Source organism: Gordonia prachuapensis, assembly GCF_036350515.1.
GTDB classification, from domain to species: Bacteria; Actinomycetota; Actinomycetes; order Mycobacteriales; family Mycobacteriaceae; genus Gordonia; species Gordonia prachuapensis.
In genome coordinates, this window is sequence record NZ_JAZDUE010000003.1 from 57,256 (window position 1) to 172,016 (window position 114,761).

109 protein-coding genes, 1 tRNA gene and 1 riboswitch (2 of these 111 only partly in view) are annotated in these 114,761 nt (G+C 68.3%); of the genes, 67 read left to right on the forward strand and 43 right to left on the reverse strand.

The genetic code is table 11. The features are described 5' to 3' along the window. Positions 1-164 carry the start of a helix-turn-helix domain-containing protein gene (locus V1Y59_RS04370; protein ID WP_330503628.1) on the reverse strand. It extends 343 nt beyond the left edge of the window, so 164 of the gene's 507 nt are visible here — the first part of the coding sequence; it begins with the start codon at positions 162-164; the stop codon falls past the left edge of the window. A gap of 67 nt (positions 165-231) precedes the next feature. On the opposite strand from V1Y59_RS04370, the gene V1Y59_RS04375 reads away from it, so the two are divergent. Then, complete coding sequence (locus V1Y59_RS04375; RefSeq protein WP_330503629.1) at positions 232-573, forward strand: VOC family protein; 342 nt, start codon at positions 232-234, stop codon at positions 571-573. Positions 574-587: 14 nt separating this feature from the next. Here the strand turns inward: V1Y59_RS04375 and V1Y59_RS04380 are convergent, their stop codons facing one another. Both V1Y59_RS04380 and V1Y59_RS04385 read right to left on the reverse strand, forming a co-directional pair. After that, complete coding sequence (locus tag V1Y59_RS04380) at positions 588-1,097, reverse strand: FBP domain-containing protein (RefSeq protein ID WP_330503630.1); 510 nt, start codon at positions 1,095-1,097, stop codon at positions 588-590. Positions 1,098-1,346: 249 nt separating this feature from the next. Next, positions 1,347-1,423: transfer RNA gene (locus V1Y59_RS04385), tRNA-Leu, on the reverse strand. A 211-nt stretch (positions 1,424-1,634) separates the two neighbouring features. Here V1Y59_RS04385 and V1Y59_RS04390 point away from each other — a divergent pair. The 3 genes from V1Y59_RS04390 (at position 1,635) to V1Y59_RS04400 (ending at position 5,564) form a co-directional block, all read left to right on the forward strand. Next, positions 1,635-3,944: an MMPL family transporter gene (locus V1Y59_RS04390; protein WP_330503631.1), complete on the forward strand. Its 2,310-nt coding sequence runs from the start codon at positions 1,635-1,637 to the stop codon at positions 3,942-3,944. Then, on the forward strand, positions 3,898-4,584 hold the full coding sequence (locus V1Y59_RS04395; RefSeq protein WP_330503633.1) for a TetR/AcrR family transcriptional regulator: 687 nt from the start codon (positions 3,898-3,900) through the stop codon (positions 4,582-4,584). Before V1Y59_RS04390 ends, V1Y59_RS04395 begins: the two co-directional genes overlap by 47 nt. A 122-nt stretch (positions 4,585-4,706) precedes the next feature. Then, positions 4,707-5,564, forward strand: coding sequence for a Bax inhibitor-1/YccA family protein (locus V1Y59_RS04400; protein ID WP_330503634.1), 858 nt, complete (start codon positions 4,707-4,709; stop codon positions 5,562-5,564). Between the two features lie 300 nt (positions 5,565-5,864). On the opposite strand, the gene V1Y59_RS04405 is transcribed toward V1Y59_RS04400, so the two are convergent. Together V1Y59_RS04405 and V1Y59_RS04410 are read right to left on the reverse strand one after the other, a co-directional pair. Next, a complete protein-coding gene (locus V1Y59_RS04405) occupies positions 5,865-7,088 on the reverse strand; it encodes an acetyl-CoA C-acetyltransferase (protein WP_330430627.1) in 1,224 nt (407 codons plus the stop codon). Between the two features lie 16 nt (positions 7,089-7,104). After that, a complete protein-coding gene (locus tag V1Y59_RS04410) occupies positions 7,105-8,160 on the reverse strand; it encodes an SGNH/GDSL hydrolase family protein (protein WP_431309099.1) in 1,056 nt (351 codons plus the stop codon). A gap of 117 nt (positions 8,161-8,277) precedes the next feature. On the opposite strand from V1Y59_RS04410, the gene V1Y59_RS04415 reads away from it, so the two are divergent. Genes V1Y59_RS04415 through ilvA form a run of 3 tightly spaced genes read left to right on the forward strand, consistent with a single transcriptional unit; the run spans position 8,278 to position 12,109 of the window. Continuing rightward, positions 8,278-9,672 carry a cystathionine beta-synthase gene (locus tag V1Y59_RS04415; RefSeq protein WP_330430626.1) on the forward strand — a complete coding sequence of 465 codons (1,395 nt, stop codon included), beginning with the start codon at positions 8,278-8,280 and terminating at the stop codon, positions 9,670-9,672. Positions 9,673-9,723: 51 nt separating this feature from the next. Further along, entirely contained in the window at positions 9,724-10,896 is a 1,173-nt protein-coding gene (locus V1Y59_RS04420; RefSeq protein WP_330503635.1) for a cystathionine gamma-synthase, read from the forward strand. A 13-nt stretch (positions 10,897-10,909) separates the two neighbouring features. After that, positions 10,910-12,109, forward strand: a complete 1,200-nt coding sequence (gene ilvA, locus V1Y59_RS04425) for a threonine ammonia-lyase (protein ID WP_330503636.1) — start codon at positions 10,910-10,912, stop codon at positions 12,107-12,109. A gap of 90 nt (positions 12,110-12,199) precedes the next feature. Here the strand turns inward: ilvA and V1Y59_RS04430 are convergent, their stop codons facing one another. Beyond that, on the reverse strand, positions 12,200-12,715 hold the full coding sequence (locus tag V1Y59_RS04430) for an SRPBCC family protein (RefSeq protein WP_330503637.1): 516 nt from the start codon (positions 12,713-12,715) through the stop codon (positions 12,200-12,202). A gap of 269 nt (positions 12,716-12,984) precedes the next feature. Here V1Y59_RS04430 and V1Y59_RS04435 point away from each other — a divergent pair, with 269 nt between their 5' ends. Continuing rightward, complete coding sequence (locus V1Y59_RS04435) at positions 12,985-13,746, forward strand: phosphatase PAP2 family protein (protein WP_330430622.1); 762 nt, start codon at positions 12,985-12,987, stop codon at positions 13,744-13,746. Here V1Y59_RS04435 and V1Y59_RS04440 read toward each other — a convergent pair. After that, entirely contained in the window at positions 13,692-14,009 is a 318-nt protein-coding gene (locus V1Y59_RS04440; RefSeq protein WP_330430621.1) for a hypothetical protein, read from the reverse strand. The two genes, V1Y59_RS04435 and V1Y59_RS04440, sit on opposite strands and share 55 nt — an antisense overlap. Positions 14,010-14,134: 125 nt before the next feature. On the opposite strand from V1Y59_RS04440, the gene V1Y59_RS04445 reads away from it, so the two are divergent. From V1Y59_RS04445 to V1Y59_RS04455, 3 genes are all read left to right on the forward strand, one after another. Next, positions 14,135-15,004 (forward strand): hypothetical protein, encoded by an 870-nt coding sequence (locus tag V1Y59_RS04445; protein ID WP_330503638.1) that lies wholly within the window; start codon positions 14,135-14,137, stop codon positions 15,002-15,004. An 88-nt stretch (positions 15,005-15,092) separates the two neighbouring features. After that, positions 15,093-15,359: a type II toxin-antitoxin system Phd/YefM family antitoxin gene (locus V1Y59_RS04450; protein WP_330430619.1), complete on the forward strand. Its 267-nt coding sequence runs from the start codon at positions 15,093-15,095 to the stop codon at positions 15,357-15,359. Beyond that, a complete protein-coding gene (locus V1Y59_RS04455) occupies positions 15,359-15,622 on the forward strand; it encodes a type II toxin-antitoxin system RelE family toxin (protein ID WP_330430618.1) in 264 nt (87 codons plus the stop codon). The genes V1Y59_RS04450 and V1Y59_RS04455 overlap by 1 nt, the downstream gene beginning before the upstream one ends. Before the next feature lie 115 nt (positions 15,623-15,737). Here V1Y59_RS04455 and greA read toward each other — a convergent pair whose 3' ends face one another. From greA to V1Y59_RS04470, 3 genes are all read right to left on the reverse strand, one after another. Next, positions 15,738-16,232 carry a transcription elongation factor GreA gene (gene greA, locus V1Y59_RS04460; protein WP_330503639.1) on the reverse strand — a complete coding sequence of 165 codons (495 nt, stop codon included), beginning with the start codon at positions 16,230-16,232 and terminating at the stop codon, positions 15,738-15,740. A gap of 126 nt (positions 16,233-16,358) precedes the next feature. Beyond that, positions 16,359-17,114: a queuosine precursor transporter gene (locus V1Y59_RS04465; RefSeq protein ID WP_330503640.1), complete on the reverse strand. Its 756-nt coding sequence runs from the start codon at positions 17,112-17,114 to the stop codon at positions 16,359-16,361. Further along, positions 17,111-17,611, reverse strand: a complete 501-nt coding sequence (locus tag V1Y59_RS04470) for a DUF4307 domain-containing protein (RefSeq protein ID WP_330503641.1) — start codon at positions 17,609-17,611, stop codon at positions 17,111-17,113. Before V1Y59_RS04470 ends, V1Y59_RS04465 begins: the two co-directional genes overlap by 4 nt. Positions 17,612-17,659: 48 nt before the next feature. Between V1Y59_RS04470 and mca the strand changes: the two genes are divergently transcribed. The 5 genes from mca to V1Y59_RS04495 all read left to right on the forward strand — a co-directional run bounded on the left by mca (position 17,660) and on the right by V1Y59_RS04495 (position 22,741). Then, complete coding sequence (gene mca / locus V1Y59_RS04475) at positions 17,660-18,556, forward strand: mycothiol conjugate amidase Mca (RefSeq protein WP_330503642.1); 897 nt, start codon at positions 17,660-17,662, stop codon at positions 18,554-18,556. Beyond that, positions 18,553-18,882 carry a hypothetical protein gene (locus V1Y59_RS04480; protein WP_330503643.1) on the forward strand — a complete coding sequence of 110 codons (330 nt, stop codon included), beginning with the start codon at positions 18,553-18,555 and terminating at the stop codon, positions 18,880-18,882. The genes mca and V1Y59_RS04480 overlap by 4 nt, the downstream gene beginning before the upstream one ends. Next, positions 18,857-20,872 (forward strand): thioredoxin domain-containing protein, encoded by a 2,016-nt coding sequence (locus V1Y59_RS04485; protein ID WP_330503644.1) that lies wholly within the window; start codon positions 18,857-18,859, stop codon positions 20,870-20,872. The genes V1Y59_RS04480 and V1Y59_RS04485 overlap by 26 nt, the downstream gene beginning before the upstream one ends. A gap of 4 nt (positions 20,873-20,876) precedes the next feature. Next, on the forward strand, positions 20,877-21,380 hold the full coding sequence (locus V1Y59_RS04490; RefSeq protein WP_330503645.1) for a GNAT family N-acetyltransferase: 504 nt from the start codon (positions 20,877-20,879) through the stop codon (positions 21,378-21,380). A gap of 410 nt (positions 21,381-21,790) precedes the next feature. After that, a complete protein-coding gene (locus V1Y59_RS04495; protein ID WP_330503646.1) occupies positions 21,791-22,741 on the forward strand; it encodes an SGNH/GDSL hydrolase family protein in 951 nt (316 codons plus the stop codon). 41 nt (positions 22,742-22,782) lie between these two features. Here the strand turns inward: V1Y59_RS04495 and V1Y59_RS04500 are convergent, their stop codons facing one another. Together V1Y59_RS04500 and rocD are read right to left on the reverse strand one after the other, a co-directional pair. Further along, positions 22,783-23,424 carry a histidine phosphatase family protein gene (locus V1Y59_RS04500; RefSeq protein WP_330503647.1) on the reverse strand — a complete coding sequence of 214 codons (642 nt, stop codon included), beginning with the start codon at positions 23,422-23,424 and terminating at the stop codon, positions 22,783-22,785. Further along, entirely contained in the window at positions 23,421-25,496 is a 2,076-nt protein-coding gene (rocD, locus tag V1Y59_RS04505; RefSeq protein WP_330503648.1) for an ornithine--oxo-acid transaminase, read from the reverse strand. Before rocD ends, V1Y59_RS04500 begins: the two co-directional genes overlap by 4 nt. 97 nt (positions 25,497-25,593) lie before the next feature. On the opposite strand from rocD, the gene V1Y59_RS04510 reads away from it, so the two are divergent. Then, complete coding sequence (locus tag V1Y59_RS04510; protein WP_330503649.1) at positions 25,594-26,040, forward strand: Lrp/AsnC family transcriptional regulator; 447 nt, start codon at positions 25,594-25,596, stop codon at positions 26,038-26,040. A gap of 284 nt (positions 26,041-26,324) precedes the next feature. Continuing rightward, positions 26,325-27,398: a 3-deoxy-7-phosphoheptulonate synthase gene (locus V1Y59_RS04515; protein WP_330503650.1), complete on the forward strand. Its 1,074-nt coding sequence runs from the start codon at positions 26,325-26,327 to the stop codon at positions 27,396-27,398. 18 nt (positions 27,399-27,416) lie between these two features. Here V1Y59_RS04515 and V1Y59_RS04520 read toward each other — a convergent pair whose 3' ends face one another. Further along, positions 27,417-28,865, reverse strand: a complete 1,449-nt coding sequence (locus tag V1Y59_RS04520; protein WP_330503651.1) for a PepSY-associated TM helix domain-containing protein — start codon at positions 28,863-28,865, stop codon at positions 27,417-27,419. A 92-nt stretch (positions 28,866-28,957) separates the two neighbouring features. Next, positions 28,958-29,506: a hypothetical protein gene (locus V1Y59_RS04525; protein ID WP_330503652.1), complete on the reverse strand. Its 549-nt coding sequence runs from the start codon at positions 29,504-29,506 to the stop codon at positions 28,958-28,960. A 105-nt stretch (positions 29,507-29,611) separates the two neighbouring features. Here V1Y59_RS04525 and V1Y59_RS04530 point away from each other — a divergent pair, with 105 nt between their 5' ends. Beyond that, a complete protein-coding gene (locus tag V1Y59_RS04530) occupies positions 29,612-29,965 on the forward strand; it encodes a helix-turn-helix domain-containing protein (RefSeq protein WP_330503653.1) in 354 nt (117 codons plus the stop codon). Between the two features lie 7 nt (positions 29,966-29,972). On the opposite strand, the gene V1Y59_RS04535 is transcribed toward V1Y59_RS04530, so the two are convergent. The 4 genes from V1Y59_RS04535 to trhA form a co-directional block, all read right to left on the reverse strand. Continuing rightward, positions 29,973-30,575 (reverse strand): ClpP family protease, encoded by a 603-nt coding sequence (locus V1Y59_RS04535; protein ID WP_330503654.1) that lies wholly within the window; start codon positions 30,573-30,575, stop codon positions 29,973-29,975. After that, positions 30,572-31,186 (reverse strand): ClpP family protease, encoded by a 615-nt coding sequence (locus V1Y59_RS04540; protein WP_330503656.1) that lies wholly within the window; start codon positions 31,184-31,186, stop codon positions 30,572-30,574. The genes V1Y59_RS04535 and V1Y59_RS04540 overlap by 4 nt, the downstream gene beginning before the upstream one ends. A gap of 88 nt (positions 31,187-31,274) precedes the next feature. Then, positions 31,275-32,888 (reverse strand): alkaline phosphatase D family protein, encoded by a 1,614-nt coding sequence (locus V1Y59_RS04545; RefSeq protein ID WP_330503657.1) that lies wholly within the window; start codon positions 32,886-32,888, stop codon positions 31,275-31,277. A 105-nt stretch (positions 32,889-32,993) separates the two neighbouring features. Beyond that, complete coding sequence (trhA, locus tag V1Y59_RS04550; RefSeq protein ID WP_330503858.1) at positions 32,994-33,659, reverse strand: PAQR family membrane homeostasis protein TrhA; 666 nt, start codon at positions 33,657-33,659, stop codon at positions 32,994-32,996. 53 nt (positions 33,660-33,712) lie between these two features. Here trhA and V1Y59_RS04555 point away from each other — a divergent pair, with 53 nt between their 5' ends. Next, positions 33,713-34,495, forward strand: a complete 783-nt coding sequence (locus V1Y59_RS04555; protein ID WP_330503658.1) for an isoprenyl transferase — start codon at positions 33,713-33,715, stop codon at positions 34,493-34,495. Between the two features lie 57 nt (positions 34,496-34,552). Here V1Y59_RS04555 and pdxR read toward each other — a convergent pair whose 3' ends face one another. Then, positions 34,553-36,007, reverse strand: a complete 1,455-nt coding sequence (gene pdxR, locus V1Y59_RS04560; protein ID WP_330503659.1) for a MocR-like pyridoxine biosynthesis transcription factor PdxR — start codon at positions 36,005-36,007, stop codon at positions 34,553-34,555. A 77-nt stretch (positions 36,008-36,084) separates the two neighbouring features. Here pdxR and V1Y59_RS04565 point away from each other — a divergent pair, with 77 nt between their 5' ends. Together V1Y59_RS04565 and V1Y59_RS04570 are read left to right on the forward strand one after the other, a co-directional pair. Further along, a complete protein-coding gene (locus tag V1Y59_RS04565) occupies positions 36,085-36,840 on the forward strand; it encodes an SDR family oxidoreductase (RefSeq protein ID WP_330503660.1) in 756 nt (251 codons plus the stop codon). Further along, positions 36,837-37,319, forward strand: a complete 483-nt coding sequence (locus V1Y59_RS04570; protein ID WP_330503661.1) for a carboxymuconolactone decarboxylase family protein — start codon at positions 36,837-36,839, stop codon at positions 37,317-37,319. The genes V1Y59_RS04565 and V1Y59_RS04570 overlap by 4 nt, the downstream gene beginning before the upstream one ends. Positions 37,320-37,328: 9 nt before the next feature. On the opposite strand, the gene coaA is transcribed toward V1Y59_RS04570, so the two are convergent. Further along, positions 37,329-38,270 carry a type I pantothenate kinase gene (gene coaA, locus V1Y59_RS04575; RefSeq protein WP_330430594.1) on the reverse strand — a complete coding sequence of 314 codons (942 nt, stop codon included), beginning with the start codon at positions 38,268-38,270 and terminating at the stop codon, positions 37,329-37,331. 52 nt (positions 38,271-38,322) lie between these two features. Here coaA and V1Y59_RS04580 point away from each other — a divergent pair, with 52 nt between their 5' ends. From V1Y59_RS04580 to V1Y59_RS04600, 5 genes are all read left to right on the forward strand, one after another. Then, positions 38,323-39,570, forward strand: coding sequence for a DUF885 domain-containing protein (locus V1Y59_RS04580; protein WP_330503662.1), 1,248 nt, complete (start codon positions 38,323-38,325; stop codon positions 39,568-39,570). 26 nt (positions 39,571-39,596) lie between these two features. Next, a complete protein-coding gene (gene glyA / locus V1Y59_RS04585; RefSeq protein WP_330503859.1) occupies positions 39,597-40,874 on the forward strand; it encodes a serine hydroxymethyltransferase in 1,278 nt (425 codons plus the stop codon). Positions 40,875-40,972: 98 nt separating this feature from the next. Then, the gene (locus V1Y59_RS04590; RefSeq protein ID WP_330503663.1) at positions 40,973-41,857 is read left to right on the forward strand and encodes an acyl-ACP desaturase; all 885 of its coding nucleotides are present in this window, start codon (positions 40,973-40,975) and stop codon (positions 41,855-41,857) included. Between the two features lie 265 nt (positions 41,858-42,122). Further along, positions 42,123-43,421 carry an RNA 5'-3' helicase PhoH2 gene (gene phoH2, locus V1Y59_RS04595; RefSeq protein ID WP_330503665.1) on the forward strand — a complete coding sequence of 433 codons (1,299 nt, stop codon included), beginning with the start codon at positions 42,123-42,125 and terminating at the stop codon, positions 43,419-43,421. A gap of 250 nt (positions 43,422-43,671) precedes the next feature. Beyond that, complete coding sequence (locus tag V1Y59_RS04600; protein ID WP_330503666.1) at positions 43,672-44,673, forward strand: L,D-transpeptidase family protein; 1,002 nt, start codon at positions 43,672-43,674, stop codon at positions 44,671-44,673. A 187-nt stretch (positions 44,674-44,860) separates the two neighbouring features. Here the strand turns inward: V1Y59_RS04600 and V1Y59_RS04605 are convergent, their stop codons facing one another. The 3 genes from V1Y59_RS04605 to glpX all read right to left on the reverse strand — a co-directional run bounded on the left by V1Y59_RS04605 (position 44,861) and on the right by glpX (position 48,070). Next, positions 44,861-45,541 carry a PIG-L deacetylase family protein gene (locus V1Y59_RS04605; RefSeq protein ID WP_330503667.1) on the reverse strand — a complete coding sequence of 227 codons (681 nt, stop codon included), beginning with the start codon at positions 45,539-45,541 and terminating at the stop codon, positions 44,861-44,863. Between the two features lie 67 nt (positions 45,542-45,608). Further along, entirely contained in the window at positions 45,609-47,009 is a 1,401-nt protein-coding gene (locus V1Y59_RS04610; RefSeq protein ID WP_330503669.1) for a class II fumarate hydratase, read from the reverse strand. A gap of 68 nt (positions 47,010-47,077) precedes the next feature. After that, positions 47,078-48,070, reverse strand: a complete 993-nt coding sequence (gene glpX / locus V1Y59_RS04615) for a class II fructose-bisphosphatase (RefSeq protein ID WP_330503670.1) — start codon at positions 48,068-48,070, stop codon at positions 47,078-47,080. A gap of 119 nt (positions 48,071-48,189) precedes the next feature. On the opposite strand from glpX, the gene V1Y59_RS04620 reads away from it, so the two are divergent. Next, the gene (locus V1Y59_RS04620) at positions 48,190-48,750 is read left to right on the forward strand and encodes a DUF4245 domain-containing protein (protein ID WP_330503671.1); all 561 of its coding nucleotides are present in this window, start codon (positions 48,190-48,192) and stop codon (positions 48,748-48,750) included. A 31-nt stretch (positions 48,751-48,781) separates the two neighbouring features. Here the strand turns inward: V1Y59_RS04620 and V1Y59_RS04625 are convergent, their stop codons facing one another. From V1Y59_RS04625 to V1Y59_RS04635, 3 genes are read right to left on the reverse strand one after another with little or no spacing between them, the layout of a single operon-like run. Next, positions 48,782-49,027: an exodeoxyribonuclease VII small subunit gene (locus tag V1Y59_RS04625; protein WP_330503672.1), complete on the reverse strand. Its 246-nt coding sequence runs from the start codon at positions 49,025-49,027 to the stop codon at positions 48,782-48,784. 11 nt (positions 49,028-49,038) lie between these two features. Further along, positions 49,039-50,283: an exodeoxyribonuclease VII large subunit gene (gene xseA / locus V1Y59_RS04630; protein ID WP_330503673.1), complete on the reverse strand. Its 1,245-nt coding sequence runs from the start codon at positions 50,281-50,283 to the stop codon at positions 49,039-49,041. A gap of 13 nt (positions 50,284-50,296) precedes the next feature. Continuing rightward, a complete protein-coding gene (locus tag V1Y59_RS04635) occupies positions 50,297-51,115 on the reverse strand; it encodes a lipid droplet-associated protein (protein WP_330503674.1) in 819 nt (272 codons plus the stop codon). Between the two features lie 121 nt (positions 51,116-51,236). Between V1Y59_RS04635 and V1Y59_RS04640 the strand changes: the two genes are divergently transcribed. Then, entirely contained in the window at positions 51,237-52,190 is a 954-nt protein-coding gene (locus V1Y59_RS04640; protein ID WP_330503675.1) for a 4-hydroxy-3-methylbut-2-enyl diphosphate reductase, read from the forward strand. 48 nt (positions 52,191-52,238) lie between these two features. Here the strand turns inward: V1Y59_RS04640 and mycP are convergent, their stop codons facing one another. Together mycP and eccD are read right to left on the reverse strand one after the other, a co-directional pair. Then, positions 52,239-53,621 carry a type VII secretion-associated serine protease mycosin gene (gene mycP, locus V1Y59_RS04645; RefSeq protein ID WP_330503860.1) on the reverse strand — a complete coding sequence of 461 codons (1,383 nt, stop codon included), beginning with the start codon at positions 53,619-53,621 and terminating at the stop codon, positions 52,239-52,241. A gap of 55 nt (positions 53,622-53,676) precedes the next feature. Then, positions 53,677-55,215, reverse strand: a complete 1,539-nt coding sequence (gene eccD / locus V1Y59_RS04650; protein WP_431309100.1) for a type VII secretion integral membrane protein EccD — start codon at positions 55,213-55,215, stop codon at positions 53,677-53,679. Between the two features lie 114 nt (positions 55,216-55,329). Here eccD and eccCa point away from each other — a divergent pair, with 114 nt between their 5' ends. From eccCa to groL, 20 genes are all read left to right on the forward strand, one after another. Then, the gene (gene eccCa, locus V1Y59_RS04655; RefSeq protein ID WP_330503676.1) at positions 55,330-59,415 is read left to right on the forward strand and encodes a type VII secretion protein EccCa; all 4,086 of its coding nucleotides are present in this window, start codon (positions 55,330-55,332) and stop codon (positions 59,413-59,415) included. 6 nt (positions 59,416-59,421) lie between these two features. After that, positions 59,422-60,729 (forward strand): type VII secretion-associated protein, encoded by a 1,308-nt coding sequence (locus V1Y59_RS04660; protein ID WP_330503677.1) that lies wholly within the window; start codon positions 59,422-59,424, stop codon positions 60,727-60,729. 168 nt (positions 60,730-60,897) lie between these two features. Further along, positions 60,898-61,341 (forward strand): 50S ribosomal protein L13, encoded by a 444-nt coding sequence (rplM, locus tag V1Y59_RS04665; protein ID WP_330430569.1) that lies wholly within the window; start codon positions 60,898-60,900, stop codon positions 61,339-61,341. Then, positions 61,338-61,883 (forward strand): 30S ribosomal protein S9, encoded by a 546-nt coding sequence (rpsI, locus tag V1Y59_RS04670; protein ID WP_330503678.1) that lies wholly within the window; start codon positions 61,338-61,340, stop codon positions 61,881-61,883. Before rplM ends, rpsI begins: the two co-directional genes overlap by 4 nt. Positions 61,884-61,885: 2 nt before the next feature. Continuing rightward, positions 61,886-63,232 carry a phosphoglucosamine mutase gene (gene glmM / locus V1Y59_RS04675; protein WP_330503679.1) on the forward strand — a complete coding sequence of 449 codons (1,347 nt, stop codon included), beginning with the start codon at positions 61,886-61,888 and terminating at the stop codon, positions 63,230-63,232. Further along, complete coding sequence (locus V1Y59_RS04680; protein ID WP_330503680.1) at positions 63,229-63,927, forward strand: HAD family hydrolase; 699 nt, start codon at positions 63,229-63,231, stop codon at positions 63,925-63,927. Before glmM ends, V1Y59_RS04680 begins: the two co-directional genes overlap by 4 nt. A 72-nt stretch (positions 63,928-63,999) precedes the next feature. Then, complete coding sequence (locus V1Y59_RS04685; RefSeq protein ID WP_330503681.1) at positions 64,000-64,329, forward strand: hypothetical protein; 330 nt, start codon at positions 64,000-64,002, stop codon at positions 64,327-64,329. Continuing rightward, on the forward strand, positions 64,326-65,387 hold the full coding sequence (locus V1Y59_RS04690; RefSeq protein WP_330503682.1) for a hypothetical protein: 1,062 nt from the start codon (positions 64,326-64,328) through the stop codon (positions 65,385-65,387). The genes V1Y59_RS04685 and V1Y59_RS04690 overlap by 4 nt, the downstream gene beginning before the upstream one ends. Before the next feature lie 40 nt (positions 65,388-65,427). After that, a complete protein-coding gene (locus V1Y59_RS04695) occupies positions 65,428-65,703 on the forward strand; it encodes a hypothetical protein (protein WP_330503683.1) in 276 nt (91 codons plus the stop codon). A gap of 72 nt (positions 65,704-65,775) precedes the next feature. Continuing rightward, complete coding sequence (locus V1Y59_RS04700; RefSeq protein ID WP_330503684.1) at positions 65,776-66,675, forward strand: dienelactone hydrolase family protein; 900 nt, start codon at positions 65,776-65,778, stop codon at positions 66,673-66,675. A 23-nt stretch (positions 66,676-66,698) separates the two neighbouring features. After that, the gene (gene glmS / locus V1Y59_RS04705) at positions 66,699-68,561 is read left to right on the forward strand and encodes a glutamine--fructose-6-phosphate transaminase (isomerizing) (RefSeq protein ID WP_330503685.1); all 1,863 of its coding nucleotides are present in this window, start codon (positions 66,699-66,701) and stop codon (positions 68,559-68,561) included. A 25-nt stretch (positions 68,562-68,586) separates the two neighbouring features. After that, entirely contained in the window at positions 68,587-70,050 is a 1,464-nt protein-coding gene (locus tag V1Y59_RS04710) for an NAD(P)H-hydrate dehydratase (RefSeq protein WP_330503686.1), read from the forward strand. Positions 70,051-70,126: 76 nt separating this feature from the next. After that, positions 70,127-71,257: an alanine racemase gene (gene alr, locus V1Y59_RS04715; protein WP_330503687.1), complete on the forward strand. Its 1,131-nt coding sequence runs from the start codon at positions 70,127-70,129 to the stop codon at positions 71,255-71,257. Continuing rightward, positions 71,254-72,384: an alpha/beta fold hydrolase gene (locus V1Y59_RS04720; RefSeq protein WP_330503688.1), complete on the forward strand. Its 1,131-nt coding sequence runs from the start codon at positions 71,254-71,256 to the stop codon at positions 72,382-72,384. Before alr ends, V1Y59_RS04720 begins: the two co-directional genes overlap by 4 nt. Before the next feature lie 80 nt (positions 72,385-72,464). Continuing rightward, the gene (tsaE, locus tag V1Y59_RS04725) at positions 72,465-72,884 is read left to right on the forward strand and encodes a tRNA (adenosine(37)-N6)-threonylcarbamoyltransferase complex ATPase subunit type 1 TsaE (protein WP_330503862.1); all 420 of its coding nucleotides are present in this window, start codon (positions 72,465-72,467) and stop codon (positions 72,882-72,884) included. Beyond that, positions 72,869-73,576: a tRNA (adenosine(37)-N6)-threonylcarbamoyltransferase complex dimerization subunit type 1 TsaB gene (tsaB, locus tag V1Y59_RS04730; protein WP_330503689.1), complete on the forward strand. Its 708-nt coding sequence runs from the start codon at positions 72,869-72,871 to the stop codon at positions 73,574-73,576. The genes tsaE and tsaB overlap by 16 nt, the downstream gene beginning before the upstream one ends. Beyond that, positions 73,573-74,076 carry a ribosomal protein S18-alanine N-acetyltransferase gene (gene rimI / locus V1Y59_RS04735; protein WP_330503690.1) on the forward strand — a complete coding sequence of 168 codons (504 nt, stop codon included), beginning with the start codon at positions 73,573-73,575 and terminating at the stop codon, positions 74,074-74,076. The genes tsaB and rimI overlap by 4 nt, the downstream gene beginning before the upstream one ends. Further along, positions 74,073-75,125: a tRNA (adenosine(37)-N6)-threonylcarbamoyltransferase complex transferase subunit TsaD gene (gene tsaD, locus V1Y59_RS04740; protein WP_330503691.1), complete on the forward strand. Its 1,053-nt coding sequence runs from the start codon at positions 74,073-74,075 to the stop codon at positions 75,123-75,125. Before rimI ends, tsaD begins: the two co-directional genes overlap by 4 nt. Positions 75,126-75,318: 193 nt before the next feature. Next, positions 75,319-75,618, forward strand: a complete 300-nt coding sequence (gene groES, locus V1Y59_RS04745) for a co-chaperone GroES (RefSeq protein WP_006334733.1) — start codon at positions 75,319-75,321, stop codon at positions 75,616-75,618. 96 nt (positions 75,619-75,714) lie between these two features. Next, positions 75,715-77,328, forward strand: a complete 1,614-nt coding sequence (groL, locus tag V1Y59_RS04750) for a chaperonin GroEL (RefSeq protein WP_330503692.1) — start codon at positions 75,715-75,717, stop codon at positions 77,326-77,328. 179 nt (positions 77,329-77,507) lie between these two features. Here groL and V1Y59_RS04755 read toward each other — a convergent pair whose 3' ends face one another. Then, positions 77,508-77,804: a WhiB family transcriptional regulator gene (locus V1Y59_RS04755; protein ID WP_129911804.1), complete on the reverse strand. Its 297-nt coding sequence runs from the start codon at positions 77,802-77,804 to the stop codon at positions 77,508-77,510. Between the two features lie 498 nt (positions 77,805-78,302). Between V1Y59_RS04755 and V1Y59_RS04760 the strand changes: the two genes are divergently transcribed. The 3 genes from V1Y59_RS04760 to V1Y59_RS04770 all read left to right on the forward strand — a co-directional run bounded on the left by V1Y59_RS04760 (position 78,303) and on the right by V1Y59_RS04770 (position 80,638). Continuing rightward, positions 78,303-79,031 (forward strand): hypothetical protein, encoded by a 729-nt coding sequence (locus V1Y59_RS04760; protein ID WP_330503693.1) that lies wholly within the window; start codon positions 78,303-78,305, stop codon positions 79,029-79,031. Between the two features lie 91 nt (positions 79,032-79,122). Next, positions 79,123-79,710: an RNA polymerase sigma factor ShbA gene (shbA, locus tag V1Y59_RS04765; protein WP_330503694.1), complete on the forward strand. Its 588-nt coding sequence runs from the start codon at positions 79,123-79,125 to the stop codon at positions 79,708-79,710. After that, on the forward strand, positions 79,694-80,638 hold the full coding sequence (locus tag V1Y59_RS04770; protein WP_330503695.1) for an anti-sigma-D factor RsdA: 945 nt from the start codon (positions 79,694-79,696) through the stop codon (positions 80,636-80,638). The genes shbA and V1Y59_RS04770 overlap by 17 nt, the downstream gene beginning before the upstream one ends. Positions 80,639-80,700: 62 nt before the next feature. On the opposite strand, the gene V1Y59_RS04775 is transcribed toward V1Y59_RS04770, so the two are convergent. Next, entirely contained in the window at positions 80,701-81,090 is a 390-nt protein-coding gene (locus V1Y59_RS04775; protein ID WP_330430546.1) for a DUF5319 domain-containing protein, read from the reverse strand. A 132-nt stretch (positions 81,091-81,222) separates the two neighbouring features. Between V1Y59_RS04775 and guaB the strand changes: the two genes are divergently transcribed. Both guaB and V1Y59_RS04785 read left to right on the forward strand, forming a co-directional pair. Further along, complete coding sequence (guaB, locus tag V1Y59_RS04780) at positions 81,223-82,734, forward strand: IMP dehydrogenase (RefSeq protein WP_330503696.1); 1,512 nt, start codon at positions 81,223-81,225, stop codon at positions 82,732-82,734. Between the two features lie 67 nt (positions 82,735-82,801). Beyond that, positions 82,802-83,962, forward strand: coding sequence for a GuaB3 family IMP dehydrogenase-related protein (locus V1Y59_RS04785; RefSeq protein ID WP_330503697.1), 1,161 nt, complete (start codon positions 82,802-82,804; stop codon positions 83,960-83,962). A gap of 105 nt (positions 83,963-84,067) precedes the next feature. Here V1Y59_RS04785 and V1Y59_RS04790 read toward each other — a convergent pair whose 3' ends face one another. Genes V1Y59_RS04790 through V1Y59_RS04800 form a run of 3 tightly spaced genes read right to left on the reverse strand, consistent with a single transcriptional unit; the run spans position 84,068 to position 85,980 of the window. Further along, positions 84,068-84,670, reverse strand: coding sequence for a CbiQ family ECF transporter T component (locus V1Y59_RS04790; RefSeq protein ID WP_330503698.1), 603 nt, complete (start codon positions 84,668-84,670; stop codon positions 84,068-84,070). After that, entirely contained in the window at positions 84,667-85,341 is a 675-nt protein-coding gene (locus tag V1Y59_RS04795; RefSeq protein ID WP_330430542.1) for an energy-coupling factor ABC transporter ATP-binding protein, read from the reverse strand. Before V1Y59_RS04795 ends, V1Y59_RS04790 begins: the two co-directional genes overlap by 4 nt. 27 nt (positions 85,342-85,368) lie before the next feature. Further along, the gene (locus tag V1Y59_RS04800; protein ID WP_330503699.1) at positions 85,369-85,980 is read right to left on the reverse strand and encodes a biotin transporter BioY; all 612 of its coding nucleotides are present in this window, start codon (positions 85,978-85,980) and stop codon (positions 85,369-85,371) included. A gap of 43 nt (positions 85,981-86,023) precedes the next feature. On the opposite strand from V1Y59_RS04800, the gene guaA reads away from it, so the two are divergent. After that, complete coding sequence (guaA, locus tag V1Y59_RS04805; RefSeq protein WP_330503700.1) at positions 86,024-87,604, forward strand: glutamine-hydrolyzing GMP synthase; 1,581 nt, start codon at positions 86,024-86,026, stop codon at positions 87,602-87,604. A gap of 3 nt (positions 87,605-87,607) precedes the next feature. Here the strand turns inward: guaA and V1Y59_RS04810 are convergent, their stop codons facing one another. Together V1Y59_RS04810 and V1Y59_RS04815 are read right to left on the reverse strand one after the other, a co-directional pair. Further along, positions 87,608-87,832: a hypothetical protein gene (locus V1Y59_RS04810; RefSeq protein ID WP_330503701.1), complete on the reverse strand. Its 225-nt coding sequence runs from the start codon at positions 87,830-87,832 to the stop codon at positions 87,608-87,610. Next, positions 87,829-89,229: a PspC domain-containing protein gene (locus V1Y59_RS04815; protein ID WP_330503702.1), complete on the reverse strand. Its 1,401-nt coding sequence runs from the start codon at positions 89,227-89,229 to the stop codon at positions 87,829-87,831. The genes V1Y59_RS04810 and V1Y59_RS04815 overlap by 4 nt, the downstream gene beginning before the upstream one ends. Positions 89,230-89,364: 135 nt before the next feature. Here V1Y59_RS04815 and V1Y59_RS04820 point away from each other — a divergent pair, with 135 nt between their 5' ends. Beyond that, positions 89,365-90,684, forward strand: a complete 1,320-nt coding sequence (locus V1Y59_RS04820; RefSeq protein ID WP_330503863.1) for a PspC domain-containing protein — start codon at positions 89,365-89,367, stop codon at positions 90,682-90,684. After that, on the forward strand, positions 90,684-91,355 hold the full coding sequence (locus V1Y59_RS04825) for a response regulator transcription factor (protein ID WP_330431662.1): 672 nt from the start codon (positions 90,684-90,686) through the stop codon (positions 91,353-91,355). The genes V1Y59_RS04820 and V1Y59_RS04825 overlap by 1 nt, the downstream gene beginning before the upstream one ends. Positions 91,356-91,386: 31 nt before the next feature. Here the strand turns inward: V1Y59_RS04825 and V1Y59_RS04830 are convergent, their stop codons facing one another. Then, positions 91,387-92,583 carry a serine/threonine-protein kinase gene (locus tag V1Y59_RS04830; protein WP_330503703.1) on the reverse strand — a complete coding sequence of 399 codons (1,197 nt, stop codon included), beginning with the start codon at positions 92,581-92,583 and terminating at the stop codon, positions 91,387-91,389. Positions 92,584-92,661: 78 nt separating this feature from the next. Here V1Y59_RS04830 and V1Y59_RS04835 point away from each other — a divergent pair, with 78 nt between their 5' ends. The 3 genes from V1Y59_RS04835 (at position 92,662) to V1Y59_RS04845 (ending at position 96,297) form a co-directional block, all read left to right on the forward strand. Further along, the gene (locus V1Y59_RS04835; RefSeq protein WP_330503704.1) at positions 92,662-93,681 is read left to right on the forward strand and encodes an Rv2578c family radical SAM protein; all 1,020 of its coding nucleotides are present in this window, start codon (positions 92,662-92,664) and stop codon (positions 93,679-93,681) included. Positions 93,682-93,925: 244 nt separating this feature from the next. Beyond that, positions 93,926-94,684: a hypothetical protein gene (locus tag V1Y59_RS04840; protein WP_330503705.1), complete on the forward strand. Its 759-nt coding sequence runs from the start codon at positions 93,926-93,928 to the stop codon at positions 94,682-94,684. Continuing rightward, on the forward strand, positions 94,684-96,297 hold the full coding sequence (locus tag V1Y59_RS04845) for a DNA polymerase Y family protein (protein WP_330503706.1): 1,614 nt from the start codon (positions 94,684-94,686) through the stop codon (positions 96,295-96,297). Before V1Y59_RS04840 ends, V1Y59_RS04845 begins: the two co-directional genes overlap by 1 nt. 8 nt (positions 96,298-96,305) lie before the next feature. Here V1Y59_RS04845 and V1Y59_RS04850 read toward each other — a convergent pair whose 3' ends face one another. Beyond that, positions 96,306-97,376 (reverse strand): alanine racemase, encoded by a 1,071-nt coding sequence (locus V1Y59_RS04850; protein WP_330503707.1) that lies wholly within the window; start codon positions 97,374-97,376, stop codon positions 96,306-96,308. Further along, positions 97,373-99,316 carry an SDR family oxidoreductase gene (locus tag V1Y59_RS04855; RefSeq protein WP_330503708.1) on the reverse strand — a complete coding sequence of 648 codons (1,944 nt, stop codon included), beginning with the start codon at positions 99,314-99,316 and terminating at the stop codon, positions 97,373-97,375. The genes V1Y59_RS04850 and V1Y59_RS04855 overlap by 4 nt, the downstream gene beginning before the upstream one ends. A 151-nt stretch (positions 99,317-99,467) precedes the next feature. On the opposite strand from V1Y59_RS04855, the gene V1Y59_RS04860 reads away from it, so the two are divergent. Further along, the gene (locus V1Y59_RS04860) at positions 99,468-99,950 is read left to right on the forward strand and encodes a GNAT family N-acetyltransferase (RefSeq protein WP_330503709.1); all 483 of its coding nucleotides are present in this window, start codon (positions 99,468-99,470) and stop codon (positions 99,948-99,950) included. 18 nt (positions 99,951-99,968) lie between these two features. Here the strand turns inward: V1Y59_RS04860 and V1Y59_RS04865 are convergent, their stop codons facing one another. Continuing rightward, positions 99,969-102,359: an FdhF/YdeP family oxidoreductase gene (locus V1Y59_RS04865; RefSeq protein ID WP_330503710.1), complete on the reverse strand. Its 2,391-nt coding sequence runs from the start codon at positions 102,357-102,359 to the stop codon at positions 99,969-99,971. 101 nt (positions 102,360-102,460) lie between these two features. On the opposite strand from V1Y59_RS04865, the gene V1Y59_RS04870 reads away from it, so the two are divergent. Together V1Y59_RS04870 and V1Y59_RS04875 are read left to right on the forward strand one after the other, a co-directional pair. Next, positions 102,461-105,733 carry an error-prone DNA polymerase gene (locus V1Y59_RS04870; protein ID WP_330503711.1) on the forward strand — a complete coding sequence of 1,091 codons (3,273 nt, stop codon included), beginning with the start codon at positions 102,461-102,463 and terminating at the stop codon, positions 105,731-105,733. Between the two features lie 33 nt (positions 105,734-105,766). Then, on the forward strand, positions 105,767-105,994 hold the full coding sequence (locus V1Y59_RS04875; protein WP_330503712.1) for a DUF167 domain-containing protein: 228 nt from the start codon (positions 105,767-105,769) through the stop codon (positions 105,992-105,994). 30 nt (positions 105,995-106,024) lie between these two features. On the opposite strand, the gene V1Y59_RS04880 is transcribed toward V1Y59_RS04875, so the two are convergent. Together V1Y59_RS04880 and V1Y59_RS04885 are read right to left on the reverse strand one after the other, a co-directional pair. Beyond that, complete coding sequence (locus V1Y59_RS04880) at positions 106,025-106,489, reverse strand: tRNA (cytidine(34)-2'-O)-methyltransferase (RefSeq protein ID WP_330503713.1); 465 nt, start codon at positions 106,487-106,489, stop codon at positions 106,025-106,027. Between the two features lie 35 nt (positions 106,490-106,524). Next, positions 106,525-107,469 (reverse strand): serine/threonine dehydratase, encoded by a 945-nt coding sequence (locus tag V1Y59_RS04885; protein WP_330503865.1) that lies wholly within the window; start codon positions 107,467-107,469, stop codon positions 106,525-106,527. A 58-nt stretch (positions 107,470-107,527) separates the two neighbouring features. Here V1Y59_RS04885 and V1Y59_RS04890 point away from each other — a divergent pair, with 58 nt between their 5' ends. From V1Y59_RS04890 to V1Y59_RS04900, 3 genes are all read left to right on the forward strand, one after another. After that, on the forward strand, positions 107,528-108,406 hold the full coding sequence (locus V1Y59_RS04890) for a bifunctional methylenetetrahydrofolate dehydrogenase/methenyltetrahydrofolate cyclohydrolase (RefSeq protein WP_330503714.1): 879 nt from the start codon (positions 107,528-107,530) through the stop codon (positions 108,404-108,406). A gap of 53 nt (positions 108,407-108,459) precedes the next feature. Then, positions 108,460-108,750 (forward strand): DUF3017 domain-containing protein, encoded by a 291-nt coding sequence (locus tag V1Y59_RS04895; protein ID WP_330431660.1) that lies wholly within the window; start codon positions 108,460-108,462, stop codon positions 108,748-108,750. Positions 108,751-108,892: 142 nt separating this feature from the next. Further along, positions 108,893-110,368, forward strand: coding sequence for an Hsp70 family protein (locus V1Y59_RS04900; protein ID WP_330503715.1), 1,476 nt, complete (start codon positions 108,893-108,895; stop codon positions 110,366-110,368). 106 nt (positions 110,369-110,474) lie between these two features. Here the strand turns inward: V1Y59_RS04900 and metX are convergent, their stop codons facing one another. Both metX and V1Y59_RS04910 read right to left on the reverse strand, forming a co-directional pair. Further along, positions 110,475-111,623, reverse strand: a complete 1,149-nt coding sequence (gene metX / locus V1Y59_RS04905; protein WP_330503716.1) for a homoserine O-acetyltransferase MetX — start codon at positions 111,621-111,623, stop codon at positions 110,475-110,477. A gap of 46 nt (positions 111,624-111,669) precedes the next feature. Next, positions 111,670-112,992 (reverse strand): bifunctional o-acetylhomoserine/o-acetylserine sulfhydrylase, encoded by a 1,323-nt coding sequence (locus tag V1Y59_RS04910; protein WP_330503717.1) that lies wholly within the window; start codon positions 112,990-112,992, stop codon positions 111,670-111,672. A 59-nt stretch (positions 112,993-113,051) separates the two neighbouring features. Beyond that, positions 113,052-113,171: riboswitch (SAM riboswitch) on the reverse strand. 274 nt (positions 113,172-113,445) lie between these two features. Between V1Y59_RS04910 and V1Y59_RS04915 the strand changes: the two genes are divergently transcribed. Continuing rightward, positions 113,446-114,761, forward strand: the 5' portion of a protein-coding gene (locus tag V1Y59_RS04915; protein WP_330503718.1) for a PE-PPE domain-containing protein. It continues 628 nt past the right edge of the window; only the first 1,316 of its 1,944 coding nucleotides appear in the window; it begins with the start codon at positions 113,446-113,448; its stop codon lies off the right edge, out of view.

Consider the following 114,761-nt stretch of genomic DNA (forward strand, 5'->3'; position numbering starts at 1 on the left):
AGCTTGCTGTCGAAATGATGGTAGAGCGCGCCGGTCGTCACCTCTGCTGCCGACGCGAGTGCGCCCACGGTCACCTCGTCGAACGGCTTGGACCCGAACTGTTCGACAGCCCGCAGGGCGAGCCGTCCCTTCGGCGAGGTCGAGACCGGTATCCACTGGCGCATACCTCCATAATGGCGTTATGCTTTCCATAATCCAATTACGCCACGCACGCTGTCGAAAGGTATGGACATGAAACTCGAGTTCTTCCTGGCGCCGACCAAGGATCTGGAAGCGTCGTTGGCCCTCTACCGTGACGGCCTGGGCTGGCAGGAGGCCTGGCGCGAGGGCGACCTGACCGTGACGCTGGCGATTCCCGGCTCGGAGGCGAGCCTGATGATCGACGCGATGGATCCCGAAGCCGCACCGGGGCCGGTGTTCTCGGTCGAGAGCCTCGCCGACTTCCACTCGACCCTGCCCGCGGGGCTCGCGGTGGTCGACGAACCGGCCGAGATCCCGGGCGGCTTCATGGCGACCTATCGGGATCCGGGCGGCGCGACGCTGTATGTGCTCGACCAGTCGACGGGTGGGTGATCGCGACGGTCGATTCAGACGGAACCGGCGGCGTTGGGGGAACCGGCCACACGCCGAGCGAAACGCTCGACCCGCCTGCCGAGGCCTTCGATGCGCTGTTGGCGCACCCCTTCGGGGTCGGCACCGGCGAAGATCTTCGACGGTTTCGCTCTAACGTTGGAGTTGCACTGGAATTCTGAGCAGATCAACGCACCCAGGGTGTCGCCCTTGCGGCCGGCGGCGCCGCCCCGTTTGGCGCTGTAGAACGCCACCTCGTTCGGCAGCTGGACGTCTTCGCACAGCGAGCACTGGGGACGGGTTCTCGGTTGCGATGACCCGAGTCTGAGTATCACTCCGACGGGCTCGTCGTCGACCGGTGTGACGAGATAGCCGACCAGTGGCAGCTTGGGGTCGCGCCAGCCGAGGAAGAGCAACTTCTCCCAGTCGATCGCGTCGAAGCCGATCGGAAGCGTCAGCGAATTACGTTCCCGACGAGTGGAATTGACGAAACAGGCGCGGATCTGCGCCTCGGTGAGGGCGTGCATGAGTATGTCCTTGACATCGTTCGGAGGAAGGAAGGTACGCCTGAAGCGGCACGGGCCGCCGTTCGACGACTCACGTGCCTTCGGGGCGGGCCCCTCAAGCGAGGCCGGCGAAGCCGCCGGCTACTCCCTCGTGCCCAGCGGGCCTCCGTGCTGACGGTGACATGGATCCGATGATGTCAAAGTCTCGCCGAGGGTGACAGCCAGGTTGTCTTGCGAGCGTGCGTTCTCCGGCATAGGCCGGCAATGTGATGGTGCCCCCAGTCGGACTCGAACCGACACTGGGCGGATTTTAAGTCCGCTGCCTCTGCCAATTGGGCTATAGGGGCCTGGAACCCGCGGGCCCTCGACAGGGCCCGCGAAATAGGCACGGCGACTCACAGCATGTCACGCGCGGGGTTGCGCGGACGCGGCGGCGGTTGTCGCGAAGACCGCGATCCGGTCCCAGCCGAGCTCCATGATCATCCGTTGAGACGATTGACCGCCTTCATTAATGCTGTTAACTTAACGTCGATAACTCACCGATTCGGGGGTGCTTCGATGTTGGCGAAGATGACTCACTTGGTTCTGCAGGCGCCGAGAAAGGTGCTCGCCGGAGCGGTGCTGCTGCTCGTGGTGGCCGGTGTGTTCGGCGCGACCGCCGCCGGCCATCTGCTGGCCGGCGGGTACAGCGACCCGGCTTCGGCCTCGTCACGTGCCGACCTCGTCCTCGACGAGACCTTCGACCGGGGCGGCATGCAGGTCGTGGTGAAACTCGACGGACCCGCGGGGATGGACATGGCCACCGACCCCGTCGCCCGGGAGGTGGGGACCGGGATCGTCGCCGAACTGGCGGCCAACGAACATGTCCAGGAACCGATCCTGTCGGTCTGGGACAACCCGACGATGGCGCCCGCGCTGGTCAGTGAGGACTCGTCGTCGGCGCTTGTGGTGTTCCGGCTCGACGGCGGTGAGGAGAACGCACCCGGCTATGCCGCCGAGATCGATGAGCAGTTCAGCGGGGAACGTGACGGCATCACGGTTCGGGTCGGCGGACAGGCATTGGTGTTCAGCCAGGTCAACGAGCAGACCTCGCGGGATCTCGCGATCGCCGAAGGGATCGCGATCCCGATCAGCTTTTTGTTCCTCATCGTCGTGTTCGGCGGGCTCGTCGCCGCCGCCTTGCCGGTGGTCATCGGCATCGTGGCGATCATCGGGACCTTCGCCCTGTTGCGGCTCATCGCGGCGTTCACCGACGTGTCGATCTTCGCGCTGAACCTCACCACCGCCCTCGGCCTGGCGTTGGCCATCGACTACACACTGTTGCTCGTCACGCGCTACCGGGAGGAACTCGCGCGCGGGGCGGAACGACCCACCGCGATCGCCACCACGATGGTGACCGCGGGACGGACGGTTGCCTTCTCCGCGGTGACGGTCGCGTTGTCGCTCGCGGCGCTCGCCATCTTCCCGATGTACTTCCTGCGTTCGTTCGCGTTCGCCGGGGTCGGTGTGGTGCTGGTCGCCTCGCTCGCGGCGCTGATCCTCACCCCGGCGTTGCTGGCCGTGCTGGGCCCGCGGATCGACGCGCTCGACGTCCGCCGGCCGGTGCGCCGCCTGCTGCGTCGCCCTGCGCCATCACCTCGGCCGATCGAGGAGACCCGCTGGTATCGCCTGGTGCAGTTCGTGCTCCGGCACGCGCTACCGGTCGCGCTCGTGGTGACCGCGGTGCTGCTCGTGCTCGGCGCGCCGTTCCTCGGCATCCGCTTCGGGTTCCCCGACGACCGGGTCCTGCCGGAGTCCGCGTCGTCGCATGCGATCCAACAGGAGATCCGCGCCGACTTCGAGCAGGACATGGCCTCGACCGCGGCGGTCGTCGTGACCGGCGTCGATGATCCGTCGATGCTCGACGACTACGCGAGCCGCCTGTCCGCGGTTGCTGACGTGGACTCGGTGACCACTCCGGCCACCACCTTCGTCGACGGACGGGCGGTTGCGCCGGGTGCCCCCGACGATCTCCGGGGCGACACCGCGATCATCACCGTGTCCTCGGGTGCGGAACCGATGCACGAGGACGGACAGCGGCAATTGGAGTCGATGCGCGCGATCGCGCCACCGGGGGATGTGGAGGTGTTGTTCACCGGTCCCGCCGCCACGAACGCGGACACCGTCGACGCGATCTATGCCCATCTGCCGTGGGTGCTCGGGTCGATCGCGGTCGCGACCTTCGTACTCCTGTTCCTGTTCACCGGCAGCGTCGTGCTCCCGTTGAAGGCGCTGGTACTCAATATTCTCTCGTTGTCGGCGACCTTCGGTGCGATGGTCTGGTTCTTCCAGGACGGCCACCTCGACGGCCTGGGCACCACCGCGACCGGCTATCTCGTCGCGACGATGCCGGTGCTGATGTTCTGCATCGCGTTCGGGCTGTCGATGGACTACGAGGTGTTCTTGCTGGGCCGCATCCGCGAGGAGTGGTTGTCATCGGATGGCACACGCGCTGCCAGCGACCATGCGGTCGCTGTCGGAATCGCGCGCACCGGTCGTGTGATCACCGCCGCAGCGTTGCTGATGAGTATCGTTTTCGCCGGGATCGCCGCGTCCGAGGTCTCGTTCATGCGTATGTTCGGGGTGGGCCTGACACTCGCGGTTCTGATGGACGCGACCGTCATCCGCATGCTGTTGGTGCCGGCGTTCATGCGCCTCGCTGGTCGTGCGAACTGGTGGGCGCCGGGACCCCTGCGCCGACTTCACGACAGGATCGGGCTGTCGGAAGGTGGTCCGGCCCCGGTCCCGGCCGCGCCGGATCGACGATCGACACAGGAGCACAGTGCGCAGCACAGCGAAGAGGACCCGCTCACCCCGCGGATCGGGTGAACTGCTCGCCGAGGAGATCATCGAGGCGGCATCGGAACTCCTCGTCGAGCACGGAGACGATGCCGCGGTGTCAATCCGTGCTGTCGCATCGCGGGTCGGGGTCACGCCGCCATCGATCTACCTGCACTTCGGCGACAAGGACGAGCTCCTGGACGCGGTGTGCGCACGATACTTCGAGCAGCTCGACGGCGAACTCGCCGCTGCGGCCGCCGGTGTCGACGACCCCCTCGAGCGGGCGCTGCAGCAGGGCCTGGCCTATGTCCGGTTCGCCATCGCCACGCCCGCGCTGTACCGCATCGCCTTTCGCCAGCACGCGCCCGGGCCGTCGAAGGTCGACCAGGTCCTCTCCGCGTCGGCGTTCACCAGGATCTCGGCGACCGTGACCGAACTCGCCGGCGAGGGCTTCTATCCGGAATCCGACGTCGGCGAGGTGGTCCTCGAACTCTGGGCCGCCGCGCACGGCGTGGCGTCGCTGATGCTGGCCAAACCAGACCTCGCGTGGGGCGACGATCTCCGATTGGCGGAGACACTGCTCCGTGCCGTCTGCCTCGGCCGTACGGCCCTGGGCATGCTCGGTGTCGACACCGAGCCCGACGAGGTCCGCGCCTGGCTCCGTGATCAACGGCACGCGGGGCGTTGAGTCGGCGGTCGCACGACACCCAGGTCAAGAGAAGGTAAAGTCGGAACCTGACGGCCTCTGTACGCGTTGACATTGCAGATTCGCCTGTCACTGCCGACCAACAAGTACGAAGGAGCACGTAGGTGCGAGAGAGCAGCAATCCGGTTATGCGCGGCGTGGTCCGCGATAACCAGACCGGCCCCGCCGGGTTCGGTGCCGGAGCGGCCGCGGCCGGCCAAGGCGCCATGTGGAATCAGTACGGTCAGCAAACCGACCCCTACACGCGACCGGCGCCCCCGGTCTCCCGCCAGCTCACCATCGACGACGTGGTCACCAAGACCGCGATGACGCTGGGTGTCCTGGCCATCTCCGCGATCGCGGCGTACTTCCTCGTGGACTCCAACGAGGCGCTCGCGACGCCACTCATGCTCGTCGGCGCGTTCGGCGGTCTGGGCCTGGTCCTCGTCGCGACGTTCGGCCGCAAGCAGGACAACCCGGCAATCGTTCTCGCCTACGCCCTCCTGGAAGGCTTGTTCGTCGGCTCGATCTCGTTCGTGTTCGCGAACTGGATGGTGTCCGGCGACACGTCGGCCGGAGCCCTGATCGGGCAAGCGGTCCTCGGCACCTTCGGCGTGTTCTTCGGCATGCTGGTGGTGTACAAAGTCGGCGCCATCCGCGTGACCCCGCGGTTCACCCGCATGCTGTTCGCCGGCATGATCGGCGTGATCGTGCTGATGCTGGGCAACTTGGTGATCGGCTTCTTCAACGGCGGTGAGGGCTTCGGCCTGCGCGACGGTGGTCCGCTCGCGATCATCTTCTCGCTGGTGTGCATCGCGCTCGCCGCGTTCAGCTTCCTGCTCGACTTCGACGCCGCAGACCGGCTCATCCGTGCAGGCGCCCCGGAACGGGCTGCCTGGGGAGTCGCTCTCGGCCTGACCGTCACCCTGGTGTGGCTCTACGTCGAGATCCTGCGCCTGCTGAGCTACTTCAACTCGGAGTAGTCACCACGTCTCGAAAGGGCGCCCACTCACGTCGAGTGGGCGCCCTTTCGCGTCGAGTGGGCGCCACTTGCCGTCGAGTGGGCGCCCTTTCTCGTTCACTGGGCAGTCTGGCCGTTGAGTCGATGCTTCTTTGCCTCGCCCGGTCGAGGGCGGTCAATCCAATCAACCGAAAGTGGTGCCCACTCGACGAAAACTGGCGCCCAGTCGACGGAAAGTAGCGCCCAGTCGACGGAAAGTGGCACCCAGTGGACGAAAAAGGGCGCCCACTCGATGCGAGTGGGCGCCCTTGTCGACGAACGGTCAGCTGAGGCGCTCGAGCACCATCGCCATGCCCTGGCCTCCGCCCACACACATCGACTCGATGCCGAAGGTCTTGTCGTGGGTCTGCAGATTGTTGAGCAGTGTGGTGGTGATGCGTGCGCCGGTCATCCCGAATGGGTGGCCGAGTGCGATGGCACCCCCGGAGACGTTCAGCTTGTCGTGGTCGATGCCGAGCTCGTTGGCCGATCCGAGCACCTGCACGGCGAAGGCCTCGTTGATCTCGACGAGGTCGATGTCCGAGATCGACTTCCCCGAGATGCGCAGCACCTTGCGGATGGCCTCGATCGGTCCGAGGCCCATGATCTCGGGGGAGAGCCCGGTCGCCGCGGTGGCGACAACGCGCGCCAGCGGAGTCAGACCCAGTTCTTTGGCCTTGGTGTCGCTCATGATCACCAGGGCTGCGGCGCCGTCGTTCAGCGGGCACGCGTTGCCCGCGGTGATCGTGCCGTCCGGCCGGAACACCGGTTTGAGCTGGGACACCTTCTCGTAGGTGGTGCCTGCGCGCGGCCCGTCGTCGGTCGTGACGGAGGTGCCGTCGGGGAGGGTGACGGGGTCGATCTCGCGTTCGAAGAAGCCGGCCTTGATCGCTTCCTCGGCCCGGTTCTGACTCAGCACACCCCAGCGGTCCTGGTCCTCACGGGAGATCCCGGTGAAGCTGGCGACGTTCTCCGCGGTCTGGCCCATGGCGATGTACACGTCGGGGATCAGGCCGTCCTGGCGAGGATCGTGCCAGGTACCGGCACCGCCTTCGGCTGACTTCTCGGTGCGGGCCATCGCCTCGTCGAACACCGGGTTCTTCGAATCGGGTGCGCCGTCGGCGCCGCCGGAGATCCCGAAACTCGAGACACTCTCGACGCCGCCGGAGATGATCACGTCGGCCTCGCCGGCCTTGATGGCGTGCAGGGCCATGCGGGTGGTCTGCAACGACGACGAGCAATACCGATTCACCGACACTCCGGGCACGTGGTCGAGGCCGAGTTCCACGGCGATCACCCGGGCGATGTTGTAGCCGCCCTGCCCGCCGGGCTGGCCGATGCCCCAGTGGATGTCCTCGATGTCGGCGACGTCGAGCTCGGGCACCTTCGCGAGGGCCGCGGCGACCATCTGGCGCGAGAGTTCGTCGGGGCGGACATCTTTGAGGGACCCCTTACCGGCGCGGCCGATCGGGGAGCGGGCATGGGCGACGATCACTGCTTCAGGCATGTCGCCAGATTACCCCCTAGCAGTTGCTTGGTTCGGGGTCGCTCCCACTGAGCTGCGCGCCTACCCGCGCGGCGGCGTCGTGTTGGTCGAAGCCGCGATCGGAGCGCTCGCCGGACCCCTGGTCAGGCAGCCCCGACGGCGCCCCGGCCTCGTCCGGACTCTGTCCGAGTAGCCGGCGAAGGCGCGTGATCAGCCGCCGCCGTTCCACCGCCTCGGACACCTCGGGAGCTTGCGGGAGCGGCGTAGGGCCCCACTCGTCGATGGCTGCGAGCACCTCGGGCATCAGGATGTCGGACGCCAGGGCATACCCGGCCGCGGAGGGATGATATTGGTCCGGAGAGAACATGTGCTCGGGTTTGGCGAGGAACTCTTTTGCCAGCAGGTCGGCCATCGGAACGGGCCGACCACCCGCATTCCGGACGGCGCCACGCTGTGCGGCGGCCAGCCGGAGTCCAAAGCGCCGCAGGACCGTACGCAGCGGCTGCGGAATCGCCGTGATCACCCCGAAGTCCGGGCAGGTGCCGACGACCACCGCGGCGTCCTGGGCGACGAGTAGCGACACCGCCTCCCCGAGCCGTCGGGCCGACGTCCGGATCCGGTTGCGGGCGGTGATGTCGTTCGCGCCGATGAGGATGACCGCCAGGTCGGGGCGCTCACCGGTGATGAACATCGCGTCGATCTGGGCGGCGAGTCCCCGCGACGTCGCGCCGACGATGGCCTTGTTGGCGTACCGGACGGTCTTCCCGGTCTCGGCGGCCACGCGCCGCGCGACCTGGACTCCCGGCGTCTCGTCCGCGGTGTCGGCGCCGAGACCCGCCGCGGTGGAATCACCGAACACGACGAAGAACAGGTCGACCGGCGTCGTGCGGGTGTAGCGATGCGGGCCGGTGCCGTCGGGTAGGTAGATACCGTCGCCGTTGGGGGCGTCGTCGGTGCGGTGGGGGATCACGGTGCGAGCGGTGACCGCCTGATTGTTCAGGTAGTTGTACGCCGCCCACGACGCCCCGGCGCTGGCCGCCGTTGCCGCCACGGTCGCCCCGACGTCACGCAGAACGCGGTTGTTGTCCATCATGCCCTGACCGATGATCGGATCGGCGAGACCACCGATCCGTCTGTTCGCACCTCCACAACACGGCTGCCAGCTTAGTCCGAGTTCGAGCCGTGCCCGCCTCTCTGGGACGATGGACACATGCGCATTGCTGGACACGTCGTGGATCTCGTGGGCGACACCCCGCTGGTCAAGCTCAACTCGGTGACCAGACCCGGTTCGGGTCTCGTCGCGGCCAAGATCGAATACCTGAATCCGGGTGGCAGCAGCAAGGACCGCATCGCGGTGCGGATGGTGGATGCCGCCGAACAGTCCGGTGCGCTGAAACCGGGGGGGACCATCGTCGAACCGACGTCGGGCAACACCGGCGTCGGACTGGCGCTCGTGGCGCAACAGCGCGGCTACAAGTGTGTGTTCGTGTGCCCGGACAAGGTCGGCGCGGACAAGCGGAATGTTCTGCGGGCCTATGGCGCAGAGGTGGTGGTGTGTCCGACTGCGGTCCCGCCGGATCACCCGGACAGCTATTACTCCGTCTCCGATCGTCTGGTCCGCGAGATCGACGGTGCCTGGAAGCCCGACCAGTACTCCAATCCGGCCGGGCCGCAGAGCCATTACGAGACCACGGGGCCGGAGATCTGGGCGGACACCGAGGGCAAGGTCACCCATTTCGTCGCCGGCGTGGGGACCGGCGGCACCATCACCGGGACCGGCCGCTACCTCAAGGAGGTCTCCGACGGTTCGGTGCAGGTCGTCGGCGTCGATCCCGAGGGATCGGTGTACTCCGGCGGGACCGGCCGTCCGTATCTGGTCGAGGGGGTGGGCGAGGACTTCTGGCCGACCGCCTATGACCCGACGGTGCCGGACGAGATCATCGCCGTCTCCGACGCCGATTCGTTCGACATGACGCGACGTCTCGCCCGCGAGGAAGGACTGCTCGTCGGCGGCTCCTGCGGGATGGCGGTCGTGGCGGCCCTCGAGGTGGCCGAACGTGAAGGGCCGGACGCCGTCGTGGTGGTTCTGCTGCCCGACGGTGGCCGCGGCTACCTCGGAAAGATCTTCAACGACGAATGGATGAGCAGCTACGGCTTCCTGAGGTCGCCGCTCGACGGCAAGACCAAGGAGTCCCTCGTCGGAGATGTGTTGCGAGGCAAGACCGGAGCGCTGCCCGATCTGGTGCACACCCACCCACAGGAGACGCTGCGCGACGCCATCGAGATCCTCCGCGAATACGGTGTGTCCCAGATGCCCGTCGTCGGTGCGGAACCGCCGGTGATGGCCGGCGAGGTCGCCGGCGCGGTCACCGAGCGTGACCTGCTCGGCGCGGTTTTCGAGGGTCGGGCCAATCTCGCCGATCCCGTCTCACAGCACATGGGCGATCCGTTCCCGCTGATCGGTTCCGGCGAGCCGTTGTCGGCGGCCACCAAGGCGCTCTCCGAGTGCGACGCACTGATGGTGGTCGAAGAGGGCAAGCCGATCGGCGTCATCACCCGCCATGACCTGCTGGCCTTCGTCAGCAGCCACCCCACCGTCGGCTGAGCCGGCAGTCAGCACCGTCGGCGCCGCCGACGCGACCCGAGGAGCAACGAAGTGAGTGAACAGCGCAGCGCTGCGGATTCGTCTCGCTGGCAGGGGTTCTCCACCCAGGCCATCCACGCCGGATACGATCCGGACCCGCAGACCGGTGCGGTCAACGTGCCGATCTATGCCAGCTCAACCTTCGCCCAGGACGGTGTCGGCGGGCTACGCGACGGATTCGAGTACGCCCGCACCGGCAACCCGACCCGCCGTGTCCTGGAGGCCAACATCGCGGCCATCGAACGGGGAACGTACGGGCGGGGTTTCGCCAGTGGCATGGCCGCCACCGATGCGCTGCTGCGGGCAACCCTGCGTCCCGGCGACCATCTGGTCATCCCGAACGACGCCTACGGCGGCACCTTCCGGCTGATCGACAAGGTCTTCACACAGTGGGGCATCACCTATTCGGCGGCCCCGGTGTCCGACGTCGATGCCGTGCGGGCGGCGATCACGCCGGCCACCAAGCTGGTGTGGATCGAGACCCCGACGAATCCGCTGCTCAACGTCGGCGACATCGAGGCGTTGGCCGCCGTCGCACACGACGCCGGGGCGAAACTGGTGGTGGACAACACCTTCGCCTCCCCATATCTGCAGCAACCGCTGTTGCTCGGCGCGGATGTGGTGCTCCACTCGACCACGAAGTACCTCGGCGGACACTCCGACGTCGTCGGCGGTGCGCTCGTCACCAACGACGAGGAGATCGACGAGGCCATCGCATTCCTGCAGAATGGCGCCGGCGCGGTTCCCGGACCGTTCGACGCCTACCTCACCATGCGCGGCATCAAGACTCTCGCCGTCCGGATGGACCGGCACTGCGACAACGCCGAGAAGATCGTCGAGTTCCTCTCGGCACACCCCAAGATCGACAGTGTCCTCTACCCCGGGCTGCCGACGCATCCCGGCCATGACGTCGCCGGAAAGCAGATGCGCCGGTTCGGCGGCATGGTGTCCGTTCGCCTCAAGGGCGGACAGGTTGCGGCGCAAGAGTTCTGCGCACGCACCGAGGTGTTCACCCTGGCCGAGTCGCTCGGCGGCATCGAGTCGTTGATCGAGCACCCCGGTGCGATGACCCACGCGTCGACCGCCGGTTCGCTGCTGGAGGTCCCGGCCGACCTGGTGCGGCTGTCGGTGGGGATCGAGGACATCGCCGATCTGCTCGGCGACCTCGAGAACGCGCTCGGCTGAACGCGATCCCGTCGTGTCCGTGACCCAGGATGACATCGACAGCGCAGCGACGACGCTGTCGACGGTGATCCGTCGCACCCCCATGATCGCGTCGCGGGTCCTGTCCGAGCGGATCGGCTGCGAAGTGTGGCTGAAGTGCGAGAACCTGCAGCGCACAGGGTCATTCAAGCCGCGGGGTGCCTACAACAGGATCTCCCGGCTGTCCGACGAGGAACGCGCGCGGGGCGTTGTCGCCGCGAGCGCGGGCAACCACGCGCAGGGCGTCGCGTGGTCGGCCTCTTCGTTGGGTATCGCGTCACGTGTGTACATGCCGCGAGGCGCCGCGTTACCGAAGATCGCGGCGACCAAAGCGTATGGCGCCGAGGTCATCCTCGAGGGTTCGACGGTCGATGAGGCGCTGGTCTCGGCACGTGCGTTCGCCGACGAGACCGGCGCGGTGCTGATCCACCCGTTCGACCACCCGCACATCGTCGCCGGTCAGGCGACCGTCGGGTTGGAGATCCTCGAGCAGATGCCCGACGTCGACGCGATCGTGGTGCCGCTCGGCGGTGGCGGGCTGCTGGCCGGGATCGCCGCCGCGGTGAAGGCGCGACGCCCCGACGTCACCATCATCGGCGTTCAGGCCGCCCAGGCGGCGGCATGGCCGCAGTCCCTCGCCGACGGACATCCGGTCGCGGCGGCGTCGATGAACACCATGGCCGACGGGATCGCGGTGGCCCGGCCCGGCGACGTACCGTTCGCCCACATCTCCGAGTTGGTCGACTCCGTCGTCACGGTCAGCGAGGAATCGTTGAGCACCGCACTGCTGTTGATGCTCGAACGCGCCAAACTGATCGTCGAACCCGCCGGGGCGGCTGCGGTCGCCGCGGTCACCGCAGGCGCGGTGGACCTCTCCGGGAACGTGTGCGTCGTCGTCTCCGGCGGGAACATCGACCCGCTGCTGCTCAGTCATGTGACCACCCACGGTCTGACCGCCGCCGGACGGTTCCTGACCGTCACCGCGACCGTGTCCGATCGCCCCGGCGGCCTGATCGCCCTGCTGGAACTGCTTCGCGATCTGGGCGCGAGCGTGGTCGACGTCGTCCATTCGCGGGTGGCCGACGACCTCTACCTCGACGAGGTCCAGGTGACCGTCAGCGTGGAGACCCGCGGACCCGAACACCAGCGGGAACTACGCCGGTCGCTGTCGGATGCTGGGTTCCTGCGCGACTGATCCGCCGACAGAACCCGGTTTCGCGCCGACAGAACCCCGATTCGTGCCGACAGAACCCGGGCCGACCCCGTCTGGTCGGCGACGAGCCCGTCAGGTCTGAGGTGACAGCTTCGCGAAATGACGAATCGTGTCGGTCTCGACGGTCTTGAACACGCTCGCGGCGGTCGGCCCGCTGAACGCGGTCACCGCCTTCGCCGACGTCGACAGTTCGAGGGCGAATGACCAGACGAGCCGGCAACCGACATCGGCAGGCCGGATCTCGGTGAGCTCGCCGAAGCGCTTCACACCGGGCGTGGAGGCCGAAACCGCGTGGAAAGCGTTGCGGTACTCGCCGGTCTCGCTGTTCTCGTCCCACACGAAGAAGTGCTCCGACAAGGCCAATCCGGGGCCGAGCGACGCCTTTCGGGTGGTGCCGACGCCGTACGGAGCAGGTGAGGTGAACTCGATGGATTTGATCGCTCGGCACCAGTCCAGGGTGTTGTGTCTCGTCAGTTCGGCCCACGCGCGCGCAGGACTGACGGGCAGGTTCACGTCGATGACGTAGGTCACCGGCGCCGAGTCGAAGAATTCGAGGTCGATGGACTCCAGGGGATAGCTACGCGCCATGGGTCTCATTCATACACGGGGAGCCAGTTTGTTGCGCCGTGCGTGCGATGTCGCCGGTGCGGAGAGGTAACGATTCGGGCCGTCCGGCATGGTCGCCTGGACCGCACCCATGGCGCAGGGTTTACTCTTGGGTTCTTCTTAGTTGTACAGATCAACCATCAGTGTTGGCCGGACGTTTACCCGGGGAGGTCATGACCGCAACGGCGCAGGAGGACGTGGCTACAGAGCGGTCGTTACCGGCCGCTCTGTGGTTTCGTGTCCATCCGTTCATGGCTCGCACACGTGCATATCTGGCACAACCACACTGGTGGCTGGAGATCGCGATCGTGTGGTCGATCTTCCAGGCGTACTCGTACGTCCGCAATCTCGGCGGCAAGGAGGTCGCGCCCGCCTTCGCCAACGGCTCGGCGATCGAAGACCTGCAGGAGCGGCTACACCTCGCGATCGAGATGCCGGTCAACCAGTGGGTCAACACCCAGCGGCTCGTCGCCGACCTCAGTTCGGTGCACTATCACACGCTGCATTGGTGGGTCACCATCGGCGTGGCGGTCTGGCTGTACCGGACGAACCGCCCGGCGTATCGCCGGGCCTCCCTTGTCCTGGCGTTCACCACGTTGACCGCGCTGGTCGGTTTCTACCTGATTCCGACGGCGCCACCGCGGATGTATGCGGGCTACCACGACATCCTGGCGCAGACGGCGAGCTGGGGCTGGTGGGAGTCGTCGGGGTCACCTGGCCCGGAGTCGATCACCAACCAGTTCGCCGCCATGCCCTCCCTGCACTGCGGCTGGGCGATCTGGGCGGGGCTGATGATCGCGATCTACGCCCGGCGGACCTGGGTCCGGGTGCTGGGCGTCGTGTACCCGCTGACGACATTCTTCGTCGTCGTCGGCACCGCCAATCACTGGATACTCGACATCGTCGTCGTGGCCGTGATCATCGCGGTGGCGATGGTGGTGGTGTACCGCCCGTGGCGTCAGGCCGCCGGCGCGGCGGTGCCCGAACCCGCAGCGGAGAGGTCCGCCGCGTAGCGGATCACCGAGCCGACCGGACCGAGCCGGCGTTCGGTGATGACGATCGCCTCGGCGAGCTGGCCGGGGTCGTCGACATCCGCGACAAGCGCGACGGTGTACCCGTTGTTGCCCAACATGAATGGCACCACGTCGGCGTAGTGGTTGCTGACGACGGCCAGGGGGACGTTGCGGCGGAACAGGTCGCGGGCGTGATCGAGGACTGCGGGGTCGTCGTCGACGACCACCAGTGCCACATCGGGAACGCGTGTGTGCTTTCTCATGGTCCAAGGATGATGCCGCAGGTTGGGGATCATCTCTGCCGTTGCTGTGAGGTGGCTGTGGATGCTTCGGTGGCCTGTGGATGACGTCGCGGTAACGCTGGTGAATGGGGCTAGGTTTCCGGTCCATGGGACGCAACCGGAAACCAGCACCGCGATGGGCACCACACGATGTCGCCCGGATTCGGGCCGAACTGGCCCACGGATACCAGCAGTTCATCGCCATCGGAGACCGCGAGATCGAACTGAACGAGATCACCCTCGAGCAGCTGTCGGCGCTCGTCGACGACGGGATACTGCAGGATCTGCGGCCGGACTTCCACGACGAGCTGCTCGAGGAGCAGGAGTTCTACCTCGAGAACCTCCCCAGGCTGCGGAACGATCGGGTCTATGCGCAGACCGCCGCCGCGAGTGTTGCGACGTTCGCTCCGATCTGGATACCGCTGTCCGCCGTCGAGGCGGCGCGTTCGGTCGAATACCAGCGTTCCGACACCACGTCGTTGATCGCCCTCGGTTACTCCGGGTGCCTGTTGTTCGACGAACCGATCGGCCGGATCCGGGCGTGCATCGACCTGTTCAGGCTCGACGTGACCGACGTCGATGTGGACGGGGTCCTGTGGTGGGGATATGTCGACGATGAACCGGACGAGCAGGACAGTGGGGCGTCTGATCGCGGCCGGCTACGGGCCGACGCGGTGATTCTGCACGTACTGACCAGGACTCGCCCGTCCGAACGACTCGACTTTCTGAGTCCGTGGCGGGCATCGACGTTGGCCGATGCCGCGCGGGTCGTTGTGCCGCTCACGCTCGATCTGAAGGTGACACAAGCCGATGACATCGAACCGATCGTCACCGTGCTCCAGCAACTCGGCACAGCCGTCGAAGAGAGCCGGCTTCGGTTGAACCAGCTCTCCATCCCGAAGAGCAAGTACGAGTACGTGAAGCCAGGTTGGCCGAAACTGCCCAGGATGACGTCGGTGTCTGTGTTGGCCGCATGACCGGGGTCGACGGTGCGTTGCGGCTGCGCTCTGGATGGTTCGAATTCTGGTCTGCGGATGGTCTGTTTTCTGATCTATGCTGAGCGGCGTGCGTATTCTTCCTCTGTCCGTTGCCAAGGCCAAGCTCAGTGAGCTGGTGGAGGAGGTGATGCGCACACACGAACACATCACGGTGACCCGCAACGGATCAGCGGCGGTGGTTCTGGTCAGTGCCGACGAGTGGGATGCCGTGCAGGAAACCCTTTACTGGCAGAGTCGGCCCGGGCTGGCAGACGATATTCGAGAGGCGCGCGAGGCGCTTGCTGACGAGTCGACTCTCGACGAAGCTGCGGTTCGTGCCCGATACGCGCGCTGATGACGTACCGCGTGCAGCTCGCGCCGAGCGCTGTGCGATCGCTCGACAAACTCTCACCGCGCTACGTTCACGCTGTGATCGACTTCATCTACGGACCACTCGCGCAGAATCCGCAGCGTGTCGGCAAGCCGCTCCTCGGCGAGTTGCCGGGCTTGCACTCCGCTCGTCGGGGCGCATACCGGGTGATCTACGAATTGCCAGATGATGCAACGGTTCTGGTGATCCGGGTAGACCATCGAGCCCATGCCTACCGCCAGCGGTAGGTGAGGGTGGCGAATCGGGGATGGGCAGAGCCCCGCCGGTCACGCAACATGGCGGCCGGTGTCAAGACAATGTCTCGACACCGGCCGCCATGTTGTGGTCCGGTATTGCGCCTGCTCAGCCGTGGTACGGCTCGGCGCTGACCAACGTCGCCTTGACGACGGCGCCACTGGGCACGTTGTATTCGCGCGTTTCGCCGACCTTGGCATCGATGAGTGCGGCGCCCAGCGGCGAACTCGGCGAGTACGTCTCGATGGAGCCGTCCTTGGCGCTCTCTTCACGCGTCGCGATCAGGAAGGTCTCGGTGTCGCTCTCGTCGCCGTCGTAGTAGACCTTGACGACCGAACCGGGCAGCGCGACGCCCGACTGCGTCGGAGCCTCGCCGACCTTCGCGTTGTTCAGCAGTTCCTGCAGCTGACGGATGCGGGCTTCTTGCTGTCCCTGCTCTTCGCGGGCCGCGTGGTAGCCGCCGTTCTCCTTGAGATCGCCTTCTTCGCGACGCTCGTTGATCTCGGCAGCAATGACCGGCCGGTTGGCGATCAGGGAATCCAGCTCGCCTTTGAGGCGGTCATGCGACTCCTGGGTCAGCCACGTCACCTGTGTGTCGGTCATCGGTTACTCCTTTGTGTTGTCCGCGGCCCCGGCGTCTCTTTCACCTGGGCATATGGACTGCTCTAAATGCAGCAACACGACCCCTCGCGGAGCCGTGTATCAATACAGGATAGCAGTCACTGAGAGCTAAAGCACATCAGAGTTGTCCGACGTCGATTGTCGGAGGGCGTCCTGGTAGGTGGGTTCACGCTTCTTGAGCCACCCCACGACCAGGTAGGTCAACGGCATGATCACCATCTCCACCAACGTCTTCCAGACGAATCCGACGATCGTGTAGTTGACGAAATCACCCCAGGTGGAGATGCCCAGCGCCGTTGCTGCGATCGAGCAGAACACCAGCGTGTCGGCGAACTCGCCGACCACCGTGGAGCCGAGGAGGCGAGCCCACAGATGACGTTCCCCGGCGCGCTCCTTCATCTTCACCAGCACGAGCGAGTTCAGGAACTCCCCGGCGAGATAGCCGGCCAGCCCCGCGAGCAGGAACTGTGGCACCACACCCGCGACAGTCCGGAAGGCCTCCTGGCCCTCGTAGAACTCCGCCGCGGGCAGCTCGATGGTGAGCCAGAAGCAGATCGATGCGAGCAGGGAGACGACGAAACCGGTGAGGATGGCGCGGCGCATGGCGCGGAATCCGTAGACCTCGCTGATCACGTCGCCGAGGACGTAGGCGAGCGGGAAGAGGTAGAAGGCCCCGTCGGTGACGAGCCCGTCGAGTTGGATGGGCCCGAGTGAGAGATGTAGCCAGTCCTCGAAGAGAACGACGCCTTTGGTGGCGGTGATGTTGCTGATCAGCATCACGCCGACGAACAGCGCGAGCAGGTAGGCGTAGTAGGGACTCGAGACGGTCGCGAAGACCGCGCGGTCGCGGACCTTCCCGGTCACTGTGTCGTGCTGGTGAGGTAGGCGGGCACGTCGATGGTGCAGCCGAAGACCTCACCGATCACCGGGGGTTTCGACGTGGTGACCTCGGTGCGCATCCCCACCTGGCTCTCGGTTCCGCCCGGGATGAGGATTTCGCGTCGACCGGTCTCGTCGCCGTCGACGGAACGGCCACGTACGACACAGGCGACCGGGCTACCGGGGTCCGCCCGCGTCACGGTGAACTGCACGGCGACCGTCGAGTTGTCGACGATGTCGTATGCGGTGGCCTCCCCGGAGACGTCGGGTGCGGCGAAGCGGGAGTAGCCGAGGATGGCGATCCCTACCCCGGCCGCGATCACGAGCACAGTCAGTCCGACGAACCATGCCCGCCGGCTCGACGCCGACTGGGCGGCGGGGTACGAAGCCCGCGGGCCGGAGCGGGCGGGCCGACGATCGTCGCCGGCGCCGGGAGCGGAGCGAGCGGGCCCATCGTCACCGCCCCCGACTGAACTGTTCACGGGTCAATACCTACCATGGGAGGAGTATCGATCCGAAGGTGAGGAAGCGTGACCGAAACTCACACAGGTGGACCCCATGCCGGTCTTCGTCTGATGGCGGTGCATGCTCACCCGGATGACGAGTCCAGCAAGGGTGCCGCGACGTCGGCCAAGTATGCGGCCGAGGGACATGAGGTGCTCGTCGTCACACTCACCGGTGGTGAGCGCGGCGACATCCTGAACCCGGCGATGGATCGGCCGGGCGTCAAGGAACGCATGAGCGACGTCCGCAAAGAGGAGATGGCCAACGCCGCCGCGGCACTCGGGGTGGATCAGATGTGGCTCGGCTTCGTCGACTCCGGACTCCCGGAGGGAGACCCGCTGCCGCCGGTCCCCGAGGGTTCGTTCGCCGACATCGACATCGAGGAACCGATCGAGGCCCTGGTGAAGGTCGTCCGCGAGTTCCGTCCGCACGTGATGATCACCTACGACGAGCGTGGCGGTTACCCGCACCCGGATCACATCCGTGACCACGAGGTGTCGGTGGCGGCGTTCGACCGGGCCGGCGATCCGGAGGCGTATCCGGGGACCGGTGAGCCGTGGACGGTGTCGAAGCTGTACTACACGCACGGTTTCATCCGGGACCGCATGGTGTTGTTCTCCGACGAGTTCGAACGACACGGGCAGGAATCTCCGTTCACCGAGTGGCTCAGCAAGTGGGACCCGAGCCGCGGCGACCTGATGGGTCGGGTCACCACGCAGGTCGAATGCGGCAAGTACTTCCCGCAGCGTGACGACGCGTTGCGGGCCCATGCGACCCAGATCGATCCCAACGGGGTGTTTTTCGCGGTACCGCTGGAATGGCAGCAGCGGCTGTGGCCGACCGAGGAGTTCGAGCTGGCCAAGACGCGGGTGAAGACGTCGATCCCGGAGACCGATCTGTTCGCCGGAATCGAGGAACCGTGAGCACGTTGAGTACGACTGTCGGGCTCGTCCTGGCCCAGGAGCCGCAGGGGCCGGAGTTCGGCAAGGCGTCGCCGCTGGGCCTGTTGATCATCATCGTGCTGCTCGTCGCGACGGGGTTCCTGATCCGGTCGATGAATTCCCGACTGAAGAAGCTCCCGAAGAATTTCGACGCCGATCATCCCGAACCCGATCAGGCTTTCGACGATGGAACGGATTCGGTGGGCGACGACGGCGTCGCCGACCGGGAGAACACAGCAGACCCCGACAACACGTCGGACACGACAGATGGGGTGCATGCCGATGAGCGAAGGTCCGCCGACACCTAACCTGCTCGGCGCGTCGACGAGTCCTTACCTACGCCAGCACGCCGACAACCCGGTCGGTTGGCAGGAGTGGGGAGACGCGGCGCTGGCGGAGGCGGCGCGCAGAGACGTCCCGATCCTGCTGTCGGTGGGCTACGCCGCCTGCCACTGGTGCCATGTCATGGCGCACGAGTCCTTCGAGGACGACGTCATCGCCGCGCAGATGAATCGTGATTTCGTGTGCATCAAGGTCGACCGCGAGGAACGGCCCGACATCGACGCCATCTACATGAACGCCACCGTCGCGATGACCGGTCAGGGCGGCTGGCCGATGACGTGCTTTCTGACGCCGTCGGGCGACCCGTTCTACTGCGGGACGTACTTCCCGTCCTCGCCGCGTGGCGGGATGCCGTCGTTCCCGCAGATCATGGGCGCGGTCACCGAGGCGTGGACGCAGCGCCGCGACGAGATCGACGCGATGGGGCAGCGGGTGGCCGATCACCTCGAGGCCAACAGCTCTGCACTACCGCTCTCCGACGTCGGCCTCGACGACCGTCTCCTCGCTCATGCGGTGTCGACCGCACTCGACGACGAGGACCGCACGTCCGGAGGATTCGGTGGCGCACCGAAGTTCCCGCCTTCTGCATTGCTCGAAGGGTTGGTGCGCTGGACGGAACGGACCGGCGACGACGCCGCGTTCGACGCGGTCCGCAGGGCATGCTCGGCGATGGCGCGCGGCGGCATCCACGATCAGCTCGCCGGCGGTTTCGCGCGCTATGCCGTCGACAACGACTGGGTGGTACCGCATTTCGAGAAGATGCTGTACGACAATGCGCAGTTGCTGCGCGTCTACGCCCACATCGCGCGCCGTACCGGGGACGCGTTCGCTCGCCGGGTGACCGAGGAGATGGTCGAGTTCCTGCGGCGTGACCTGCAGGTCGCAGGCGGGTTCGCCTCGTCGCTCGATGCCGACGCGGACGGGGTCGAGGGGTCGACGTACGTGTGGTCGCCGGACGAACTGATCAGCGTGCTCGGTGAACATGACGGTCGTCGGGCAGCCGATCTCTTCGGGGTCACCGAGGGGGGAACCTTCGAGCACGGCCAGTCGACGCTGCAGCTGGCGCACGATGCGGATGACCCGGAGTGGTTCGACGCGGTGCGACGCCGCCTGCTGGAGGCACGGTCGCGTCGACCGCAGCCGGCGCGCGACGACAAGGTCGTCACCGGGTGGAACGCGATGACGGTCACGGCCCTGGCCGAGGCGGGTGCAGGTTTGGGCCGTCCCGACTGGATCGAACTCGGCGCATGGTGTGCGCGTTCACTTCTCGACACCCACAACGTCGACGGTGTGCTGCGTCGCTCGTCTCTCGACGGTCGGGTGGGGGCACCGGTCGCGGCGCTCGACGATCATGCCGCGTTGGTCACCGCACTGCTCACGCTGCATCAGGTCACCGGCGACCCGGTGTGGCGTGACGAAGGACTGAGCCTGATCGACACGGCGATCACGGCTTTCGCCGATCCCGACCATCCCGGTACATGGTTCGACTCGATCGACAGCGACCTCATCACCCGGCCCCGGGATCCGGTCGACGGAGCCACGCCGGCCGGCGCGTCGCTGATGGCCGAAGCCCTGCTGGCCGCATCCGCGCTGGCGAAGTTCGGTCCGGCGACACGGTATGCGGAGTTGCTCGACCAGACGCTCGCACGCGCGGTCGTGCTACTCGCGAAGGTGCCGCGATCGGCGGGCCACTGGTTGTCGGTGGCCGTGGCACGGGTGGCGGGACCGCTGCAGATCGCGGTGGCCCAGGGCGAGGGCAGCCCGGGCGACCTGGCCGCCCACGCCCGCGCCATCGCACCCGGCGGATCGATCGTCGTTGCCGGGAAACGTGATTCGATCCCGTTGCTGGACGGCCGGGGCACGGTGGACGGGGCCGACGCCGCATACGTGTGCCGGGGCACCGTGTGCGGTCTGCCCGTCACCGACGGTGGCGCGCTGCTTGCCCAGTTGGCGTGACGTGATGACCGGGCACCTGCAGTTCGAGGTGCGTGCCGCGAACGCCGACGACGCCCGCGCCGTGGCCGAGTCGCGGGCCCAAGTGGCCGCCGAAGGGCGTTGGATACTCGCCGAACCTCCGGTCGACATCGATGCGGCGATGGAGGTCTTCCGACGGGTCCTCGACGACGACACCGCACATGTCGTGGTGGCGGTGGACGCCGCGGATCGGTTCATCGGTATGGCATCGGGATTCGATCAGCACCCCGGGCCGGTGACCTTCGGCATGCATGTGCTCGCCGAGCATCGTCGGCAGGGGGTCGGTTCCGCGCTGCTGCAGTCGATCCTGACCTGGAGCCGCGAGCGGGGTACGCACAAAGTGGTGTTGGAGGTGTGGCCGCACAACCACGCTGCGATCGGATTGTACGAACGGCATGGGTTCGTCCGGGAAGGCTTGCGGCCGAGGCAGTATCGGCGTCGCAACGGTGAGCTGTGGGACATCGTGGAGATGGGTCTGGAACTCGTGTAGTGGTACTCGTCGACTGGGCGCCACATTCCGTCGACCGTGCGCTACTTTTCGTTGACTGTGCCTTACTTTTCGTTGACTGTGCGCCGTTCTCCGTCGACTGGGCGCACGTAACCTGAAATGACCGTCGGCTGCATCTGAAAGAGGCTCGTCGAGGGCTGCCGCGAGGTCGTCTTGATTGATTCGAACTGGATCCGCCGGGACAGTGGCACCTTCACCCCATGCCGGGACGGCCCACCGACGGCGGGTGAACCGTCTGCGCAGTCAACCAGACGGCGCCCAGTCAACGGGGAGTAGCGCACAGTCGACGGAAAGTGGCGCCCAGTCGACGGAGAACGGCGCCCAGTCAACCATAGGCTGTGTAGTCCGTCCGGACCATTGTGAGCTGGGAGGTATGCCGGTACCGTGACGGGATGCATACTGCCGCAAGGTACATCGGGCGGCACATGCGTTCGCTCACCGTCATCGCTGTCACAGTGGTCGCGGGCCTCTGCGCGAGTTCGGTGCTCACACACGCCGAGGCGTCGCCGGCTCCGCGGATGGTGGCGCTGGGGAATTCCTACATCTCCGGCCAGGGCGCCGACGATTACCGGCCGTTGCCGGCGGACACGTCGTCGTACGAAACCGGGACGACCGGTCCCGACAACTACTGTTTCCGCAGCCGGCATGCCGCCGTCGAGCTCGTCGCCCGATCACTCGGAGCTCCGCTCATCAACGTCACGTGCGCGAATGCGCAACCGCAACATGTGGATCGGACCGCGCAGTTCGACGAGGGACGGCAGATCGACCATCTGCCGGCCGACACCGACATCGTGGTGATGCAGGTGATCGGCAATCCGGAATTCCTGAACGTCGTTGCGTGTGTACAGCTGCGCGAATGCGAACCGAACACGGTACGGCGTTCCATGCGTGTCCTCGACGAGCAGCAACGGCACGACGAGCGCCGGATCTACCGCAAGATCAAAGCGCGGGCGCCAGATGCGCGTATCTACACCCTCGGCGCCCCGCAGGTGGTGCCCCGGGTGGGGCAGGAGTACCGCGCACGGTGCGGCTGGTTCATGTCGGACCGGGAAGTCGTGTTGCTCAACAACTTCATCGACAAGGTCGACGAGATCTCTCGCGCCAACGCCGCACTGTTCGGCGAGACCTTCGTCGATCTGGATCGCGCCGGTTCCCCGTGGCGGCAACGTCACGACCTGTGCAGCGCCGATCCGTGGATCTGGGGGCCACGGCTGCATGCGCCGCAGTACGGCCCGGACAATCTGTCGCTGCTGAACTGGTCGCTCGGCAGCTATCACCCGACCAAGGCGGGTCAGCGTGCGACGGCGCAGGTGCTGGGTGACGTCATCCGGGCGCGGGAATAGGTCACCAACTCACAGCCACACACATCACAGCGCCACACACATCACAAGGCCGCATGCGTCGCCGCGGCACCCTCGGGCCCGACCAGAGTGCTCAACCGACGACCGGACGCCAGATGAATGAGCAGCGCAGCTCCGGCGGGACGGAGGTCGATCTCCGCGCCGTGGGCGATGGACCAGCCGAGGAAGCGGCAGATGAACGACCGGGAGAAATGCCCGTGCGACACCACGATGACGTCGTTGGCGGCCAGCCGGTCATCGACCAGGTCGACGGCACGGTCCACCCGCTGGGTCATCTCGTCGACCGATTCGCCGCCGGGAGCGCCGGAGGTCCAGATCGCCCAGTCGGGGTCGTGGCGTGTGTGGATCTCGGCGCGCGTGAGTCCCTCGTAATCGCCGTAGTCCCACTCGGCAAAGCAGTCGTCGACGGCGTCCACCGTGAGCCCGGCCAACTCGGCGGTTCGGCGCGCACGCGTTCTCGGTGAGGCGAACACGTACGGGTCGGTCAGCCCGAGTCTGTCGGCGATGCCGGCCAGGGCGCGTGCGTCGGTCTCGCCGTGGGCGGTCAGGCCGATGTCGGTCCGGCCGGTATGGCGGTCCGTCAGCGACCACTCGGTCTGCCCGTGCCGGATCAGCAGCACCCGGCCGGTCGTTCGCGCCGGAGCCCCGGCTGATTCATCGGTCACGCAGACGAGCCTACGACCTCCGCCAACTGATCGACCGCCCAATCGATCTCATCGGTGGTGATGACCAGGGGTGGCGCCAGCCGCAGGGTGCTGCCTTGGGTGTCCTTGGCGAGGACTCCGCGTTCGGCCAGGCGCAGGCACACCTCTTTGCCGGTGCCGACCGACGGGTCGACGTCGATGCCCGCCCACAGTCCCAGTCCGCGCACCGCGATCACACCGTGGCCGATCAGGTCGCGCAGCCGAGCGTGCATCCGGTCACCGAGCGTGGTCGCCCGGGCCTGCCAGGTTCCCTCGGCGAGCATGTCCACGACCGTGTGGCCGACCGCTGCAGCCAGCGGATTGCCGCCGAAGGTCGACCCGTGCTCACCGGGATGCAGGACGCCGAGGACGTCGCTGTTCGCGACCACCGCCGACACCGGCAGAATGCCGCCGCCGAGCGCCTTGCCCAGCGTGTACACGTCGGGTTCCACACCCCAGTGCGCGACGGCCAGGGTGGTGCCGGTCCGCCCGAGGCCCGACTGGATCTCGTCGGCGATCATCAGCACATTCCGCTCGGTGCAGATGGCACGTACGCGTGGCAGATAGTCGTCGGGCGGGACGATGATCCCGGCCTCGCCCTGGATGGGCTCCACCAGCACGGCGACGGTGGTGTCGTCCACGGCCGCCGCCAGGGCGTCGGCGTCACCGTAGGGCACCTGGACGAAACCCGGTGTGAACGGACCGAATCCGTTGCGCGCGTCCGGGTCGTCGCTGAAGCTGACGATGCTGATCGTGCGTCCGTGGAAGTTTCCGCCGGCGACGATGATCGTGGCCTGTCCGTCCGGCACGCCCTTGACGTCATAGCCCCACTTGCGGGCGACCTTGAGCGCGGACTCGACGGCCTCGGCGCCCGTGTTCATCGGTAGCACCATGTCCTTGCCGCACAGCGTCGCCAACGACGCGCAGAACGGCTCGAGTCGATCGGACCGGAACGCCCGGCTGGTGAGGGTCACGCGATCGAGCTGCTCGATGGCGGCGGCGACGATCCGTGGATGCCGGTGGCCGAAGTTGACCGCCGAGTAGGCGCCCAGGCAGTCCAGGTAGCGGCGGCCGTCGACGTCGGTGATCCACGCGCCCTCCGCTGTCGCAGCGGTCACCGGCAGCGGCGAATAGTTGTGCGCCACATGCGGTTCGGCGATGGTCTGCACGTCCGCCTCCCCTTCTACGCCGAGCGCGTCGACGTCACTGTCGAGTCGTCTCAATTCTAGGGTCGCGCACTTGATCCCGCCGCCGCCTTTGAGGAGTTCGGACAGGTCCACCCCGATGGGCTCGTAGCCGGCGTCGCGAATCGCCGCAGCGAGTTCGGGTGCGGCGTCCGTCATCACCACGTGGTGGCCGTCGGACACCAGGTTCAGTCCGAGCACGAGCGCATCGGCATCGGTGGCGATGATGGCGGTCGGGAAGAGTTCGGCGAGAACGGCCCGGGAGGCCGGCGAGAATGCCGGTGGGTAGTAGGCGATGGTGTCGTCGTCGAGCACGCCGAGCGCGGTGTCGAGGTGATAGAACCGCGGGTCGATCAATTCCAGTGTGACGACCGGCATCCCGGTGAGCGTGGCGACCTCCGCGTGGGTGTCGCGGTGGGTGCGGAAACCCGTTCCGGCCAGGATGCGGTCGCCGACGACGAGGAAGTCGCCCTCGCCCTCCTGGATGTCGGTGGTCTGATGGACGGGGCCGAGGCCCGCGTCGGCGAACCAGGCCGCGTAGTGATCGGCCTCCGCCGCGCGCTCGGAGAAGGCGAATCGCGCGGCGACCGTGCAACCGCCGACGCTCAGCCCGCCGTTGGCGGCGTAGACCATGTCCGGCAGGCCCGGTTGCGGGTCGACGACGTGCACGGTGTGGCCGAGTGATTCGTAGACCTCCCGCAGCTTCAGCCACTGCGCGACAGCGAGTTCGGTGTCCACCGGCGTCGACGGGTCCATCCACGGGTTGATGGCGTAGTCGACCGTGAAGTGGATCGGAGGCGTCATCGCGTAGGTGCGGACCCGGGGCATCCGGGTGATCGCGGGCACGGCGGAAGGACTCGTGATCGTCATGAATCGACGCTATCGTGCCACAGTGGTGCAATCAATCGCCGTACATTGCGCATTACCGGAACAGATCACCTGTATTTCAATCGGAGGCAGAGATACGTTGCGTCACCTCGATGAACTGGACGAGAAAGTCCTCGCCTGCCTCACCCGCGACGCGCGGGCGACCTACGCGCAGGTGGGGGAGGTGGTCGGGCTCTCGGCGCCCGCGGTGAAGCGTCGCGTCGACCGATTGCTCGACGACGGCGTGATCAAGGGATTCACCGCGGTGATCGACCCGGACGCCATGCAGTGGACCACCGAGGCCTACGTGCAGGTCTTCTGTCGCGGCAACATCTCGCCCGAGGTCCTCAAAGAGGCCTGGGAGCCGATCCCAGAAGTGGTCAGCGCTGCCACCATCACCGGGCAGGCAGATGCGTTGCTGCGCGTGCGCGCCGGCGACGTCCGGCATCTCGAGCGGGCCCTCGAACGGATCCGGAGCGCGGGCCCAGTCGACCACTCCGAGTCGATCATCGTGCTCAGCCAGCTGATCGACCGTGGACATCCATGACCGCCCGCGGTGGCGCCCGGGGTTGCCGCCGCGATCGTCGTCGGTTGGAGCGCCTGTCTCCTCGTGCTAGCCTGGTCGCCGTGATGAACACCGCACGCGTCTATTGGCGCTTTATCGAGGCTCCGGGTGGGGCCGCGATGAAGCGCTGAATCGCCGCGCGCGAACACCCGGAGCCCAGAGCAGCGACCCTCAGGTTGCTGCTCTTGTCATTTTTGAGGGCCCCTGGTGATCGACGACCGACCGGGGGCCGCCCGACAGACCGGCCTGACCCCGAAAGGCATGACGTGACCACCATCCCGGACTTGACCGCTGCAGAATCGACCTCCGATCGCCGGATCAAGTCGTTCCGTTCGATCCCCGCGCCGGACACGATCCGCGCCGAACTCCCGCTGAGCGCGCGCCGCGCGATCGCGGTGCAGAAGGATCGCGACGAGAGCGCCGACATCCTCGCCGGCCGCGACGACCGCCTGCTCGTCGTCGTCGGGCCGTGCTCCGTGCACGACCCGATCGCGGCCATCGACTATGCACGCCGCCTCGCGCCCCTGGCGGCCGACCACGCCGATCGTCTGAAGATCGTCATGCGCGTGTACTTCGAGAAGCCACGCACCACGGTCGGGTGGAAGGGTCTCATCAACGATCCCGGCATGGACGGCTCGTTCGACGTCGAGCGTGGCCTGCGCACAGCGCGGTCGCTGCTGCTCGACATCATCGATCTCGGGCTGCCGGTCGGCTGCGAGTTCCTCGAGCCGACGAGCCCGCAGTACATCGCCGACGCGGTCGCCTGGGGCGCCATCGGCGCCCGCACCACTGAGTCGCAGGTGCACCGTCAACTCGCCTCGGGTCTGTCCATGCCGGTCGGTTTCAAGAACGGCACCGACGGAAACGTGCAGGTGGCGATCGACGGCGTCAAGGCCGCCGCGGCGGGTCACGTGTTCTTCGGAGTCGACGACTTCGGCCGCGGGGCGGTCGTGGAGACCGCGGGCAATCAGGACTGCCACGTCATCCTGCGTGGCGGCACGAGCGGCCCCAACCACGACCCGGAGTCCGTCTCCGCCGCCGTCGCATCGCTCGCCAAAGCCGGTCTGCCCGAACGGATCATGATCGACTGTTCGCACGCGAACTCGGGCAAGGACCATGTCCGTCAGGCCGAGGTCGCCGAGGAGATCGCCGCCGCGGTCCGGGCGACGCGGGTGGCCGGGAACCCGGTCACGATCAGCGGCGTGATGCTGGAGAGCTTCCTCGAACCGGGTGCGCAGTCGCCCGACGCGCAGCCGTTGACCTACGGGCAGTCGGTCACCGACAAGTGCATGGGCTGGGAGACCAGCGCCGCCGTGCTGGCGACGCTGGCCCGCAGCTGACGCGCCTGACTTCCCGTCTCAGCCCGTCCGCATCCTGCGCCCGAGACCGATCGCGACGTCGACGGCCAGGAATACGGCGAGGCTGATACCGAGCAGCGGTACGAACCAACCGATCACCGCCGCGACCACCAGGACCCCCACGGCCGCGGGCACCCCGAGATCACGCAGGCCACCGCGGCCGGGTGCGCGCCCGACCGGGCGGGAGCCGTTGCGCGGCCGCCGCTGCCACCACATCTGGTAGCCGCGCACGATCAGCACGACCAGCGCCGCCGCCAGAACGAACAGTGCGATCTGGCTCCACAGCCCGAACAGCAGGCCCATGTGCAGCGCGATGCCCCAGTTGGTGAGCTGGGCGGCCAGGGGCCAGTCGGCGAACCACGACGTGTCGACAACGGTGCCGCCGTCGGCATCGATGGCGACCGAGTTCGGCGAGAACTGCCACGGCTCCCGCGTCTCGGTGACCTTGTAGGCCGTCTGTGCGTCCGTGGGGACAGTGATCTCGACCTTGTCCTCGACGCCGGCCGATCTGGCCAGGCTCAGCACGCTGTCGAGTTGCGGCACGACATCCACCGCCGGTGCGGTCTCGGGTTGGGCAGTCACGTCATGCCCGGTGTGTCCACCGTGGTCACCACTGGCTTCCGCAGACCCGCCGGTCAGGTCGGTCTCGACCGCCGGGGTCGTCCAACTGAGCGCGGTCCGCAGGTCGCTGACGTTCTCGCCGGCGAACCGTGACCAGGTCAGCCCGGTCGCCGACAGGAACACCAGCCCGACGACGATCCAGACACCGATCGCACCGTGCCAGCTCAGGGTGCGGTTGCGTCCGCGTACCCTGCGGTCGACGGTGGCGAGTCGGACACGGTCGTTCCCGTTGGCGCGTCCCTTGCGGTACCGCGCGATCCACAGGAGCAGACCGCCCAGCGCGATCACCCACAGCCACGATGCCGCGAGCTCGCTGTAGATGCGGCCCGGTTCGCCCAGATGCAGGTGGCGGTGCAGCTGACTGATCCAGGTGCGCAGGGGCAGTGCGCCGCTGCCGCCGTACGAGACGAGTTCGCCGACCGGCTCTGCGGTGACCGGATCGACGAACACCGCGAGACGTTCCGACTTGCCGAGGGCGGGGTCGGTGAACAGGACGCGGGTCGTGTCGCCGGGCTCGGTCGACGGCCGCACCGCCGACAACTCGAGGTCTCCCCGCGCATCGACGGCCGCCGCGACCTGGTCGGCGAGTGGCTGCGGCGCTCCAGTGGAGTCGGTGTGCAGATATCGGTCGTAGACGACGTTCTCGAGGGTCGGTGCGATGGCGTAGAGCGCGCCGCTGACGGCGGCGACGACGAGGAACGGGGCGACGAGGATGCCGGCGTAGAAGTGCAGTCGACGCAACAACAGTCGTCCGGCGCCGGTGGAGCGCGACGGTGGTGGGCTTTCGGGTGGAGCGGAGGGAACCGACGGTTCCTGGGTGAGGGACACGCGGAGTTGACCTTTCGGATATGCGCGCACGGGTCACCGCGAGGTGACGTGCGGACAGGGAGGCGCCCGACCCGCGCGTCAGGCGTCTCGGGTCAGGCCGGAAGGATGGGACGACTCCACGCAGATGGTGGTCCGCGCCTACCCGATGTCGCGTGAACGGCGATGGCGGGGCGACGGTCGACGTCGCACGCCGTGCGCAGCGTCCACCCCGACACCTGCGTGACGGCGGTGGACAGCAGGACCCGGATGACCCTGATCAGAGCCGTGAGCGCGACGACGACGGCGGATTCGAGTGCCCGGCACGTCACCGCCGTCGCGACCGCGGCGGCGGCGTGGGCGGTCGCCATGTGCGGCGACATCATCAGGCCGTGGCCGCCGGCGAGTGCCGCGAGAGACAGGTGCGCGGCGATCTGGCCGCCGCCGAGCACACCGGCGAGCACTGCGAGACGCCCGGCGGCCGGGCTACGCCACGCCGCGACCAGGGCACCGACCGCAGCGCAGACCGCGACCAGGAAGGTCAGTTCCCTGGTCCCCGGGAGTCCGCCGTGGGCCGCGGCATGCGCACCGATCGCGCTGATCCCAGACGCAGCGCCGGCCACAGCGCCGCGTATGCGGCGGATGGCGGGTTGCGTCGTGATCACCGGCGCAGCATATCGGGGCCGCCGGAGACGATGACCCGCGAGTACGCGTTCTGCCGTGAGCAGAACCGCCTGACCGCAGCGTTCACGCCGACCTATCATCGGCGCATGGACGACCGATCGCGCGATCCCGAACCGCTGTGGCGGGAGGTCGCCGGGCGTGTGTTGCGACGGGCGCGGCACGACCGGGGTGAGCGACTGGTGGAGACCGCCGCACGCGCCGGGGTCTCCAGTCAGTACCTCTCCGAACTGGAGCGCGGTCGCAAGGACGCCTCGTCGGAACTGCTCGCGGCGGTCGCCGGTGCACTCGGTCTGGGGTTGGTCGACCTGGCGCGTGAGGTGACGCTGGAGTTGTCGCGGCCCGCGCCGGTCCCGGTGTTACGGGCCATCGGTGGTGGCGCGCCCGCCTCCGCTCCGTCCCCGGCTCGCGATCTGCGCGGACCTGTCGCCCTGGCCGCCTGACGGCCGGTCAGGCACCCCTAGATGGGGTCTGGTCGATGATGCGATCGGCCAGCCCGTAGGCGACGATCTCGTCGGCGCGCAGCACGCGGTCCCGGTCGGTGTCGCGACGCAGGGTCTCCACGTCCTGGCCGGTGTGTCGACTCATCGCCTGCTCGATCTCGGCACGCATCCGCAAGATCTCCTCGGCGGCCAGGATCAGATCCGGAATGGTGCCCCGTCCCTGACCGGACGGTTGGTGGAGCAGCACCCGGGCATGCGGCAGCACCGCCCGCCGGCCCGGTGTGCCGGCAGCCAACAGCAGCGCGGTCGACGAGAGCGCCTGTCCCACACAGGTCGTCGCGATCGGCGCATGACAGAACTGCATCGTGTCGTAGAGCGCGAACGTCGCCGTCACCGAACCGCCGGTCGAATTGATGTAGAGCTCGATGGGTGCATCCGGGTTGTCGGAGTCCAGGTGCAGGATCTGCGCGATGAGGGCGTTGGCGACGCCGTCGTCGATCTCGGTGCCGAGATAGATGATCCGATCGTCGAGCAGACGGCTGTACACGTCCATCACCCGGTCGCCCTGTGGACTGCGGCTGATCACGTTCGGGATCGTGTAGGTGCTCATCTGCCCACCCCGAATCCGGCGGAGACCGAAGTGGCGGGCAGGATCTGGCCCAGATCGTCGACGACATGGTCGACGAATCCGTAGGCCAGCGACTCCTCCGCACTGAACACGTGGTCGCGCAGTGAATCGGCGAAAATCTCCTCGACCGGTTGGCCGGTCTGGTCGGCGATGATCCCCAGAACGGTGTCCCGGACGTGACGCAGGTCGTCGGCCTGCAACTCGATGTCGGGTGCGTACCCACCGATTCCCGCCGAGCCCTGGTGCATCAGCACCTTGGCGTGACGGAGTGCGTACCGTTTGCCGCGCGTGCCGTTGCACAGCAGGAATTGTCCTGCGCTGTAGGCCATTCCGAGGTTGACGGTGCTGACGTCGTTGGGGACGAGTCGCATCGTGTCCATGATGGCGAGCATCGCGGGGACGGAGCCGCCGGGGGAGTTGATCCACAGCGAGATGTCGGCGACCGGGTCCTCGGACGCCAGCATCACCAGTTGGGCGCACAGCTGACTGCCGATCTCGTCGTCGAGTGCGGTGTCCAGCATCAGGATTCGCTGACTCAGCAGGCCCTCGGCGGTCCGTCGGCGGAGGGGGAAGGGATGTTTGTCGTCGCTCATGGCACCAGGATCATCCGGCCCGGGCACCGGCGGTGGGGCGTGCTGCTGTCCGCAGCACGATGCCGCCGTCGGCAGCAGGGGTGTCCGATCAGACGACGTCGACGTCCGGCTGGTCGTGGGCGATGGTCACCACGGCCCGGGTGTGGAGCGATTCGTCGGGGGAGCGGATCGAGTCGGCGACCCGGAACTCGGCCTCCCAGCGATCCGGGCGGACCCGATTGAGGACGTAGCCGCGCTGGGCGTTGCCGAACCGGACATGCGGCGAGGCGGCCTTGAGGGCCCGGTCGGATCTGTCGCTGTCCTCGCCGTCCCCACCGGAGGCGATGGACGTGGCCGCCACTTCCACACCGAGGGTGGGCGACTCGTACCGATAGGTGGTGCGGAGGTCGGCGACCACGTTGCGGTGGATGTCGCCGACAACGGACACGAGGTTCGACACCCCGCGGTCGCGGGCACCTTCCAGCACCCGCTTCCGCGACGCCTCGTAGCCACTCCATCCGTCCATGCTGACCGCGCGCACGCCGTCGTCGTCGCGGGCCAGGTCGGCGATCGTGGTCTGGTGGGCGAGCACGTTCCAGCGTGCCGGGCTGCGACCGAAGCCGTCCAGTAGCCAACGCTCCTGCGTGGACCCCAGGATGGTGTGGCGACGGTCGGCGGTGGCGGTGTTCTGGGCGGTGTCGCCGTCGCCGTTGGGCTGGTCGGTGCGGTGACTTCGGGTGTCGAGGACGTTGAACTCGGCGAGCGTGCCGTAGCGGAAACGTCGGTAGGCGCGGATGTCGGCGCCGGGCGCGCGCGGCGTGAGCCGCACCGGTGTGTTCTCCCACCACGCCCGGAGTGCATGCGCGCGGCGGACCAGGAAGTCGGGCACCGGCATCCCGTCCTCGGGAATCGTCGCGGCCCAGTTGTTGTCGACCTCATGGTCGTCGAAGGCGCAGACGAATGGGCTGGTCCGGTGGATGTCCTGCAGGTGCGGATCGAGTTTGTAGAGCGCGTAGCGGTCGCGGTAGTCGTCGAGGTCGAGGCACTCGCGGGCCGCCGACTCGGGCATCTCGGCCGTCTCCCGTGCCCCGCCGCCGCGGTGGATGGGCTTCTCGTAGATGTAGTCGCCGAGGTGGAACACGACATCCGGGGCGTGTGCTGCCATGTCCGCGTAGGCGACGTAGAAGCCGTCGGCCCACGACTGGCACGACGCGTGGGCGAAGGTCATCGACGATGCGGTGCCGACGGGCGCGGTGACGGTCCGGCCGATCGAGGATCGCGCACCGCCGGCGGTGAAGCGGTAGAAGTACTCGCGGGCCGGAGCGAGTCCGCGGACGTCGACGTGCACGGAGTGGCCCGCCGCGGGCGTTGCCCGGGTCCGCCCCTTCCGTACGATCCGCCGCATCGACTCGTCGTCGGCCACCTCCCAGTCGACGTCGATGATGTCCGGTCCCATCCCGCTGCCGCGGGCCAGCGGATTCGGCGCCAGCCGGGTCCATAGGATCACACCGTCGGGCAGCGGATCACCCGACGCCACCCCGAGGCCGAACAGGTCGCCCCCGGGCCGCATGGCTCCGGAGGACGCGGTGGTGTCGGCGAGCAGTCCGGGGGTGAAGGCCAGCGCCGCGGCGGCTCCGGTCCAGCTGAGAAACCGCCGACGGGTGATGCCGACCCGGATTCCCCGGTCCGGGGTGACCACGATGTCCGGCGACGAGCTGGGCATGACGACAGCCGATCAATGTCGACTGTCCGGGCCGCCACGGCCGGTTGTCCGACACGTGAGGGGTTGGTGAAGAGACGGCCGGGGTCGCTGCCGTCTGGTAGCGGATCAGCCGGCCAGGACCAGCCAGACCGCCGCGTAGTGCAGCGCTGCGGCCACGGCCGTGCAGGCGTGGAAGACCTCGTGGTGGCCGAAGGTGTTCGGCCACGGATTCGGCCAGCGCGCCGCGTACAGGATGCCCCCGACGGTGTAGAAGATCCCGCCGAGTGCGAGCAGGACGATGACGGTCCAACCGACCTCGGCGACCAACGCGGGTGCGACGGCGATGATCACCCAGCCGAGCAGCACATACAGCGCCACCCCCAGCCACCGCGGAGACCCCGGCCACGCGATCTTGAGCATGACGCCGCCGAGTGCTCCGGCCCACACAATGCCGAGCACCCACCATCGGACGTCTGTCGGCAGGGCCAGCGCGCAGAACGGCGTGTAGGTGCCGGCGATGAACAGGAAGATCATCGAGTGATCGGCGCGTTTCATCCGGACGCGTGCCCGCGGAGTCCGCCACGAGATGCGGTGATAACTCGCACTCACGGCGAACACGCCGAACGTGGTGACGGCATACGCCGCACATGCCGCCGCGGCGCCCGGTCCGCGCAGTACGGCGGCCCCGATGATCACGGCGATCCCGGCGCAGACCGCAGCGCACGCCGCGTACTGGTGGATCACGCCCCGCAGTCGCGGCGGGGACAGCGTCGAGGTCTCTTCCCCCAGGATGGTCACGAAACCTACGGTACCGTAAGTTTCTGAGCGGATAAGATCAGGCAGCGATGAAACTTCTTCCCGATCGGCTCCGTCGTCCCATGCTCAGCGTGTACGAGCGACGGCTCATCCAGCTGATGGACACCACGCGCCTGCCGCGCCATGTCGCGATCATCTGCGACGGGAACCGGCGCTGGGCGCGCGAGGCAGGCTTCGAGGACGTCAGCCATGGGCATCGTGTCGGTGCGCAGCGGATCGCCGAGATGCTGAGCTGGTGTTCCGAACTCGACATCTCCACGGTCACCATCTACCTGCTCTCGACCGAGAATCTCAGTCGCGCCTCCGACGAACTCGACGCCCTGATGGAGATCGTCCCGGCCATCGTCGACGAGATCTCCGGTCCGTCCGGCGACTGGCGGGTGCGTGTCGTCGGTGACCTGGGTCAGTTGCCGGCTCCGGTGGCCGACCGTTTGGGCACCGCATCCGAACGCACCCGTGACCGGGTCGGCATGAACGTCAACGTCGCGGTCGGATACGGCGGTCGGCAGGAGATCGTGGACGCGGTGCAGTCGCTGCTGCGCGAGAGTCTCGAATCGGGCGCGGCCGGCGAGCAGATGATCGACGCGGTCACCGTCGACGCCATCGACCGCAACCTGTACACCAAGGGCCAGCCGGATCCGGATCTCGTCATCCGCACCTCGGGTGAACAGCGCCTGTCGGGATTCCTGCTCTGGCAGAGCGCATATTCGGAGATCTGGTTCACCGATGCGTACTGGCCGGAGTTCCGGCGGGTCGATTTCCTCCGGGCGCTGCGTGACTACGCCGCCCGCAGCCGCCGGTTCGGCAAGTAGCGCGGAGCGCGGTCAGGGTTGGAGAAGTAGCGCGGTCAGAGTTCGGCTCGGACCCCGTCAGCGCGGGCGATGGTCGGCGATCAGCTGCATGAGTGCCTCGACGTCCGCGTGGAACGTCGACGCCGGAGGTGTGCCGAATCCCACGACGAGCCCGCCGTCCCCGGATGATGCGGGAGGTGCCGCGGGGTGGCGATACAGCGAGAGCGAGGCGAGTGCGAATCCGCGTCGCCACGCGTCGGTGAACACTTCCTGTTCGGTGTCCGCCGACAGCGGGATGACCGCGTGCAGGCCGGCGGCGATCCCCGGGACGGTGATGCCGGCGGCGGCCAGCCGGGCGGTGAGGTGGTCGCGTCGGCGGCGGTAGTACTGACGACTACGGCGGATGTGCCGGTCGTACGCGCCGGACTCGATCATGTCCGCCAGGATCAGTTGATCGACGATACTCGCGTCGGATTCGCGCGGCCCCTTCGCATTTCGCGCGGTATCGACGAGTCGTGGTGGGAGGACCAGCCACGCGATGCGCAGCGCGGGGGACAGGCTCTTGCTCACCGAACCGGTGTAGATCACCTCGTCGGGGCCGAGCGCCTGCAGCGCGCCCACCGGTTCACGGTCGTATCGGAGTTCGCCGTCGTAGTCGTCCTCGACGACGAGTCCGTCGTGGGCGCGCGCCCACTCCATCACGTCGGCCCGCCGCGCCGGCGACAATGGGAAGCCGGTGGGGAACTGGTGACTCGGTGTCAGCAACACCGCGGAGGTGTCAGCGGTCAATCGGCGCACCTCGGCGCCGTCGCGGTCGAGTGGCAGTGGGACGGTTCGGGTCCCGGCTCGCTCCACCACCTGTCGATGAAACGGCAGACCGAGACCCTCGACGGCCAGGACATCGCCGAACACGGTGCGTGACAGCAACCCCAGGGCTCCCATCACCGATGTCGTCAACACGATGTGATCGGGGTCGGTGCGCACCCCGCGTGCGCGGGCGAGGTAGCCGGCGAGGGCCTGGCGCAGACGTGGGCTGCCCTGGGGATTCCCGGGTCCGAACGCGGTGTCCGGGACCTCGGTGATCACCCGACGGGTCGCGGCGATCCACGCCGCACGCGGGAAAAGTGACGGATTCGGTTGGCCCAGGCCGAAATCGTGGTGCGGTGTGCCCGGCGTCGCGCCTGCTGCGGCGGGTGAGGCCGAACCCGGGCGTGGGGTGTCGGCGACCCGCGTGCCCGATCCCTGGCGTGCGACGAGCCATCCTTCCGCGATCAACTCCTGATACACCGCCGCCACCGTGCCACGTGCGAGACCGAGGTCCGCGGCCAGCGACCGGTAGGGCGGCAGGCGGGTCCCCGCGGTCAGCCGCCCGTCGCTGATGGCCTCGCGGAGGGCTTCGGCGAGAGAGCGCCGGCGCCGTCCGCCCCGCCCGCGTGGCCCGTCGCCCGGATCGGGCTGCAGGTCCAGGTAGAGGTCGACACCGAGGCGTCGTGCCACCTGCTCCCACGGGTCCGGATTGACACTCTTTGCCATGGCTTGATTGAACCACTTTCATGGTGCAATTCGCGCTTATCGTGGAATCACGGACACAACGACGGAAGGAAGATGTCATGCGAGTGGTGGTGCTGGGGGCGACCGGGGTGATCGGTTCGGTACTCGTGGATCGATTGCGCGAGAGAGGGATCGACGTCGTCGCGGCGAATCGCGCGAGCGGCGTCGACGCCTACGAGGGCACCGGACTGGCAGAGGTGTTCGCCGGCGCCGACGTGGTGATCGACTGTATGAACGTCACCACCACCAGCGCGAAGAAGGCGATCGACTTCTTCGGCACGGTCGCGCGCAACGTCGGGGATGCCGCCACGAAGGCCGGCGTTCCGCACGTGGTCTGCCTGTCGATCATCAATGCTGCGGACCCGACGATCAACGCGAAGTTCGGCTACTACCAGGGCAAGGCGGCACAAGAAGACGCATACCGCGCGGCCCTGGCCGCCGATCGCCTGACGATCGTCCGGTCGGCGCAGTTCTTCGAACTGGCCGAGCAGATGATGGGAACCCTCCGTCTCGGTCCCGTGGCCGCCGTGCCGCACATGCGCTGCCGGCCGCTCTCGGTTGCCGATGCCGCCGCCGCTCTCGCCGACGTTGCCGTGGCGGCTCCGGCCGGCGAGGTGGAGGTCGCCGGACCGGACGTTCTGGATCTGGCCGACATCGGCAAAGCCGTTGCACGACGGTCGGGTTCACCGAAATGGGTGATCGCCATCAACTTCGGCGGTGCGCCGATTCGCGACGGAGCGCTCGTCCCCGAGCAGCCCTCGGTCGTCGCCTCGACGACGCTCGGCCAGTGGCTCGACACCGAATACGCGGCATGACCGCGGCCACCGACGGTGCACCGCGGACCCGGATGTGGATTCCGCAGACGAACCCGGCGGTGTACAAGGCACTGGTCGCATTGCAGCGGGCATCGTCGGAAGGGGTGCCGCCGGATCTGGCCGAACTGGTACGGATCAGGGTCTCGCAGATCAACGGGTGCGCGTACTGTCTGCACATGCATCTGACGGATGCGTGGGCCGCGGGGCTGGATCCGACGACGGTGGGCATGGTGGCGGTGTGGCGCGAGTCGCCGCATCTGTTCTCCGACGGTCAACGAGCGGCGCTGGAGATGGCCGAGTGCGTGACCCGGCTCGGCGAGCGAGGCGTCCCTGATGATGTCTTCGACCGCGCCGCAGCGATTTTCGATGACAGACAACTCGGCCAGATCGTGGCGGTCATCGTGATGATCAACGCGTGGAACCGACTCGCGGTCGCCGGGGACTACCCGGTCGGACTCGACGAACGGGTGCTCCGGTGACCGCGCAGATCACAACTTGCGCAGCCGGACCCGGTTGATCGAATGGTCGGCGTCCTTGCGTAGCACCAGAGTTGCCCGCGGTCGCGTGGGCAGGATGTTCTCGATCAGGTTGGGTAGGTTGATCGACGTCCACAGGTCGCGGGCGGCGACGGTGGCCTGTGCGTCGGTCAGCGACGAGTAGTAGTGGAAATGCGAATCGGGGTCGGCGAACGCCGTGGTGCGCATCTGCAGGAAGCGCGAGATGTACCACTGCTCGATGTCTGTGGTCTTCGCATCGACGTACACCGAGAAGTCGAACAGGTCCGACACCATCAGTGTCGGGCCCGTCTGCAGGACGTTGAGTCCCTCGAGGATGAGAATGTCGGGTTGGCGCACATACTGTTTCACGTCGGGCACGATGTCGTAGGCGATGTGCGAGTACACCGGTGCGGTGACCTCGCGCGCGCCCGACTTGACCTCGGTGACGAACCGGAGCAGTGCGCGCCGGTCGTAGGACTCCGGAAAACCCTTGCGGTGCATGATTCCCCGACGTTCGAGTTCGGAGGTCGGGAGCAGGAAGCCGTCGGTGGTGACGAGATCGACCTTGGGGTGCGACTCCCACCGGGCCAGCAATGCGGCGAGCACGCGCGCGGTGGTCGATTTGCCGACTGCCACGCTGCCCGCGATGCCGATGATGAACGGGACCTGCCGGTTGGTCTGGCGCTCGCCGAGGAAGGTCGAGGTCGCGGCGAACAGTCGTTGCCGTGCCGCGATCTGGAGGTGGATGAGACGCGACAGCGGCAGGTACACATCGGCGACCTCGTCGAGGTCGACCTGCTCGCCGAGTCCGACGAGTTGTTGCAGTTCGGAATCCGTGAGCACCATCGGCATGGATTCACGCAGGTCACGCCACTGCCGACGGTCGAGCTCCAGGTACAGACTGGGATCGCGCCCGGTCGTGTCGCGTGCCATGGTCCTACAGCTTAGGTCGGACGGATCCATCGACCGCCGGTAGCCTCCGATCATGTCCCCTCCGATCATCTCCACTGCCGCGTCGTCGCCGATCACGGAGTATCTGCGGCTGGGTCTCGCGTTCGACCGTCTCGAAGAGGGGTTCGTCGATGCGTACACGGGTGACCCCGCCCTGCGCGCCGAGGTGCTCAACGGTCCGGCGCCCGAACCCGCCGCTCTGGCCGACCGTGCCCGGGGACTGCGCGCCGACATCCCCGCGGAACTCGGTGCGGCGCGATCCGAATTCCTGCGAGCGCACCTGTCCGCGATGGAGTGCTCGGCGCGCAAGTTCGCCGGCGACGACATCGCGTTCGTCGACGAGGTGCGCAGCTACTTCGACGTCGACATCGCGCTGGGTGATCAGCAGGTCTACCGCGAGGCGCACGCCGCGATGGCCGTCGAGCTGGGTGTGCCGGGCGCGTCCGGTGCGGCGCTCGCCGAGGCGTACCTGAACCACCGGCGTTCCGACGAGATCCCGCCCGAACGGGTCGACGACTGCGTGCGGGCGTTCACCGGTGCGCTGCGCGAACGAGTCCGGTCGACATACCCGTTGCCGGATCGAGAGATCGTCGATTTCGAGGTCGTCACGGACAAGCCCTGGTCCGGTTTCAACTACTACCTCGGTGACTACCGTTCCCGGGTGGCGATCAATGTCGATCTCACGCAGTACATGTCGACACTGCCGCACCTGATCGCGCACGAGGCCTACCCGGGGCATCACACCGAGCATTGCCGCAAGGAGCAGATCCTGGTCGGCGGTGGGCAGCACGAACAGACGATCTTCCTCGTGAACACGCCACAGTGCCTGATGGCCGAGGGGCTGGCCGATCACGCCCTGGTGGCCGCGATCGGTGACGACTGGGGAGTGTGGGCGCAGGAGATCTACGCCGACCTCGGTCTGCGCTTCGACGGCGAGCGCGCCCAGCGGATGGCGCGGGCATCGAGCGGCCTGCTCGGTGTCCGCCAGGACGCGGCATTGCTGCTGCACGACCGCCGTGCGGGCGCCGATACGGTCGCCGAATTCCTGCAGCAGTGGCTGCTCGCGACACCGGAACGGGCGCGCCAGATGTTGCGGTTCCTGACCTCGCCGTTGTGGCGCGCCTACATCTCCACCTACGTCGAGGGTTATCGGCTCCTCGGGGAGTGGCTCGACTCGGTGCCCGCGCCCGAACGTCTGGGTCGCTTCGGGCGGCTGCTCGACGAACCGCTGACCCCGGCCCAGTTGAGAGCCGAACTCGGGGCGGCGCGGCCAGGACCATAGACTTGTCACCCATGAGCCTGAATTCGATGTCGCTGGCCGAACTGGACCCGGATGTCGCCGCGGCGATGAACGGTGAGCTGAGCCGACAGCGCGACACCCTCGAGATGATCGCCTCGGAGAACTTCGTTCCGCGGGCCGTGCTGCAGGCGCAGGGCAGTGTGCTCACCAACAAGTACGCGGAAGGCTATCCCGGCCGTCGCTACTACGGCGGATGCGAGTACGTCGACGTGGTCGAGGACATCGCTCGCGACCGTGCCAAGAGCCTCTTCGGCGCGGACTTCGCCAATGTTCAGCCGCACTCGGGCGCCCAGGCCAACGCCGCGGTGCTGATGGCGCTGATGAACCCGGGCGACAAGATGCTCGGTCTCGACCTCGCGCACGGCGGGCATCTCACCCACGGGATGCGACTGAACTTCTCCGGCAAGCTGTACGAGATCGAGTCCTACGGTGTGAGCAAAGAGGACTTCCGCATCGACATGGACGAGGTGCGCAAGATCGCCCTCGCGTCCCGGCCGAAGGTCATCTGCGCAGGCTGGTCCGCGTATCCGCGCACCCTCGACTTCGAGGCCTTCCGATCGATCGCCGACGAGGTCGGTGCGCTGCTGTGGACGGACATGGCCCATTTCGCGGGCCTGGTCGCCGCCGGCGAGCACCCGTCGCCGGTGCCGTACTCCGACGTGGTGTCGACGACCGTGCACAAGACCCTCGGCGGACCGCGGTCGGGCCTGATCCTCGCCAAGCAGGACTGGGCGAAGAAGCTGAACTCCGCGGTGTTCCCCGGGCAGCAGGGCGGACCCCTGATGCATGCGATCGCCGGCAAGGCCGTCGCGCTCAAGATCGCCGGCACCGACGAGTTCGCCGAACGCCAGCGACGCACCCTGTCGGGCGCCCGAATCCTCGCCGAACGCCTCACCGGCGCCGATGTGGAGAAGGCCGGGGTGTCGGTGCTCACCGGCGGCACCGACGTCCACCTGGTGCTGGTGGACCTGCGCAACAGCCAGTTGGACGGACAACAGGCCGAGGATCTGCTCCACCAGATCGGCATCACCGTCAACCGCAATGCCGTTCCGTTCGACCCGCGCCCGCCGATGGTCACCTCGGGGCTGCGGATCGGCACGCCGGCGCTGGCCACCCGTGGCTTCGGCGACACCGAGTTCACCGAGGTGGCCGACATCATCGCGACGGCCCTGGCCGCCGGCTCCGATGCGGACGTCTCGGCACTGCGTGGCCGGGTGTCCGCACTGGCGCTCGACTTCCCCCTCTACGACGGCCTGGAGGAATGGGGCCTGATGAGTCGCGTGTGACGCGCGTTGCCCGCAGAACCGAAGAAGCCTGACGTACCCGCGGGATTCGCACGCACCCGGATGGCCAGAGCGCCCGTCGGTTCTCTATCCTTGCTCCGGTGAACGCATTGACCACCGATGAGCTGATCATCGCGCTCGAGAAGGCGCTACCGGAGATCGCCGAGGATCACCAAGCGGCAGCCACTCCGTGGAACCCGCACGACTGGGTGCCGTGGGATCTCGGTCGGAACTTCGCGTTCCTGGGTGGCGAGGACTGGGATCCGTCGCAGGCCACGATCTCCGACGAGGCCCGTGCGGGCGTCCTGGCCCTGCTGCTGACCAAGGACAATCTGCCGTCCTTCCATCGCGTGCTGGCCAAGCACTTTCCCGCGTTCTCCGATTGGCGGCAGCTCGTCGGCGTGTGGACCGCCGAAGACAACCGCCACGCGATCGTGCTGCGTGACTACCTGGTCGTCACCCGGGCCATCGATCCGGTCGACGCGGAGGAACGGCGTCGTATCCACGTCACCGCGGGATATCGCCAGCACCCCGAGGAGGTCGCCGAACTCGGCCCGCTCGATGTGCTCGCATTGATGGCGGTGCACGAGAACCAGTGCGTCGCCTTCACCGAGAAGCTGCGCGATGTGGTGACCGACGACGCGTTCAAGCAGATCCTCGGCAAGATCGCCGCCGACGACGCGGTGCAGGCCACCACCTTCGGCGCCTTCCTCAACGCTGGGCTCGTCGCCGATCCGGAGAGCACCGTGCTGGCCGTGGACCGCGTGCTGGCCCGCCTGGACACCGAGAACATCGGACACGACATCGCCGACTTCGATGCCGAACGCGAGCTCATCGCCGGGTACGAGACCGACGAGACCCGTACCGCCATCGCCGCGGCAATCGTGGATCAGCTCAAGCTCGACTCGGTGCAGGGGCTCGGCCCCGACGCCGAAGCCGCACGTCTGCGCATCCTCGCGCGGGCCGGCTCCACGAACGCGACGTAGTCGCCGCGCAACCTGCGTTAACGCACAATTCACGCCGACACACCCCTTTCCGGCGCGCCGGACAAGGGTGTGTCGGCGTACTTTGGCGTGTGACGGACCGCGGGGAAGCGGTTCGTTCGGGAGGTTCGATTCGTGGTGTGCACCAGCAACGCGAGGGGACCGGCCCCGGTCCTCGTCCACCTCGGCTGACCAGCCGGGACGGGCAAGAACCAGCCGGTCGTCGCAACTGGTTTGTGCGGGGCCCGCACAAACGTAGGAGCCCTACGTGACCACACGCACCTACGTCCTCGACACCTCCGTCCTGCTGTCCGATCCCTGGGCGGTCACCCGTTTCGCCGAACACCATGTGGTCTTGCCGCTGGTCGTCATCAGCGAACTCGAGGGCAAACGTCACCACCACGAACTCGGCTGGTTCGCACGCGAGGCGCTCCGGTTGCTCGACGACCTCCGTCTCGAGCACGGTCGACTCGATGTGCCGTTCCCGATCGGTGATGACGGCGGCACCCTCCAGGTGGAGCTCAACCACACCGACCCCGCGGTCCTTCCGGCGGGCTTCCGCACGGACACGAACGACGCCCGAATCCTGGCCTGCGCCTTGAATCTTCGGGCCGAGGGCAGCGACGTCACGCTGGTCTCCAAGGACACCCCGCTACGCGTCAAGGCCGGCGCGGTCGGTCTCGACGCAGACGAATACCACGCTCAGGACGTGGTCGTGTCCGGGTGGTCGGGCATGACAGAGATGGACGTGGAGAGCACCACCATCGACAGCCTGTTCGCCGAAGGCGCGGCCGATATCGACGACGCGCGAGAACTCCCGTGCCACACCGGAATCCGGCTGCTCGGCCATTCCTCCAGTGCCCTCGGACGGGTCAATCCGGACAAGCGTGTGCAGCTCGTCCGCGGCGATCGGGAGGCATTCGGGCTGCACGGCCGATCGGCGGAGCAGCGGGTCGCGCTCGACCTGCTCCTCGACGACAGCGTCGGCATCGTGTCGCTCGGCGGCAAGGCCGGTACCGGCAAGTCGGCGCTCGCCCTGTGTGCTGGGCTCGAAGCCGTCCTGGAACGCCGAACCCAACGCAAGGTGGTCGTGTTCCGCCCGCTGTACGCGGTCGGAGGTCAGCAACTCGGCTACCTGCCCGGCGGCGAGGCGGAGAAGATGGGCCCATGGGCGCAGGCGGTCTTCGACACCCTCGAAGGGCTGGCGTCGCCGGAGGTCATCGAGGAGGTGCTGAGCCGCGGCATGCTCGAGGTGCTGCCGCTCACCCATATCCGCGGGCGGTCGCTGCACGACTCGTTCGTGATCGTCGACGAGGCCCAGTCCCTGGAACGCAACGTCCTGCTGACCGTGTTGTCGCGGCTCGGCTCGGGTTCCCGGGTGGTGCTGACCCATGATGTGGCCCAGCGGGACAATCTCCGCGTCGGCAGGCATGACGGTGTCGCAGCGGTGATCGAGAAGCTCAAGGGACACCCGCTGTTCGCACATGTGACGCTCACCCGCAGTGAGCGCTCCCCGATCGCGGCCCTGGTCACCGACATGCTCGAGGAGTTCGCGCCGGGCGCATAGACCGCGCCGGCATCTGCCGGCCGATCCGTCGACAACCGCGCACTCGTCGCGTTGCCGCGCACGTATCGCACCACATCGCTGGTCGAGCGTGACCGGCAGCGCCGCGGGTGCGCGGTTGTCGCATATACCCCGCCGACTCACCATCAGGTCCGGCAGTGATCCGATCACAACCGCACCGTGATCCCCACGAGACTCACGAGTTGACGCGCCCTGGCACACTGGTGTGGTGCTGAAGTTACTGATGAGGCGAATGAGGTTAGTGGGACTACTGGCGATCGCGGTGCTGGCCGCAGTCGCCGGCGGTGCCGGCAACGCACTCGCCGCACCCGGAACGACGTCACCGTCGACCACGCCGACCGTTCCCACGACACCAGCGGCGCCCGGCGGCTCGGTGGTGCCGGAGACCGGCATCCCGATGCTCGACAACCTGCTGAACTCCCTCGCGGGCAACCTGGGACTTGGCGGCTCGGGTAGCGCGGAGGCCGACAGCAGCCAGATGATCGTGGTCACCGCACCGCGTGCGAGTGACACGACCGCGACCCTGACCGCCTTCGAGCGCGGCGACGACAACGCCTGGAAGCCGGTCATCGGGCCCACGAAGGCGTTCCTCGGGTCGCTGGGGATGGGCGAGCCCAAGGACAACGTGTACCGCACTCCCGAGGGCACGTTCGACCTCGACCAGGCCTTCGGACGTCAGCCGAATCCCGGGACCAAGATGCCGTACAAGCAGGTCGACCGGCAGGACTGGTGGGACTCGAACATGAAGTCCCCGACCTACAACACGATGGTGCGGCAACCGCAGAGTCCCGGCGGCGACAGTGAGAACCTGTACGACTCCGGCCCGGTCTACGACTACGCCGTCAACATCGCGCACAACCCGGAACGGATCCCGGGCAAGGCGACCGCGATGTTCTTGCACGTCACCAACAACCAGCCGACCATGGGCTGCGTCGCCATCGACCGGGATGCGATGCGGAAGGTCCTGACCTGGCTGGACCCGGCGAAGAACCCGAAGATCGCCATCGGCGTGAACCAGGCGGGGCCGGCGGAGTCCGCGCCGGGAAGCTCGGTGCCGGAGTCGTCCGCACCGAACTCGACTGCACCGAACTCGACCACGCCCAGTACATCTACGCCGAGCACCCCTGCCCCTGAATCAGGCGCGCCGAGCGCCACTGGCATACCCGGTGCCGAGTCGCTGACGCAGCTATTGAATCAGCTCGTCACCCTGATCCCGTCGTTGTTGACGACGTAATCCCTCGAGGCGGGCGCAGCGCCCGCGAGCGAGAGGCGGGGACCGGCGTGTGGGCCGGTCCCCGTTTCGACATCGGCGCCATTCTCTTGACAGTTCTGGCCGCACCTTCCGCTTCTGGCCGCAGTTCCAGGTCCAAGCCGGAAGCGGAAACTGCGGCCAGAACCCTGTTGCTCCCGGGTCGGGCTCGTCAGCTGGGTCCGCGCTTCAGCTCGAAACAGCTGGCCCGCACGCCACCGAAGTCCTCGCGGGCCGCGGTGACCATGTCGATCTGTGCGCGGGCCTGATCGATGACCGGCGTGTCCGGGTCGAGCACCGAGAGGTACTGATCGTGGGCGGCCAGCGATCGCACCGCGATTCCGATCTGATCGGTGACCTCGACGGCATGGGTGGCGTCCGGGCTGCTCTCGAACAGCCACCGCGGGCGGTCGGCCCCGTCGAGACCGTCGTAGGCGTCGAGGACGGCCGCTGCGAATTCCATGTGGTCGCGCTGGTTGGGCATCTCGGGGGCCCACTCGGGCCCGCCGTACACCGAGATGACGAGTTCGGGTGAAACCCGGGAGATCGTGTCCGTGATCGTGGTCCGCAGCTCGGGCGTGTTGCGGATGTCGCTGTCCGGGAAGCCCCAGAACTCGACCTCGTCGACGCCGACCACGGCCGCCGAAGTCCGCTGTTCGATCTCCCGCACCGGCCCGGCCTTCTCGGGAGCCATACCCTCGATGCCGGCTTCTCCGCTCGAGGCGAGGGCGTAGACCACTCGCTTGCCGGCGGATGTCCAGCGGGCGACTGCGGCCGCCATGCCGTATTCGGGATCGTCGGGATGCGGAACGAGAACCAGGGCGGTCTGCCAGTCGTCGGGGAATTCCTCCATGCGACCAGCGTACGAATCGGTGGCACGCGTCCGCAGCCGTCGCGGACGATTGCCACCGATTCGTGGATCAGCGCTGTCGGTCGAGATTCGCCATCTTCAGCACGTCGAGGCGCTTGTCGAGTTCGGCCTCCGACAGGTTGTCGCCGATGAGGCCCCGGTCGATCACCGTCTGGCGGATCGTCTTGCCCTCCTTGAGGGCCTGCTTGGCGACCGCTGCCGCCTCCTCGTAGCCTATCGCGCTGTTGAGCGGGGTGACGATGGACGGCGAGCTCTCCGCGAGGGTGCGCAGCCGGTATTCGTTGGCCACCAGTCCGACGATGCAGCGATCGGCGAACAGCCGGGAGACGTTGGCGAGAAGCTTGAGTGACTCGAGCACGTTGCGGGCCATCATCGGGATGTAGACGTTGAGCTCGAATGCGCCGTTGCCGCCGCCCCAGGTGACCGCGGCGTCGTTGCCGATGACCTGCGCGGCCACCTGCGTGACCGCCTCGGGCAGAACCGGATTCACCTTTCCGGGCATGATCGAGCTGCCCGGCTGCAGGTCCGGGAGCATGATCTCGCCGAGTCCGGTCAGCGGACCGGAGCCCATCCACCGGACGTCATTGGCGATCTTGGTGAGTGAGACCGCGATGGTCTTCAGTGCGCCGGAGAGCTCGACGAGACCGTCGCGAGCCGCCTGCGCCTCGAAATTGTCCTTCGCCAACGACAGTGCGTCGACATCCGTGAGCTTGCGCAGTTCGTCGACGACCTTGGTGCCGAAGCCGTCCGGAGCGTTCAGGCCGGTGCCGACCGCGGTGCCGCCGATCGGGAGTTCGCCGACGCGGGGGAGCGATGCGGTGACCCGCTCGATGCCGGCCTCGATCTGGCGGGCGTAGCCGCCGAACTCCTGGCCGAGGGTCACCGGCACGGCGTCCATCAGGTGGGTGCGGCCGCTCTTGACGACCTCGCGCCACTCGGTTGCCTTGTCCAGCAGGGCCAGTCGCAGATGATCGAGTGCGGGGATCAGGTCGGTGACCGCAGCCTCGGTGGCGGCCACGTGGGTCGCGGTGGGGAAGGTGTCGTTCGACGACTGCGACATGTTCACGTGGTCGTTCGGGTGGACGTCGACGCCATTGGACTTGGCGATCGAGGCGATCACCTCGTTGGAGTTCATGTTGGAGCTGGTGCCCGAACCGGTCTGGAACACGTCGATCGGGAACTGGTCGTCATGCTGCCCGTCGGCGATCTCCTTGGCCGCCGCCACGATCGCATCCGCCTTCTCGGCGTCGAGCAGACCGAGATCCTTGTTGACCTGGGCGCACGCCGCCTTGAGCAGTCCCATCGCACGGATCTGGGTGCGCTCCAGCGGTCGGTGGCTGATCGGGAAGTTCTCCACCGCGCGTTGGGTCTGCGCACGCCAGAGGGCGTCGATCGGAACCTTGACCTCGCCCATGGTGTCGTGTTCGATGCGGTACTGCTGTTCGGTCATGGGGTGACAACCATCCTCGTGTGTGCTCGTGACGTGTTGGGCTGCAGAGGTTGTGACTGAGTTGGGACTCAGACGTCCAGGCGTGCGTACTCGCGCAGCTTGGTGATCTGGTGGACGGCCTCGATGCGGCGGATCGTGCCGGACTTCGAGCGCATCACCAGCGACCGGGTGGTGGCCCCGTTGGGGCGGTAGGTGACGCCGCGGAGCATGTCGCCGTTGGTGACGCCGGTGGCGCAGAAGAACGAGTTCTCGCCGGCGACGAGGACGTCGTTGGTGAGGATGCGGTCGAGGTCGTGTCCGGCGTCGATCGCCTTCTGACGTTCGGCGTCGTCGCGCGGCCACAGCTTGCCCTGGATCTCGCCGCCCATGCACTTCATCGCGACGGCGGTGATGATGCCCTCGGGGGTGCCGCCGACGCCCATCAGCATGTCGACGGTGCTGTAGTTGTCGGCGGCGGCGATCGCGCCGGCGACGTCGCCGTCGGAGATGAGCCTGATCTTGGCGCCGGCCTGGCGGATCTCACTGATCAGACCGGCGTGGCGTGGACGGTCGAGCACGACCACGGTGAGGTCGGCGATGTCGATGCCCTTGGCCTTCGCCACCGAGTTGATGTTCCACTCGACGGATTCCTCGATGTTGATCGCGCCCTTGGCCTCGGGGCCGACCGCGATCTTGTCCATGTAGAAGACCGCGGACGGGTCGTACATGGTGCCGCGTTCGCTGACCGCGATCACGGCGATCGAGTTCGGGCGTCCCTCTGCCATGAGCGTGGTGCCGTCGATGGGGTCGACCGCCACGTCGCACTCGGGGCCGTCGCCGTCGCCGACTTCCTCGCCGTTGTAGAGCATCGGCGCCTCGTCCTTCTCACCCTCGCCGATGACGACCACGCCGCGCATCGACACCGTGGAGAGGAGCTCACGCATCGCGTCGACAGCGGCGCCGTCACCCTTTTTCTTCTCGCCCCGGCCGACCCAGCGGCCCGCCGCCAGGGCAGCCGCCTCGGTGACCCGAACCAGCTCCATCGCGAGGTTGCGGTCGGGGGCCTGTGGTGAAGGTGACATCTCGAACTCCTCGGCGTGGCACGGCGGCACGGTGATCGAACTTCGGCGGCAGGTTTCCCTCATCCTTGCATGTCACACCGGAGGTTCCGTCAGCCACCCCGGCTGGAATACTGGCCGCCATGGCCGACAAACCCCGCATCCTGCACAGCGGCAAGGACATGATGTGGTCGCTGATCCCGCTGCTGGTCATCTGCGCGTTCGTGGCGATCGCGTCGGGCAACTGCTCGGTGGGGCTGACCGGTCAGGCCGGCGACGACCAGACCCCTGACTTCGACGTGACGACCGCACTGCAGGCCGATGCCCGCGACCTGACCTTCCCGATCCGGCTACCCGACACCCCGAGCGGGTGGAAGCCGAACTCCGGGTCCACCGTGCCCGTCGGCGGGACGATGGTCAGCAACGCCGGATGGATTTCCGAGGCCGGTGCCTACGTGCAGCTCAGCCAGACCGACGCCGCCGAGGACGACCTGGTGGTGCACCTCGGCGACGGTGATGCGCTGGGGACGGGTACCCGACAGGTGGCGGGCCGTGAGTGGGTGACGTATGTGACTGCGGAGGAGCAGAAGTTCTGGATCACCGATCTCGGCGACGTCCGGATCGCGGTGCTCTCCCGCGGCCCCGACGAGGACATGGCCACCCTCGCCACCGCCACGCTCGCCAAGGAGCCCCTGCCGGCCTGAGGTTCGCACCGATTCCGGCCGCACCCGCGGCTCAGTCGTCGGCGGGGTCGTTGTCGGCGATGGCGGCCTCGATCCGCTCCCGGGCGCCCGCGAGGTGTTCCTCGCACCGTTTCGCCAGGGACTCGCCGCGCTCCCAGAGGGCGAGGGATGCGTCGAGGTCGAGACCGCCGTGCTCGAGCGTAGCGACGACCTCGGCCAGTTCGTCGCGGGCGGCTTCATAGCCCATCTCCTCGACGGGCGTCCAGTCGTCCTCGGGATCCGAATTCTGTTCGCTCATCGTGTCGTTCATCAGCCCTTCGCGCTCGTCGACGGATCGTCCATCGTCACCCGCGCGGTGGCCGAACCGTCGGCGACCCGGATTCGCAGGTGCGCGCCCTCGGGCATCTCGGCGGTCGTCGCCACCACGTGGGGTTGCGCGATGTCGGTCCGTTGCACCACTGCGTACCCCCGGGCGAGTGTCTGTGCAGGACCCAGTGTGGCCAATCGGGCCGACAGGTGATCCAGGCGCCGGTGTTCGGCATCCACCGTTCGCCGGATGTCGCGGCGGATGTCCATACGCATCCGGTCCACGTCGTCGGCGTGGGCGTCGACCATCGTGAACGGGCGTGCCAGGACCGGTCGGGCGCGCAACCCGTCCACCACATGCGCTTCGCGGCGCACCCAGTTCCGCAGGGCGTGCACGCTTCGACGACGAAGCTCCGCGATCCCCTCGAGTTCCGCGGCGACGTCGGGGACGACCCGTTTGGCCGCGTCGGTCGGCGTCGCAGCGCGCAGGTCGGCGACGAGATCGAGCAGCGGTGTGTCGGGTTCGTGCCCGATCGCGCTGATCACCGGGGTTCGGCAGGCGGCCACGGCCCGGACGAGCGCCTCGTCGGAGAACGGCAGCAGATCCTCGACGCTGCCACCACCGCGGGCGATGATGATGACCTCGACGTCGGGATCGGCATCGAGGTCACCGAGATGACCGAGGATGCGGGGCACAGCGGTGGGGCCCTGTACCGGCGCGTCGCGGACCGCGAAGCGGACTGCCGGCCAGCGTTCGGTGGCCACCGTCATCACGTCGCGTTGGGCCGCGCTGGCGCGTCCGCTGATCAGCCCGACGGACCGGGGGAGAAAGGGGAGGGGCCGCTTGAGTCGTGGGTCGAACAGTCCCTCGGCGTTGAGCAGTTGACGCAGACGTTCGATGCGCAGCAGGAGTTCACCGACGCCGACCGGCCGGATGTCGCTGACGCGGAGCGAGATGGTGCCGCGCCCGGTGAAGTAGGTCGGACGGCCCAGCATCACCACCCGGCTGCCCTCGGTGATCTGGACTTCGGTGCGGTACAACAGATCCGGGCTGCACGTCACCGAGATGGAGATGTCCGCAGCCGGATCCCGGAGGGTGAGGAACGCGACTCTCGTGCCCGGTCGACGGTTGATCTGGGTGACTTGGCCCTCGACCCAGATCTGGCCGAGGCGGTGAATCCAGTCGGCGATCTTGGTGTTGACGGTCCGGACCGGCCATGGATTCTCGGCCGAGTTCGTCCCACTCACGTGGTTGTCGCCCTCACGTGGTCGGTTGCCGCTTGCTGGTCTGCGACGCGATGCGGTTGTCGATCATCGTGACGAACGGCGCCCTCGACTTGTTCGCACGCTCATAGGCGGCGAGCTGTTCGAGTTCGGCGACCCCGACGCCACGCAGCTTGGCGCGCAACTGAGCCAGGGTGAGGTTGTCGTACTCGATGTACTCGACGATCTCGGGCACCGGATCGCCGGTGCCGGTGGGCGATTGGCCGCCTGCCGGGTCGTCGCCGTCACCCCCGGCGGCGCCGTCACTGTTCACGAGGTCGTCGGGAGGCGTGCTGTAGAGGGCGAAACGTCCGGGTGCGGCGTCGGGCGGCTCCACCGCATCCGCCTTCGGGGCCGCAGCCTTCGGGGCCGCTGCTTTCTTTGCCGAAGCTGCCTTCTTTGCCGGGGCCTTCGTCGTCGCTGTCTTCTTTGCCGGTGCGCTCTTCGCCGGCGCCTTCGGGGCTTCGGGCCCCTCGGTCTCCGGCGACACGGTCTCGGTGGTCGTGGCGTCGGATCGCTCGCCCTGCGAGCTCTCGATCGGGGTGCGGTCGGCCTCGGCGTCGATCGCGGCGTCGTCCTCGTCGAAGCGGGCCCACTCGGGCTGATCGACGGGGCGGTCGAAGAGCGTCTCCAGCGCGAGGTCTCCCTTGATGGCGAGCTCGGCGATGCTCTGCTGCATCCGCATGCCGGCCTGCACGGTCTGGCTCACCGCCGTCATGGGCAGCGTCACCACCAATGCGGGCAGTTTTCTGGTCTCTTCGATCGCGGTGACGACGAGCCCGGCGGCGATGCGGGCCGGATAGGGTGCGCGAACCATGCCCATACTCTGCCATTCGGTGTGACGAGGGTCCACCGACGCCCGCATGGTGGCGCGGCGCTCGTCCCGAGCGTCGAACGGCGGGCAGGAGTGAGTGCGGTCAACCCGTACCCTGGAGACCATGGCTGATCGTAAACGTGTCCTGCTGGCCGAGCCGCGTGGGTACTGCGCTGGGGTGGACCGTGCCGTGGAGACCGTCGAGCGGGCGCTCGACAAGCACGGTGCGCCGGTCTACGTGCGTAAGGAGATCGTGCACAACCGGCATGTCGTCGAGACGCTGAGCGAGCGTGGCGCGGTGTTCGTCGGTGAGACCGACGAGGTTCCCGAGGGGGCGCTCGTCGTGTTCTCCGCACACGGCGTTTCCCCGGAGGTGCATCGCACCGCGGCAGAACGCAGCCTCAAGACGATCGACGCGACGTGCCCGCTGGTCACCAAGGTGCACCAGGAGGCCAAACGCTTCGCCCGCGACGACTACGACATCCTGCTCATCGGTCACGAAGGTCATGAGGAGGTCGAGGGCACCGCGGGGGAGGCGCCACAGCACGTGCAGCTCGTCGACGGCCCGGACAGCGTCGACAAGGTGACCGTGCGTGACGAGTCGAAGATCGTGTGGCTGTCGCAGACCACGCTGTCGGTGGACGAGACGATGGAGACCGTCAACCGGCTGCGGGAGAAGTTCCCGCTGCTCAACGACCCGCCGAGTGACGACATCTGCTACGCCACCCAGAACCGCCAGGTCGCGGTGAAGGCGATGGCCCCGCGCTGCGACCTGGTGATTGTCGTCGGTTCGAAGAACTCCTCGAACTCCGTTCGCCTGGTCGAGGTCGCGCTGCAGGCCGGTGCGAAGGCTTCGCACCTCGTCGACTATGCCCGCGACATCGACCTCGAGTGGCTCGACGGGATCACCACCGTGGGAATCACCTCGGGGGCGTCGGTACCCGAGGTGCTCGTCCGCGGTGTGCTCGACCTCCTCGCGGAGAACGGTTTCGACACGGTCGAACCGGTGACGACCGCGAACGAGACGGTCACCTTCGCGTTGCCGCGCGAGTTGCGTCCGGCGCGCACCTCGCGGTGACACGGGCATAGGTGACACAGGCCGCGGCGAGCCGGCCGACGGCGGCGGTCAGAAGTCGTCGGGATCGAGGCGCTTGACCCGTCGGTGCGGTAGCGCGATCGCCAGGGCCGCGGCGATCACCGCGACGGACACCCCGGCCCCGATGAGGGCCACGTTGCGCGCGGTGTGATCGGGCGGCGTCTCCGGAGTGGGCGCCGCGATCGCCTTCGATTCGGTCGCATCCGGCCGCTCGTCGGGGATCTGGCTGGTGAGCGCGGCGACCGGATCGATGACGCCGTGGCCGATCACCGAGTCCTGTCCGGCACCGGGACCATGAGCGGTGCGGATGATCCGTTCCATCACCTCTTTCGCCCCCAGGTCGGGGTACCGGGCACGCACCAGAGCTGCCGTGCCACTGACATACGGGGTCGCGAAACTCGTCCCGAAGATCGGCGTGGGTCCGTCCTCGCCCATCTGCGAGTCGACCAGTTTCGACGAACCCCGGGTGCTGTCGAGGCTGACGATTCCGTTGCCCGGGGCCGCGACGCTCACCCAGGGTCCGTGCAGGCTGAAGTTGCTGGGTGTCCCGGCCGCCGGGTCCACCGACGCGACGGCCAGCACGTAGGGCGTGAACCAGGCGGGGCTGGCGACGGTCGACACCGCGCCCCAACCGCCGACGTCGCCGGGCGACGGCTCGGGATTCTGTTGTCCGCACAGCGAATTCCGCTGTAGATTGCCGGCCGCGACAACCACCACGACGTCACGGTCGTAGGCGTACTTCACCGCCGCCCCGAGTGATTCGTCGTCGAGTTCGGCCCCGGCGGGCGCACACGCCACCTGGGAGATGTTGATCACCGTCGCACCCAGGTCGACGGCACGGACGACTGCCTTGGCCAACGTGCGCACCGAGCCGTAACCGGAGCCGACGGTCGGATCGGAATCGTCGGAGTCCCGATCCTTTGCCGAGTAGGCACCGCTCGATTGTCGGATCGATATCAACGACGCGTCGGGGGCGACCCCGGCGAACGCGTCGCGGCTGCTCGGGTCGGCCGCGATGATCCCCGCGACGAGGGTGCCGTGTGCGTCGCAGTCGGTGAGGCCGTTGCCCGACGACACGTAGTCGCCGCCCGGCTGCACCCGGCCCAACCGCGGATGCGGCGTCACGCCGGTGTCGATGACGGCCACCTTCTGTCCTTTGCCGCGGCTGAAGCGCCAGGCCTCGGGAAGGTTCATCATCTGCTGTGCGGCTGTGGGTTTCGCGTTGTCGTGGCGCTCGGATGCCAGCGGTTTGGCGCACAGGGTCCGCTGCTCGGTGGGTTCGGGCGGCGCGACCGGAGCTGCCCGGACGATCGCCTCCGGCACGATGTCGGGCGGCGTCACCGCTGCGGCCGGAGCGCCGGAGAGCCCGAGTGTCAGGGTGATCGTCGAGGTCAGCGCAGCGGCGACGCCGATGTGGCGACGACCGCGGCCGCCTGCGGCGCGCGGCCTGACGGACCGACCGCGCACGTCAGATGTCCCGGACGATCCGGTAGAGGTCCAGGATCCACAGCAGCAGCGGAACGATGATCGCGACGAGGATGTACTCGCAGATCTCCGCGGTCCGTCGCATCACCGGGGAGAACTCCTGCGCCGGTGCGACGACGCCGAGGACCAGCGCCGCGACCACCATCACCATGGCGAGGACGAAGCTGATGATCGGCCAGTCGCCGGCACCGAATGCGAGACCCGTCGCCAACGCGATGAGGGCGAGGGACCCCGAACCGATGAGGAACGCGGCCTGCGCCAGATCGCTGTGGGAGCGTCCGCGCAGACACAACACCACGGCGACGATGGCCGCGTAAGCGGCTGCCTTGGGGGCGAACCCGGACAGCGGGGCGGCTGCGAGTACCGCGGAGATCGCGGTCACGATCGCGGTGCCCGCGATGATGCCGGTGAGGTAGGCGTTCGCGACGAAGGAGCGGCGTTCCAGTGCGTCGGCCTTCGGCAGCGCCATCGCGCCGATCGCGCCGATGCCCTCGATCACCGGCCTCCGCTCGACGTCGTCGGAATCGAGGGGCGCCCCGGCTGTGGGAACGGGCGGAAGTGGCAGTTTGGCCAGCACGATGGTCGCGCGCGGCGCCATCGCCACCACGAGCAGTCCCACGGCGGCGAGAACCGCTGCCACGTCGGCGAGGTCGGCGTCGAGGAGCAGTTCGGCGGCGGCACCACCGCAGCCCAGCAGCGCCGCCGTGGTCAGCGCGCTGTGCAGCGACGGGCCCACGGCGGTCAGCCGGTAGGAGATCACGGTCGCGACGAGGGTGAGGGCGCATCCGAAGGTGACATGTGCGGCACCGAAGGAACCGGGGGTCAGCAGCATGCCGGTGACGAAGACCATCGGTGATGCGGTGGCCACGAGGATCGTGGCGCTGGCCTCGTCACGGTAATAGCGGGCCACGATGGTGCTCGCGGTGAGCAGACCGACCGCACCGAGGGCGCTCAGCGCGGCGATCCACAGGGCGCCACTGGTGGAGCGGTAGGCGCCGAGCGCCACGGCGGCCGCGATCGCGGCCAGCAGCGCGACGGTGTAGCCGGCGTAGCGGGCGGAAATCGCCGACCATCCGGCGAATCGAGATTCATTCAAACGGGCGACAGCATCCACGACGTCGTCGAACAGTGCGGGGGCCTCACCGGTCCGCGTCGAGCGGAGGACGAGCAGGTCGCCGTCGCGGATCCCGGATTCCGACAGCGACCGGTTCGGGGCGATCGGTTCCTGTCCCACCAGGGCCAATGTCCAGCGCAGTTGACGGTTGGTCGGACGGTCGTCACCGGCATCGGGGTCGTCGGGGTCGCGACGTGCGGGGTTGCGTGACTCGATCTGCGCGATGAGGTCGGGGATGAGGCCCGCGATCGGCATCGCCGCAGGTAGGGCGACATCGAGCTGGGTGTTGCCGCCGAGGATCGAGACCCGTACGAGTTCGGGTTCGATCCCGTGATTGGTGCGTGCGCCGCCGGCCGGCCCCGAGCCCGGTGCCTGCGACATCATCGTGTGCGCGTCCAGAGTCGACATCTGGTGGATCCTCCCCGCCCTGTTCACAGATAGCATGCGAACCGCGTCAATTGTGTACCAGTGCCACCCGGGCGGAGAAAACCGGGCGGCCGGATCGGTCGGGGGGAAGATCGCGTGGTGACGACTACGGAGGGGTTTGTCCGTCGTGCGCGGATCACGCCGCCGCGGATGCCCGGCGGCGAACTGAATCTGCAGCCGCCGCCCGATGTGCCGCGGGTCGTGCCCGGCAACATGTTGTTGAAGCTGTTGCCGGTCGTCATGATCGTCGCGGTCGTCGGGATGATCGCGTTGATGTTCGTCACCGGTGGGCGCAACATCTTGACCAATCCGCTGTTCATGATGTTCCCGCTGATGATGCTGATGTCCATGTTCGGCATGTTCGCCGCAGGTGGACGTGGCGGCGGGAAACGCGCGGCGGAGCTGAACGAGGAGCGCAAGGACTATTTCCGGTATCTCGGCCAGACCCGCGAACAGGTCCTCGACACGGTGGAGGCCCAGCGCGCGGCGGCGACGTGGAGTCACCCCGACCCCGCCGCCCTGCTCGATGTGATCGGCACACGTCGGATGTGGGAGCGGCGCGCGACGGACAGCGACTTCGCCCGAGTCCGCGTCGGGCTGGGGACGCAGGGGCTCGCCACCCGCTTGATGCCGCCGGAAACCGGCCCCCTCGAGGACATCGAACCGGTCTCCATGGTGGCGCTACGCCGTTTCGTCCGTACCTACTCGTCCGTTCATCGACTGCCGACCACGGTGTCGCTGCGCGGATTTCCCGCGGTCAACATCGAGGGTGCCCGTCAGGAGACGCGAGATCTGGTTCGCGCCATGGTCGTCGAACTGTGCGCGTTCCACGGACCCGATCAGTTGCACGTCGCCATCGTCACCGGTGACCCGGCCGGGGAGGCCTGGGACTGGGCGAAGTGGCTTCCGCACGTGGGACATCCGACATTGCGCGACGGCGTCGGTGCGATGCGGATGATCTATCCGACGCTGGCCGATCTCGAGAACTCGCTGGCCACCGATCTTCTCGAGCGCGGGCGCTTCAGCAGGTCGGCGCCACCGACCCCCGGCCGTGCGCACCTGGTGGTGGTGCTCGACGACGGGTACGTGGCCGGCGACGAGCGTCTCATCAACGATGCGGGGATGGAGGGCGTGACCGTCGTCGACCTGACCGCGCCGCCGGACGGGTTGGCCGCCCGGCGCGGCCTGGAACTCGTCGTGCGCAACCGGAAGGTGTCCGCACGCAGCGCCGCCGGCGTCGAGGAGATCGCCGACATGGACTCGTTGACGATCCCGGAGGCGGAGACGCTGGCACGTCGGTTGGCGCGCTACCGGCTCGCGACCGCCGCGGCGCTGGCCAACCTGGAGAGTGAGGCGACCTCGAGCGATCCGGGTCTGCCGGCGCTGCTCGGGATCCCGGATGCGACTCGCTTCGATCCGACGGTGGGTTGGCGTGGGCGTACCGGACGCGACCGGCTACGGGTCCCGATCGGTATCACCCCCGAGGGCATCCCGGTCGATCTCGACATCAAGGAGAGTGCCCACGGCGGCATGGGGCCGCACGGATTGTGTATCGGCGCAACCGGTTCCGGCAAGTCCGAGTTCCTGCGCACGCTCGTTCTGGCGATGCTCGCGACCCACTCGCCGACCGAACTGAACTTCGTCCTCGTCGACTTCAAGGGTGGTGCGACGTTCCTGGGGCTGGAGTCGGCACCGCATGTCGCGGCGATCATCACCAACCTCGAGCAGGAACTCTCGATGGTCGACCGGATGAAGGATGCGCTCTCGGGTGAGATGAACCGCCGGCAGGAACTCCTCCGCGCCGCAGGCAATTTCGCCAACGTCAGTGAGTACGAACGCGCACGCGCGGCCGGCGTGCGCCTCGAGCCGCTGCCGGCGCTGTTCATCGTCGTGGACGAGTTCTCCGAACTGCTCGCCCAGAAACCGGATTTCGCCGAGTTGTTCGTGGCGATCGGCCGACTGGGCCGCTCATTGCACATCCATCTGCTCCTCGCCTCGCAGCGGCTGGAGGAGGGCAAGCTCCGCGGCCTGGACAGTCACCTGTCCTACCGCATCGGTCTGAAGACCTTCTCGGCGAACGAGTCCCGTTCGGTTCTCGGCGTCCCCGACGCGTACCACCTGCCCAGCGTCCCCGGATCGGCGTACCTGAAATGCGATTCGGCCGAACCGGTCCGGTTCAACACCTCCTACGTGTCGGGGCCGTACCACGCGCCGGTCGCCGCCGACGGCATGATCGACGACGGCCCCGCCTACACCGGCCCGATGGGACGCATGAAGGTGTTCACCGCGCTACCGGTACCGCTGGAGGACGGCGCCGCGAGTTCGTCGGTCCTCGATCACGCGCAGGCGCTGCTCGACGAGGAGCCCCCGAAGGAACTGGACACCCCGACCTACGACGACCCGGCAGCGGCCGGGGTCCCGACGCTGCTCGACACCCTCGTCGGGCGGATGGCCGGCCACGGTCCGCCCGCACACGAGGTGTGGCTGGATCCGCTCGACGAGTCGCCGACGGTCGATCAGCTCGTCGGACGTCGTGACTGGTCGACCCCGGGAGGGGTGGGCGATCTGCGGCTCGCGATCGGGCACGTCGACCGGCCCTACGATCAGCGGCGCGACGTGCAGGTTCTCGACCTGGCCGGCGCGGCCGGCAACGTGGCGGTGGTCGGCGGTCCGCAGTCGGGCAAGTCGACCACACTGCGCACGATCATCATGTCGGCCGCCGCCACCCACACCCCGGAACAGGTGCAGTTCTACTGTCTGGACTTCGGTGGTGGCAGCCTGGCCTCGGTAGCGGGTCTGCCGCACGTGGGTTCGGTCGCCTCGCGTGGGGACATGGATGCCGTGCGACGGACCGTCGCCGAGGTGGGTGCCATCGTCCGCAACCGCGAGTTGTTGTTCTCCCGCTTGGGGATCGAATCGATGCGCGACTTCCGTGCGCGGCGCCAGGCGTGGTTCACCGGGACGCACGGGCGCGACGCGGGCGACCCGCTGGACGCCGACCGCCACGGCGACGTCTTCCTGGTCATCGACGGGCTGTCGGTGCTGCGCAACGAACTCGACTTCCTCGAGGAGCAGGTCACGACGATCGTCCAGCAGGGCCTGTCCTACGGCGTCCATGTCGTATTGACCGCGGCCCGATGGGGTGAGGTCCGCCCCGCGATCAAGGACCTCATCGGCAGTCGGATCGAACTCAAACTCGGCGACGCGATGGATTCGGAGATGGGCAGGCGCGCTGCGGCGTTGGTCCCGCACAACCGGCCCGGCCGCGGTCTCACCCCCGAAGAACTCCACATGCTGGTCGCTCTACCGCGTCTCGACGGCGTGAGCGTGCCGGAGTCGTTGCCGGCCGGTGTGCAGAACGCCGTCGACAAGCTCGGGGTGGCCTACCGGGGCCGAGAGGCGATGGCGGTGCGCAAGCTCGGTGTCGAGATCGCTCAGCGCGACGTCGACGAGCTGGTGGATCGGGCCGGGATGGCTTTGTCGCCCAACCAGGTCGCCGTCGGCGTGGGCGAGTTGGAGCTGGCCCCGGTGATCCTCGACTTCACCTCCCAACCCCACTTCATGGTGTTCGCCGACGTCGAGCACGGCAAGACCACGGTGTTGCGCAACATCGTTCGCGGGCTGGTGCGCGACGCGTCGCCGGACGAGGTCAAGGTGGTCTTCATCGACTACCGGCGAACGATGCTCGGCATCCTCGACACCGATCACCTCGGCGGTTACGCCAGCTCCGCCAACAAGGCGGCGCCGATGGTCGCGCAGCTCGCCGAGATCCTGAACGGTCGCATGCCGCCGGAGGATGTGACACCACAACAACTGCGCGAACGGTCCTACTACACCGGCGCCGACGTCTACCTCGTGATCGACGACTACGACATGGTGGCGACCGCCTCGGGCAACCCCCTGCTGCCGATCGTGGATCTGGCCGCGCACGCCCGCGACATCGGCTTCCACATCATCCTGGCGCGCCGTTCCGGCGGCCTGGGGCGCGCGATGTTCGACCCGCTGATCGGCCGGCTGAAGGACCTGTCGTCCGACATGCTGCTGATGAGCGGCGACCGCGACGAGGGCTACATCACGGGTCGCGTGCGTATGCAGCAACTCGTGCCCGGACGTGGCGAGCTGGTGTCGCGGACCCGACCGCAGGAGATGATCCAGGTCGGCTTCGTCGAACCCCAGGAGTGACCTGCCGTGCCGCCGCGCCCCACCGTGCCGCGCCCGACCGTGGTCGACCTCGCCTACGGCCGGGTCCGTCTCGCCGGCGGCCGCAGCGCGGACATCGGTGGTCTGCTCCATGCGGTCGACTCGGCGACGGTCGTGGCCGGTGGGGTGCGGGTGTTCGCCCATCAGGCGTGGCGCGAGGTGTGGGACGGGCTGGGCCTGCCGGACTCCACACCGGCCGGGCCGCTGCCGATCGTCGTGGGGTATCCGAGTACCTGGGGGCGGCTGCGGTCATCGGTGCTCGCGCGTTCGGTGGCAGAGATCGCCGTTCCGGTCGAACTGGTGCCGCGCGCCGTGCTCATCGCGCGTGCTCACGCCGACGGCGCGATGCAGCGGTGCGCGGTCGTGGAGACCACCCACGTCCCGGCCGTTCCGCTCGACCCCGCCCGGGCCCGGCCACCGACCTGGGATGTCACCCGCCTCCGACGGACCTCGGCCGGATGGCAGATCGACGCGACCGAGGTGCTCGAGCCCGACGCGCCGGACATCGGGCCGCGCACGGAGTCGATCGTCGACGACTCGGTGGAGGCGGTCTTCGTGGACGGTGCCGAGCCCACAGACGTGGCCCGGGCCCAGGAGGTCGTCGCCACTCATGCGCTCGCCGGCCGGGTGGTCGCCGTCGACCAGGACCTGATCCGGCGCTACGGGTGGCGCACCGGCCGCCCGCCGTCGGACGACGACCGGTTGGCGACGGTACCCACGCCGCCCGCGGCGCCGGACGCGCGGAACCGTCCGTCGGGGCGGCTGCTGTGGGCGGCAGGCGCGGTGGCGGTGACGATCGCCATCGTCGCGGCGGTCGTCGGGTTCCTTCAGCGGGGCGTGGCGCCGGTGTCCGAACAGACGGTGGTGTTGGGCCGGACCAGCGTGTCCGTCCCCGCCGACTGGCGACGCAGCGAGTTGGGTACCCCCGACGGCCAGGATGCCCAGCAGACCACCCGGACCGTGTTCGTCGATCCCGACGACGGCCGTCGCATCCTGGTGGTCCAGAGCGAGGTACGGGCCGATTCGACGCTCGCCACCGTCGCGCGCAGTCTCGGCAATCGCATCCGCCAGCGCGGCGACGACGTGGTGACCGAATTCTCGCCGTCGACCCGATTCGTCGGCCGCGACGTCGTCAGTTATCGCGAGGCGCCGGTGTCCGGGGGTGCCATCCGCTGGTACGTCCTCGTGCAGGACGGCCTGCAGGTGTCGATCGGGTGCCAGCCCGGCAGCGCAGGGGAGTCGGTGGACACCGAGTGCGCGCAGGCGGTGTCGTCGGTGCGGATCGCACCGAAGTGAGCGTTTTGACCCTGACCTGCGTGCTCGCGTAGTCTGGATCGCTGGTGCGTGGCATCTCGGCCCATGATCGGGCGGGGATAGCCGAGGCCCGGGTCCCCACTGGTCGCCGGGAACAGCCTCTGCCATCGCACCCGACCAGCACCCACATCGACAGAGTTGAGGACAACTGTGCCTACCTACACCCCGAAGGCCGGTGACATCACCCACGCGTGGCATGTCATCGACGCCACCGACGTGGTGCTCGGCCGGCTCGCCGTGCAGAGCGCGAATCTGCTCCGCGGCAAGCACAAGCCGACCTATGCACCCCATGTCGATGGTGGTGACTACGTCATCATCATCAACGCCGACAAGGTCGTGCTGACCAGCAACAAGGCCGAGCGCAAGCTGAACTACCGCCACTCGGGGCATCCGGGTGGGCTCAAGGTCCAGACGACCGCCGAGCTCCTGGAGACCCATCCCGAGCGTGTGGTCGAGAAGGCGATCAAGGGCATGCTGCCCCACACCAAGCTGGGACGCGCCATGGCGTCCAAGCTGAAGGTCTACGCCGGCCCGACCCATCCCCACGAGGCCCAGCGCCCCGTGCCCTTCGAGATCAAGCAGGTGGCCCAGTGAGCAACGAGAACATCAACGAACCCGCCGTCGAGATCGACGACGAGGTCCAGGCTGCCGCGGCCGACACCGTCGCCGCCGAGGCCGTCGAGCAGGCCGCCGACGATTACGACACCGATGTCGCGGTCGAGGCCGAGGCCCCGGCTCCCGTGGTCATCGACCGTCCGGTCCAGACCGTCGGACGCCGCAAGGAAGCGGTCGTCCGCGTTCGCCTCGTCCCGGGTAGCGGCAATTTCGACCTGAACGGCCGCAGCCTCGAGGAGTACTTCCCGAACAAGGTGCACCAGCAGCTCATCAAGGCGCCGTTGGTCACCGTCGAGCGCACCGAGTCGTTCGACATCTTCGCCAAGCTCGTCGGCGGCGGCCCCTCGGGCCAGGCCGGCGCGCTGCGCCTGGGCATCGCCCGCGCACTGATCGAGGTGACCCCCGAGGATCGTCCGGCGCTGAAGAAGGCCGGATTCCTCACGCGTGACCCGCGTGCGGTGGAGCGCAAGAAGTACGGCCTGAAGAAGGCCCGCAAGGCGTCGCAGTACTCCAAGCGCTGAGAGTGGCTCGCCTTTTCGGAACCGACGGCGTCCGAGGTCTGGCCAACGACGAGCTCACCCCAGAGTTCGCGTTGCGCCTGGCCTCGGCCGCCGCGGTCGTTTTCGAGAACTTTTCGTCGGCCGGCGACGTCCGTCCCCGTGCGGTGGTCGGCCGCGACCCGCGTGCGTCGGGTGAGATGCTCGAGGCGGCGGTCTGCGCCGGCCTCGCCGCGACCGGTGTCGATGCGATCCGCGTCGGCGTCGTGCCGACACCGGCGGTCGCGTTCCTCACCGCCGACTACGGCGCCGACTTCGGGGTGATGATCTCCGCCTCGCACAACCCGATGCCCGACAACGGCATCAAGTTCTTCTCCGCCGGCGGTCACAAGCTCGACGACGCGGTGGAGGACCGCATCGAGGCCGCGATGGCCGACGACGATTTCGCCCGTCCCATCGGGGCGGCGGTCGGCCGCGTGGTCGACGCGACCGATGCCGGTGCCCGCTATCGCGCCCACCTCGGGTCGGCGATCACGCAGCGACTCGACGGCCTCACCGTGGTCGTCGACTGCGCGCACGGTGCCGCCTCCGACCTCGCGCCGCTCGCGTATGCCGACGCCGGTGCGACGGTCATCCCCATCCATGCCGAACCCGACGGCCTCAACATCAACGAGGACTGCGGCTCCACCCACATGGGCAAGTTGCAGACCGCAGTGCTCGAACACGGCGCCGACCTCGGTCTGGCCCATGACGGCGACGCCGATCGGTGCCTCGCGGTCGACTCGTCCGGGCAGATCGTCGACGGAGACGCGATCATGGCCGTCCTCGCCACCGCTCTGAGTACGCGTGGTGAGCTGCGCGACAACGTGCTGGTGGCGACGGTGATGAGCAATCTCGGACTGCACATCGCGATGCGTGACGCCGGAATCACGTTGCGCACCACCGCTGTCGGCGACCGGTACGTGCTGGAGGAGCTGCGCCGCGGGGGCTACTCGCTCGGCGGTGAACAGTCCGGGCACATCGTCGTTCCCGGTTCCGGGACGACCGGTGACGGGATCCTGACCGGGTTGCTGCTCATGGAGCAGATGGCCGCGACGGGCCGGCGGCTCGACGATCTGGCCGCGATCATGAGTGTGCTGCCGCAGGAACTGATTAACGTGCGCGTCGCCGACAAACATGCGGTGGCACAGTCGGAGAAGGTGCAGCACGCGGTCACCGAGGCGGAGTCCGAACTCGGCGAGAACGGGCGGGTTCTGCTCCGTCCGTCGGGCACCGAGCAACTCGTGCGGGTGATGGTCGAGGCCGGCACCGCCGACACCGCGCAGTCGATCGCCCGGCGGATCGCCACGGTGGTCGAGGCGGTGGGGGCATGAGCACGCCGCAGGCGGTGCTCTTCGACTTCTCCGGGACCCTCTTCCGGTTCGAGGCCCGCGACGAATGGTTCGACGGCCTGCACGACGAGGACGGCAACGCGCTGCATCTCGATGCGCAGGCGGAACTGATCCGGCGGATGACCCAACCGGTCGGAATTCCGGCCGCCCTGTCCGACGACGACCGGATCGCCTGGGAGCAGCGCGATCTCGATCCGGCGCAGCATCGTCGCGCATATCTGTCGATGCTGCGGGCGTCCGGTCTGTCCGTGCCGGGCCACGCCGAACAGTTGTACGCGCGGGTCGTCGACGCGCAGTCGTGGGTCACCTTTCACGACACCCGGGCGGTGCTCGAAGGTCTGCGTACGGCCGGCGTGCGCATCGGGGTGGTCAGCAACATCGCGTTCGATCTCCGCGAGGTCCTGGAACTGCACGGCGTGATCGACCTGGTCGACGCGTTCGCGCTCTCCTACGAGGTCGGTGCGATCAAGCCGGACCCCGCGATCTTCCACGCCGCGCTCGACCCATTGGGGGTGGACCCGACGGCGGCGCTGATGGTCGGCGACAGTGAGCACGCCGACGGCGGCTGTCGTAGCCTCGGATGCGAGTTCGAATTGGTGCACGATGTCACCCCGGGTGATCGACCCACCGCACTGCTCGACGCCGTCGCCGCGCACGGCGTCGACCTGCCGCGCTGAACATCGCACATCGTTCGGAACCAGTACGGGGTGTGGCGCGTCTAAACTGCACCTGTCGGAGAGGGGGCCGGTGTGGGCGATGCGCGAACGGCGGTCGACGTCGATGAGGTCAGCGGTGTGGTCGCCTTCTATCAACGGGCCGCGGACGTGGTCGGGTCGGCGGCACGGGACCTGCAGGCCCACGAGTTCGGCGACTGGGCGATCGGCCCGGATTACCACGACATGGGGGAGCGGTACCGCGACATGGGCAGGATGCTCGCGGACCGACTGGCCGAACAGGCCGACGCGGCCGACCGGCTGGCGGCAGCCCTTCACCATGCGATGACGTCACTGATCCGGACCGACGAGATCGCCGAGGCGTCGATTCGGAGCGCAGGCGCCGAGGAGGCGGGATCACGATGAGTCGATCTCCGGATTCGCTTCCCGCGCTTCGCGATCACGCAGTCGCCGGTCTCGAGGATCTGGTGGACCTACTCTCTCTGGGGGCCGGCCTCGGCATGGCCATGGCATCGCCCGCCGACGCCCGCCGACCCTTCCACCGCGTCGGGTCTTTCGACCCCGCGGGTTTGGCCGCCGACAGCAGGCGGTTGTCGGTGGCGTATCGCGCCGTGGCAGACCAGCTGCACCGCCTCCCCGAACAGCAGGTCCGGATCGGCCGGGGCTGGGTGGGCGATACCGGCTCCGGCGCGGTGTGTGCGGTGATCGAGCATCAGCGACGTGCCGAGGCCGATCTGCATGTGCTGCGCACCCTGGCGGAGGCGACGGCTGCTGCATCCGCCGGCATCGACCAGTTGCTGCGCACCTGGTACCTGACCGTCGCCCGCCTCTCCGCGCCGCTGGTGGCAGGAGTCCCGGTGGCCGAGGTCCCGGCGGCGGTGGCCACCGGACGGCTCCCGCTGGGCGTGGTGGCCGAGGACATCTCGTCCCGCGTGACGCTCTACTTCACCTCGGCAGAAGCGACGGTTCGCGGAATCGACGCGATTCTCGATCACCTCAACCGCGCCACCGAGGACATGGACGTGCAGCCCTATCCCGGCCGCTCACCCGCTGCACCGTCGGTCCGGCCACGGCGACCGGAATCCGCCGAGGTAGTGGGCTCGCCGGTGCACCCCGCGGATGAGGCCCGACCATCCCAGACCGAATCACCTCAGACCGCACCGCCCCAGACTGCACCACGCGTTTCGCCTGGCCCTGCCGCCACACCGTCGATGCCGAGTTCCGACGCCCCGGATGTCGCCACCTCCATCCCGGACACCGACACGGACGTGCCGCTCCGGCTGCGACCACCGTCGTCGAGCGACACCCCACCGGTGGACGTGCCACCGCGTCCGGAGCCCCCTGCCCCTGCCCCCGTCGCGCCGCCGATCGCGGAGGACGCGACACGCCACGGCACCACGGTCCCCGAGCACTCGGAACCTCCCGCATCCACCGGGGAACTCGCGCTGGCTGGTGAAGAATGATCACGCCACACGTCGGCAGCGGGACACCGGGGGGAACACGATGAATCTCGCCGACCAGATCGAGGCGATCGCCCGGCGCGCCACCGCCCGCGTCGTCGCCGCGTCCAACGACTTCTCCACTGCACAACGGCGACTCGCCGCCGACGTCGCCGAGCATCGGGCGTCGGTCGCCACACCCGATCAACGCATGCGCGACCAGCTGCGTCGTGATGCCGAGGTCGCGGACTGCGCCACGCCGAGAATCCTGTTACCGGCCGACATGGCGGAGGCCAGCCCGCATACCCCGGTCCCCGACGACGCGGCGCCGGACGAATAGGCTGTCGTTGTGCCGGCAACCAAACCAGGTCAGTCCAGGTCCACCCCGACCAGTTCGGCTCAGCGCCGCCCGATGCCATCGGGTTCGCCCGGCAAGCTGATGTCGGAACTGGGGCGTCGCGGCCCGTACCGCGTGCTGCGCGGGGATCTCGGGATCGCCGGGATGCGCGGGCAGGTGTTCTCGCCGGAGTCCGGTGCCAAACTGCCGGCGATCGCCGTCGGGCACACATGGATGGCCGACAGTGAGCGCTACCGGGATCTCCTGTATCACTTCGCCTCCTGGGGTTTCGTGACGGTCGCCCCGGACGCGAACGCCGGATTCTTCGCTTCCGACGTGGGCCTCGCGGGTGACCTCCGGGCAGCGCTCGACATCGTCGCGCATGTGCCGCTCGGGCACGGGGCGGTGACGGTCGACCCCGCTCGGCTCGGACTCATCGGACACGGCTTCGGCGCCGCGGCGGCGGTGATGGCCGCGGCCGACCAGCCCCTGCGGGGCCACGCCGCCCCGAACGTCGCCGGGGTGGTCGCGGTGTTCCCGGCTCCCACCACCTCGGCGTTGCTGCCGGCGGCCGCGCTGGTGCAGGCTCCCGGGCTGATCATCGCAGGTGCGGCTGAGCTCGACACGATGGAATCCAACGCACTGCCGCTGGCCCAGGCCTACGGAGGAGATGTGGTGTTGCGCACCGTGCCGCGGGGCAATCCACGAGACCTTCTGGAACGTCGCACGGTCAAATCGCTGGTGGGTATGAACGGGTCCGATCGTGCGCTGCACGCCGTCGTGCGCGCCGCATGTACGGGATACGTCCTGCATACCGTCGCCGGCGACAAGGACTATGCGGGCTTCGCGGACCCCTCGGCATCGGTGGGGAAGCTGAGCACCGTCGACCTGTCGGATCCGCCGACGCCGCCGGTCGACGCCGTGTCGCATCTCTTCGGTGCCAAACCACGGAAGCGGCGACTCAGAAAGCGCTGATTTCACAGGTACGCTGACTGACTATGTGTGGAATCGTCGGATACGTCGGTCGGCGGGACGCGCTCGACATCGTGGTCGAGGCGCTGCGACGGATGGAATACCGCGGATACGACTCGGCCGGGGTCGCGATCCTCGACGGCGCGGGCGGCACCGCGGTCGAGAAGAAGGCCGGGCGACTGGAGAATCTGGACAAGCAGATCGCGACCGTCGGCCCCGAGAACCTCAGCGGCACCACCGGGATGGGGCACACGCGATGGGCGACGCACGGAAAACCGACGGATCGCAACGCCCACCCGCATGTGAGCACCGACCGGCGCCTCGCGGTGGTGCACAACGGGATCATCGAGAACTACGCCGCGCTGCGCGGTGAGCTGGAGGCCGACGGCATCGAGTTCTCGTCGGAGACCGACACCGAGACAGCCGTGCACCTTGTGGAGAGCTTCTACGCCGCCGGCCCCACCGCGGGCGATTTCGTGTCCAGTGCCTACGCTGCGCTCCGTCGACTCGAGGGCGCATTCACACTGGTGTTCACCCACTCCGATCACCCCGACACCATCGTCGCGGCCCGGCGGTCGACGCCGCTGGTCGTCGGTGTCGGCGACGGGGAGATGTTCGTCAGTTCCGACGTCACCGCCTTCATCGAACACACCCGTGACGCAGTCGAACTCGGTCAGGACGAGGTCGTGGTGATCACCGCCGACGACTACCGCATCACCGACTTCGACGGCGACCCGCGGGCCGGCAAGCCCTTCCACATCGACTGGGATCTCGCCGCCGCGGAGAAGAGCGGCTACGACTTCTTCATGCTCAAGGAGATCGCCGAGCAGCCCGCGGCCCTCGCCGACACCCTGCTCGGGCATCTCGAGGGCGGCCGCATCATCCTCGACGAGCAGCGGCTCACCGACGACGACCTGCGCGATGTCGACAAGGTGTTCGTCGTCGCCTGCGGTACCGCCTATCACGCCGGACTGTTGGCCAAGTACGCCATCGAGCACTGGACCCGCCTCCCGGTCGAGGTGGAGTTGGCCAGCGAGTTCCGGTATCGCGACCCCGTTCTGGACCGCTCCACCCTGGTGGTGGCGATCTCGCAGTCCGGTGAGACCGCCGACACTCTCGAAGCCGTCCGGCATGCCAAGGACCAGAAGGCCCGCGTGCTGGCGATCTGCAACACCAACGGCGCCCAGATCCCCCGCGAGTCGGACGCGGTTCTCTACACCCACGCCGGCCCGGAGATCGGTGTCGCATCCACCAAGTGCTTCCTGGCGCAGATCGTCGCCGCCTACCTGGTGGGCCTCGCCCTCGCGCAGGCACGCGGGACCAAGTACGCCGACGAGGTGTCGCGGGAGTTCGCGGCGATGGAGGCCATGGCCGACGCGGTGACCGAGGTCCTCACGACGATGGAACCTGTCCAGCAACTCGCCCGCTCGATCGCCGACCACAACACGGTGCTGTTCATCGGCCGCCACGTCGGCTACCCGGTCGCCCTCGAAGGAGCCCTCAAGCTCAAGGAACTGGCGTACATGCACGCCGAGGGTTTCGCCGCCGGCGAGCTCAAGCACGGACCGATCGCGCTGATCGAGGACGGGCTGCCGGTGATCATCGTGATGCCGTCGGCCGACGGCCGGGCACTGCTGCACTCCAAGATGGTCAGCAACATCCGGGAGATCCAGGCCCGCGGTGCGCGGACCATTGTGATCGCGGAGCACGACGACACGTCCGCGGCGTCGGTCGCCGACCATTTCATCCCGATCCCCAAGACCCCGACCCTGCTGCAGCCGCTGGTGTCGACGGTGCCGCTGCAGGTCTTCGCCGCGACCGTGGCGCAAGCCCGCGGTTACGACGTCGACAAGCCGCGGAACCTGGCCAAGTCGGTCACCGTCGAGTAGTCGGAACTGGGAGGAACGCGACTCGATGCCGATCCGCTACCTCACCGCCGACGCGGTCCGTGACGCCGAGCACGCCGCCGGCGACCTTCTCGCCGACGGCACGTTGATGCGCCGCGCCTCCCATGGTGTGGCGCAGGTCGTGATCGACGAACTGCGCCGCACAGGCGGCTGTTACGGGCGGCAGGTGGGCATCGTCGTCGGGGCGGGCGACAACGGCGGCGACGCGTTGTATGCGGGCGCCGCGCTGTCCCGTCGTGGCGTCGCCTGCACCGCACTACTGCTCGCACCCGACCGTGCACACCGCGAAGGTCTCGCCGCCTTCCGTCGGACCGGTGGCCGGATCGTCGAGACGCTCGCGGGCGGCCTCGACGTGGTGATCGACGGCGTGGTCGGTATCGGCGGCCACGGACCGTTGCGGCCCGCCGCGGCCGAGGTCTTCGGACAGCTCACCGGCCCCGCGGACGGCGGCCCGATCGTCGTCGCCGTCGACATCCCGTCCGGTGTCGACGCCGACACCGGGCAGGTGCACGACCCGGCGGTGCGCGCCACGGTCACCGTCACGTTCGGGGCCCCGCGCAATGCCCACCTGTTGGCCGCGACGCAATGCGGGCGCACCGTCACGGTGGACATCGGGATCGACCCGACCGGGACGGACGGCGACACCCTGTCGTCGCTGACCGACCACGAGGTCGCCGCCCTGTGGCCGGTGCCCGGACCGGCCGACGACAAATACAGCCAGGGAGTCGTCGGCGTGATCGCCGGTTCGGCCCGGTATCCGGGGGCCGCGATCCTGGCCACCGGTGCCGCGGTGTCGGCCACCTCGGGAATGACCCGCTACGTCGGGACGGCCGCCGACGAGGTCGTCGCGCATTTCCCGGAAGTCGTCGCCACCCGATCGATCGACGACGCCGGCCGAGTGCAGGCCTGGGCGGTCGGACCCGGGATCGGCACCGACGACGATGCACTCGGGCTGCTCCGGGACATCCTGTCCACCGACCTGCCCGTCCTCGTCGACGCCGACGGACTCACCCTGGTCGCGCGCCACCCCGAGCTCGTCGACCGGCGTGCGCCGACCCTGCTGACCCCGCATGCCGGCGAGTTCGCCCGGCTGACCGGCGATGAACTCGGACCGGACCGGCTCGCCGCGGTCCGGGACCTGGCGCGGCGATGGGGGGTGAGCGTCCTGCTCAAGGGCCGGATCACCCTGGTCGCCGATCCCGACGGTGCGGTGCTGGGCAACGACGCGGGCTCGTCGTGGGCCGCGACGGCGGGTGCGGGGGACGTGCTGTCCGGGATCGCCGGGTCACTGCTGGCCGCCGGCCTCACGTCGGCGCGGGCCGGGGCAGCGGCGGCTCGGGTCCACGCGCACGCGGCCGAACTGGCCGCCCGCGACGCCCCGATCGGCGCGTCCGACCTCTTGGCGGCCGTCCGCCCGGCCATCCGCGCGTTGCGGCGCGGCCACCCGACATCCGCGACACGTGCCCGATGATCGTGATCGAGGCCACCGACACTTCGACGAACGCGCTGGTGAAATGTAGTCGCGTCGGTCTGGGACAATGGTCGCGATGACTCCTGCAGCCCTCACCGCGACCATCGATCTCGATGCCATCGCCCACAACGTCGACGTCCTGCGCACTGCGTCGGGCGCCGACGTGCTCGCGGTGGTGAAGGCGGATGGCTACGGGCACGGTGCGCTGCCGGTGGCTCGGGCTGCGCTGGCCGCGGGTGCGGCCGAACTCGGCGTCGCCCACATCACCGAGGCGCTCACCCTGCGGCGCGGCGGGATCGACGCACACCTCACCGCGTGGCTGCACACGCCCGGCGCCGATTTCGACGCCGCCATCTCCCACGACATCGACATCGCGCTGTCCTCCCTCCGCCAACTCGACGCCGTGGTCGCCGCGGCGAGACGTCGATCGCGCACCGCGACGGTGACCGTGAAGGTCGACACCGGCCTCAATCGGAGCGGGGTGGCGCCCGACGAGTGGTCGGACTTCGCCGAGTCACTGGCCAAGGCCCGTGCCGACGGTGCCGTGACGGTGCGCGCCATCATGTGCCACCTCGCCCGCGGCGACGAACCCGAGCATCCACTCAACTCCGAGCAGGCCGCACGCCTCGACGAGGCCGCAGCCGACCTGCGTCGGCTGGGCGCCGGGCCGGAGGTCGTCCACATCGCCAATTCGCCTGCGGCGCTGACCCGCCCCGACCTCGCCCGCGACCTCGTCCGGCCCGGGATCGCGCTGTACGGGCGCACGCCGGTCCCCGAGCGTGGCGACTTCGGGCTGACTCCGGCGATGACCCTGACCGCCCAGGTGGCGCTGGTCAAGAAACTGGCGGCCGGACAGGGAGTTTCGTATGGTCACACATTCGTGGCGCCCGCCGACACGACGATCGCGATACTGCCCGCGGGGTACGCCGACGGTGTGCCGAGGCTGTTGTCGGGTCGGTTCAGCGTCGCGATCGACGGCCGTCTGTTCCCGGGTGTCGGGCGAATCTGCATGGACCAGTTGGTGATCGACCTCGGTCCCGACGGTGCAGGGGTCACCGAAGGCGACACCGCCGAACTCTTCGGCACCGGGCGTTCCGGCGGCCCGACCGCCAAGGACTGGGCAGATACCATCGGCACCATCGATTACGAGATCGTGTCCGGTATCGGAGCTCGCGCCGTCCGACGCTATGTGGGTGGTGAACGGTGAGCAGATCGGAACGATTCGGTTGGCTCGCCGGGGTCACCGGTGTCGGCGCGCTCGGTGCGGTGGCCGCGAGCGGCGTCGCCCGCAACGCCGCCCGGCGCCGCAGCTCCCGCCCGGCCGATCCCTTTGCCGGAGTGGATTTCACGACGATCTACGACGACCCGGCGACCCTGGTGACCGCCGACGACGGTGCATCGCTGGCCGTGCGCTGCGTCCGCACCGGGCCCGCGGGTACGGACGAGGGGGTCGAACCCGACCTGACCGTCGTGTTCGTGCACGGTTTCAGCCTGCGCATGGCGAGTTGGCATTTCCAGCGGTATGCGCTCGAGCAGCTGTGGGCGGACCGGTCCATCCGGATGGTGTTCTTCGATCACCGCGGCCATGGTCGCAGCGACCCGGCACCGTCGGATACCTGCACCATCAGTCAGCTCGCCGACGACACCGCTGCGGTGATCCGCGCGGTCGCACCCACCGGTCCGGTTGTGTTGGTGGGGCATTCGATGGGTGGCATGGCCGTGATGGGGCTGGCCCGCCGTGACCCGGCCCTCTTCGGGCCGGACGGTCGCGTGACCGGCGTCGCGCTGGTCGGGACCGCGGCGCGGGGGATCACCGAGGCCGGACTCGGTGAGGGCCTGCACAATCCGCTCGTCGATGCGTTCCGGCTCTCGGTGCGGCGCATCCCGGCGGTGGTCCGCGCGGGGCGCGGAATCACCCGACAGGCGCTCGAACCGGTCCTTGTCGCAGCGAGTTTCGGTGCCGACTTCTACAGTCCCAACGCCGGGCGGGCCGTGGAGAAGATGATCCAGAACACGCCGATCGAGACGCTGGTGGACTTCCTGCACACCCTCGAGGACCACGACGAGACGACCGCGCTGCCGATCATCGCTCAAGTGCCGTCGGTCGTCGTGTGCGGCAATCAGGATCGTCTGACGCCGTTGCCGAGGTCGGTGCGGATGTACGCCGAACTCGGCGCCGACTCCCGCCTGGTCGTGGTGGACGGAGCGGGCCACATGGTCCCGATGGAACGTCCCGAGGAGGTCACCGCGGCGATCGCCGACCTGGTGGTCCGGGCGCGGGCGGCGGCCCCGCAACCCCACCGGCGGTGGTGGCGGAAGTTGGTGGCGCGGTGAGCGATTCGACCCAACCGAACGCCGATTCGACCCAGCCGAAGGAGGATTCCACCCAGCCGGCGACGGCCGGTGCCCGGACGCTGCCGGACGTGGGCGACACCGAGGCGCTCGGTCGGGAGCTGGCCACCCAACTGCAGGCCGGTGACCTGGTGATCCTCGACGGCCCACTGGGGGCGGGGAAGACCGCGATGACCCGCGGGATCGCGGCCGGCCTCGGGGTCGTCGGCCGGGTGTCGTCACCCACGTTCATCATCGCCCGCGAGCACCGCGCGGCACAGCCGGGACGGCCCGGCATGATCCACGTCGACGCCTACCGTCTGGGGGGTCTCGACGAACTCGACGCCCTCGACCTCGACACCGACCTGGCCGACTCCGTCGTCGTGGTCGAGTGGGGCGAAGGGGTGGCCGAACGCCTGGCCGAGCGCCACCTGCGTGTCCGCCTCACCCGGGCGCCGGAGTCCGAGGTCCGTGACGCCGAGTGGGAATGGGTGGAACGCTGATGTACGTCCTGGCGATCGACACGTCCACCGACGCGGTGGTCGCCGGTGTCGCACGACTGCCCGCCGACGGTGCCCCCGAGGTCCTGGCCGACCGCGCCGTCTCCGACGGCCGCCGCCACGCCGAGGTCCTCACCAGCCTCATCGGCGAAGCTCTCGAGCAGGCCGGCGTCCGCCGCGACGACCTCGGCGCGGTGATCGTCGGATGCGGCCCCGGGCCGTTCACCGGTCTGCGCGTCGGGATGGCGACCGGCGCGGCTTTCGGTGACGCCCTCGGGCTGCCCGTGTACGGCGTCTGCTCGGCGGACGCCATCGCCGCCCACGAGCAGTCGGCAACCGACCCCACGTCGATGCTGGTCGTGACCGATGCACGTCGCCGCGAGATCTACTGGGCCACCTACGAACAGGGGCGACGGACAACCGGCCCGGCAGTGGGCGCGCCGGCGGATGTGGTCGCCGAACTGGCCGGCGCCCCGATCGACGTCGTCGTCGGTTCGCCCGCGCACACCGGCCTGTTCGGACGACCGATCGGTTCGGCCGAAGTGCCGACGGTGGCCGGACTCGCCTCCGTGGCCGCCGGCGACCTCCGAAGTGGTGCGCAGCCGGAACCGTTGATCCCGCTGTACCTGCGTCGACCCGACGCGGTCGAACGTGCGCCGCGGCGACCTGCGCAACCGGCGGAGGTGAGCCGGTGACGACCTCCGAACTGATCGTCGACGATCTCGGCCATGCCGACATCCCCCGCTGTGCCGCGCTGGAGATCGTCATGTTCGCCGACGACTCACCCTGGCCGGTCGCGGCGTTCCGCGCCGAACTCAATGCGCCGTACAACCGGTACTTCGCGGCCCGAGAGGCCCCTGGTGGGCCGGTCGTCGGCTATGCGGGCATCTCCACGCTGGGATCGCCGGGCGACCTCGAGTGCGAGATACACACCATCGCCGTCGCCCCGACCCATCGCGGCCGGGGATACGGGCGCGCGTTGCTGGCCGCGCTGCTGGCGGTCGCCGACGACTGCGGCGCCCCGGTGTATCTCGAGGTCCGCACCGACAACGACACGGCGATCGAACTGTACGAGCGCAACGGCTTCGTCCGATCCGGAGTCCGCCGCAACTACTATCAACCGTCCGGCGCAGACGCGTACACCATGATCCGTCCCGCCGCCGCGTCGACGCAGTCACCCGGGAGTGCCCCATGATCGTGATGGGAATCGAGAGTTCGTGCGACGAGACCGGAGTGGGCATCGTCCGGTGGGAGCCCGACGGCATCGGCGACGGTGGCCGGGGCACCGCCACACTGCTGGCCGACGAGGTCGCCTCCAGCGTCGACGAGCATGCCCGGTTCGGGGGCGTGGTCCCCGAGATCGCCTCGCGCGCACACCTCGAGGCGATCGTGCCGACCATGCAACGCGCGCGGGCAGCCGCCGACATCGACCGCCCGGACGCCATCGCGGTCACCATCGGACCCGGCCTCGCCGGCGCACTGCTGGTCGGTGTGGCGGCGGCGAAGGCCTACGCGCTCGCGTGGGACGTGCCGCTGTTCGCGATGAATCATCTCGGCGGACATGTCGCGGTGGACACGCTCGAGCACGGGCCGATGCCCGAATGTGTCGCCCTGCTCGTGTCCGGGGGACACACCCATCTCCTCCACGTCACCGACCTGGCACGGCCCATCACCGAACTCGGCACCACCGTGGACGACGCCGCGGGCGAGGCCTTCGACAAGGTCGCCCGTCTGCTCGACCTCGGCTTCCCGGGTGGCCCCGCCCTGGATCGGGCCGCGGCCGCCGGAGATCCGGGCGCCATCGCGTTCCCGCGCGGTATGACCGGCCCGCGCGACGCCCGATACGACTTCTCGTTCAGCGGACTCAAGACCGCCGTCGCCCGGCACGTCGAGAAATGTGAGCGGTCCGGTACCGCGGTGTCGGTCCCGGATGTCGCCGCCTCGTTCCAGGAAGCCGTTGCCGACGTGCTCACCATGAAGGCCATCCGTGCGTGTACCGATCTCGGTGTCGACACGCTGGTGCTCGGCGGCGGGGCGACCGCCAATTCCCGTATCCGGTCGATGGCGCAGGAGCGCTGCGCCGACGCGGGGGTCACCCTGCGGGTGCCCAGGCCGCGCCTGTGCACCGACAACGGCGTGATGATCGCGACCCTCGGTGCCCATGTGATCGGTGGTGGCGCCGAGCCGTCACCACTGACCGTCGCCACCGACCCCGGGATGTCGGTGCAGGTCAGCCAGCTGTGAGCGAGGCCGGCTCCGCTGTCGGAGAATTTCGCAGCCTCCGCCCTTGAGTGCTGGCACTCTCGTGTATAGAGTGCTAGTGGCACTGTGATGAAGCCTCGTACACCCGCGACGGCGGGGTTTCGGCCCAGGGCCAATGAACGTGCAATTCGATTCATCGTTCAACAACTCAGTACGAAAGTTGAGGAACCACATCGTGGCGAGCGTGAACATCAAGCCGCTTGAGGACAAGATCCTGGTGCAGGCCGTGGAGGCAGAGACGACCACCGCGTCCGGTCTGGTCATCCCGGACACCGCCAAGGAGAAGCCCCAGGAGGGCACCGTCATCGCCGTCGGCGAGGGCCGGGTCACCGAGCAGGGCAACCGCGTCCCCGTCGACGTCAAGGAAGGTGACACCGTCATCTACAGCAAGTACGGCGGCACCGAGATCAAGTACGCCGGTGAGGAGTACCTGATCCTGTCGGCACGCGACGTGCTGGCCGTCATCGGCAAGTAAGACCCACGAACTCTTCCGTGTGTCTGCCGCCCCGGTGCCCTCGTCGGGCGCCGGGGCGGTGCCATTTCTCCCGAACTCCGGACCGAGAAAGAGATCATGCCCAAACAGATTGAATTCGACGATGTAGCGCGCCGCGCCCTCGAGCGCGGCATCAACCAGCTGGCCGACACGGTCAAGGTCACCCTGGGGCCGCGCGGCCGTCATGTCGTGCTGGCCAAGGCCTTCGGCGGACCGAATGTCACCAACGACGGCGTCACCATCGCTCGCGACGTCGACCTCGAGGACCCCTTCGAGAACCTCGGCGCCCAGCTCGTCAAGTCCGTCGCCACCAAGACCAACGACGTTGCCGGAGACGGCACCACCACAGCGACCGTGCTGGCCCAGGCAATGGTGTCGGCCGGCCTGCGCAACGTGGCCGCCGGCGTCAACCCCATCGCGCTCGGTGCCGGCATCGGCAAGGCTGCCGACGCGATCGACGCAGAACTGCTGCGGGCGGCGACCCCCGTCGACGGCGAGAAGGCCATCGCACAGGTCGCCACCGTCTCCTCGCGCGACGAAGAGGTCGGCGAGATGGTCGCCAAGGCCATGTCCCGCGTCGGTGCCGACGGTGTCGTCACCGTCGAGGAGGGGTCCGGCCTGTCCACCGACCTCGACGTCACCGAGGGCGTGCAGTTCGACAAGGGCTACCTGTCCCCGTACTTCGTGACCGATCCCGACAGCCAGGAAGCGGTCCTCGAAGACGCTCTGGTGCTGCTCTACCGCGACAAGATCAGCTCACTGCCCGATTTCCTGCCGCTGCTGGAGAAGGTCGCGGGCGAGGGCAAGTCGTTGCTGATCATCGCCGAGGACGTCGAAGGCGAGCCACTGTCGACGCTGGTGGTCAACTCCATCCGCAAGACGATCAAGGCCGTCGCCGTGAAGGCGCCGTTCTTCGGTGACCGCCGCAAGGCGTTCCTGGAGGATCTGGCCGTCGTCACCGGCGGCACGGTGATCTCCTCGGACATCGGCCTCAGCCTGTCCGAGGCGGGCCTCGACCTGCTCGGCACGGTCCGCCGCGTCGTCGTCACCAAGGACACCACGACGCTGGTCGAGGGTGCCGGGACCTCCGACGACATCGCCAAGCGCGCCGAACAGCTCCGCCGCGAGATCGAGCAGAGCGACTCCGATTGGGATCGTGAGAAGCTCGCCGAGCGGCTGGCGAAGCTGGCCGGCGGTGTCGCGGTGATCCGTGTGGGTGCCGCCACCGAGACCGCGCTCAAGGAGCGCAAGCATCGTGTCGAGGACGCGGTGGCCGCGGCGAAGGCAGCCGTCGAGGAGGGAATCATCGCCGGCGGTGGTACTGCGATCGTGCAGGCGACAAAGGTGCTCGACGAGCTGGCCGCCGGTCTGCCCGACGACGAGGCACTCGGCGTCCGTGTCGTGCGCGACGCCGCCCGTGCCCCGCTGTTCTGGATCGCGTCCAACGCGGGCGTCGACGGCTCGGTCGTGGTGAGCCGGGTGGCCGACTTCGAGCCGGGCCACGGTTTCAACGCCGCGACCCTCGAATACGGCGACCTGCTCGCCGACGGGATCATCGACCCCGTCAAGGTGACCCGCTCCGCGGTTCTGAACGCCGCCTCGGTGGCGCGCATGGTGCTCACCACCGAGACCGCCATCACCGACCGCCCCGAGGAGGGCGCCGACGATCACGGTCACGGGCACGCGCACTGAGCTGCCGCCCGGTCCCTGAGGAGCGAGGCCGGCCCGCACCCTGCCTCTGAGGGGCGAGGCGCTGGCCGAGCGTCACGAAGGGCCGGGCCCGAGAACGCCAATGGGGGCATCGATCCATCGGATCGATGCCCCCATTGGCGTTCAGAGACCGGCTTCGGAGAGCTCGGCGAGTGACGACGCTAGCTGGCGATGCGGCGTCCGACGCCACGCTTCATCAGCATGCTGCGCTCCGACTCGGAGAGGCCGCCCCAGATGCCGTACGGTTCGGCGACCGCCAGTGCGTGCTCGCGGCACTGTGCGATGACCGGGCACTGATGGCACATCTCCTTCGCGCGACGTTCGCGCTGTGCCCGGGCGCGCCCTCGTTCGCCGTCCGGGTGGAAGAACATGGACGAATCCACGCCGCGGCACAGGCCCTGCATTTGCCAGTCCCAGATATCGGCATTCGGACCAGGGAGATGATTCGGCTGAGGCATGACAGCGACTCCTTGTCTGCGTGGGTGGCACTCGTTTTCAGCGGCGCAAGCACACAGTAGGCAAGCAGGAGAAATGCAGTCAATCCCGCCAAATCAAGGGTCAACGATGGTGAAACTTCCAGAAATGTTAACGCTGCGTTGACTGCCCGGTGGGGAGTAGCACATCGACTCGGTATGGGACATCCGCCCCTCCCTTCGGTGCATCGCACCCCGGTTGAACTGCGCATTTACTTGGCGCACGGCGGATTTCGCGGTCCCATCGGGTGCGTGACAGCAAGGTGACGAGAGGGCGTGCAAGTAACATCCACGAAACTCAGTGCTTATTCATGTGTGACCTCTGGTCCGGATTAATGTTTGTGACCGTAGGTTAAATTCATGCTAACTGGAACAGGTTACAGTCGATTTTCGAGAATTGCGGAATGTCGAAAAACAGGGTGTGAAATGGGCGAATGCTCCTTCGGGTACCAGGGGTGGCGGGATGCGGTCGAGGAGGGAGGTATGGGTCACACCGCGGCTGCCTTCGCCATTCTGGAGTCCGTCGTCCGTTCCGCGCGGCCGGCCGGCGACACCGCTCTCGAGTCGCTGGCACTGTCCACCCGCGCCTCACTGCTGCGTCAGGCGGGTCGTCATGTCGAGGCCGCAGGTGTCGACGGCCATGCCCTCGCGGTGGTCGGGTGCGCACGCCCGGGGCCGACGGCCGAGCATCGTGCAGCGATCCTCGACGGGCTCGTCGGCCTGGCCGCCGACCACCTCGGCCAGCTACACCTCGGAGCCACACGGCGTCTGCTGGGTCGCGCGCGCGAGCTCGCAGACGACGATGACCCCGGGTGGATGGCGGGGCGGCGTCCGCGGCTCCGGATCGAGTGGGTGACGGCGGAGCTCGCGATGTACGCCGGTGACGGGCCGGGCGCCGCGACCCATGCCGACGCCGCGGTGGCACTGTGCCGAGCCGCCGACACCCCCGTCCGTCACGTGGTCAAGACAATGCTCATATCTGCAGCTGCCGCCGCGTCTGCCGGAGATGTCCGCACCGCGGTGGAGCGCGCCGCCGAGGTGACCGAACGTGCCCGGGCGGAAGGGCTCCTGCCGCTGGAGTGGGCGGCGCTGGCCCTCCGGCACGGTCTCGACCCGGCGGACGCGGAGGTCGGGGCCGGACTGTCGGACGCACGTGCGCAACTCGTCCGGCACGGGGTGCCTTTCGTCGGCGACGCGACCGGCGGTGGGTGACCCGACCGGGCGAGGCAATCGCTAAGGTGACGTGGGTACGAGAGCGCCAAGCAACACCACCACACATGTAACACGGGGATCTCAGCTGACGATGAAACTGACGGGTGTTGAGCTGGACGAGGCCGTCCGCGCCGCAGGGCAGGGCGATCGTGCCGCGCTCACGTCAGTTCTCGAAAGTGTGCAGGACCCGATCCTGCGCTACTGCCGAGGGCGAATTGGAGTCGGAGAACGCCATCTGTTCTCCGCCGACGATATCGCGCAGGAGGCGTTGATGGCGGTGATGACAGCACTGCCCAGGTACCAGGACCAGGGCAGGCCGTTCATGGCCTTTGTGTACGGCATCGCCGCACACAAGGTCGCCGACGCCATGCGGGTCGCCGGTCGGGTCAAGTCCGACCCGGTGGAGACGCTGCCGGAGGCGGTGTCGTTCACCGGTGGACCCGAGCAGATGGCCCTCAACTCCGACGCCAGTCGCCGCATGCGGGCACTCCTGGGGATACTGCCGGAAAAGCAGCGGGAGGTGCTCGTCCTGCGGCTGGTGGTCGGGCTTTCGGCCGAGGAGACGGCCGACGCCATAGACAGCACGCCGGGGGCGGTCCGGGTGGCCCAACACCGGGCTCTGGCGAAGTTGAAGAACGAACTGAGGAAGGCAGGTGAGGTCGATGAACGACGAGCGTGAACCTGCCGACCCCGGGCAGAAGGGGGGTGCGGAGATGAACGAACCGATCGACATGACGTCGGTACACCTCGACGACCAGTTCATCGAGGCACTCTCGCACGACCGGCCCGTGGCGACCCGCGACGACGCCGAGTACCAGTTGGCGGAACTGTTGTCCGGGTGGCGACATGACGTGATGGCCGAGCCGCTGCCGGTGCTGCCGACGGTGGACGAGGTCGAGTCCGCGATCGCGGCCGGCGAGCGTGCCGAACGCGGGCGCGGCGTCGTACGTCATCTGCGGGTGGCCTCCGGTGTGGCCGCAGTCGTCGTGATCGCCTGCGCCGGACTCACCGTCCTGGCCGAGGGTTCATCCCCCGGTGACCCCCTGTGGGGCGTCAAGAAGGTGGTGTTCGCCGAGGCGGCCAGCGAGACCCAGGCCGCGATGGACGTCCAGTCCGACCTGGAGCGGGCGGAGGCGGCCATGGCCGCCGGTGACGCCGACGAGGCGGCCGAACTGATCGCGAAGGCCGAGAAGCAGATGGGGCCGCTCCGCGATGTCGAGACCCGCGATCGTATGAACGAGTGGATGAAGCGGCTCAAGGCGGACACCGATTCCGCGAAGTCCGCGTCGTCGTCGGCATCTGCCGGGGCGCCGGGAGTGACCTCGGCGCCCGGGGAGACGTCCGGTCCCACGGCCCCACCCAACGACCTACGCCGACAGGGCGACCCGAGCAATTCGGTGACCGTGACCGTGCCCACCCCGGGCAATCCGCCGCCGGCCACGTCGGGACCGGACACCCCGACGGGCGAGCCCTCGACGACGCCGCCGGAGGAGCCGGCCCCGGTGCCGACGACGACTCCGACCCCGACCTCGTCGTCGGTCCCGCCGCCCGGTCAGTCGCCGCCGCCCATCACGACCACGACGACCACCCCGTTCTGGTTCTGGTGAGATCGTTCCGCCCGTCGGCGGGTGATCGGCGTCAGCTGATGACAGACGTCAGCTGGTGATTCTCAGCGATCGTCGTCCATGTGGGCCCGGGCATCCGCGTAACCGCGGCAGTAGTCCCAGGTCACATAGGCGTCCGGACGCGGGTCGACGGCCGGTTCGTGCGGCCGGACCGTGCCGTCGATGAGCAACTGCAGCAGGTTGGCGCGCAGCATGTCCCAGTCGTGATAGTGATCCTCGTGGCAGTCCTCACACACCACGACCAGTCCGCGGACCCCGCGGTGGGCCAAAAGCGCCTCGTACACGGCAAGATCGGCGAGATCCTCTTCGACCGCGACCCGCTCGTTCTCGTCGAGCGGGATGCCCGGTTCCACCGAGTCGAGTGCCGACGCCGGGTCGCTGGGGTCGTCGGCGAACGGATCGGGCGGCAGGCCGGGGGGTAGGTGGTCACGCACACCACCACGGTAACCGATCAACTGGCCCCGATGGAGCGAGGACTCCACAGGCCTGTTCGTCCGGATGAATGGGTTCGCGCGACCGTCGCAGGGTGAGCCCGGACACGCACGGCATGCCGATACCATGGAGAGATGACTGCAGTGCGCACCGGTGGAGACGACCCCGGCAAGGTCGCGATGCTCGGCCTCACCTTCGACGACGTCCTGTTGCTGCCCTCGGCGTCCGACGTCATCCCCAGCGACGTGGACACCTCGTCGCGGGTCACCAAGGACATCACTCTCAAGGTGCCCCTGGTGAGCTCGGCGATGGACACCGTCACCGAGGCCCGGATGGCCATCGCGATGGCGCGTGCCGGCGGGATGGGCGTTCTGCACCGCAATCTGTCGATCGAGGACCAGGCCGGGCAGGTCGAGACGGTGAAGCGGTCCGAGGCCGGGATGGTCACCGATCCGGTCACCTGCTCGCCGAGCCACACCCTGGCCGAGGTCGACGCGATGTGCGCGCGCTACCGGATCTCCGGTCTCCCCGTGGTCGATACGTCGGGAGAACTCGTCGGCATCATCACCAACCGCGACATGCGCTTCGAGGTCGACCAGTCACGACCGGTGTCCGAGGTGATGACCAAGGCGCCGTTGATCACCGCCCAGGAGGGCGTCTCGGCGGAGGCGGCGCTCGGCCTGCTGCGCCGCAACAAGGTGGAGAAGCTGCCGATCGTCGACGGCAACGGCAAGCTCACCGGCCTGATCACGGTGAAGGACTTCGTCAAGACCGAGCAGCATCCGCTGGCGACCAAGGACGCCGACGGCCGCCTGCTCGTCGGTGCGGCGGTGGGAACCGGTGAGCCACAATGGAACCGGGCGATGGCGTTGGCGGATGCCGGGGCCGACGTGGTCATCGTCGACACCGCGCATGCGCACAACCGGCTCGTCCTCGACATGGTGGCCAAGCTCAAGGCCGAGGTGGGGGACCGGGTACAGGTCGTCGGCGGCAACGTCGCGACCCGGGAAGCGGCACTCGCCCTCGTCGAGGCCGGCGCCGACGCCGTCAAGGTGGGGGTCGGACCGGGCTCCATCTGCACCACCCGGGTCGTCGCGGGAGTCGGTGCGCCGCAGATCACCGCCATCCTCGAGGCCGTCGCGGTCTGCAAGCAGCACGACGTTCCGGTGATCGCCGACGGCGGTCTGCAGTACTCGGGCGACATCGCCAAGGCCCTCGCCGCCGGTGCGTCGACCGCCATGCTCGGCTCGCTGCTGGCCGGCACCGCCGAAGCGCCCGGTGAGCTGATCCTGGTCAACGGCAAGCAGTTCAAGAGCTACCGCGGCATGGGCTCGCTGGGCGCCATGCAGGGACGCGGCCAGGGCAAGTCCTACTCCAAGGATCGCTACTTCCAGGACGACGTGCTGGCCGAGGAGAAGCTGGTGCCCGAGGGCATCGAGGGCCGTGTGCCGTTCCGCGGGCCGCTCGGCCAGGTCATCCACCAACTCGTCGGCGGCCTGCGCGCCGCGATGGGCTACACCGGGTCGTCGAGCATCTCCGACCTGCACGACGCACGCTTCGTCCAGATCACCGCTGCGGGCCTCAAGGAATCGCACCCGCACGACATCACCCTCACCACCGAAGCGCCCAACTACTATTCCCGCTGAAGCCCGTTGCGACCCGGTTCACCCGGGTGCGACGGCGACCTCCAACGCGTAGCAGAAAGGCGCAACGGTGCGTGACCTCGTCGACATCGGCATGGGGCGGACGGCCCGACGGACGTTCGAACTCGATGACATCAGTATCGTCCCGTCCCGGCGGACCCGGTCATCGAAGGATGTGTCGACCGCGTGGCAGATCGATGCCTACCGGTTCGAATCACCGATCCTGAGTCATCCCACCGATGCGCTGGTGTCGCCGGCGGCCGCGATCGAACTCGGGCGTCTCGGCGCACTGGGCGTGATCAACGGGGAAGGTCTGTGGGCCCGGCATCGCGACGTCGATGCGAAGATCGAGGAACTCGTCGCCCTCGCCGCCGACGATCCCGATCCGTCGGCCGCGGTACGGCTTCTGCAACAACTGCATTCGGCGCCACTGGACACCAAGCTGCTCGGGGAGGCGGTCGCGGCCGTGCGTGACGCGGGTGTGACGACGGCCGTGCGGGTCAGTCCGCAACATGCTCCCGAGCTCACCCCGGCACTCCTCGAGGCGGGTGTCGAGATCCTCGTCGTACACGGGACGATCATCTCCGCCGAGCATGTGGCCCAGGCGGATCCGAACGACGGCCCGGTGCGTGAGCCACTCAACCTCAAGACGTTCATCGCCGAACTCGACATCCCCGTGATCGCCGGCGGCGTCCACGACCACCGCACCGCGCTGCACCTCATGCGCACCGGCGCGGCCGGCGTCATCGTCGGCTACGGCTCGGCGGAGGGTGCGACGACGACCGGCGAGGTCCTCGGCATCGGCGTGCCGATGGCCACCGCGATCGCCGACGCCGCCGCGGCCCGCCGCGAGTACCTCGACGAGACCGGCGGACGGTACGTCCACGTCATCGCAGACGGCGACATCCACACCTCCGGCGACCTCGCCAAGGCGATCGCGTGCGGCGCCGACGCCGCAGTGCTCGGCACCCCGCTCGCGGCGGCCGCGGAGGCGCCGGGCCGCGGTTGGTACTGGCCGTCGGCGGCGGCACATCCCGACACCCCGCGCGGCGCGCTGCTGCAGGTCGCGACCGACGAGGAGCGGCCGAGTCTGGAATGCGTGCTCACCGGACCGTCGCAGGACCCGTTCGGGGAGCTCAATCTGGTGGGTGCGCTTCGTCGTTCGATGGCCAAGGCCGGCTACAGCGACCTCAAGGAGTTCCAGAAGGTCGGTCTGACCGTCCACGTCTGACCCATCGCCGACTCCCGGCCGCGTCATCCGCGCAGCCGTCGGGTTCGCGCGCATGTCGCGACGTGCGCGGTTGGGTGGCCGCTGCGCGCGTTCTGCCGGACGCGGTCAGTCGAGGCCGCGGGCGATCAGGGTGTCGGCGAACCCATCCGCGGTTCGCAACGCGGTGATCACCACCGGGGCGACGAGAATCCGTGCGCCGGGGCGCAACCCGCGGGCCTTGCGCGCCTCGTCGACCTGACCGACGACCTCGACCATGAGCGGGATCGACCGGATCGCGAGCGCGAGCGACAGCGCCACGAGATCGATCCGGACGCCCACTTTTTCGAGTGGTCGCAGCCCGCGGACGATGGCGTCGAGGATCGCCGAGGTCCGGGTGGTCAGCGTGACGGCCGCGGCCATCGCGACCGACGCCGCGAGCACGGCGCACACCACCAGCGCCCGTTGCCAATCGGTGAAGATCACCTGGAACACGAAGACGAACAACACGATCCAGACCACCGGTCGCAGCTGGCGCCACGCCTCGCGGGGCCTGATGCCGCCCAGGGCGAACACACACACCACCGCGACGGCCAGGACCCCGACCGCGGTGACCGACCGGACGGTCAGACTGATCGCGAGGATGGCCGCGCCGAGGGCCGCCAGCTTGGGCCCGGCCGGCAGACGGTGCAGTGGGGAGCGCCCGGGCCGATAGACGCCCAGTGCACTCATGCCATCAACTCCCGGTAGGCGGCCACCGCGGCGGCAGGTTCGTCGTCGGCGACGACGCGGCCGTCATCGAGCACGATCACCCGGTCGTAGTCGGCGACCAGATCGAGATCATGCGTCAGCACCACCAGCTGCTCATCCAGCGTGGCGAAGACGTCGCGCAGCATCGATGAATTGCGCAGATCCAACAGCGTGGTCGGCTCGTCGGCGACCAGCACCGACGGGCCCGTCACGAGCACCGAGGCCAGCGCGAGCAACTGTTTCTGGCCGCCGGAGAGCTGATGGGCGGGATGATCGGCGTGACCGTCCAGCCCGAACTGGGCCAGCACCGCCGACGCCCGAGCAGACCGTTCGGCCCGATCGCGGACAGTGCGCGTGAGTGACAGTTCGATGTCCTCGACGACGGTCGGCATGATGATCTGCCGATCGGGATCGCTGAAGATGAAACCGACCTCACGTCGTACCCGGCGCTTCTCCCGCGTGGCATCGATCCCGTTGACCACCACCGAACCGCGATCCGGGACGACGAGTGCGTTGATCATCCGCGCCAACGTCGACTTCCCGCTGCCGTTCGCGCCGATGATGCCGATCCTGCGCTCGGACAGCACCAGGTCGATGTCGCGCAGGACGACCCGGTCGTCGTAGGCATGCCCGACACCGGAGAACTCGATCATCGATCGCCCTCGACCATGGCCAGGGGATCAGCGGCCGCGGCGCAGCCGGATCGGTGCGATCAGGCCGGGATAGGCGCGGTGGACCTGCGCGGCCACGAGCGCCGCGATCACGGACTTGGCGATGTCGCCGGGCACGTAGATGCCGTTAGTGGAGATCGCCGCCCACAGCGACAGGTCCGTGCGCAGCAGCAACCCGACGACCCCGCACGCGTAGATGACGACCATGCCGCCGACGATGTTGATGAGGATGCCCCAGATGACCCGGTAACGCGGCATCATCATCGCGGTGGCCAGGCCGATCACCACCACCGCCGGGAGGAAACCGACGAAGAAGCCGGCGGTCGGGGACGCGAGGGCGACCAATCCGCTGCGGCCACCAGCCAGGATCGGCAGCCCGGCGATGGCCAGGACGGCGAAGATGAGCACTGCGAGGGTTCCCTTGCGGGGACCGAGGATCGATCCGGCGAGCATCACGCCGAGGGTCTGCAGGGTGATCGGGACACCCGATGAGCCGATCGTGATGGTGCCGGGCAGTCCGAGCGCTGCGATCAGCGCGGCGAACACCGCTGCCTGCGTCAGGTCGGCCACCGACAGCGAGAGGCGTCGCGTCGACGAGGACGCGCCGGTGGTGTGGGACATGCCTGCATTATGTCTGGCGTCCTCACTCACTAAACTCGTCGGGGTGACGGTTTCTCCTGCCGACGGCCCCCGCCCCGTACTCGTGATCGACTTCGGGGCCCAGTACGCCCAGCTGATCGCCCGCCGGGTGCGTGAGGCGCGCATCTACTCCGAGGTCATCGGGCACGAGGCGCCCCTGGCCGAGATCAAGGCGCGCAACCCGGTCGCGCTGATCCTGTCGGGCGGCCCCGCATCGGTGTACGCCGAGGACGCGCCCAAGCTCGATCCCGGTGTGTTCGACCTCGGCGTCCCGGTGTTCGGCATCTGCTACGGATTCCAGGCGATGACCCAGGAGCTCGGTGGCGAGGTCGCCAACACCGGCGGCCGCGAGTTCGGGCGGACGACGTTGACCGTCACCGGCGAGGGCGTGCTGCACGAGGGGCTCACCGAGACCCAGCCGGTGTGGATGAGCCACAACGACGCGGTCCAGGTCGCGCCCGAGGGATTCTCGGTCACCGGTTCGACCCCCGGGGCGCCGGTCGCGGCGTTCGAGTGCGTCGAGCGGCAGATGGCCGGTGTGCAATATCACCCTGAGGTGCTGCACACCCCCCACGGACAGCAGGTTCTCACCCGGTTCCTCTACGAGATCGCGGATCTCGAGGCGGACTGGACGGCGGCGAACATCGCCGAGACCCTGATCGAAGCCGTCGCCGACCAGATCGGGGACGGCCTGGCCATCTGCGGTCTGTCCGGCGGTGTGGACTCCGCGGTCGCGGCTGCGCTCGTCCAACGCGCGATCGGCGAGCGCCTCACCTGTGTGTTCGTCGATCACGGACTCCTTCGGGCGGGGGAGCGTGAGCAGGTGCAGCACGATTTCGTCGCGGCGACCGGTGCGCGGCTGGTGACCGTCGACGCCGCGGAGACGTTCCTGTCCGAGCTCGCCGGGGTGAGCGATCCGGAGACCAAACGCAAGATCATCGGCCGGGAGTTCATCCGATCGTTCGAGGGGGCCGTCACCGATGTGCTCGGTGAGCACGCCTCAGACGGCGAGTCGGTCGACTTCCTGGTCCAGGGCACGCTCTATCCCGACGTCGTCGAGTCCGGCGGCGGCAGCGGGACCGCCAACATCAAGAGCCATCACAACGTCGGCGGTCTCCCGGACGACCTCGAGTTCTCGCTGGTGGAGCCGCTGCGGCTGCTGTTCAAGGACGAAGTGCGCGCGGTCGGCCGGGAGCTGGGTCTGCCGGAGGAGATCGTCGGTCGCCAGCCGTTCCCCGGCCCCGGTCTCGCCATCCGGATCGTCGGCGAGGTCACCGCGGACCGTCTGGCGTCGCTCCGGAAGGCTGACCTCATCGCGCGGGAAGAACTGACCGCGGCGGGCCTCGACGCGCAGATCTGGCAGTGCCCGGTGGTGCTCCTCGCCGATGTGCGCAGTGTCGGTGTCCAGGGCGACGGCCGCACCTACGGTCATCCGATCGTGTTGCGTCCGGTGTCGAGCGAGGACGCGATGACCGCGGACTGGACCCGGGTGCCCTACGAGGTCCTCGAGCTCATCTCCACCCGCATCACCAACGAGGTGCCCGACGTGAACCGCGTCGTGCTGGACGTGACGAGCAAGCCGCCGGGCACGATTGAATGGGAGTGACGGTCAGTGCCGCGACGACCGCGTCCCGGTGACGATCAGGATCAGACCGATCACCAGGCCCCCGGCGACCGCGATCCACCCGAGGTCGGCGGCCGGCGGCAGATCCGGTCCGCCCGCCAGCCCCCAGCCGGCGACCAGCAGTGCGGCGATCCCGAGGAGCACCAACCCCGGCGAACGGTGGCGGGTGTCCGGCGTCGCGCCGGCGGTGTTCGTGTCGTTCCCGGTCATCGGGTCACCTCCACATGTCCGACATTGGTCATCGCGTCGATCGTGAGAACCGGTCCGTCGGTACCGTCCCGGCCACCGTCGAGTCCCTCGGGGCAGACGTAGTCGCCGACGTTCGCGTCGCACGTCGCGCGGATGTTGGTGTTCTCGCCGACGAGGATCTCGATCTCGCCGATGCCGTTGCGCAGGTCGACCGTGCGATCGGCGGTCAGGTCGACGTCGCGGAGATCGAGCACCATCTTGCCCATCGTGAGTGTGTACTCATCCCGGATGTCGTTCTCGGCCACCGGAGTCCAGGTTCGTTCACCGACGCCGCCGGCCGGCAGGTCGAGCCGAACCGCGGACGTGGCCACCACTGCCGCGACCCCGAGGAGCAGTGCGATCGGCACGAGACCGGTGCTGTGACCGCCGGCCCGTCGACGACGGAGCCCTGCGATCACGAGGCCCGCGCCCACCACGGCCAGCGCCATCGAGATGATCCGCGCGGGGGTGAACCAATCGACCCCCACCTGGTGCAGGGCGGCACCGGCGGCGGCGACGATGACCGCGACACCCACGACGACGAGCGTCAAGGGCGAGCGGCGCTCCGACGGCGGCACGACCGCGTTCTCGGCGGCTGGTTCGGGCAGATCCCAGGCGAACCGGGCCGTTCCCAACGGGTCCCACGCGGGGGGCGTGCGCCGCGACTGGTCGGTCGTGGTCTCGCCGTACGCGCTGGGCGATACCGGGGGCGTACCCGCATCCGGCGTTCGGGCGGCCGTGGCGGGAGGGTTGAACGCGGTGGTCGCCGACGGGCCGGGCCACGATGTGCCGCCCGAGGTCCCCGATGTCACCCGACCGGATGACCCGATCGCGGGATCGGTCATCAACGAGCGCGGTATCCACGGCGTGAGCGCATCCCCCGGGCCCGGTGCCGGTGATCCCGACGCGGCGGGCGAGTGGGTGTCCGCACTGGTGCCCGCCGGCGGTTCCGGTGTGCGTTGATAGAGCAGCCACCAACCCAGCAGCATGAGGGCGGCGCCCAGCAGACCACCCGAACTCCACGTCGCGTTCGGTCCGAACGATGTCACCACGATGATGGCCAGCACGATCAGCAGGATGAGCTGCGGATTGCGGTGACGGAGATGGCTCGGCCGGTGTCCCAGGGCGTGGCCTGCGTTGCGGATCGACCCGAGCTCGTCGCGCTGTTTGTCCTCGCTCGGCATCGCCACCCAGGCCGCGATGTAGAGGATCAGGCCGCTGCCACCGAACAGCGTCGCCACCACGAACGCGATCTTCACCAACGTCGGATCGACGCGATACCGCAGGGCGAACCCCGCGCACACACCCGCGACGGTGCGGTTGGTGCTGGGACGGATCGGCCGGGTCGCCCACAATCCCTCGAGATGCTTGGTGTCCATGATGTCCATGGTGTCGGCCCGCGCCGCGCGCCACATCGGGGGAGGACCCTGAGAACGTCCCTGATGTGCGGGACCCGCCTGCCGTGCCACTATCGAAGTGTGAGTGGTGGTTCCCCTGTGCCCGTGACGTCGGCCGTGTCGCCGACGCCCCGGCTGGTGCGCCGCGACGGCGGGCGAGTCATCGCGGGCGTGGCCGGCGGCATCGCCGACCACCTCGGCGTCGACGCGTTCCGGGTCCGGGTGGTGTTCGTGGTGCTCGCCGCGCTCGCCGGGGCCGGGGTTCTCGCCTACGGATTGTTGTGGTTCTTCTGCCCGCCCGGCGACGACCGCACGTCGCCGGCACCGGGCGAGCGTCGGCAGGCCTATGGTCTCGCGCTCGTCGGCCTGGTCGCGATGTCGGTGGTCGGGTTCGCCACCTCGGGGACGCCCGCCGCCTATCTCGTCCCCTTCGTCTTCGTCGCCGTCGGCGCCAGCCTGGTGTGGCGGGAGTTCGACACCTCACGGGCATCCCCGCGGACCCCGCTGCTGACCTGGACACGATTCATCGGTGGAGCACTGCTGGTCATCGGTGGCCTGGTGGTCATCGTGCTGGCCGGTGAACGTTCCTTCGGCGGACTCTCGACAACGCTGTTCGCCGTCATCGCGACCCTCATCGGCGTGGTGCTGCTGACGGTGCCGCTGTGGATGCGGATGTTGCGGGCGTTGAACGAGGAACGCGCCGCCCGCATCCGCAATGCCGAGCGCGAGGAGATCGCGTCCCACCTGCACGATTCGGTGCTGCAGACCCTCGCGTTGATCCAGAAGCAGGCGGCCAGACCCGACGAGGTGGCACGGCTCGCACGCAGCCAGGAACGGGAACTGCGTGGCTGGTTGTTCGGTGACCCGGCACATCGTGCGGGTTCGCTGTCGGCGAGTCTGCAGGGAGTCGGTGCCGAGGTCGAGGACGACTACGGCATCGAGGTCGACGTCATCACCGTCGGGGACCTGCGTCCCGACGACGCGCCCCCGGCCGAGCAACGGCGCTGGGCGGCGCTCGTGGCCGCGACCCGCGAGGCACTCATCAACGCGGCCAAGCATTCCGGCGAACGTAAGGTGGATGTCTACGGTGAGGTGACCGACGACCGGGTGGAGGTGTTCGTGCGCGACCGCGGAGTCGGGTTCGATCCGGACCTCGTCGACGGCGACCGGCAGGGCATCGCCCGGTCGATCACCGCGCGTATGCATCGCGCCGACGGCGAGGCGACCATCGAATCGACCCCGGGCCGTGGCACCAACGTGAAACTGGTCATGCCCCGAGGTTCCGGAAGCCGGTCCGGCGCCGAACATGCCGGTACAGAACAGGAATCACCGACAAACGGTGCGGACGCAGCAGAATCGGACGCAACGGAATCGGATCACCTCCCGTCGTCCGACGGCACGGCCACGAAACGGCAGCAACGGAAGGAAGCGTCATGATGACCGAACCGGCCGTCTGCCGGATCTTCCTCGTCGACGACCACGCGGTGTTCCGATCCGGTGTCCGCGCCGAACTCACGTCGGAACCGGGGCTGGCGATCGCCGGTGAGGCGGGCACGGTGGCCGAGGCGGTGGACGGCATCATCGCGCTCCGGCCGGACGTGGTGTTGCTCGATGTGCACATGCCGTCCGGCGGCGGGGTCGCCGTCCTGCGTGCGGTCACCGACGCGATCGTCGACGGCCCGGTCCCGGTGTTCTTGGCGCTGAGCGTGTCCGATGCCGCCGAGGACGTCATCGCGACCATCCGGGCGGGGGCACGGGGGTATGTCACCAAGACGATCGACGGGACGGCACTCGCCGATGCCGTCCGGCGGGTCGCCGACGGCGACGCGGTGTTCAGTCCGCGCCTGGCGGGGTTCGTCCTGGATTCGTTCACCGGGAAATCCGGCGCGCCGGAGCCACCGCTCGACCCCGAACTCGATTCGTTGACCAAGCGGGAACTCGAGGTGCTGCGGCTGCTGGCGCGCGGCTACACCTACCGGGAGATCGCCGACGAACTGTTCATCTCGATCAAGACGGTCGAGACACACGCGTCGAACGTCTTGCGCAAGACCCAGCAGTCCAACCGCAACGCGCTGACCCGATGGGCGGCCACCCGGCACATCGGATAGTGGTCAGAGAGTTGTGGTCAGAGGGTAGTGGTCACACCAGGGTGAGGATCAGCAGGACCACGATCACGAGCAGCGCCACGCCGCCGACGGCGAGTGCGGCGTTCGATCGTCCGGTCGATGGAAACCTGTTGCGCGACTGAGGTCGTGGGGTCGACGGTGACGGTGCGGTCGACACCGCGGACGGCCGGTCGTCACCGGGCGACGACGCGACGGACGGAGCGGGCCGAGCGGGCAGCGGCCCGCCGACCGCCAGGTGCGTACCGGTCGGGTGGGTTCGCGGCGGCCGGGGCGAGCGTTGTGCCCAGGTGGGCAATCCGCCGTCCGGCGTGCTGATCGGGCCGGCCAGGACCTGCTGCACCGAACCGCGTTCCCCGGCCGCCACGGTGGCGAGGAGGTCGCGGGCCTGCGCCATCGACGGGCGGCGTGAGGGACTCGGTTCCAACATGCGCAGGAGCACGGGTTCGAGCTCGCCCGCCTTCGTCATCGGTGTGATGCGGGCGCGGGCGACCTTGTGCAACAACGCCAGCGAGTCGTCGTCGACACCGAACGGCGGTTGCCCCTCGACCAGCGTGTAGACGGTGGCACCGAGCGAGTAGACATCGGACGCCTCGGTCGGCTCGGCGCCCCGGGCCACCTCGGGAGCGAAGTATGCGGGTGTCCCCGTGATGACCCCGGAGTTGTTCAGGCTGACGTCGTCCTTCAGGCGGGAGATGCCGAAATCGGTGATCTTGATCAGGCCCGCGGTGCGTCCGGTGGTCGTGACGAGCAGGTTGCCGGGCTTGATGTCACGGTGGATGATGCCCGCGGCATGGGCGGTGGTCATCGCGTCGGCCACCTGCGCGCCGATCTGGGCGGCCTGGCGGGCATCGAGAGTCTTTGTCGCATGCAGGATCTGGGCGACGCTGCGGGACGGGAGATACTCCATCACGAGCCAGGGTTCGCCGCTGTCGAGGGCGACGTCGTGCATCGCGACGGCGTTGCGGTGGACGAGCCTGGCCGCGATGCGTCCCTCGCGCATCGCGCGCAGCCGGATGGCCTCGGCCGATTCGTCGCTCAACCCCTCGGTCGAGACCACCTGCTTGACCGCGACGTCGCGATCGAAGAGCTGGTCGCGGGCGAGCCAGACCGCGCCCATTCCGCCGCCACCGATCCGTGACCGCAGCCGATAGCGTCCGGCGACCAGGTATTGCGGGCCGGGCGTACGGCGATGGTCGGGGGTGGTGGACATAGGCTGCATGATAGTCGGGACGCCACAGTGGGGTGCGACTGCTTGACACCGCTCTCGCACATGTGTTCGACTTCGGACATGCGGTGGTCGGACCAGGGGGTCGAGGTCGACGACGGTGCACTGCCCGGTCTGGGCAAGGCGGGCCTGGTGCGGTCGGTGCAGACCCCGGAATTCGAGGGCGTGACCTTTCACGAGGTGCTCGCGAAGAGTGCGCTGAATCAGGTCCCGGATGCCGCGAATCTCCCGTTTCGGTTCACGGTGAACACTTTTCGCGGGTGTACGCACGCGTGTCGGTACTGTTTCGCCCGGCCGACCCACGAGTATCTGGACCTCGACGCGGGGCGCGATTTCGACAGTCAGGTCGTCGTCAAACTGAACGTCGCCGCGGTGCTGCGCAAGGAGTTGCGTCGTCGGTCCTGGACCAGGGAGGCGGTCGCCCTGGGGACGAACACCGATCCGTATCAGCGAGCGGAGGGGCGGTACCGGTTGATGCCCGGTGTGATCTCCGCGCTGGCCGAGTCCGCGACCCCGTTCTCGATTCTCACCAAGGGCACGTTGCTGCGTCGCGACCTGCCCTTGCTGCGGCAGGCGGCGCAGAAGGTTCCGGTGAGCATCGGCATCTCGCTGGCCTTCCATGACGCCGAGTTGCAGAAGGCGATCGAACCGGGGACGCCGTCGCCGAAGGCTCGGCTGGAACTGATCCGGGCGGTGGCGGATTCGGGATTCGCCCCGCACGTGATGGTCGCACCGGTGATCCCGTATCTGACCGACTCCACCGAGCATCTCGACCGCCTGATCGCGGCGCTGGCGGACGCGGGCGCGTCCGGGGTGACCGCGTTCCCGATGCATCTGCGCGGCGCCACCAAGCCCTGGTTCCTGGAGTGGCTGGCCGCCGAACATCCTGCACTGTTGCGTCGATACCGAGGTCTGTACGGGCGCGGCGCCTATGTCACCCCGGAGTACTCGGCGTGGCTGCGCGAGCGGATGCGTCCACTCGTGGAGCGGCACGGGCTCGCCGGGTCGCCGGGTCTGCGGGTGGCGGCTGAGGGTGCGCCAGAGTCGTCGCCCGCCGCGCCGCCGGCTCTCACGCTCTTCTGACGCCGCTCTTCTGATTCGGTTCGTCCCCCAGGTATCGCTTCGTCGGCCAACTGCAGTCGGCGGAAGAGTCGATACCTGGGGGACGAAGCGGCGGCGGGGCCGGGGGGGCTGGGGGCGGGGCGCTGACCACGTGCGTTGCGCTTGTCGGTGCCGCGTCCTAGTATCGAAATCACTCGAAAACATGTTCGAACGCACGTGCATCTTCCCGGCGCGCTATTGCGGAAAGTCGCTGGTAGGAGGGTGTATGAGTGTGCCGTTGGATGCCACGCGCAACCACGATCTGGATCGCCTTCGGCGCCAGATCGCGGCGATGTCCGGGCGTCCGGATCGTGCGGCGGTGGAGGTGTCGGATCCGTCGGACGACGTCCTCCCGGTCCCGGCGCCGATGGCCGACCTACTGCCTCGGGGCGGGGTGACCAGAGGCAGCGTCTCCGCCGTCGCCGGCGCCCGATCGGCGCTGCTGGCGGTGATCGCGTCGGTGAGCGGCGCGGGCCGTCAGGTGGGGCTGGTGGGCATGCCGCAGCTGAATCTCGGAGCCGTGGCCGAACTCGGTGGTGATCTCACCCGCATCGCCACGGTGCCGGACCCGGGGGCGGATCCGGTGGAGGTGGCGGGCATCCTGCTCGACGGGATGGACCTGGTCGTGCTGGACCTGGGTGGAGCGCAGGTACCGCCCTCGCGTACCCGGGTGATGATGGGGCGACTACGCAAGCAGATGTCGGCGCTGATGATCACGGGCGGTTCGTGGCCGGGGGCGCAGCTGCGGCTCGACACCGAGATCGTGACCTATCGGCATCTACCAGGTACCGACGCGGCCGACCTCGCGGTGGCGCGCCGCGGGGTCGGCCGGATCGGCGGGATGACGCTGCGCATGACCGTCACCGATCGTGGACACCGTCGGTCGGTCGGTGATATCGACCTGCTGACAAGCGGTTTCGGCCCCGATCGACGAGTGGAGATGGTGGCGTCGCCGCTTCGTCCACGATTGGCGGTGGCGAACTGATGGCCGATCACGTCACCTCGGAGAAGCGAATCCTGGCCCTGTGGTGCCCGGACTGGCCGGCGACAGCGGCGGCGATCGACGCCGATCTGGGCCCGCACCACCCGATCGCCGTGCTTCACGCCAATCGGGTCGTCGCCTGCTCGGCTCCTGCACGCACCGCGGGGGTGCGGCGCGGTATGCGGAAGCGGCAGGCCCAGTCGGCGTGTCCGGAGATGACGGTGGTCTCCGCCGACGATCACCGTGACGGTCGGATCTTCGAGCCGGTGGTCGCGGTGGTGACCGAGCTGGTGCCGGTCGTCGAGGTCCTGCGACCCGGTCTGCTGGTGGTGCCCGCGGCGAGGGCATCCCGGTACTTCGGCGGTGAGGACGCACTCGCGGAGAACCTGATCGACGCGGTCGCCGCATCCGGGGTGGAGGTCCAGGGCGGTGTTGCCGATGAGTTGTTCACCGCCGTGCTCGCCGCTCGGCACGGCCGGCATGTGGAACCGGGAGGTGACGCCATCTATCTGTCCGACCGCCCGATCGGCGACCTCGCCGTCGAACCGAGCATGAGTGCCCCCACGCGCGTCGACCTGGTCGAGTTGCTACGGCGACTGGGGATCTCGACGATCGGAGCGTTCGCGCAGATGTCGATTCGCGATGTCGCGACGCGCTTCGACGCCGACGCGGTGATAGCGCACCGCCTGGCCAATGCCGAGCCGGGACGATCGCCGTCGGGGCAGGCCCTGCCGGTGGATCTGATCATCGAGCATCAGTGTGATCCGCCGATCGACCGGGTGGATTCCGCGGCCTTTCTCGGCCGCCGGCTGGCAGACGAGCTGGCGGGTCGCCTGGCAGCGGCGTCGGCGGCCTGCACGCGGCTCACGGTCGAGGCGATCACCCAGCGTGGGCAACGACATTCGCGGACCTGGCGGTGCGCGCAGCCGCTGACCCCGGACGCAACGGCCGATCGCATCCGGTGGCAGCTCGAGGGATGGCTGACCGGTGGACGACCCGGCGCCGAGGACCGGCCGGACTCGCCGATCGCGACACTGCGGCTCGAACCGATCGAGGTCGCCGAAGCCGGAACGCTGCAGTATCCGTTGAGCGGCAACGGGTTACCCGAGGACCCAGAGATCGACGAACGGGCGCGCCGTTCGCTGGTGCGGGTGCAGGGGCTTCTCGGCGGAGACGCGGTACAACTTCCCATCCCGAGCGGAGGACGGGGCCCGGCGGAACAGATCACGATGGTTGCACTCGGCGACGAGCGTCTCCCGGCACGCGACCCGGCCGCGCCATGGCCGGGCAGGTTGCCGCAGCCGACACCGTCGGTGCTGGTGGAGACCCCGATTCACGTTCTGGACCTGACGGGCACGCCGGTGGAGGTCACCGGTCGGGGGTGTTTCACCGCCGAGCCCACCACGGTGTCGATGGAGCGCGCGGGGAAACGCAGGCAGAGTTGGGAACTGCGATGGTGGGCCGGACCGTGGCCGTTCGGTCTGGGCGGTGCCGGTGGTGAAGGTGACGGCGCCGAGGAGATCACGGCCCGCGCGCAGGTGCTGCTCGACGATTCGCGAGCCCTGCTGTTGCGCTATCGCTCGCGGAGTTGGGTGGTGGAGGGAGTGTATGAGTGAGTTGCTTCTCAGCTGTTCGCGCCGCGGGCAACCACCGGCCATGCGGTGCCCGAATCCGACACCACGAGTTCGTCCACCAGATTGACCGCTGTGCACACATGATTCGGCACCATCGCGACGGTGGAGCCCACGTCGGGTATCGCGTCCGTGGGCGAATCCGCCGGGAACTCGATCACGGCGTGATGTTCCGACAACGACGTGACGCGGGCGTCCGGGGCGTGCCGGAGCCGACCGAACCCCGACGTCCAGGCCGGTCGGTCGGCCCCCAGGATCTTGCTCCCCGCGTCCGTGACGATCCGGGTGCCGCTGCGATGCACCACGGTGGCGATCGCGGTCAGCGCGATGTCGTCGGCGGTGCACGATCCGAGTTCCAGTTGTTGTGCATCGTTGAACGGGTACACGCCCGGCCGGATCTCGGTGAGCACTCCCGAACTGGCGAAACCGATCGTCGGGGTGGAGCCGCCGCTCCGGACGACCGGATCGATACCGTTGTCCTGCAATCGTTCTGCCGCTCGTGTCAATGCCTGCGCCTCGTCGCCGGCGGCCTCCCGGCGAGCGTCCCCCGGACCATAGCCGTGCCCGGGGAAGGTGAACACGCCGATCACCTGCAGGCCGAGATCGGTCGCCTGTCGAGCGAGTTCGCCCGCATCGTCGGGTGCGACCCCGGTGCGGTGTTGTCCGGAGTCGACCTCGACGACCACCTCGACATCGGCGTCGCCGAGCCGATCGGCCAGTTGTCGTGCGCCGGCCACCGAGTCGATCGCAAGCCGCATCCGCGCCCGATCGGCGAGGGCCCGCAGCCGCGCCGACTTGTGGTCGGTCAGCCACAGCGGATACGCGATGAACAGATCCGGCGCCGCAGGTCCAAGGGCATCGGCGAACGCCTCCGCCTCACCGATCGTGGCCACGGTGAGGCCGGCCGCGCCGGCGTCGAGTTGTCTGCGCGCGATCGCCGCGCACTTGTGGGTCTTGGCGTGCGGCCGCACCGTGAGGCCGAGTTCGTCTGCCCGGTGCGCGACCGCGGCGATGTTGCGGTCGAGACACTCCACATCGATGCGGAGATAGGGGGTGTCGGTCATGCCCGCCGATCGTAGCCGCCACCCTCGGAGCCCTGGGCGAGTGCTGCGGCCGATTCGCCGAACATCAGGAACTCCTGGTGGAGGACCCGGGCGGTGAGGCCCGGCGCGACCCGGTGACCGATCTCGGTCAGGGAACCGAGGACCGAGTTGACCCGGCGCGGGCGGTCGACGATGCCGTGCAGCACTCGCGACGCGGCCTTGTCGACGCCCCATGCGCCGGCATCCTCGTAGATCTCCGTCGGAGCGATCATCCGGGTGCGGACCAGCGGCAGCCGGACGTTGGTGAAGGTGATGTGATCGGAGAGGGTCTCGACCCCGACGACATCGCTGAACGCCTCCAGCGCCGCCTTCGAGGCGGCGTACGCGCCGAAGCGGGCGTTCTTGGCCTGCACCGCGATCGATGTCACGTTCACGATGTGGCCGGACTGCCGCGCCACCATGTGCGGCAGCAGCGCGAGGATGAGGTTCACCGCACCGAAGTAGTTGACCGCCATCACCCGCTGGTAGTCGTGCATACGGTCGGTGGCATTGAGCGTCGCACGCCGGATGGAACGACCGGCGTTGTTCACCAGGATGTCCACGTGACCGTGTTCGGCGAGAACGGTTTTGACCAACCCGGTGACCGACTCCTCGTCGGTGATGTCGCACTGGTAGGCGTGGACCCGTCCCGGCGGCACACCGGCTTTCGTCGCGGTCGCGGCGAGCTCGGCACGCGCGGCGTCGAGTCCTTCGGGATCGCGGGCCACGATCATGACGTCGGCCCCCCGTGCGAGGCACATCCGGGCCGTCGCCTTGCCGATACCCGACGAACCGCCGGTGATCACGATCTTCTTGCCGACGAGCGGCCCGCGCGGATCGTCGCGGCGGTGGCGGGCGGGATCGAGATGTTCGGCCCAGTAGGTCCACAGTCGCGGACCGTAGTCGTCGAGGTCGGGCAGGGCGATGCCATGTCCCCCAAGCCGGGCGATGGTGGCGTCGGAGCGGAAGTCGACGGTCAGCGCGATCGTGTCGAGCAGAATCGGTGGGATGCCCTGTTGGGTGGCGACGAGATCTCGCATCACCCGGAAGGCGCCGGCACCCGACAGCGTGACGACCGGGGCGACGAGGCCGTTCGGGATCACGTTGTGACCGTGGGGGCCTCGGAAACCCGGGGCGATCGCGTTGTACATGTCGGTGATGGTCCGACGCCGTGGGTCGGCGAGGTGGTGGACAAGGCCGCTGCGCTCCGGGGTCACGGCACACAACGCCACGATGGCATGCGCGACGAAGTCGACGGGCACGATGTTCGTGTGTCCCAGATCGGGGAGGGGCAGCGGCAACGACGACGGCAGGACGCCCAGGCGTTTGAGGTGACCGAAGAAGTAGTACGGACCGTCGATCTTGTCCATCTCCCCGGTCCGCGAGTCGCCGACGACGACGGACGGTCGATATACCCTCCACCGCAGCCCTTCTCGCGTCCGGACGATCTTCTCCGCCTCGAACTTGGTGCGGTGATAGGGGGTGGGGAATCCCTGGCCGGAGTCGAAGTCGTCCTCGGTGAAGGTCCCTCGGTGGTCGCCGGCCACCGCGATCGACGACACGTGATGCATGAGGGCGCCGGCGGCGAGGGCGAAGTCCGCGACGTGTGCTGTCCCCTCGACGTTGACGGCGTGCGTGACATCGGCGTCGGCCGACATGTCATAGACGGCGGCGAGATGGATGACGTGGTCGATCTCGGGCAGGTCGGCGGCATCGATCCCGAGGCCGGGTGTGGTGAGATCCCCGGCCAGCGCGGTGACCCGGCCGGCGTTGTCGACGGTCGCGAGGAACTCGCTGAAAACGGGTAGCGAACCCGTCCGGACCAGTGCGAAGATGCGGGCGTCGGCTTCGACGGTGAGCAGGCGTTCGATGACCCGGCGCCCGATGAAACCGTTGCCGCCGGTGATGAAGTAGGTCGTCATGATGTCGGTGATCCGATCTCGTGAGGCTGCTGGACCAGCGTGACGCTTCTTACTGCCGAGTAAGAAATCCGTTGCAGACAGGGTGACACTTACATTGACGAATGGCAAGATCCCGACCGGTCGGTGTCGACCCGAGGTTCCGGGCGACATCGTGCGGATCCGGCAGGTCGTCACCGACGCGTTCGGTCAGCCCGACGAGGCCGATCTCGTCGACGCTCTCCGTGCCGATGCGCTGGCGTGGATTCCGGAGTTGTCGATGGTCGCGACCGACCGCGACGGACTCGTCGTCGGCTTCGCGCTGCTGACCCGCTGCCGGGTCGGTGCGGAGCCGGCCCTCGCGTTGGCGCCGTGTGCGGTCGTCGGGGACCTGCAGAACACAGGTGTCGGGACGGCGGTGACCGTCGCCGCGCTCGACGCGGCCCGGTCGCGGGTGACCGCGGGTGCCGACGAGAACCTGGTGGTCGTCCTCGGACACCCGGAGTTCTATCCGCGCTTCGGATTTCGCCGAGCTTCCGAGGTGGGCATCTCGGCGTCCTTCGAGGTTCCCGACGACGCGCTGATGTTTCTCGCGCTCGACCCGAACCGGCCGATTCCGACGGGTGTCATCGAGTATCCGCCCGCGTTCGGGGTGTGAGTGCGGCGCCTCCTGCCGTCAGGACAGATGGCGTGGTTGCGGCCGGCTCTTGTGTGACCAGTCCTCGCCGACCGATTCCTGGCGGCCACCGAGATGTTCGGCGCGGATCGTGCCCTCGCGCTCCAGGCGGATGACGATCGATTTCGACGTCGGACAGTTGCTGCCGAGCGCGGTCGAGTCCAACGGGACGAGCGGGTTGGTCTCCGGGTAGTACGCCGCGGCGGTACCACGGGGGATGTCGTACTCGACGATGCGGAAGTCGGTGGCGTACCGGAGTTCGTCGTCCTCCCACACGCTCACCAGATCGACGATGTCGCCGTTGTCGTACCCGAGCGCCGCGATGTCGTCGCGGTGCATGAACACCACCCGGCGCCCGCCCTCGATGCCGCGGTAGCGGTCACTCAGCCCGTAGATGGTGGTGTTGAACTGGTCGTGACTGCGCAGCGTCTGCAACAGCAGGTGCTTGTCCGGGATCTGCATCACGTCCAGTGGGGAGACGGCGAATTCGGCACGGCCGGAGTCGGTGTCGAATCGCCGCTCGTCACGTGGTGGATGCGGCAGAATGAATCCGCCCGGCCTGCGGACGTTGACCTCGTAGCCTTCGCAACCCGGGACCACGGCGGCGATGTGGCGGCGGATCACCGCGTAGTCGTCGCGCATGGCGAGCCAGTCGATCCCGTACCGGTCGCCGAGGGTGGCGTGGGCGATCTGGGTGATGATCCCGGTCTCCGATTCGAGGTGCGGACTGGCCGGGTCGAGCGGCCCGCGGGAGGCGTGCACCGAGCATGTCGAATCCTCGACACTCACATATTGCGGTCCGGATGCCTGGATGTCTTTCTCGGTGCGGCCCTTGACCGGCAGGATCAACGCGGTCTCCCCGGTCACCAGGTGGGATCGGTTCAGCTTGGTCGACAGTTGGACCGACATGCGGGTCTTGCGCATGGCGTCGGCGGTGACCCGTGAGTCCGGCGCGGCATCCACGAAGTTGCCGCCGAGACCCATGAAGAACTTCGCCTTGTCGTCCCGCATGGCGCGGATCGAGTCGACCGTGTCATGGCCGTGCTCGCGCGGCGGGTCGAATCCGAACTCCTGCTGCAGGGAATCGAGGAAGCCCTGCGGCGCACGCTCCCAGATGCCCATCGTGCGGTCGCCCTGGACGTTGGAATGTCCGCGCAGCGGCAGCAGACCCGCTCCCGGTCTGCCGATGTTGCCCTGCGCGAAGGCGACGTTGCACAACTCCTTGATGATCGCGACCGCGTTGCGGTGCTGGGTCAACCCCATCGCCCAGCAGAAGACCGTCTTGCGCGAGTCGCGCAGCATGCGCGCGGCTTCGGTGATCTCCGCCCGCGTCAGGCCGGTCTCGGCGAGCACGTCGTCCCAGTCCAGCTGCCGCAGGTGATCGCGCCATGCGTCGAAGCCATGGGTGTGGGTCTCGATGAACTCGTGGTCGAGAGCGTCCCACTCGATGAGCAGCGAGCCGATGGCCTGCATGAGGGCGAGGTCGCCGCGGGGTCGGATCTGGAGGTGGAAGTCACTGAGGTCGGTGCCGCGCCCGAGGACGCCGGACGGGCTCTGCGGATTCTGGAAGTGGAGGAGACCGGCTTCCTTGAGCGGGTTGATCGACAGGATCTTCGCGCCGTTGCGTTTCGCCTCCTCCAGGTGGGTGAGCATCCGCGGATGGTTGGTGCCCGGATTGTGGCCCTGCAACACGATCAGGTCGGCCTCGTGGACATCGGAGAGGACGACGCTCGCCTTGCCGATGCCGATCGACTCGGCGAGTGCGATCGAGGTCGACTCGTGACACATGTTGGAGCAGTCGGGCAGGTTGTTGGTGCCGTAGGCGCGCGCGAACAACTGGTAGGCGAAGGCGGCCTCGTTGGAGGCGCGCCCGGAGGTGTAGAAGATCGCCTCGTCCGGGTCGAGTTCGTTCAGTTGCGCGCCGATGAGCCGGTAGGCCTCCGGCCAGTCGATGGGCTCGTAGTGGGTGCCGCCGGGACGTTTGATCATCGGATGGGTGATGCGTCCCTGCTTGCCGAGCCAGAGGTCGGTGCGTGACGCGAGATCCTCGATCGAGTGGCGGGCGAAGAACTCCGGGGTCACGCGCGACCTGGTGGCCTCCTCGGCCACCGCCTTCGCACCGTTCTCGCAGAACTCGGCAGGATGACGGTGTCCGGGGTCCGGGTCGGGCCACGCGCAGCTCATGCAGTCGAAGCCCTCGGCCTTGTTGAGTTCGAGCAGTGCCTCCCCGGTCCGGAGGATGCCCATCTCCCGCAGCGACCGCGCCATCGACACCGCAACGGCCGGCACTCCCGCGGCCTTGCGTTTCGGTTTCCCGACGTGCAGATCGGCCTCGTCATAGTCGAGGGTGTCGCCGGTGTCACGGCTGTGTGCCGATCGGTTCCTGGCCATGGGGGAAGGCCTCCTCACGCAATTCTGGGCTGTGACTTCGAGCTTAGGGAATCGAGCGCCCCGGGGTTGGGATTCGAACACATGTTCTATAACCTGGAGGGGTGGGCTGGGACCAAGGGCCACCGACGTGGTCGGAGATGGAGCGGGTGCTCTCCGGGCGGGCACCCGGACAGGGGCGCCCGGGGGAGATGTTCGGTCCCGGCGACAACACCGGAGACGGCGGCGACAGCCCGGCCTGGTCCCGCAAACGCGGCTCCTATCGGGCCGAGGGGGTCGATCGCGGACGGTCGTCGGTGGCGTACGCGGAACTGCATGCACACAGTGCGTACAGCTTTCTCGACGGCGCCTCGATGCCCGAGGAGATGGTGGAGGAGGCGCAGCGTCTCGGCCTGTCCGCACTGGCCCTGACCGATCACGACGGCTTTTACGGGATCGTGCGATTCGCCGAGGCGGCAAGGGAATTCGACCTGCCGACGGTCTTCGGGGCCGAACTCTCCCTGGAACCCGATGCCGCCCGGACCGGAGTCGCCGACCCGCCGGGCGAACATCTTCTCGTCATCGCCCGTGACAGTGAGGGCTACCGGCGCCTGTCGCACACCATCGCCGACGCGCACATGCTCGGCGGGGAGAAGGGCCTGTTGCGCTACGACGCCGACACGCTGCCCGATCGGGCGGGCGGACATTGGCTGATCCTCACCGGTTGCCGCAAGGGCGCGGTGCGGCGCGCGCTCGATCGCGGCGGTCCGGCGGCGGCGCGGGATGCGCTCGCCGGGTTGGTCGACCGGTACGGGCGCGACGATGTCGTCGTCGAACTCACCGCCCAGGGGCTGCCCGTCGACGACGAACGCAATGCCGTCCTTGCTGCGCTGGCCGGCGACTTCGGGCTGGCGACGGTGGCGACCACCGGCGCGCATTTCGCCGGTCCACGACGACGCCGGCTGGCCACCGCCGTCGCCGCGGTCCGGGCCCGCACCGACATCGAGACCATCGACGGGTGGCTGCCGGGTGTCGGTGGCGCCCATCTGCGCAGCGGGGACGAGATGGCCCGGCTGCTGTCCGGGCACCCCGAGGCCATCGACAACGCCGTCGGACTGGCGGCCGATTGTGCGTTCCGGCTGGGATTGATCGCACCGCAGCTGCCGCCGTTCGACGTGCCCGCCGGTCACACCGAGAACAGCTGGCTGCGGGAGAAGACGATGGCCGGGGCGCTACGCCGTTACGGACCGCCTGGTGCACACCCGCAGGCATATCGGCAGATCGAACACGAACTCGCCATCATCGAGACGCTCACCTTCCCCGGGTATTTTCTGGTCGTCGCCGACATCGTCGATTTCTGCAAGGCCAACGACATCCTGTGCCAGGGGCGGGGCAGCGCCGCGAACTCCGCGGTCTGCTACGCCCTCGGCATCACCAATGTCGACCCGGTCGCCAACAAGCTGCTGTTCGAACGCTTCCTCGCACCCGAGCGTGACGGGCCGCCCGACATCGACGTCGACATCGAATCCGATCGGCGCGAAGAGGCGATCCAGTATGTCTATCGCCGCTACGGGCGTGATTTCAGTGCACAGGTGGCCAACGTGATCACCTACCGCGGCAAGTCCGCGATCCGGGACATGTCGCGGGCGCTGGGTTATGCCACCGGCCAGCAGGATGCGTGGAGCCGGATACCCGACGAGGCACCCGACGACGTCACCGCGCTGGCGTCGGAGATTCTCGGGATGCCGAGACATCTGGGCATCCACTCGGGCGGCATGGTGATCTGCGACCGGCCCATCGCCGATGTCTGTCCGACGGAGTGGGCGAGGATGGAGAACCGCAGCGTCCTGCAATGGGACAAGGACGACTGCGCCGCGATCGGGCTGGTCAAGTTCGATCTCCTCGGGCTGGGCATGCTCTCGGCGCTGCACTATGCGATCGACCTGGTCGCCGAGCACAAGGGGATCGAGGTGGACCTCGCCACGCTCGACCTCACCGAGCCGGAGGTCTACGAGATGCTCTGTCGCGCAGACTCGGTCGGGGTGTTCCAGGTGGAGTCGCGCGCGCAGATGGCCACCCTGCCGCGGCTGAAGCCACGCAACTTCTACGACCTGGTCGTCGAGGTGGCCCTGATCCGTCCGGGACCGATCCAGGGTGGGTCGGTGCACCCCTACATCCGCCGGCGCAACGGCATCGAGGAGCCGAGTGTCGAACATCCGTCGATGCGCAAGGCGCTGGATCGCACCCTGGGTGTGCCGCTGTTCCAGGAGCAGCTGATGCAGCTGGCCGTCGACGTTGCCGGGTTCGACGCATCCGAAGCCGACCAGTTGCGGCGCGCGATGGGCTCCAAACGCTCGCCGGAACGCATGGAACGTCTGCGCACGCGGTTCTACGAGGGGATGGAGGAGTTGCACGGGATCACCGGGGAGGTGGCCGACCGGATCTTCGAGAAGATGTCGGCGTTCGCGAACTTCGGTTTCCCGGAAAGTCATTCGCAGAGCTTCGCATCGTTGGTGTTCTATTCGTCGTGGTTCAAGCTGCACCATCCAGCCGCGTTCTGTGCGGCGCTGCTGCGAGCCCAGCCGATGGGTTTCTACTCTCCGCAGTCCCTCGTCGCCGACGCCCGCCGGCACGGGGTGGTGGTTCATCGGCCCGACATCAACAGATCGTTGGCGCACGCGACGCTGGAGAACCAAGGTCTCGAGGTCCGGCTGGGCCTCGGCGGGGTGCGCGGTGTCGGCGACGACGTCGCCGAGCGGATCGTCGAATGCCGCACCCGGGACGGCGAATTCCGCGACGTCACCGACGTGTCCCGGCGCGCGGACCTGTCGGTGGGTCAACTCGAGGGCCTCGCCGGTGCGGGGGCGTTCTCGTGTTTCGGGGTGAGTCGCCGACAGGCGTTGTGGGAGGCCGGAGCGGCGGCGACGGTGCGCCTCGAGCAGTTACCTCTCGAGGCGGCCGCATCGACACCGACGCTTCCCGGACTCTCCGATGTGGAACTGGCGGCCACCGATGCGTGGGCCACCGGCATCACCCCGACCTCGTATCCCACGCAGTTCCTGCGGCCACGATTGGCGGCGATGGGGGTGATCCCGGCGGACGGGTTGCTGGCGGTGGCGGACGGATCGCGGGTGCTGGTGGCCGGTGCGGTCACCCATCGTCAGCGTCCCGCCACTGCTTCGGGTGTCACCTTCATCAACCTGGAGGACGAGACCGGGATGGTGAACGTGGTGTGTTCGGTCGGGTTGTGGACCCGGCACCGGAATCTGGCACACTCGGCGTCGGCATTGCTGATCCGCGGCACCGTGCAGAATGCCGAGGGGGCGGTGACGGTGGTGGCGGAGCGACTGCAGCGCTTGGATCTTCGCGTGGGAACACGTTCCCGCGACTGGCAGTGACGTAGGGATGCCGACAACGAGAGTGGGGGAGCCATGCCGCGGCAGATCGTGGTGACAGTGAAGCCGGGAAGCAGCAAAGGGCCACTGGTGGAGACGAATCCGACGGGTTCGATGACCGTCTACGTGCGCGAGCCGGCTACCGACGGCCGGGCGAACAAGGCCGTGGCACAGATCCTGGCAGAGCACCTCGGGGTGCCCAAGAGCAAGATCGCGCTCGTGGGCGGCGCGACGTCGCGGACCAAGCGGTTCCGCGTCTACTGACCTCACACCCGGGTCACCGACCCGGGGTGATCACACGGCGCCGGCGAATCCGTTCTGCCGCCACGCCTCGTAGACCACGATGCTGGCGGCATTGGCGAGGTTGTGCGATCTACGCCCGGCCAGCATCGGGATCCGCACGCGATCGGTGACCTGCGGCATGTCGAGAACCTCGGCGGGCAGCCCGGTCGGTTCCGGCCCGAACAGCAGCACGTCGCCCGGTTGGTAGTCGATGTCGGAGTGATAGCGCGACGCGTGGGCGGTGAAGGCGAACACCCGCTCCGGCCGCAGCGCGGACCACGCCGCATCCAAATCGGGATGCACTGTCACGGTGGCCATCTCGTGGTAGTCCAGACCAGCGCGCTTCACCTGGGTGTCGGACATGCCGAACCCCAGCGGCTCGATGAGGTGCAGTTCGCATCCGGTGTTGGCGGCCAGCCGGATCGCGTTGCCGGTGTTCGGCGGGATGCATGGCTGGAAGAACATGATGCGGAACATGTTGGGCAAGTCTAATGCGGCGCGGGACACCCACCTCACCCGTTGACGTCGAGTCGGGTGTTCGCCCCGCAGAGCACCACACACAGCGTGGTCCCCGGTTCCGCATGCACCTGCCCCGTCAACACGGCCGCCACCGCGGTCGCCGTTCCGTGTTCGACGAGGATACGGAAGTCGGTCCACAGCATCCGGCGCGCATCGACGATGTCGGCGTCCGACACCACCACGCTGGTCACGTTGCGCCCGGCGATCGTCGCCCAGCAGATGTCGCCGACGCGGGTCGCGCCGAGGCTGTCGGCGGCGACGCTGTCGAGATCCACGGTCACCGGGCCGCCGGCGTCGAGTGCCTGTCGCAGGCACGATGCCCCGACCGGTTCGACGCCGACCAGGTGATCGCCGGGACGCAGGGCCGCGGCCAGTCCGCCCAGCAGTCCGCCGCCCCCGACGCACACCACCGTGGTCAGCGGCCCGTCGACGTCGCCGGCCAGCTCCGGCCCGATCGTCCCGGCGCCGGCGACGATGTCCGGCTGGTCGTAGGCGTGCAAGAGCAGGGCACCCGAGCGCCCGGCGAGTTCGAGGGCGGCGTCGGCGGCGTCCTGGTAGCGGTCGCCCACCTGATGGACCGTCGCGCCCAGTGCGCGCAGGCTCTGCACCTTCACCTCCGGCGCGGTCACCGGGACCACCACGGTGGCGGGGACACCGGCGATCCGTGCGGCCCACGCCGCACCGATCGCGGCGTTGCCGCCGGAGGCGACGAGGACGCCCCCGTCCTGATCCAACCGACCCTGTGCGCGGGCGTGCAGGACGGCGTTGAGGCTTCCGCGTGCCTTGAAGCAGCCGCCCACCTGCAGGTACTCCTGCTTGAAGACCACCTCGATGGGACCCGTCGCGGTGTCGACAGACGTCCGGAACACCGGGGTGCGGCGCAGGCGGCCGTCGATCCGATCGCGGGCGGCGTCGATGTCGGAGGTCGTCACCGACATCGCTGTCCGTCGAGTGTCCACGTCCGTCACGATAGCGGGGGTGGAACAATGGACTCCCGTGAGCGCGATACGACTCGACGGCAAGGCCACCCGCGACGAGATCTTCTCCGATCTCGGCGCCCGCGTGGAGAAACTCCGCGCCGAAGGCATCACACCGGGGCTCGGCACCGTCCTGGTCGGTGACGACCCGGGGTCGCGGTCCTATGTGAAGGGCAAGCACGCCGACTGTGCACGTATCGGCGTCGAATCCATCCGGAAGGATCTCCCCGCCGACGCGTCGACGGAGGACCTGAACGCCGCCATCGACGATCTCAACGCGGATCCCGCGTGCACCGGTTACATCGTGCAGCTGCCCCTCCCGCGCCAGCTCGATGAGAATGCGGCGCTGGAGCGAATCGACCCGATCAAGGACGCCGACGGGCTGCACCCGATCAATCTGGGACGGCTCGTACTCGGGAAGGAGGCCACGCTGCCCTGTACGCCGCGTGGCGTGGTTCACCTGCTCCGGCGCTACGAGATCCCGATCGCCGGAGCGCGGGTCACGGTGATCGGGCGTGGCGTCACGATCGGCCGTCCGATCGGCCTGCTGTTGACCCGACGCAGCGAGAACGCCACCGTCACCCTGTGCCATACCGGCACCCGCGATCTGGCGGCCGAGGTGTCGCGGGCCGACATCGTGGTCGCCGCTGCGGGCGTCCCGCACCTGATCACCGCCGACATGGTCAAGCCGGGAGCGGCGGTCATCGACGTCGGCGTCAGCCGCACCGACGATGGCCTGGCCGGCGACGTGGCGCCTGACGTCTGGGACGTCGCCGGGCACGTCTCGCCGAACCCGGGCGGAGTCGGTCCGCTCACGCGGGCGTTCCTACTGGTCAACGTCGTCGAACGAGCCGAAGCGCAGCTGGCCGAGCGGACCCGGGCGGGAACCGCGGGGTGACGCCGGACCGGGGCGCCCGTACACCGGACGGGACTCTCGACCACTCCCGCCGAGTGGGCAGCGCCGCGCGGGTGCGCCGCTACGTGGTCCAGATCCCGTACTTCGTCGTCCTGATCGGACTGGTTGCCGCGGCTGTTCTCGTCTTGTTCGACCGCTGGCGACGCGGCGCATTCGTCTTCGGCTCCGTCCTGTTGCTCGGAGCGGTGCTGCGGGCCTTCATCCCCACCTCGCGCGCAGGGCTGCTGCAGGTAAGAAGCAAGTTGTTCGACGTCGCGGTGATGGCGTCGGTGGGGTCGCTGATCCTCTGGTTGGCGACGTCCATCGATCCTTTGGGCACAGATTGATTACAATAGAGATCAATACGTGACCTAACGGCCCTTGCGGCGACGACACAGCTGGAGAAAACGCATCACACCGACGACCACCACCGGCAACTCGACCACTCCCGACGAAACGACGTCGATGGGTGTGTCCGCGGGCGATGGCATGATCCACTACGTCCTGCTGACGCGCGACGACGTCGGTCGCAGTGTGGTCGACACCCGCGTGATCGACGTCGACCGTAGCGACGGACTCGACACTGCCGGCCGGGTGAACGCGGGCATCGACCTGATGTTGGGGGCCGCCAAGGACGCGGACCGCCGGGTCGGGCCGATCGGGGTCGCCGCGCGTACGGCCAAGCAGCGTCGTGAACTGGCGTCTCGTGGCAGCGGTCCCCGTCGTCAGATCCATCTCGTCGACGACGGCGACGCGGTGGCCGCGTATCTGTCGGCCACCGGCCAGATCGACCGATTCGCGTCGGTCGTCGTCGCCGACTGCGGGGACACCGGCATGTCCCTGTACACCGTGGAACCGTCCACCAATCGCATCTCGGCGCCGGTTCGGTCGCGCGCGCTCGCCGGCCGCGACATCGACCGGGCGATCCTCACCAAGTTGACCACCGACCGCGGTACTCCCGACGGACGTGGCAGCCGGAGCGGACGCAGCGCTCTGCTCGCGGCCTGCCGCGCCGGCAAGGAGGAGGTGGGCACCGCCGGCACCGACTCGGTCCTGCTCGCGGACGGCCGCAGACACACCCGTCTCACCGGTGCGGTGATCGACGCGGCGGTCGCGCCCATGGTGGATGACGCGCGAAGCGTGCTGATGCGCTATCTCGCCGACAACGCCGACCGCGACAGCCGCCCGGAGGCGGTGGTCCTGGTCGGTGGCATCGCCAACCTGCCTGCCGTCGCGCGGATGCTCGACGGTGCGCAACTCGGCGGACGGAATGTCGAGGTCGTGGTGCCGGATGCGCCGGAACTCGCCGCGTCGATCGGGGCCGCAATCCTGGCGAGGGCCAAGGCCTCGTCGGGTACGACGCGACTTGCATTCATCGGCGGTCGTCGGCACCGGGAGTGGTTGTCGGCCACGCCGCTGGCCGTGGTGGCGGCGATCCTCGCCGCCGCGACGATGACGATCTATGCGGTGAGCTCCTCGCTGGCCGGGCACAACGAACCGGCCTCCACTCCGTTGCCGCCGACCACCACGACCGCGACGTCCGAGATGTCGACGACGACAACGACATCGGAGTCGACGACCACCACGGCGCCGCCGCAGCCGCGGGTCACCCAGGCACAACCCGAGCCCGCCCAGCCGCCGATGCAACGCACCGAGTCTCGCTGGGAGGACTATCCCGGCTGGGCCACAACGGAATTGCCGCCGACGACGGAGACGGACTCGTCGACGTCGCCACCCACGCGCACGCTGGTGCCGTATCCGCTGCCGACGCTGCCGTGGCCGCCGGGTCGCCCCTCGCCCACGATCCCGCCGGAACTGCTTCCGCCGAATCTGCGTCCGGAATCATCGACGCCCGCGCCGCCGCCGGCGCCGGAAAGCGTTGTGCCGCAGACCACCACCACGCCGCCCGCACCGCGCGTCGCGCCGCAGCAGGGCGCGCCGGTGTCCACCACGCCGACGCGATAGGGAAGTGGGTGGACCCTCAGGGGCCGGGGGTGGACCTTCTGGTCCCTGAGGAGATCCGGAGCTTGCGGAGGATCGTCACGAAGGGTCCCTTCGTGACGATCTCTGTTCAGCCCCGCGCGATCTCGACGGTTTGCTTGAGCAGATCGCTGATGGCGTCGAACTCGGTCAGGAATCCGTCGTGACCGTTGTCGGAGTGCAGAACCTGCAGCCCGCCGACGCAGTTGCCCAATTGCTCGGCGAGTTCCACCTGCAACCGCAAGGGGTACAGGCGGTCTGACGCGATCCCGCCCACGATCACGGGGACCCGGCAGGCCCGCAGCACGGATTCGATGGTGCCCCGGTTGCGACCCACATCGTGGTGGTTCAGCACGTTGCTGAGCACCACATAGCTGCCGGCGTCGAAACGCTGGGTCAGCTTGGTCGCCTGATGCTGCAGATAACTGTCGACGGCGTAGCGGCCGCCGGTCAGCGGCTGTTCGTCGGCCTGGGGATCGTCGCCGAAACGACGGTCGAGTTCCACCTCACCGCGATAGGTGAGATGCGCGATTCGCCGTGCCACACCGAGACCGGCGGTGGGTGCCTGCCCGGTGTCGTGGTAGTCGCCGCCCTGCCACGCGGGGTCGGCGGTGATCGCCGCGATCTGGGTGGTCTGGGTGCCGATCTGATCGGCAGTGGCACGCGCGCCCACCGCCAGAACCAGTGCGCTCCTGACCATCTCGGGATACTCGATGGCCCATTCGAGCGCGCGGGCACCGCCCATGGACCCGCCCACCACGGCACCGACCCCGGCGATCTCGAGCCGGTCCATCAGAATCCGTTCGGCGCGCACCTGATCGAGCACCGTGATCTGCGGAAAGCGCGACCCCCACGGGCGCCCGTCGGGAGCGGGTGACGACGGGCCGGTGGACCCGCGGCAGCCACCCAGCACGTTGGCCGAGATGACGCACCACTCGTCGGTGTCGATGGCGCAGCCCGGACCGATCAGCCCGTCCCACCAGCCGGCCGTCGGGTGCTCGTCGTCGGCGGGACCGGTGACGTGCGAGTCGCCGGTGAGTGCATGCAGGGTGAGGATGACGTTGTCCCGGGACGCCGACAACGCACCCCAGCGCTGGAAGGCCAGGGTGACATCATCGATCCGGTCACCGTTGTCGAGGGAGACCGCGCCGATGTGGACGCGGGCCGTGGCCCCGTCCGGCATCGTTTCCCAGTCGGGTCCGTCGACGGACTGGGTTTGCGTTTCGATACTCACCGACACAATTCACTCACTCTGCAGCACACTCCGACTTCCTCTGTCCCTCAACTCACTTCGCGGCCGCGAATCCCTGTTCGAGATCAGCGATGATGTCGTCGAATCCTTCGATGCCGACCGCCAGGCGCACCAGGCCCGGCGTCACCCCCGCGCCTACCTGCTCGTCCGGTGTCAACTGACTGTGTGTGGTGGACGCCGGGTGGATCACCAGCGACCGGACGTCACCGATGTTGGCGACGTGACTGTGCAGCGTCAGTGCGTCGACGAACTTCCGGCCGGCCTCGAGCCCGCCGGCGATCTCGAAACTGACGATGGCGCCCTGTCCCTTCGGCAGCAGCTTCTGCGCACGCTCGTGCCACGGTGACGACGGCAGTCCGGCGTAGGCCACGGACTCCACCTGGGCGTGGGCTTCGAGATACTGCGCCACGCGCTGCGCGTTGGCGACGTGCCGCTCCACCCGCAGGCTCAACGTCTCCAGCCCCTGGGCCAGGAGGAAGGCGTTGAACGGCGAGATGGCCGCACCGGTGTCGCGGAGCCACTGCACGCGGGCCTTCAGTGCGAACGCCGGGGCACCGAGGTCGGCGAAGACGGCGCCGTGGTAGCTCGGATCCGGCGTGGTGAACCCCGGGAACAGGTCTTTCCCGTCGCGTTGGGCGCGCCAGTCGAAGGTGCCCCCGTCGACGATGACGCCACCGATGGCGGTGCCGTGGCCACCGATGTATTTCGTCGCCGAGTGCACGACGATGTCTGCGCCGTGTGCCAGCGGATTCAGCAGATACGGGGTGGCGACGGTGTTGTCGACGATGAGCGGGAGACTGTTGCGGTGGGCGACCTCCGCGATGCCCTCGACGTCGAGGATCTCGTTGTTGGGGTTGGAGATCGTCTCGCCGAACAGGGCGCGGGTGTTGTCCTTGATGGCCGCCTGCCAGGAGTCGAGGTCCTCCGGATCCTCGACGAACGACACCTCGACGCCGAGCTTGGGCAGGGTGTAGTGGAACAGGTTGAACGTGCCGCCGTACAGACGTGGGCTCGACACCACATGGCCGCCGGTCTCGACGATGTTGAGGATCGAGTAGGTCTCGGCCGCCTGGCCCGATGCCACCAACAACGCGGCCACACCACCCTCGAGGGCGGCGATGCGCTGCTCCACCGCGTCCTGGGTCGGGTTCATGATCCGGGTGTAGATGTTGCCGGGCTCGGCGAGGCCGAACAGATTCGCGGCGTGCTGAGTGTCGTTGAACACGTACGACGTGGTCTGGTAAACGGGCAGCGCCCGCGCATTGGTGGTGGGATCGGCGGTCTGGCCGGCATGGACCTGTTTGGTCTCGAAGCTCCAGTTCGCCGTCGGATCGGCGCCGTCGGTGGCGTCAGACATGAGTGTCCTGCTTTCTGCGGTCGGCAGGGTGCAACGACCCTGGTGGGGTCCGACCTTCGGACCCGCGCTTGCCGGGGAATGCGTATGCGTTCCTCAACCCGGTCATCACCCGGAGCACCCCACCGCGGTTGGAGGGTTGCCGATCAGCAAGCCGGGGCTTGACGCTGATGCTCATGACCTGGCGTCAAGGATATAGCACGGTCGAGATGGCCCGGGAACCGTCCCGATCGTGGTGGTCACAAACCGGGGCTGATGACGGTCACAAACTGACAACGCCTGTCCTCCAAAAGGATGAATCTTGCCTCCGTCGAGCGTAAAAGGCCTGTTCAAGGTCGTTAGTTGAACTAACGAGGATTCGCTATTTGAGATCACGGATCTACTCTGTCGCCAGCCTGATCGACTCGCGTCACAGCCCCGACGCGGTCGCCCGGGCGGATGGAGGACGGAGAGCTCATGGTTGCGCGCTTTCGGCTGACTCGCCGGGTTCCGGCTGTTCTGATCGCGATCTCGAGCTGCCTCACCGTGGTTGCCGCGTTCTGTCTGCCGGGTTCGGTCGGTTCTGCGCGTGCCGACGAGTGCGGTGGTGGCGCGGTGATCATCGTCGGGGGGACGAATGATCCGGAAGCCGCCTCGATGGTCGGGGTCGGGCAGCGGTACACCGGACACAAGCCGATCAACGTTGATGGCGAGACGGTCATCGTGCCCGATCCATCCAGTCCGTACTACGACGATCCCGGCGGTGTATCGCCGCCGAAGGCGTATAAGGTCATCCGGGTCTACTATCCGACCACGCTCTGGCCGTTGGGTGCACTCGGCTACGACCAGAGTGTTGCCGCAGGTGAGGCCGCGACCAAGAAGGCGATTGCCACCTATCAGCAAGAGTGTGCGGGCAATCCCATCGTGGTCACCGGATACTCGCAGGGTGCTCGTGTGGCCGGCGACGTGCTCTCGGATATCGGGAACGGCCGAGTCGGAAAGATCGACATCGCCGACACCCCGGATGATTCCGATGACGATGTCGAGATCCAGAGGTACCTGGTCGACGAGCAGGGCAACGTGGTGCTCGATTCCAATGGCAAGCCGATCCCGAGCATCTCCGGCGAGTTGTATTCTGATCCGCGCCGCGACGGCACCATCGACGGTGAGGGTGTGGAACTGGCACTTCCTGGGATCTTCCCGGGTCTCACGATGAGTGGCGCCCGCGACGGTGGATTCGGGGACGTCCCCGTCACTTCGGTCTGTGTCGAGGGTGACGGTATCTGCGATGTCCCTGATCCCGTCCACGACCCGATCGGGGCAATCGATGCCTTGGTGGGGTACTTCACCAAGCACGGCTACTACCCGTATCAGATGTGGCTGGACCCAGATGCTTCCGCGACCGGCGCGGGTTGGGCGAACACCACGTGTACGACCGCTGAGGGTTCGTCAACAACCGTTTGCGAGGTCCATCAGGATTCCGCCATCGTGGGCGTGATTCGGGATGGCGCCAATGCGATCGGGCTCGATGGTTCGACGATTCCGGACTTCCTCGAGCACCGGTGGACAATCGATTTGCCCTATGGCGCCAAACTCTCGAACCTGCAGCCGCTTGTTCGGCTCGTGCAAGATCACGTGCCCCCGCTGCCCGAACTGGGGTATGGAGGTTATCTCCCGGATCTCTTTGTCTTCGAGGACATCCTGGACGGCATCGTCAACAACGCTCCCGATGAGGTGAAAGGTGGCGTCCGAGCGTTGGCCGCCAGCGCGAAGAGCATCGTGCTGATCCCGGT

Coding starts and splice junctions, on each gene's coding strand:
- groL (WP_330503692.1), top strand. CDS start 75,715: ATGCCCAAACAGATTGAATTCGACGATGTAGCGCGCCGCGCCCTCGAG.
- V1Y59_RS04415 (WP_330430626.1), top strand. CDS start 8,278: ATGCGCATTGCTGGACACGTCGTGGATCTCGTGGGCGACACCCCGCTG.
- V1Y59_RS04825 (WP_330431662.1), top strand. CDS start 90,684: ATGACCGAACCGGCCGTCTGCCGGATCTTCCTCGTCGACGACCACGCG.
- V1Y59_RS04410 (WP_431309099.1), bottom strand. CDS start 8,160: ATGATGGACAACAACCGCGTTCTGCGTGACGTCGGGGCGACCGTGGCG.
- V1Y59_RS04455 (WP_330430618.1), top strand. CDS start 15,359: ATGACGTACCGCGTGCAGCTCGCGCCGAGCGCTGTGCGATCGCTCGAC.
- V1Y59_RS04875 (WP_330503712.1), top strand. CDS start 105,767: ATGCCGCGGCAGATCGTGGTGACAGTGAAGCCGGGAAGCAGCAAAGGG.
- alr (WP_330503687.1), top strand. CDS start 70,127: ATGACTCCTGCAGCCCTCACCGCGACCATCGATCTCGATGCCATCGCC.
- V1Y59_RS04535 (WP_330503654.1), bottom strand. CDS start 30,575: ATGAGCACCTACACGATCCCGAACGTGATCAGCCGCAGTCCACAGGGC.
- eccD (WP_431309100.1), bottom strand. CDS start 55,215: ATGTCGACTCTGGACGCGCACACGATGATGTCGCAGGCACCGGGCTCG.
- glmS (WP_330503685.1), top strand. CDS start 66,699: ATGTGTGGAATCGTCGGATACGTCGGTCGGCGGGACGCGCTCGACATC.
- coaA (WP_330430594.1), bottom strand. CDS start 38,270: ATGGCACGCGACACGACCGGGCGCGATCCCAGTCTGTACCTGGAGCTC.
- V1Y59_RS04440 (WP_330430621.1), bottom strand. CDS start 14,009: ATGAGAAAGCACACACGCGTTCCCGATGTGGCACTGGTGGTCGTCGAC.
- tsaD (WP_330503691.1), top strand. CDS start 74,073: ATGATCGTGATGGGAATCGAGAGTTCGTGCGACGAGACCGGAGTGGGC.
- V1Y59_RS04790 (WP_330503698.1), bottom strand. CDS start 84,670: ATGAGTGCACTGGGCGTCTATCGGCCCGGGCGCTCCCCACTGCACCGT.
- V1Y59_RS04495 (WP_330503646.1), top strand. CDS start 21,791: ATGCATACTGCCGCAAGGTACATCGGGCGGCACATGCGTTCGCTCACC.
- V1Y59_RS04485 (WP_330503644.1), top strand. CDS start 18,857: ATGAGCGAAGGTCCGCCGACACCTAACCTGCTCGGCGCGTCGACGAGT.
- V1Y59_RS04885 (WP_330503865.1), bottom strand. CDS start 107,469: ATGTCGGTGACGACCTCCGACATCGACGCCGCCCGCGATCGGATCGAC.
- V1Y59_RS04445 (WP_330503638.1), top strand. CDS start 14,135: ATGGGACGCAACCGGAAACCAGCACCGCGATGGGCACCACACGATGTC.
- pdxR (WP_330503659.1), bottom strand. CDS start 36,007: ATGGCAAAGAGTGTCAATCCGGACCCGTGGGAGCAGGTGGCACGACGC.
- V1Y59_RS04865 (WP_330503710.1), bottom strand. CDS start 102,359: ATGGCCAGGAACCGATCGGCACACAGCCGTGACACCGGCGACACCCTC.
- V1Y59_RS04555 (WP_330503658.1), top strand. CDS start 33,713: ATGAAACTTCTTCCCGATCGGCTCCGTCGTCCCATGCTCAGCGTGTAC.
- V1Y59_RS04900 (WP_330503715.1), top strand. CDS start 108,893: ATGATCCACTACGTCCTGCTGACGCGCGACGACGTCGGTCGCAGTGTG.
- V1Y59_RS04880 (WP_330503713.1), bottom strand. CDS start 106,489: ATGTTCCGCATCATGTTCTTCCAGCCATGCATCCCGCCGAACACCGGC.
- V1Y59_RS04770 (WP_330503695.1), top strand. CDS start 79,694: ATGAACGACGAGCGTGAACCTGCCGACCCCGGGCAGAAGGGGGGTGCG.
- V1Y59_RS04850 (WP_330503707.1), bottom strand. CDS start 97,376: ATGACCGACACCCCCTATCTCCGCATCGATGTGGAGTGTCTCGACCGC.
- tsaB (WP_330503689.1), top strand. CDS start 72,869: ATGGGTGGAACGCTGATGTACGTCCTGGCGATCGACACGTCCACCGAC.
- glpX (WP_330503670.1), bottom strand. CDS start 48,070: ATGTCACCTTCACCACAGGCCCCCGACCGCAACCTCGCGATGGAGCTG.
- V1Y59_RS04540 (WP_330503656.1), bottom strand. CDS start 31,186: ATGAGCGACGACAAACATCCCTTCCCCCTCCGCCGACGGACCGCCGAG.
- V1Y59_RS04600 (WP_330503666.1), top strand. CDS start 43,672: ATGAGGTTAGTGGGACTACTGGCGATCGCGGTGCTGGCCGCAGTCGCC.
- glyA (WP_330503859.1), top strand. CDS start 39,597: ATGTCGCTGGCCGAACTGGACCCGGATGTCGCCGCGGCGATGAACGGT.
- V1Y59_RS04375 (WP_330503629.1), top strand. CDS start 232: ATGAAACTCGAGTTCTTCCTGGCGCCGACCAAGGATCTGGAAGCGTCG.
- greA (WP_330503639.1), bottom strand. CDS start 16,232: ATGACCGACACACAGGTGACGTGGCTGACCCAGGAGTCGCATGACCGC.
- V1Y59_RS04815 (WP_330503702.1), bottom strand. CDS start 89,229: ATGGACACCAAGCATCTCGAGGGATTGTGGGCGACCCGGCCGATCCGT.
- V1Y59_RS04405 (WP_330430627.1), bottom strand. CDS start 7,088: ATGCCTGAAGCAGTGATCGTCGCCCATGCCCGCTCCCCGATCGGCCGC.
- V1Y59_RS04390 (WP_330503631.1), top strand. CDS start 1,635: ATGTTGGCGAAGATGACTCACTTGGTTCTGCAGGCGCCGAGAAAGGTG.
- V1Y59_RS04545 (WP_330503657.1), bottom strand. CDS start 32,888: ATGCCCAGCTCGTCGCCGGACATCGTGGTCACCCCGGACCGGGGAATC.
- V1Y59_RS04430 (WP_330503637.1), bottom strand. CDS start 12,715: ATGGCGCGTAGCTATCCCCTGGAGTCCATCGACCTCGAATTCTTCGAC.
- shbA (WP_330503694.1), top strand. CDS start 79,123: ATGAAACTGACGGGTGTTGAGCTGGACGAGGCCGTCCGCGCCGCAGGG.
- V1Y59_RS04700 (WP_330503684.1), top strand. CDS start 65,776: ATGCCATCGGGTTCGCCCGGCAAGCTGATGTCGGAACTGGGGCGTCGC.
- V1Y59_RS04800 (WP_330503699.1), bottom strand. CDS start 85,980: ATGTCCCACACCACCGGCGCGTCCTCGTCGACGCGACGCCTCTCGCTG.
- rocD (WP_330503648.1), bottom strand. CDS start 25,496: ATGACGATCACGAGTCCTTCCGCCGTGCCCGCGATCACCCGGATGCCC.
- V1Y59_RS04580 (WP_330503662.1), top strand. CDS start 38,323: ATGTCCCCTCCGATCATCTCCACTGCCGCGTCGTCGCCGATCACGGAG.
- V1Y59_RS04810 (WP_330503701.1), bottom strand. CDS start 87,832: ATGACCGGGAACGACACGAACACCGCCGGCGCGACGCCGGACACCCGC.
- guaB (WP_330503696.1), top strand. CDS start 81,223: ATGACTGCAGTGCGCACCGGTGGAGACGACCCCGGCAAGGTCGCGATG.
- V1Y59_RS04605 (WP_330503667.1), bottom strand. CDS start 45,541: ATGGAGGAATTCCCCGACGACTGGCAGACCGCCCTGGTTCTCGTTCCG.
- V1Y59_RS04690 (WP_330503682.1), top strand. CDS start 64,326: ATGAGTCGATCTCCGGATTCGCTTCCCGCGCTTCGCGATCACGCAGTC.
- V1Y59_RS04680 (WP_330503680.1), top strand. CDS start 63,229: ATGAGCACGCCGCAGGCGGTGCTCTTCGACTTCTCCGGGACCCTCTTC.
- V1Y59_RS04855 (WP_330503708.1), bottom strand. CDS start 99,316: ATGACGACCTACTTCATCACCGGCGGCAACGGTTTCATCGGGCGCCGG.
- V1Y59_RS04910 (WP_330503717.1), bottom strand. CDS start 112,992: ATGTCTGACGCCACCGACGGCGCCGATCCGACGGCGAACTGGAGCTTC.
- V1Y59_RS04530 (WP_330503653.1), top strand. CDS start 29,612: ATGGACGACCGATCGCGCGATCCCGAACCGCTGTGGCGGGAGGTCGCC.
- V1Y59_RS04565 (WP_330503660.1), top strand. CDS start 36,085: ATGCGAGTGGTGGTGCTGGGGGCGACCGGGGTGATCGGTTCGGTACTC.
- V1Y59_RS04620 (WP_330503671.1), top strand. CDS start 48,190: ATGGCCGACAAACCCCGCATCCTGCACAGCGGCAAGGACATGATGTGG.
- V1Y59_RS04695 (WP_330503683.1), top strand. CDS start 65,428: ATGAATCTCGCCGACCAGATCGAGGCGATCGCCCGGCGCGCCACCGCC.
- V1Y59_RS04795 (WP_330430542.1), bottom strand. CDS start 85,341: ATGATCGAGTTCTCCGGTGTCGGGCATGCCTACGACGACCGGGTCGTC.
- V1Y59_RS04760 (WP_330503693.1), top strand. CDS start 78,303: ATGGGTCACACCGCGGCTGCCTTCGCCATTCTGGAGTCCGTCGTCCGT.
- V1Y59_RS04835 (WP_330503704.1), top strand. CDS start 92,662: ATGCGGTGGTCGGACCAGGGGGTCGAGGTCGACGACGGTGCACTGCCC.
- V1Y59_RS04755 (WP_129911804.1), bottom strand. CDS start 77,804: ATGCCTCAGCCGAATCATCTCCCTGGTCCGAATGCCGATATCTGGGAC.
- V1Y59_RS04570 (WP_330503661.1), top strand. CDS start 36,837: ATGACCGCGGCCACCGACGGTGCACCGCGGACCCGGATGTGGATTCCG.
- V1Y59_RS04490 (WP_330503645.1), top strand. CDS start 20,877: ATGACCGGGCACCTGCAGTTCGAGGTGCGTGCCGCGAACGCCGACGAC.
- V1Y59_RS04435 (WP_330430622.1), top strand. CDS start 12,985: ATGGCTCGCACACGTGCATATCTGGCACAACCACACTGGTGGCTGGAG.
- V1Y59_RS04635 (WP_330503674.1), bottom strand. CDS start 51,115: ATGGTTCGCGCACCCTATCCGGCCCGCATCGCCGCCGGGCTCGTCGTC.
- V1Y59_RS04710 (WP_330503686.1), top strand. CDS start 68,587: ATGCCGATCCGCTACCTCACCGCCGACGCGGTCCGTGACGCCGAGCAC.
- V1Y59_RS04830 (WP_330503703.1), bottom strand. CDS start 92,583: ATGTCCACCACCCCCGACCATCGCCGTACGCCCGGCCCGCAATACCTG.
- V1Y59_RS04610 (WP_330503669.1), bottom strand. CDS start 47,009: ATGACCGAACAGCAGTACCGCATCGAACACGACACCATGGGCGAGGTC.
- V1Y59_RS04840 (WP_330503705.1), top strand. CDS start 93,926: ATGAGTGTGCCGTTGGATGCCACGCGCAACCACGATCTGGATCGCCTT.
- V1Y59_RS04845 (WP_330503706.1), top strand. CDS start 94,684: ATGGCCGATCACGTCACCTCGGAGAAGCGAATCCTGGCCCTGTGGTGC.
- V1Y59_RS04380 (WP_330503630.1), bottom strand. CDS start 1,097: ATGCACGCCCTCACCGAGGCGCAGATCCGCGCCTGTTTCGTCAATTCC.
- V1Y59_RS04625 (WP_330503672.1), bottom strand. CDS start 49,027: ATGAGCGAACAGAATTCGGATCCCGAGGACGACTGGACGCCCGTCGAG.
- V1Y59_RS04640 (WP_330503675.1), top strand. CDS start 51,237: ATGGCTGATCGTAAACGTGTCCTGCTGGCCGAGCCGCGTGGGTACTGC.